The organism is Blastococcus mobilis (genome assembly GCF_900188025.1).
In the GTDB taxonomy this organism is placed as follows: domain Bacteria; phylum Actinomycetota; class Actinomycetes; order Mycobacteriales; family Geodermatophilaceae; genus Blastococcus_B; species Blastococcus_B mobilis.
In genome coordinates this window covers 56,779-171,460 of the sequence record NZ_FZNO01000008.1, presented here as the reverse complement: position 1 = coordinate 171,460, position 114,682 = coordinate 56,779, and the positions used below count along the sequence as shown (strand labels likewise).

Here is a 114,682-nt window from a genome sequence, read left to right as displayed (position 1 = left end):
GGCCAGCAGGCGCTGCACCGGCTCGGCCCAGGGGTGGAACGCCAGGTTGAACGTGGCCCAGTGGATGGGCAGGAGCACCCCTCCGCCGAGGTCCCCGTGGGCGCGGACGGCTTCCTCCGGGTCCAGGTGGACGAAGTGCCAGGCGTCGTTGTAGGCGCCGATCGGGAGCAGCGTCAGGTCGAACGGGCCGAGGCGGGCGCCGATCCCGGCGAAGGCGGGCGTGTAGCCGGTGTCCCCTCCGAAGAAGACCTGGTGCCGCGGGCCGGTGACCGCCCAGGAGGCCCACAGCGTGGTGTCCCGCGAGAAGAAGCGGCCGGAGAAGTGCCGGGCCTCCGTGCAGGTCAGCGTCAGGGCGCCGACGGTCGTGCTCTCGTCCCAGTCCAGCTCCACGATGCGGTCGTCGGGTACACCCCACATGCGCAGGTGCTCGCCGATGCCGAGGGGGACGACGAACGGCGCGGTCTGCGAGGCCGTCAGTGCCCGCACCGTCGGCAGGTCGAGGTGGTCGTAGTGGTCGTGGGAGATCAGCACGGCGTCCACCGGGGGGACCTCGGCCAGCGGCACCGGTGCTGGGTGCAGCCGCGCGGGCCCGAACACCGGGGACGGGGACACCCGATCCCCCCACACTGGGTCGACCAGGACCCGCTGCCCGTCGACCTCCAGCAGGGCGCTGGCGTGCCCGAACCAGGTCACCGCGAGTTCGGCCGCCTCGGCGGGCAGCTCGGCGTGCGCGAGGGGGATCGGACCACCGGGCAGGCCGACGTGCCGATCCTCGTGCAGCTGCCGGAGCATCCCCTTGCGGGCGTTGGCCGGCGGGAGGGCCGGGGTCTCCATCGTGTTGTGGAACTTGCCGTCGGCGAAGTGCGGGGAGCCGGCCACCACCGGGCGGAGCCGACGGCGGTGCGCGCCGAGTGCCGTGGGCAGGCCCCAGGCGGCGGCGGTCACCCAACCCAGGGGCCCGGCGAGGACGGCGGCGGTCAGGGCGGTGCGGCGGAGTACGTGGGACGGCACGCTCCCCAGCATCCCAGCCGAACCTGTGCTGCTCGTGAAAAGCGAGCAACGACCCGCGAGATCTGCACGCTCGCGGCCATCAGGTGCTGATGGGCACGAGTGTGCAGATCTCGTGGGACTCAGGCGGTGATCGCGGCCACGGGGGAGCCGCGCGTCCTGCCCCGGTCTGCGGTAGGACGGTCGCATGACCGAGACCGGCAGGCCTCGTGGCGAACCGGAGGACGACGGCGGGGACCCCGCGTGCTGGCTACGGCGGGTGTGCCAGGCCTGTGGGCGGCTGGCCGACGAGGACCCGCCGACGATCTGCCCGTCGTGCGGCGCGGAGCTCCTCCCGGAGTGAGCCCACAGCGGCTGCGTTACGCGGGCGTTCCGGGTATCGAGCGTTCTCGCGACGCCCGTCGTCGGTTTGCGACCTCCGGCCCCGGTCGGTTGCAATTACAGTGATGGCGGTCACATCCCTTGCTGGCCGCCCCGCACCGACCGGAGAGTGCCCCGTGAGCGAACCGAACGAACGACGGCTACTGACGCCCGAGGAGTACCTGGGGGCCCAGAACTCTCCTGAGTTCGTGGACCTCAAGAAGCGGTTCCGCGCGTTCGCGTTCCCGATGACGTTCGCGTTCTTCGCCTGGTACCTGCTCTACGTGCTGCTCTCCACGTACGCGCCCGATCTCATGGCCACCAGGGTCTTCGGCAACGTGAACCTCGGGCTCCTGCTCGGCCTGGCGCAGTTCGTGACCACGTTCGCGATCACGCACCTCTACGTGGCGCACGCCAACAGGCGCACCGACCCGATCTCCGACGAGATGCGCGAGCGCCTCGAGCACCACGAGTACCGCACGGCCGGTGCCGCCACCACCGACACCGAGGGGGCGACCCGTGTCTGACCTTCTCGCCGCCGAGAGCGCCACCATCGGTGAGCCGCTCATCAACATCTCGATCTTCGGCTGCTTCGTCCTGATCACGCTGGTCATCACGTTCCGCGCCAGTCGCAGCAACAAGAGTGCTGCCGACTACTACGCCGCGGGCCGCAACATCAGCGGGACGCAGAACGGCCTGGCAATCGCGGGCGACTATCTCTCCGCGGCCTCGTTCCTCGGCATCACCGGCGCCATCGCCGTCTACGGCTACGACGGCTTCCTGTACTCGATCGGCTTCCTGGTGGCGTGGCTGGTCGCGCTCCTGCTGGTTGCGGAGCTCATGCGCAACACCGCCCGGTACACGATGGCCGACGTCCTGGCCTTCCGGATGCGACAGCGGCCGGTCCGCATGGCGGCGGCGATCTCGACCCTGGTGATCTCGCTGTTCTACCTGCTGGCCCAGATGGCGGGCGCCGGCGGCCTGGTCACCCTGCTGCTGGGCGTCACCGGCGAGGCCGCGCAGGCCGTCGTCGTCACGACCGTCGGTGCGCTGATGATCTTCTACGTGCTGGTCGGCGGCATGCGCGGCACCACGTACGTGCAGATCATCAAGGCCACACTGCTGATCTTCGGCGCCTTCGTGATGACCGTCTGGGTGCTGGGCAAGTACGGCTTCAACCTGTCGGCGCTGCTCGGCGGCGCGCAGGAGAACGCCGTCGAGGGGCGCAACGTCCTCGCTCCCGGCGCGCAGTATGGCGCAACGGACACGTCGAAGCTCGACTTCGTGTCCCTCGGCCTCGCCCTCGTGCTCGGGACGGCGGGTCTTCCGCACGTGCTGATGCGCTTCTACACCGTGCCCACGGCCAAGGACGCCCGCCGGTCGGTGGTCTGGGCCATCTGGCTGATCGGCATCTTCTACCTGTTCAGCCTGGTCATCGGCTACGGCGCCGGCGCCCTCGTCGGCCCGGAGACGATCCTCGGTGCGCCGGGTGCGGTGAACGCCGCCGCCCCGCTGCTGGCCTTCGAACTCGGCGGCACGGTGCTCCTGGGCATCATCGCCGGAGTGGCGTTCGCGACGATCCTCGCGGTCGTCGCCGGGCTGACGATCACCGCATCGGCGTCGTTCGCGCACGACGTCTACGCGTCGGTGATCAAGAAGGGTCAGGTGACCGGCAGCGGGGAGGTGCACGTCGCGCGGATCACCGCGGTGGTGATCGGTGCGGTCTCCATCGGACTGGGCATCCTGGCGCTGCAGGCCGGCATCAACATCGCCTTCCTGGTGGCGCTGGCCTTCGCGGTCGCGGCCTCGGCGAACCTGCCGACGATCCTCTACACGCTGTTCTGGAACAAGTTCACCACCCAGGGCGCGCTGTGGTCGATCTACGGCGGGCTGATCGCCTGCGTCGGGCTGATCCTCTTCTCACCGGTGGTCTCCGGTGCGCCGGTGAACCCGGTGACGGGGAAGAGCCCCTCGCTGATCCAGGACGTGGACTTCGCCTGGTTCCCGCTCAACAACCCCGGGCTGGTGTCGATCCCGCTCTCGTTCTTCCTGGGCTGGCTCGGCACGAAGCTGTCGAAGGAGCGGCCCGACGAGCTCAAGAACGCCGAACTCGAGGTGCGTGCCTTCACCGGCATCGGTGCGGAGAAGGCCGTCGCGCACTGAGCAAGGACCCCGTCCTCCCCACCCGTCGCGATCTCGGGGCGGGGCCCGGGACGGGGCCACCGTCGAGGCGCGCATCCCCGTACGGGGATGCGCGCCTCGCGCGCTGTCGGGGCGAGGTGTTCGCGGCCCGGCCACGACCCCAGGCTCGTGGTCGCCGTCCCCGTGGCATGCCGGGGGGACGGCGACGACAGGGCTGGGGTGGGGATCAGGCAGGTGCGGTCGAGGGGGACGGCTCCACCTCGGCCGGGAGGACGGCGACGGTCGCCCGGGCCTCCGAACGACGGTGCCGGGCCACCCAGCGGGCGGTGAGACCGGCCAGGACGACGAGCGCGCCCAGGGTCGGGCGGCCCGAATGCGCGAGGGCGACGGCGATCGCGGTCGCGTAGACGAACGAGAGCATCACCAGCGGGACGGGCAGGTGGGGCAGGTGCAGGTGCACGGCGAGACCTCCTGAAGGGGCGTCCCGCCGGCCGGCGGCCCGGCCCGCGAGGGGAGGGGCCGCCGGCACGGCGACGGCGCAGGGAAGTGGGTGAGGCCAGGCCTCAGGTCAGCATGTCCTTGGCCTTCTGCAGCAAGTTCTGACCCGTCGTCTGCGGGGTCGGGTACAGCCGCGGGTCGCCGGGCGGCAGGATCGGGGCGTCCGCCGTGGCCTCGATCGGACGGGCCGAGAACGTGGCGCGGCCGTCGACGGAGGGCCCGGACGCCCAGCGGCCCGCGGCGGCCTCGGGCCCGTCGGAGGCGTCGATGAACACGTAGCCGAGGTCGGCGACCTCCTCCTCCAGCGGGAACGCCTCGGGCACCGGGATGCCCTCCAGGCCGTCGTCCTTGAGCTCCTCGACCGCGGCCAGCCACTGCTGCTGGTGGTAGTGGTCACGGGTGATGAGGAACCGGAGCAGGTCCTTGACGCCCGGGTCGTCGGTCATGTTGTAGAGCCGGGCGACCTGCAACCGGCCCTGCATCTCGGCCGTCGCGTTGTACATGAAGTCGGCCATCAGGTTCCCGCTGGCGGTCACGTACGCGCCGGTCCACGGGTTCCCCATGCTGTCGATGTAGCTGGCGCCCGCGCCGTTGACGATCGCGTGCTGCGGGTTGTGCTGCCCGTAGCCGGCGGCGGCCTCCTTGGTGCGGTCGGCGGAGTCGGGCTTCAGCGGGATGTGGTCGAGCAGCCGGTCGATCATCGTCACGATCATCTCGACGTGGGCCAGCTCCTCGGTGCCGATGGCGAGCAGCAGATCCTTGTACTTGCCGGGCAGCCGGCAGTTCCAGCCCTGCAGCAGGTATTGCGTGGCTACGGTCATCTCGCCCCACTGCCCGCCGAGGACCTCCTGCATCTTCCGCGCGAAGTCCGGGTCGGGGCCGTCGGGCTTGGCCTCGTACTGCAGCGCATGGGTGTGGGTGAACACGGGGTCTCCTCTGCGTCGTGTGCCCGCGGACGCGGGCACACCGCCGTTCTGCCCGCGCCGGGTGGCCCGCCCGTGCCGTCCCCTGGCCCGGGGGTGCCAACCTGTGGCCCTTCTCCGGGCACCGCACCGAGCGGGCGAGGGGCGGGGAGGACGTCCCTCTTTCAGCGGTCGGGCAGCTGGACGGCGAGGGTGAACGTGGCCCCGTCGCCGTGCCAGACCACCCGGCCGCCCAGCTCGCGGGTCTGCCGCTGCACCGACCACAGACCCAGCCCCGTCAGGTCCAGCGGGGGCTGCCTGGTCCTGAGGTGGCCGACCACCCGGTCGGCCGGGACGCCCGCCTGGGTCAGCGCCAGCTCGACCCAGCTGCATCGCCGGCTCAGGCGCAGCCCCACCGACGCGCCGCCGCCGTGCCGGTGGGCGTTCTCCAGCAGGTTGGTGAGGATCCGCTGCACCCGCGCGTCCGCGACCGGGACGTCACCTACGTCGCCGACCAGTTCGGCGGTCAGTTGCCGCCTCGGCAGGCCCGAGGCGGCGAGGGCGGCCTGGACGACGTCGCGCAGCACCCGGGGCTCCGTGCGACGTACGGCCCCGCCGGTCGCGTCGGCCGTCCGCAGCAGGGAGGACAGGTGGGCGGCCTGCGCGCGGGCGAGCTCGAGCATCTCGGTGGCGTGTTCCGACGTCCGGCCGAGCGACCCCAGGGTCGCCTCCAGGGAGGCCAGTGGGCTGCGCATGTCGTGGCACAGGGCGCGGACCAGCGCGTCGTCGGTGCTGGGGGACTCCTCGTCGTCGGCGGCCCGCCGGGGCCTGGGACGGTGCGCCCACAGCACGCGGGCGAGATCGACCAGCAGGCCGGGGTCCCGGCGGCGTGCCGGGGTGTCAGCGGTCAGCGTCACGGGCACCTCTTCGGGGCGGCCGGTCGGGCAGCGCCGGAGCCGCCGACCGACGGGAGCGATGTGGGTCAGACCGACGACGGCGCCGCTGCTGGACCGCCGGTGGACGTGGTGGTGATCGACGATCACCCGCTGTTCAGCCGTGGGCTGGGCCTGCTGCTGCCGGGGCTCAGCGGCGGCCGGGTCCGTGTCGTCGGGACGACGGAGGACGCCTCCGCGGCGGCCGCGCTGGTCCGCCGGCACCACGCGGACGTCGCCGTCGTCGACCTGCACATGCCGCCGCCGGGCGGAACGAGGGCCATCGCCGCCGTCCGCCGCGCCGACCCGCTGGTGCGCGTGGTGGCGCTGTCCGGGTTGGGCGAGGCCGACGCGGCGCTGGAAGCCCTGCGCGCAGGCGCGGCCGCCTTCCTTCCCAAGACGGCGGACCCGGAGATGCTGGTGCGGCCGCTGCTGGCCGTGCTCGACGGGTGGTCGGTGGTGCCCGAGGCGCTCCTGCGCCGGCTGCTCGCGGACGCGCGGCCGACGGGTGACCAGGGCATCGCCGAACGACTGACCGCCGACGAGCGGCGGCTGTGGCGGTTGATCGCCGACGGGGCGAGCACCGTCGAGATCGCCACGACGCTGCACGTCTCGGAGCGGACCACCAAGCGGCTGGTGGCCCATCTGCTGCGGCGGCTGGACGTCGCCACCCGGGTGGAGGCCGCAGCCCTGGCCGGGCGCGTGGGGCTGGGCCGGGATGCGGGGGGCGCGGGCCGCCCCGCCGGCTGAACCCCGCGCGACGCCACCGAGCCCCGCTACCCGCCCCGGTGATCGTCACGCGCCGCCGGGGCGGTGGATAGGGTCCGCGGGGTGACTGCGCGGATCGTCCTGTTCGGCGCCACCGGGTACACCGGGGCGCGCACCGCCGAGGCCCTGGTGGGCCGTGGCGCCCGGCCGGTCCTGGCCGGCCGCGACCCCGGGCGGCTGGCCGCGCTCGCGGAGCGGCTCGGCGGGGTGGAGACCGCGCACGCCGACGTCACCGATCCCCGGTCCGTGCGCGGGCTTCTCGACCGCGGTGACGTGCTGATCACCACCGTCGGACCGTTCCTGCAGCTGGGCCGTGCCGCCGTGGACGCCGCCGTCGAGGCGGGGGCCGTCTACCTGGACTCGACCGGCGAGCCGCCGTTCGTCCGCCGGGTGTTCGAGGACGACGGCGTGCGCGCCGCCGCGAACGGTGCGGCGCTCATCCCTGCCTTCGGCCTGGACTACGTGCCCGGCAACCTGGCCGCGGCGCACGCCTTGGCCGAGGCCGGCGACCGCGCCCACCGGCTGGACGTCGGCTACAGCATGTCCGGGGTGTCGGGGCAGGCGTTCTCCCGCGGCACCCTCACCTCGCTGATCGGCGTGGTCAGCGAGCCGGGCTTCGCGTTCACCGGGGGGCGGCTCGAGACCCAGGGCGCGGGCCGCCGGATGTGGAAGTTCCAGATCGACGGCCGCACTCGCCGCGGGCTGTCGGTGGGTGGCTCCGAGCACCTGACCATGCCGTCGCTTGCGCCGACATTGCGCGAGATCGGCGTCCACCTGGACTGGTTCGGCCCGCTGACCCGCCCCGCGCACCTGCTCTCCCCGCTGACCGGGCTGCTCGGCCGGGTGCCCGGGGCGCCGGTCGCCGTCCAGAAGCTGGCCGGCGTCATCGGCAGACGGGTGGCGGAGGCGCCCTCGCAGACGACGGTCGACGGCGCCCGGACCCACACCCTCGCCGAGGTGCGCGACGCCTCCGGCGCCCTGGTCAGCCGGGTGCAGGTGGACGGGCCCGAGGCGTACGGTTTCACCGCCGCGATCCTGGCCTGGGGCGCCACGCGCGCCGCCGAGCAGGGCGTCCTCGGCACCGGCGCGATGGGCCCGGTGCAGGCCTTCGGGCTGGAGGCGCTCACCGCCGGGGCGGCGGAGGCCGGGCTCGTCCGCGCATGACACTGGCCTGCGTCGACATCGGCTCCACGTTCACCAAGGCCGCGCTCGTCGACCCGGTCAGCGGGAAGCTCCTGGCCACCGCACAGGCACCCACGACCCTCGACGACGTCGTCGCCGGTGTCCTGGCCGCGACCGCCGGGTTCCCGGAGGCCCCGGTGATCGCCTGCTCCAGCGCCGGGGGCGGGCTCCGGCTGGCGGTCGTCGGGTACGAGGAGCTGATCAGCGCCGAGGCCGGGCACCGGGCCGCGCTCTCGGCGGGCGCTCGGGTGGTGCACGTCGCCGCCGGGGTGCAGGACGCAACCGGGCTGGCCGCCCTTCGGGCCGCCGAGCCCGACGTCGTCCTGCTGGTCGGCGGAACCGACGGCGGCGAGGCGTCGGTGCTGCGGGCGAACGCGGCGGCGCTGGCCTCTTCGGCCCGGCTGCAGGGTCCCGGCGCGAGCGCGCGAGTGCCGGGGGGCAGCGGGGTCCTTCCGTGGTCCGTCCCTGTCGTCCTCGCAGGCAACGCCGCGGTGCGGGACGAGGTGGCGGCGGTGCTGCGCGGCGGCGGGCTGCCGGTGCACGAGGCGGACAACGTGCTGCCCGACATCGGCCGGCTGGCCCCCGAGTCGGCGCGGGCGGCGATCCGTGCGGTGTTCCTGGAGCACGTGATCGGTGGGGACCGGTTGTCCACCGACCCGCGGCTGCGGTCCTGGGTCCGGGCCGTGACCCCGGACGCCGTGCTTGAGGGCGTGACCGTGCTGGCCCGGGTGCTGGCCCCGGCGGAGGTCTCCGTCGTCGCGCTGGATGTGGGCGGGGCGACCACCGACGTGTACTGCGTGCCCGACCCGGACGCCGAGCAGGCGACGCTGGGCCGCGAGGCGGTCGGGGTGCCGGCCCGGCGCCGCACGGTCGAGGGCGACCTCGGCGTCTCGTGGAGCGTGGCCGCGTTGCGGGCGGCCGCAGCGGCCGAAGGGCTGCCGGAACCGGGCGACGACCCCCTGACCCTGGGGGAGGCGGCCGCCGGCGTGGCGCTGCGCCGGCACCTGCGCGCCGAGGCGGCGTACGGGCCGGGTGGCGCCAGTGCCCGCTCGGCCCGGCTGGTGGTGCTGTCCGGCGGCGTCTTCCGGCACGCCGACCCGGCGGCCGTGGACCAGGTTCTCGCCCGGCTGGCGGGGGACGGCGGTGGCGCGGGGAGCGTGCTGAACGGCAAGGCGGTGCTCGTGGACCGGCGCTACGTGCTCGCGGCCATCGGGTTGCTGTCGGGAGACCACCCGGAGGCGGCGGTCGCGCTGGCCCGGGACCTGCTGCGCAGCCCGGAGAGCGTCACCCCGCTCGCGCGGTGAAGGTGGCCGCCCAGTCGTCGGATGCGGCGGCGGTGAACCGGGCGACCTCGGCGGCGGCCATGTCGACGGCCGCGTAGCCGCCGCGCCCCGCGCCGACGCAGGCGAGAACCGTCGCCAGGCCGGCCCTCCGCTGGAACGGCGACTGCCGCACCTGCCAACCGACGACGGCGCGGCGCTGCAGGACGGCCTCCTCGCGGACCACCCACCCGCTGCGCACTGCGAACGAGGTCCCTCCGGCGGCATGGCCGAGCGCGGCGTACCGGCCGAGCCCGATGGGCACACCGAGGACCAGCATGGTGAGGCCGGCCGCGAGCACCCACCACGAGCCCAGCAGGAGGGTCACGACTGCCCCGGCCGTGGTGACCACAGCGCCGCTGACCAGTGCGCGCACGATCTGTCGTCGGCGTGCGGCCCGGGGGTGCCGGAGGAGCGGCCCCGGGTCCGGGACGAGGCGGACGCCCAGCGCCCGGCCTTCGTCCCGCGGCCCCATCGGCAGCAGCTGCCCGCGCCGGGCGGCGTCCCCCAGCCCGGTGACCAGCGCGCTGACCCGCGCGGCGCGTACCCACCGCATGCCCAGGCCCTCGGACAGCGTCCAGCCGCGGATCCGGTCGATCTCCAGCTCGGTGTGCCGGCGGGTGACCAGCCCGCGCGTCGCGACCAGCGATCCGCGTTGCCGGGTCAGCCGGAAACCCCAGTTGACGACCGCCGCACCGATGATCGATCCCCCGAGCAGCAGCACCAGGGAGAGCCCCAGCACCGCGAGCAGCATCTGGAGACCGGAAATCTCGACCCCGTCGACGTCGGGCCGGAAGCGCTCCGGCAGCTCCTGGGCGAGCCGGAGGAGCGCGCCCACCCCGGCCAGTGGCACGGCCAGGTAGCTCCCGACGAGCGGCGCGTAGAGGAGCCAACGGTTGTCGAAGCGGGCGAACAGCTCGTCGGATTCGGGCTCGCCGTGCTCGGCCGGCGGTGGGGTGGACCGGTGGGTGAGGACGGCGACGCGGAGGCGGTCGCCCTCGGCGCGGCTCACGCCGTCGATGACGAGTTCCTCGTCCTTGTCGGCGGATCCGGCTGCGGCGTCGATGCGGACCCGCACCAGACCGAACAGGCGGTGCAGGGGCCCCGCCTCCACCTCGACGCCGCGGATGCGGTCGTTCGGAACGGTGCGCACCGATCGCGACAGCAGACCGCGGGTGACCACGACGGCAGCCGGGCCGTCGAGGTAGGTGAACCGCCACCAGGAGATCGCGGCCGTGGCCAGCGAGAGCAGGGTGACGCCGATGACCAGGGCGACCACGGTGATCGTGCCCCCGCCCAGGCCGGTGGCCGCGACGACCGGGATGATCGCCGGGACGAACTGACGGGCCTGGCGGAACGTCGCCGTGTGCACCAGCACGATGCGCGGCGAGGTTCGCCGGCCGATCGCCGGGGGCGGCGTCATGTGGCCTGGTCGCGGACCTGTTCGGCCCGGTGGGCGAGGTCGTCGGCCACCCGCTGCGCGACGTCGGCCTCCAGGTGCCAGACCTGGACCGTGCCCTGCGACGACGCCGTCAGCACTGCGACGGTGGACAGGCCGAACAGCTGCTGCAGCACGCCGCGGGTGACGTCGACGGTCTGGATGCGGGAGATCGGCACCAGCGTCCAGGTCCGGGTGAGCCAGCCGGTGAGCGTGTAGACCGCCTCGGCGGTGACCTCCCAGCGGTGCACCCGGAAGCGCACCCAGGGGCGGATGCCGATCACGACGACGGCGTAGACCAGGACCGCCACCGGGATCAGCCAGCGGAACAGGGGGAACGGGGCGGGGGCGTCCGGTGCGACGAAGGTGGCGAACAGGGTCGCGGCGATCCCGAGGGAGACGCTGCTGATGACCCCCTCGGTGACCCACAGGCCGATCGCCGAGCGGGACAGCGGCCAGGCCGGCTCGCGCACCGGAGGCGGGGCAGCGGTCATCCCGCCCATCCTGACAGTGCGCGGTTCGGCGTCCCGCGCGCCGTGCCACGATGGACGGCGTGATGCCGCAGCAGGTGCCGACCGTCTCCGTCAGCGACCTCCCCGACGACGCCGTCGTCCTCGACGTCCGGGAGGACGACGAGTGGGTGCACGGCCACATCGAGGGCGCCACCCACATCCCGATGGGCGAGGTCCCCGCGCGGCTGGACGACGTCCCGGAGGGTGATCCGCTCTACGTGACCTGCCGCAGCGGCGGGCGTTCCGCCCGGGTGGCCGCGTGGCTGAACCAGAACGGCTTCGACGCGGTCAACGTCGGCGGTGGCATGGGCGAATGGGAGGCCGCCGGCCGCCCCATGGTGAGCGAGACCGGCGAGCCCCCCTTCGTGCGCTGACAGTCGAATCGCTCTCCCCGATCAGCGGCGCCGCCCGGGCGTCCCGTGAGCCGAGCGGCAGGACGGGGAGCCGTCGCCCGGTGACGGAGGGCTGACCCGCTACTGAACGTCGGAGGCCCGGACTCGCCCAGTTCCGAGCCGTCCGCGTTCACTCCCCGCTGTCCACGGAACGCGGGCGGTGGCCTGTTCAGGTCGGCGAAGGGATCCGGCGTCCGAAGACCGTGACTCACTGCGACGACAGGCCGGGACGCAATCAGATTGCGCGCTTTTGGATCACGCCGACGTGTGACGCAGCTTACGTTCCTCGCGTTCGCAGCAGGACCGTTGGCGGTCACTCCAGGCCGTGCCACGACCGCACTCCTGCCCGCCGCTAGGTGGCCTTTCCACACCGACCGGCTGCGACGTCCGTGTCGATGGGACCCCGCGTCCGCGGGGAGGGGAGACATCCATGCGCGTTCAGCAGACCCCCACGAGCAGGAGGCGGGCCACCGCACTCCTCGCCGCGGGGAGCGTCCTCGGAGGATCGGCCGTCATCGGCTTGATACCCGGCTTTGCCGGAGCGTCGAGCCACCGCGAGGCGCCGTTGATCCTCAACGACCCACTCGTGGACAACACCGACGTGTACGCGTTCTCGAGTCCGGAGAACCCGCACAACGTCACGTTCATCGCCAACTGGATCCCCTTCGAGGAGCCGAACGGCGGACCCAACTTCTACCCGTGGGCGGACGACGCCGAGTACCTGATCAACATCGACAACGACGGCGACGCCGTCGCCGACTACATCTACCGGTGGCAGTTCACCACGGAGGACCTCCGGGGCCAGGAGACGTTCCTGTTCAACAACGGCCCGGTCACCTCCCTCGACGACGAGAACCTGCTGTTCCGGCAGTCCTTCACCCTCGACGTCAGCACCGATGGCGGGGCGACGTTCGGCGAGCCGGTCGCCCAGGGTCCAGTCGCACCGTCCTACGTCGGGCCGGCGAGCATGGGGTCCGCGCAGGACTACGTCGAGAACCTGCGCAACCCGGCGATCACCGACGTCGGGGGTGGCGGCCGCACGCTGACCACCCAGACCGAGGACCCCTTCTTCCTCGACCTGCGCGTCTTCGACCTGCTGTACGGAGGAGACCTCTCCGAGCGGGGCAACGACACCCTGGCCGGCTACAACGTGAACAGCATCGTGCTCGAGGTGCCGAAGTCAGAGGTGGCGATCCACAACGACGCCCAAGCCAACCCGGTCATCGGGGTCTGGAGCACCACGACCCGGCCCACGCTGCGCAACGCCAGTGGCACGGCGGCCGCAGGGTCCGAGGGCTTCACCCAGGTGTCCCGGCTCGGCCAGCCGCTGGTCAACGAGGTCGTCGTCCCCGCCGGCCTGAAGGACGCGTTCAACTCGATCCCGCCCGCCGCCGACGCGGAGGCAGCCGGCGGCGCCGTCGTCGCCCGGGTGCTCGAGCCGGAGGTGCCGCGGCTGATCGAGGCCATCTACGGCATCCCGGCACCACCGACGCCGCGGTTCGACCTCTTCGAGGTCTTCCTCACCGGCATCGTCAGCAGTGACGTCGTCGACGTCGACGGCGACCCGGCCACTCCCAACCCGATCGACGTCGACCTCAACTCGCAGGCGCTCAACGCCGGCGCGGCGATGTTCCAGCCGTCGGAAATGCTGCGGCTGAACATGTCGATCACCCGGCCGACCGGCCTGGACATGCAACCGCTCGAGGCAGCCAGCCGGCTCGGGGTCATCGGCGGTGACATCCAAGGCTTCCCGAACGGTCGGCGCCTGGCCGATGACGTCGTCGACATCGAGCTGCTCGCCCTCGAGGGCATCTACGACGTCAGCAACGTGCCCGCCGACCGGCAGGCCGCGTTCGAGGCGCTGAAGGAAGGGGACCAGGTGCCGCACAACGACGCCGAGTTCAGTTCCACCTTCCCCTACATCGCCGCACCGCACACGGACTCGGTCAACCAGGTGAACGGCAGCGGGGACGGCGCCGCAGTGGCCCCCGGCACGGGAGGTCCGGCCGGCGGCTTCGACGGCACGTTGATCCCGGCGGTCACCGGATCCGCGGCGCTGCTCCTGCTGGCCGCGGGCAGCGCGTCGCTGCTCCGCGGACGAGTCCCGGTGAGGGGCAGTCTCCCCGCACGGGCCTGATCCGCAGGGCTGAACCAGGCCGTGGGGTGTGGCGCCCGCCGCACCCCACGGCCGTCGGCTGTCGCCGAGAAGGGACTTGATCATGCCCGGCTCCGCCCATGGTGCGCGTCCGGCTGTCCGGGGCTGGTCGGCAGGACGGCCGGTCGTGAGGAGACGATCGTGAGCAGACGGACGGCGCTGGGCTTCCTCGTCGCCGGCGTCGTGCTGCTGGTGCTCACGGCGACGGCCCTGAACACGGCGTGGCGCGACGACCGCACCGGCACGGTGGCCGGGGGCGTGACCGCTGCGCCGGCCGCAGACCCGGTGATCGAACTGATCGAGACCTCCCAGGAGCGGCTGACCGAGGTGCCGGGCGACTGGTCGGCCTGGGCGCAGCTGGGGTCGGCCTACGTGGAGCAGGCGCGGATCACGGCGGACCCGACCTACTACGACAAGGGAGAGGGAGCGCTGCAGGAGTCGCTGGCCCTCCGCCCCGATGACAACGACCGCGCGCTGACCGGTCTCGGCGCCCTGGCCAACGCCCGGCACGACTTCCGGAGAGCCGCGGACCTGGCCGGCCGCGCCCTGGAGCTCAATCCGTTCGGCGCATCCGCGTGGGGCGTGCTCACCGACGCCCGCCATCAGCTCGGCGACTACGCCGGGGCGACGGCGGCGCTGGATCGCATGCTGGAACTGCAGCCGGGCATCGCCTCCTTCACCCGTGCGTCCTACAACGCGGAACTGCACGGGAATCGGGACGACGCCGCCGCAGCGCTGGAACAGGCCCTCGCTGCGGCTCGGGCGCCGGCCGACGAGGCGTTCTGTCGCGCCTATCTCGGCGCGCTGGCCTTCTCCGGGGGCGACCTGGATGGGGCGGAGCGCCACTTCACCGCCGGCCTCGCCGAGGACCCGGGTGAGGCAACGTTGCTGCTGGGCCAGGCGCGGGTCCTGGCCGCTCGCGGCCGTGACGACGCCGCCGTCGCCGCTTTCCGCTCCGTCGTGGCCGCGCGGCCGCTGCCCGAGCACCTGGTCGAGTTCGGCGAGTACCTCACCGCGCTGGGCCGCGAGGAGGAGGCGCAGGAGCAGTTCGCCCTGGTGGAAACGATCCGCTCGCTGTTCGAGGCGAGCGGTGTGCAGGACCACCTGGGCACCGCGCTGTTCGCCGCCGACCACGGCGACCCGGCGACGGCGGTGGCAGCCGCCGAGGCCGAATTCGCTGCGCGGCAGAACATCGACGCGCACGACGCCCTGGGTTGGGCGCTGCACAGCTCCGGCCGGGACGCGGAAGCCCTCGAGCATGCCCGGGCGGCCACCTCGCTCGGCGGCCGCAATCCGCTGTTCCTGTACCACCGCGGGGTCATCGAGGCCGCCCTCGGCAGGACCGACCAGGCGCGGGCGACGCTGACCGAGGCGCTCGACACCAACCCGTACTTTTCCCCTCTGCACGCCCCACGGGCCGCGCAGTTGCTGGCCCACCTCGGCGGCCGCCCGTGAGACGGCGCGCTGCTCTGATCGCCGTCGTCGGGGCCGCGCTGGTCGTGCTGGTGCCGGCAGGAGGGGCACAGGCGCACCCGCTGGGCAACTTCACGGTCAACCACTACGACGGGCTGGTGCTGAGGCCCGACGGCGTCGACCTGCTCGCCGTCGTCGACCGCGCCGAGATCCCCACGGCCCAGGCGCTGCCGGCGCTCGCGCCAGGCGGCGACCCGACGGCCGGGCAGCTGCGGAACGCCGCGGCGGAGGAATGCCGCACGCTGGCCGATGCCGTCCGGCTGACGGTAGACGACGTGCTGGCTTCCTGGACCGTGCGCAACAGCACCGCCGAGATCGTGCCCGGCGCGGCGGGGCTGCCCACCCTCCGGCTGACCTGCGAGCTCACCGCCGAGGCCGACCTGGCCGACCCGTCGACGGTGGCCTTCCGTGACGACTACCTGAGCGACCGGGTCGGCTGGCGCGAGATCACCGCCGACGGGTCCGGGGTGCGCCTGCTCGACTCTCCGGTCCCCGTCCGGAGCATCACCGACCAGCTGCGGAGTTATCCCGACGACCTGCTGTCCTCGCCGGTCGACGTCCGGTCCTTCGAGGTGGCCACCGAACCGGGGGAGAACACCGGCGCCGGCTCGTCGGTCCCGGTCGGATCCGGGGACACCTTCAGCACCGCCATGGCGGCACTGGACCGGCGGCTGCAGTCGATGATCGGCGACCGTGAACTCACGCCCATCGTCGGCGTGGTGGCCGTCCTCCTCGCCGTGCTCCTCGGCTGCGGGCACGCCCTGCTGCCCGGCCACGGCAAGACGGTCATGGCCGCCTACCTCGCCGGACGGCGCGGCCGCCCGCGGGACGCGCTGACCGTGGGCGCCACCGTGACCGCCACGCATACCGTCGGCGTGCTCGTACTGGGGCTGGCCATCTCGCTGTCCAGCACACTGGCTGGCGAGCAGATGCTGCGCTGGCTCGGCGTGGCCAGTGGAACGCTCGTCGCCGTGATCGGTGCGGTCATGCTGCGCGGGGCGCTGCGCGCGCGGGGCGCCGGGCTGCCCGCCGTGGAGGACCTGCCCGAGCCGGCGCTCGCCGCGGGGGTGCCTGCGCTCAGCGGGGTTGTGGGACGTGCGCACGTCCGGTCGGCATCCGTACGGGAGCACGCCCACGAGCACGGCCACGACCACGGCCATGATCAGCGGCACGGACACGACCATGCGCACGGATACGACCATGCGCACGGACACGACCATGCGCACGGACACGACCATGCGCACGGACACGACCATGCGCACGGACACGACCATGCGCACGGACACGATCCCGCGGACTGGTGGTCGGACCGCCACCGGCACGGTGCCGGAGGGCACGTGCACGGGTCCGGCCGGGGCGGCCTGATCGGGATGGGCGTCGCGGGTGGATTGGTACCCAGCCCGTCGGCCCTGGTCGTGTTGATCGCCTCGATCGGCCTGGGCCGGACGGTCTTCGGCGTCCTCCTGGTGTTCGCCTACGGACTGGGCATGGCCGGCACACTGACCGTCGTCGGGCTCACCCTCGTACGGCTCCGCGACAGGCTGGCGCGGCGGCTGACCGACCCGGCCCGGGCCCGTTGGCTCGTCCGGATCGCGCGGGGTGCGCCCGTGGTCACCGCCGCCCTGGTGCTCGTCGTCGGGCTCTCCCTCGTGCTCCGGGGCATCGCCCTCAGCGGCTGAACTCCGCCGGGGTGAGCCACCGTCCTCCGCTCCGGGCCTCAGGTCTTGAGCTGGTACTCGGCGAACTTCGCGCGCAGATCCTTCTTCGAGAACTTGCCGACGCTGGTCTTGGGCACCTCCTCGATGAACTCGACGGCGTCGGGCATCCACCACTTGGCCACCAGTGGCTTGATGTGCTCGAGGATGTCGTCGGCCGTTGCCGTCTCACCCTCCTTCAGGACGACGGCGGCCAGCGGGCGCTCGTCCCACTTCGGGTGCGGGATGCCGACGACCGCGGCCTCTTTCACCGCCGGGTGGCTCATGATCGCGTTCTCCAGGTCGACCGAGCTGATCCACTCGCCGCCGGACTTGATGAGGTCCTTGGTGCGGTCGGCGATCCGGATCGACCCGTACTCGTCCATCGCGGCGACGTCGCCGGTCCGCATCCAGCCGTCCTCGGTCGTCAGCGTCACGCCGGCGTCGGGGTGGTAGTACTCCTGCGCACACCACGGGCCGCGCACCTGCAGCTCGCCGGTGGCCGTGTCGTCCCACGGCTGCGGCTCCAGGGTGTCGGCGTCGACGATCCGTGCCTCCACGCCCAGGAACGGGATGCCGGCCCGGGCCCGCTGGGTCGCCTTGGTCTCGTCGTCGGCGTCCTCGTACCGCTTGGGCAGCACCCCGGACGACGCCACGGGGTGGGTCTCGGTCATGCCCCAGGCCTGCAGGATCGGCAGCCCGACCTGCTCGCGGTAGGCCTCCGACAGCGCCTTGGGGACGGCGGAACCGCCGCAGCCGATGTCGCGCAGCTTGTGCGGCTTGCCGGCTAGGTGGGGGAGCACGCCCTGCCAGATGGTGGGGACGCCGGCGGTGAAGGTGACGCCCTCCTCGATGATCAGCTTGGCCAGGTTCTCGGGCTGCATCATCGCGCCGGGCATGACCAGTGAGGCGCCCGCGGCGGGCGCGGCCTGCGCGATGCCCCAGGCATTGGCGTGGAACATCGGCACGACCGGCATCGCGACGTCGCGGATGCCCAGGCCGAACGCGTTCGGCGCCATCACGCCCATCGTGTGCAGGAACGTCGAGCGGTGCGAATAGACCACGCCCTTCGGGTTCCCGGTGGTGCCGCTCGTGTAGCACATCGAGGCGGCCAGGTTCTCGTCCTCGACGTGGAAGTCCACCGGCTCGGCCTCGGCCAGCAACGTCTCGTAGTCGAGGATCCGCGGGTCGTCGGGGATCTCGTTGCCGCCGCCGTCGTCCATGAGCACGACGTGCTTGACCGTCTTCATCGTGTCGATGAGCGGCCACAGCAGGGGCAGCACCGTGCGGTCGACGAAGATGACCTCGTCCTCGGCGTGGTTGGCGATGTAGGTCAGCTGCTCGGGGAACAGGCGCACGTTGAGCGTGTGCAGCACGCGCCCGGTGCAGGGGGCGGCGAAGTACAGCTCCAGGTGCCGCTGGCTGTTCCAGCCGAAGGTGCCCACCCGGCCGTCGGCGCTGATGTCGAGCGTGTCGAGGACCCCGCCCAGCTTGCGGGTGCGTTGCGCCCACTCCGCGTAGGTCGCCCGGGTGACGCCACCGGGGTTGTTGGTGACGATCGTTCCGTCGCCGTAGTGCTGTTCGACGTGCCGGAAGATCGAGTCGACGGTCAGGGGTGTGTCCTGCATCAGGCCGCGCATGACCGCATCGTGCCAGTGACCAGGCTCACCTTCCACAGATGACCAGCGCCTCAGCGGAAAGCGTCGACCATCCCGGCGATGACGGCGGTCAGCACGCCCGGCGCCGCGTGGTGACGACGATGAGGAGCGCCGCGGCCGCGACGGCGAGCAGGAGGATGCGCAGCCGGCGACGTCGAGCGGTCACCTCGGGCCGGTCGGCGTCGTCCGCCGACAGGAACTCGTCCGCCCAGTCGTCTTCCGATCGGTCCACGCGCCCTCCTCGCCGCCAGCTCACCAGGAACACGCGGCGAGGAGGCCGCGACGACCTACACCGTGGCGTCTCGATTCCGTAACGGTCAGGCGGTGAGGACGACGGGCAGCTCGGCGAGGCCGCGGATGACGAACTCCGGACGGCGGCGCGCCGGGCGGGCCAGCTCCAGGCGCGACGTCCGCGCCAGGAGCGCGCCGAACGAGGCCTGCAGCTCGACGCGCGCCAGCGGTGCGCCGATGCAGAAGTGGATGCCGGCCCCGAAGGAGATGTGCGGGTTGTCGGTGCGCCCCACGTCGAGGACCTCCGGGGCGTCGAAGACCGCCGGGTCGTGGTTCGCCGAGCCCAGCAGGGCGGCGATCTTCTGCCCCCGCTCCACCGTGATGCCGCCGATCTCGACGTCCGCGGTCGCGGTGCGCTCGAACAGCTGCAGCGGGGAGTCGAAGCGCATCAGCTCCTCGATCGCCGTCGGCAGCAGGTTCGGGTCCTCCCGCAGCCGGGTCAGCTCCGAGGGGTGCTCCAGCAGCGCGAGCAGGCCGTTGCCGCTCACGTTCACCGTCGCCTCGTGGCCGGCATTCAGCAGCAGGATGCAGGTGGTCACCAGCTCGTCCTCGGTGAGCCGGTCGCCCTCGGAGTCGCGAACGCTCACCAGGTGGGAGAGCAGGTCCTCGCCGGGGGCCCGACGGCGCTCGGCGGCGAGCGTGCGCAGGTAGGCGACGAACTCGTCGGCGGCGCGTTCGGCGGCGTCCTCCGTCTCCGTCGTCCGCCCGTACTCGTACATCTTGACGATCGCGTTCGACCACGGGCGCAGCAGCGGCCGGTCGGTATCGGGCACGCCCAGCAGCTCAGCGATGACGGCCACCGGGAGCTCCTCGGCCATCCCGGACAGGACGTCGACGGGCTCGACGCCGGCCGACCGCTCGACCAGCCCGTCGACGAGGGTGCGCGCGAGGTCCTCCACCCACGGCCGCAGCCGCTCGACGTGTCCCCGGGCGAAGGCCGCACTGATCAGCCGGCGCAGCCGGGTGTGGTCCGGCGGCTCCATCTCCAGGATCGCGTTGCGGTGGATCAGGTTGAAGCTGCCGAACCGCTCGGCCGGCTGCTTGTCCGCCCAGATGCGGCCCAGTCGCCGGTCGCGGAGAACGGCATTGGCCTCGGTGTGGGTGAACGCCAGCCACAGCCCCAGCCCCTCGTGCCACTGCACCGGCGCGACCGCGCGCGCCTCGGCGAAGGCCGGGTACGGATCGGCGACGACGGCGGGGTCGGTGAGGTCGAGCGGTGCGGCGGGAGCGGTCACGTGAGCGAGCCTAGGAAGCGCGGTAACGACGGTCCTCACGCCGTCCCCGGGCAGATCTCGCGGGCGGACCCCGCGGGCGGTCCCCCTACGCTGCACCGCATGGCTTCCCGCAAGCGCTCCTCCGCTCCCGCCGCTGCCGCGCCGGAGGGCGTCAACCCGAAGGCCCCGTGCCCGTGCGGCTCGGGACGCCGCTACAAGCACTGCCACGGCTCGGGCTACGCCCCGCCGGTGACGCGGCCCTTCGAGGGCCTCCCCGGCGAGGTCGACTGGGTCGCGCTGCGCGAGCTGGTGCCGGCGGCGACAGCCACCCTGCGGACGACGGACGGCCGTGAGGTCACCCTCGCCAGCGTGCTGCCCGGCGGCACCCCCGCCCTGGTCCGCGCCAGCGGGGAGATCCTGCTCGGCGTCCAGATGCAGACCTCCTCCGACGACGTCAGCCGCGACATCGGCACGGCGCTCGCCGCCGCACTCGAGGCCCCGGCGGGCGCGCCGGTCGACCCCGGCCCGATCGGGGCGGCGGGCTCGGCCGGGCCCCGCCTGCAGGAGCTGCTGGACCTCTCGGCACCGTTCGAGGTGACCGTGCACGACGACTTCGGGTTCTGGCTGGAGGGCACCGACCCGGCCCCTGCGGCGCTGGCCGGCCTGGAGCACGCCAACGAGGCGATCCTGCCCACCGTGCGGCTGGCGGGGCTGGAGGCGGCCTACTGGGTGCGACCGGGCGACGAGCGGGCGCACCTGCGCTGGGTGCGGCCCGAGCCTGAGGAGAAGCTCCTCGACGCGCTGGCCCGGTTGTCGGCGTCGGAGCAGATCCTGCTGGGCGAGGGGACCCGCTACGCCGGCGCCTTCCGTGCGCTCGGGCTGGTCGTGCCGGTGTGGGACCTGCCCGCCGACACCCCGGCCGAGGACTGGGCCGGCCCGGCCAAGGAGTTCCAGGCGCGGCTGGAGCGGGCCCTGACGATCACCGAGCCCCTGTCCTCCGACGAGCGCCGGGCCCGCGCGGGGCTGATCTCGCGGCAGATCACCCTGCGCTGACCCCCGGGCTTCCCGGCGCCCAGGAGTACGCCGGGCGACGGCGCGCCGGGGTTCGAGACGCTGCGCGACCCAGAGCACGCCAAGGTGTCACGAGCGTTACGCGAAAGTGACTACCAGCGGGCGAGCAGGGGTTGACGGCACTGCTTGTTAGCGCTCACATTTACTGCGCTCGCGGATCCGCGGGCCTGCGCCGGGTCGAGTGGCAGCAGATGTCTCAAAGAGGAGATCAAACGTGAGCAGGAAGCTCGGCTTGACCGCCGCGACCGCCACCCTGGCGCTCGCGCTGACGGCCTGTGGTGGCGAGGGCGCCGGGAGCGGCTCCGGGGGCGGCTCCGAGGCGGGGGACCAGTCGATCGGCGTCTCGATGCCGACCCAGACCTCCGAGCGGTGGATCGCCGACGGCAACTCGGTGAAGGAGCAGCTGGAGGACGAGGGTTACCAGGTCGAGCTCCAGTACGCCAACGACGACATCCCCACCCAGTCCCAGCAGGTCGACCAGATGATCACCCAGGGCGTCGACGCCCTGATCATCGCGGCCATCGACGGCACCGCGCTCAGCAGCCAGCTGCAGGCCGCAGCGGACGCCGACATCCCGGTCATCTCCTACGACCGGTTGATCCGTGACACCGAGAACGTCGACTTCTACGTCAGCTTCGACAACTTCAAGGTCGGCGAGGCCCAGGGCAACGCCCTGCTGACCGGCCTGGGCCTCAAGACCGCTGACGGCGGCGAAGGAGACGCCACCGGGCCGTTCAACATCGAGCTGTTCGCGGGCTCGCTGGACGACAACAACGCGTTCTTCTTCTTCGACGGCGCCATGTCGGTCCTCAAGCCGTTCATCGACGACGGCACGCTGATCGTCAAGTCCGGCCAGACCGCGATCGAGCAGGCCGCCACCCTTCGCTGGCAGCAGGAGACGGCGCAGAAGCGCATGGAGGACCTGCTGACCTCCAACTACAACGACGGCACCCGCGTCGACGGCGTCCTCTCGCCCTACGACGGCCTGTCCCGCGGGATCATCACCGCGCTGCAGAACGCCGGCTACGGCCCGACCACCGACGGTGGCGCGCAGCCCATGCCGATCGTCACCGGTCAGGACGCCGAGATCGCCTCGGTCAAGCTGATCGACGACGGTGTCCAGCACTCCACGATCTTCAAGGACACCCGACTGCTGGCCGAGCAGGCCGTCGTCGCCGCGAAGGCGTTCCTCGAGGGGAAGGAGCCGGAGGCCAACGACACCAAGACCTACGACAACGGGGTCAAGGTCGTGCCCTCCTACCTGCTGCCCGTCGAGACCGTCTACAAGGACAACATCCAGTCCGCGCTGATCGAAACGGACTACTGGACGGCGGAAGAGGTCGAGTCCGGCCAGGCCGACTGATCTCCGCACCATGACCGGCCGGGCCCGGTGGCGCCATCGCTGCCGGGTCCGGCCGCACCACCCCGGCCGTCACTCATCACGACGAACGGCTGGGCAAGCCCCACACTCTGAACATCGCACGCCGCGCGCACCCGCCTCGCCCGTACGCGCATGACGAGCCTGAGGACGACGGAGTCCATGGACGACAACATCCTGGAGATGCGCTCGATCACCAAGACCTTCCCGGGCGTGAAGGCGCTCGAGGACGTCTCCCTGGCCGTGCGCCGGGGCGAGATCCACGCGATCTGCGGTGAGAACGGCGCCGGTAAATCCACGCTCATGAAGGTGCTGTCGGGGGTCTACCCGACCGGCAGCTACGACGGCGAGATCGTGTACGACGGGCAGTCGGTCCACTTCTCCGGCATCCGGGACAGCGAGCACGTCGGGATCGTGATCATCCACCAGGAGCTCGCGCTCGTCCCGTACCTGTCGATCGCGGAGAACATCTTCCTGGGCAACGAGCGGCGCGGCCGCGGTGGCCTCATCGACTGGAACCTCGCCAACGCCGACGCGGCCAAGCTGCTGGCCTCCGTGGGCCTGGACGAGAACCCGGTGACCCCGGTCGCCCAGCTCGGCGTGGGCAAGCAGCAGCTGGTGGAGATCGCGAAGGCGCTCTCCAAGGACGTGCGGCTGCTCATCCTCGACGAGCCCACCGCCGCCCTCAACGACAGCGACTCCGCGCACCTGCTCGATCTGCTGCGCCGGCTCAAGGAGCGCGGGATCACCTCGATCATGATCTCGCACAAGCTGAACGAGATCACCGCTGTCGCGGACAACGTGACCGTCATCCGGGACGGGAAGACGGTCGAGACGCTCAACCTGCACCGGGGTGAGGTCACCCAGGAGCGCATCATCCGCGGCATGGTCGGTCGCGACCTGGAGAGCTTCTACCCCGAGCGGGAGTCGCACCCCGGCGAGGAGGTGCTGCGGGTCGAGGACTGGACGGTCTGGCACCCCACCCAGGACCGCAAGGTCGTCGACGGGGCGAGCTTCTCGGTGCGTGCCGGCGAGGTCGTCGGCATCGCCGGGCTGATGGGCGCCGGGCGCACCGAGCTGGCGATGAGCATCTTCGGCCGCTCCTACGGCCGGGACATCAGCGGCCGGATCTTCATGCACGGCAACGAGGTCAAGGCGCGGTCGGTCGCGGAGGCCATCGACCGCGGCATCGCCTACGCGACCGAGGACCGCAAGCGCTACGGGCTCAACCTGATCGAGGACATCCGGCGCAACGTCTCCGCGGCTGCCCTCGGCAAGCTGTCCCGGCGCGGCTGGGTCAACGGCAACGAGGAGACCAAGGTCGCCGAGGAGAGCCGGCGCAGCATGAACATCAAGGCGCCGAGCGTGATGGCGATCGTCGGGAAGCTCTCGGGCGGCAATCAGCAGAAGGTCGTCCTGTCGAAGTGGCTGTTCACCGACCCCGACGTCCTCATCCTCGACGAGCCCACCCGCGGCATCGACGTGGGCGCCAAGTACGAGATCTACACGATCATCAACCGGCTGGTAGCGGCCGGGAAGGCCGTCGTCGTCATCTCCTCCGAGCTGCCCGAGCTGCTCGGCATCTGCGACCGCATCTACACGTTGTCGGCCGGTCGGATCACCGGTCAGCTGCCGGTGACCGAGGCCACCCAGGAGAGCCTCATGGAACTGATGACCAAGGAAAGGGCGTCCGTCTGATGGCCACGACCACGACCCCGCAGGCCGACCCGACGCCGAAGGAGCCGGCGCCCGCCGCCGCCCTCCACACCGGGACCAGCGACCTGCGTGCGCTGATCGCCCGCAACCTGCGGACCAGCGGCATCTACGTCGCGTTCGTCGCGATCGTGGCGCTCTTCGCCGTCCTGACCGACGGGGTCTCGCTGAGCCCCGGCAACATCACCAACATCGTCCTGCAGTACTCCTACATCCTGGTGCTGGCGATCGGCATGGTCCTGGTGATCATCGCCGGACACATCGACCTCTCGGTCGGGTCCGTCGTCGCGCTCACCGGCGCGGTGTCCGCCGTCCTGGTGATCCAGCAGGGCTTCCCGTGGTGGGTCGGCGTGGTCGCCGCGCTCGCCGTCGGTATCGCCGTCGGCGCGTGGCACGGCTTCTGGGTCGCCTACGTCGGCATCCCCGCGTTCATCGTGACCCTCGCCGGCATGCTGCTGTTCCGCGGGATGACGCTGCAGGTACTGGACAACATCTCGCTGTCACCGTTCCCGCAGGAGTACGGCAGGGTTGCCAGCGGTTTCCTCAACGGCCTGCTCGGCGGCTACGGGTACGACGCGTTCACGCTGCTGATCGGTGCGGTGGCCGTCGCCGGGTACGCGGTCAGCGGCTTCCGCACCCGCGTCGCGCGCATCAAGTACGAGCAGCCGGTCGAGTCCTTCCCGCTGTTCGTCGGGCGGGTGGTCCTGGTCGGCGCCGTCGTCATGTACTTCGCCTGGCAGCTCGCCCACGCCCGCGGCCTGCCGATCGTGCTGATCATCCTGGCGGTCCTGGTCATCGCCTACGGCATCATCTCCAAGCGCACCGTCTTCGGCCGGCAGATCTACGCCATCGGCGGCAACCTGGCCGCGGCGCAGCTCTCCGGCGTCAAGGTGAAGGTCGTCAACTTCTGGATCTTCGTGAACATGGGCTTCCTCGCCGCGGTCGCCGGGATCATCTACTCCTCGCGATCCAACGGAGCCCAGCCGGCGGCCGGCAACATGTTCGAGCTCGACGCGATCGCAGCCGCCTTCATCGGTGGCGCAGCCGTCACCGGTGGCGTCGGTACGGTCGTCGGTGCCATGGTCGGCGGCCTGATCATGGCCGTGATGAGCAACGGCATGCAGCTCATGGGCGTCGAACAGCAGATCCAGTCGATCGTCAAGGGCCTCGTGCTCCTGCTGGCGGTCGCCTTCGACGTCTACAACAAGCGGCGCGCAGGGGCCTCCCGCTGAGCCGCGAGCCGGACGCCGCGGTCGCGGACCGCGGCGTCCGGCCCGGTCGCGGAGAGGGGAGAGTGGTGGAGCCCGACGGGGTGGTGGCCCGTGCGCTGGTGATGTCCGACGTCGCCGCTCTCGCGGGGGTCTCCCACCAGACCGTGTCCCGGGTGATCAACGGGCACCCGAACGTCGCGCCGCACACCCGCGAGCGGGTCGAGCGGGCCATCGCCGAGCTGGGCTACCGGCCCAACATCGCGGCGCGGGCCCTGGTCACCGGGTCCACCCGCACCATCGGGCTGGTCACGGTGAAGATCAACCAGTACGGGCCGGCGCAGACGATGCTCGGACTCGAGAATGCCGCGCGGGCTGCGGGCTACTCGCTGAGCGTCTCGATCCTGGACGACGCGACCGCCGCCGCCATGCGGGAGGCCGTGGACACCTTCGTCGCCCAGCGGGTCGACGGCATCGTGGCGCTCTCCACCTACGACGACGCCGCGGAGGCGCTGCGCGCGCTCGATCCGCCGGTGCCGCTGGTCGCCGTCCAGGTGGGCGGGGCGGAAGACCGTCCCGCCGTCGGCGTGGAGCAGGAGGCCGGTGCCCGGTTGGCCACCGGTCACCTGCTCGCTCTCGGCCACCGGACGGTGCACCACGTCTCCGGCCCGGCGGACTCGCAGGAGGCGCGCGGCCGCATGGAGGGGTGGCGCTCCGAGCTGCTCTCCGTCGGCGCCCCTGTTCCGGAGTGCCTCCCCGGTGACTGGACCCCGGCCGCCGGGCACGCCGCCGGGCGTCGGCTGGCCGCCCGCATCCGCGCCGGTGAGGACGTGACCGCGGTCTTCCTCGCCAACGACCAGATGGCCCTGGGCCTGCTGGCAGCCCTGCACGAGGAGGGCCTGGACGTCCCCGGGGATGTGAGCGTCGTCGGTTTCGACGACCTTCCGGAGGCGCCCTACTTCACCCCGCCGCTGACCACGGTGCGGCAGGACTTCGCCGAGCTGGGACGCCGGGGGGTGCAGCTCGTGCTCGCCCGGATGAAGGGGGAGAGCCTGCATCCGGACCCGGTCCCCCCGGACCTGGTGGTGCGGTCCAGCACCGGTCCGGCCCGGGCCCAGGCATGAGGCGACCGGTTGTGTCAACGCTGACAGGCGGCCGCGTGCCGCGTCCCGCGGTCGAGCGGATCGCTGGAAACAGGCCTGTCCCCGGAGGACGAGAGGGTCTCCTGACATGACGATGGATGCCGGCGCAGCGATCACCGGCGGTCGCACGGCCCTGGGGATCGAGCTCGGGTCGACCCGGATCAAGGCGGTGCTGATCGGCCCGGATCACGCTCCGCTCGCCGTCGGCAGCCACGACTGGGCGAACCAGTTCGTGGACCGGCTCTGGACGTACTCGCTGGACGCCGTGTGGACAGGGGTGCAGCAGAGCTTCGCGGCCCTGGCCGACGACGTGCGGCGACGCCACGGGCTCGAGCTGGCAGGAGTCGGCGCCCTCGGCGTGTCGGCGATGATGCACGGCTACCTCGCGTTCGACGCCGACGGTGCGCTGCTCACGCCGTTCCGCACCTGGCGCAACACGAACACGGGTCGCGCAGCCGAGCGGCTCAGCGCGGAGTTCGGTTGCAACATCCCGCACCGGTGGAGCGTCGCGCACCTCTACCAGGCGATCCTGGACCGCGAAGAACACGTCGGTCGACTGGACCACCTGACGACCCTGGCCGGCTACGTGCATTGGCAGCTCACCGGCGAGAAGGTCCTCGGCATCGGGGATGCAAGCGGCATGTTCCCGATCGACGGTGACACCGGGGAGTACTCCGCCAGGATGCTGGCCCGGTTCGACCAGCTGGCCGCCGAGGCCGGGGTCGAGCTGACCCTGGCCGAGCTGCTGCCCGCCATCGCACTCGCCGGCCAGCCGGCCGGGACGCTCACCGGAGCGGGCGCGGCGCTGCTCGACCCGACCGGGCGGCTGCGCGCCGGCATCCCGCTCTGCCCCCCCGAGGGTGACGCGGGCACGGGGATGGTCGCCACCAACTCGGTCGCTCCGCGCACCGGCAACGTCTCCGCCGGGACGAGCATCTTCGCCATGGTCGTGCTCGAGCACGAGCTCGCCGGGGTGCACCGCGAACTGGACCTGGTCACCACACCGGCCGGGGACCCGGTGGCCATGGTGCACTGCAACAACGGGGCCAGTGAGCTGGAAGCCTGGGTCGGGCTGTTCGCCGAGTTCGCCCAGGCTCTGGGGGCCGACGTGGACCCGTCGGAGGTCTTCGAGACGCTGTTCGCCGCCGCACTGGGCGGTGCCAGCGACTGCGGCGGGATGCTCGCCTACAACTACCTCTCCGGGGAGCCGATCACCGACCTCGAGGAGGGCCGGCCGCTCTTCCTGCGGTCCCCGGACAGCAGGCTCGACCTCGGCACCTTCATGCGGACCCACCTGTTCGCCTCCCTGGCCACGCTCAGGATCGGCATGGACGTCCTGCAGAAGACCGAGGGCGTACGGCTCGACCGGATGTTCGCGCACGGCGGCTTGTTCAAGACCGAGGGCGTCGCGCAACGCTTCCTGGCCGCTGCGATCGACACCCCTGTCTCCGTCGGCGACGTCGCCGGCGAGGGGGGTGCCTGGGGCGTCGCCGTCCTGGCCGCCTTCGCCACCAGTGGCTCGCCGGAACGGAGCCTGGCGGGCTACCTGGACACCACGGTCTTCACCGGCACGAGCCTGCAGACCGCCGAGCCCGACCCGGACGACGTCGAGGGCTTCGACGCGTTCATGCAGCGGTACGTCGCCGCACTCCCGGTCGAGCGGGCCGCCGTGGACCACGTGGGGGTCGGCCAGCGGCCGGCCGCGCCGCAGACCGCCGACACGGAGACGACCTCCGCCGTCCTGATCGAGGAGCAGCCGGCATGAGCTCACCCCACGAGAACGCTCCGCTGGCGCTCCACGTCCACGCGGGGGCCCCGAATGAGCCCACCCCGACCGAGCGGGGGACCCACCGCGGGCTCCGCGAGCACGTCGCCGCACTGCACGCGGAGCTGACCCGCTACCGGCTGGTCACCTGGACCGCCGGCAACGTCTCCGCCCGCGTCCCGGGTGAGGAGCTCTTCGTCATCAAGGGGAGCGGGGTCTCCTACGACGAGCTGACCTGGGAGGGCATCACCGTCTGCGACCTCGACGGGAACGTCGTCGACGGGGGCAAGGCGCCGTCGTCCGACACCGCCGCGCACGCCTACGTCTACCGCAGCATGGCCGACGTCCACGGGCAGGTGCACACGCACAGCCCGTACGCCACGGCCTGGGCGGCGCGCGGTGAGGAGATCCCGTGCGTGCTGACGGCGATGGCCGACGAGTTCGGCGGTCCGATCCCGGTCGGGCCGTTCGCGCTGATCGGGGACGACTCCATCGGCCAGGGCATCGTCGCGACGCTGCGGGGCTCCCGCTCGCGGGCGGTGCTCATGCAGAACCACGGCGTCTTCACCATCGGGCCGTCGGCCGAGGCGGCGGTCAAGGCCGCCGTCATGACGGAGGACGTCGCCCGCACCGTGCACCTCTCCCGCCAGCTGGGGGAGCCCATCCCGATCGCGCAGCCGGACATCGACTCGCTGCACGCGCGCTACCAGAACGTGTACGGACAACGTTGAGGAAGGACACCCCCGTGGCAGCAGAGCCGTTCGCCGGTTCCGAGGTCTGGTTCCTGACCGGCAGCCAGGGGCTGTACGGCGAGGAGACCCTCCAGCAGGTCGCGTCGCAGTCGCAGCGGGTGGCCGCCGCCCTGGACGAGGCCGGCGAGGTGCCGGTCCGCGTGGTCTGGAAGCCGGTGCTCACCGATGCCGGAGCGATCCGGCGGGCCATGGGGGAAGCCAACGAGGACGCCGCCTGCCTCGGCGTCATCACCTGGATGCACACCTTCTCCCCGGCGAAGATGTGGATCTCCGGTCTCGACGCGCTGCGCAAGCCGCTGCTGCACCTGCACACCCAGGCCGACGCCGCCCTGCCGTGGGCGACGATCGACATGGACTTCATGAACCTGAACCAGGCCGCCCACGGCGACCGGGAGTACGGCTTCCTACTCACCCGGCTGCGCGTGCCGCGGACGACGGTGTCGGGGCACGTGTCCGACCCGCGGGTGCGGGCGCGCGTCGGTTCGTGGGCGCGGGCGGCTGCCGGTGCGGCCGCGGCCCGCGGCCTGAAGCTGGCCCGCTTCGGCGACAACATGCGCAACGTCGCGGTCACCGAGGGGGACAAGGTCGAGGCGGAGATCCGCTTCGGCATGTCGGTGAACACGTGGGGCGTCAACGACCTGGTCGCCGTGGTCGACGCCGTGCCCGACAAGGACGTCGACGCGCTGGTCGAGGAGTACGCCGAGCTCTACGAGATGTCGGCCGACGTCCGGCCGGGCGGTGCGCAGCACGAGGCGGTGCGGTACCAGGCCCGGATCGAGGCGGCTCTGCGCTCGTTCCTGGTCGACGGCGGCTTCGGGGCGTTCACCACGAACTTCGAGGACCTCGGCGGCCTGCGCCAGCTCCCCGGCCTCGCCGTCCAGCGGCTGATGGCCGACGGCTACGGCTTCGGCGGTGAGGGTGACTGGAAGACCTCCGCGCTGTTGCGGGTGCTCAAGGTCGCCGGCGCGGGCCTTCCGGGCGGGACGTCGTTCATGGAGGACTACACCTACGACCTGGAGCCGGGCAGCGAGAAGATCCTCGGGGCCCACATGCTCGAGGTCTGCCCGACGATCTCCGGCGAGAAGCCGCGGCTCGAGGTGCACCCGCTGGGGATCGGCGGCCGCGAGGACCCGGCCCGCCTGGTCTTCACCGCGGCTCCGGCCGAGGGCGTCGTCATCGGCTGGTCGGACCTCGGTGAGCGCTTCCGCTGGGTGGCCAACGAGATCGACGTCGTCGAGCCGGACGAGCCGTTGCCGAACCTGCCGGTGGCCCGCGCCGTCTGGCAGCCGCGGCCGGACTTCCCGACGGCGACCGAGGGGTGGCTGACCGCCGGCGGGCCGCACCACACGGTCCTGACGACGCAGCTCGGCGCCGACGAGCTGACCGACCTGGCCGAGGTGTTCTCCACCGAGCTGGTGCTCATCGATGCCGACACCACCCGGCGGTCGCTCGCCAGGGAGCTGCGCTGGAGCGCGGCCTACCACCGGCTGGCCCAGCGGCTCTGACCCCCGGTCCCCGGCCGACGTGGCCACATCGGCCAGGTGGGCCGCTCAGCGGGGGGATCGCTCCAGGGCGTCCCGGACGGCGGCCAGGGCGCGGGTGCGGGCCGAGCCGTCCCCCTCGACCAGTGCCGAGATCGCGGTGCCGTCGAGGACCGCGACCAGGTGCTCGATGTCGGCGTCGCCGTGACCGCAGCGGTCCAGCGCCTCGGTGAGCAGCGCGTCGACCCGTGCCCGTGCCCGCTGCAGCACCGGCCGGAGAGCAGGGTGCCGGCCGCTGGCGAGGAACCGCTCGTAGTGGGCCTGGAGGTCCGCATCGCTGCGCCGCCGCGGTCCCAGCACGATGCCGACGACGAGCTCGGCCGCCCACCGGGTCGAGCGACTGCGCCGGGGGAGTGCCTCGACCAGCTCCGCGACCGCACCCAGCTCGTCGTCGGCGGCCCGCTCCACCGCCGCCACCAGCAGGTCGTCCAGCGAGCCGAAGTAGTACGTCGTCGCCGCCAGGGGCACGCGCGCGGCGGCTGCGACCGAACGGTGGGACACGGCGTCCGGGCCGTCGGTGGCCAGCATCGCCACCGCAGCGGCGACGATCGCCTCGCGGCGCGCGGCGCCCTTCGCCGTGGCCGGACGCGCCCCGCCCGCTGCGGCCGCCATGGTCAGTGCGCCGACGACGGCGACAGGTTCAGCCCGACCACGCCCGCGACGATCAGGAGGATCGACAGCAGCCGCAGCGTCGTCACCGGGTCGCGGAGGAAGACCATGCCGACGATGGCCGTTCCCGCCGCGCCGATCCCGGTCCACACGGCGTAGGCGCTCCCGACCGGCAGGCTGCGCAGGCCGATCGAGAGCAGCGTGAAGCTGATCCCCGAGAAGACGAGGAAGGCCAGGGTCCACCAGAGCCGGCTGAAGCCGTCCGACAGCTTCAGCGAGACCGCGAAGGCGGTCTCGAACAGCCCCGCCACGATCACCAGTGCCCATGCCATGCCGGCGACGTCCTTCCAGGTGGTACGCCCGAACCAATCAGACAGGTACGACCGTACCACTTTTTGTGTACGCATGTACCAGACCCGACGACGTGGGTCCTCTGCCGGGGCAGGGGGCAACGTTCGCTCGCGGTCGAAAGCGTCAGAGGTGGCGCAGCAGGTAGCGGAAGAAGCCGGCACCGCGATGCAGCGCGGCGACCGAGATGCGCTCGTCGGCGGCGTGCAGCGCGGCGAGCTCGTCGGCGCTGAGGTCGAACGGCATGAACCGGTAGACGCTGTCGCACACCTGGCTGAAGTGCCGGGCGTCGCTGGCCTGCACCATGACGTAGGGCGCCACCGCCGCGTCCGGGTACACCGACCGCACCGCCGCGCTCACCAGCGCGAACGCCTCGTTGTCGGCCCGGGACACCGGCGAGGGATCGTTGCCCGAGACCACCCGCAGCTCGACGCCCGGGTCGTCGATGACCCGCCGCAGCCGGTCGACGGTCGACTGGACGGTCTCGCCGAGGGCGATCCGGATGTTGGCGTGCGCCAGGGCCCGGGTCGCCAGCACGTTGGCGGCGCCGCTGCCCTCGAGCCGGGTGATCGCCACCGTGGTCCGGACCAGTGCGTTGGCCTCCCGGCTCGCCCGGGACAGCACCGCCGCCAGCGCCGGCCGTAGGTACTCCGCGTGGGCGAACAGCGCCCGGTAGCCGACCGGGGAGTGCCGGCCCAGCGCGTCGACCATGCCGAGGACGACGTCGTGCAGCCGGGCGGGGAAGGGGTTGTCCTCGATCTTCAGGATGGCCCGTGCCAGCCGGGCCGGGGCGCCGCCGCGCAGCGGGGCGGAGGCGTGGCCGCCCGGATCGGTGGTGACCAGCTCGACGTCCAGGAGCCCCTTCTCGGCCAGTCCGACGACGGCGGTCGGCCGTGGGACACCGGGGAAGACACCGCTCACGACGGCGCCGCCCTCGTCGAGGACCGCCCACGGGCGGACGCCGCGCGCGGTCAGGGTCTCGACGGCGAGCTGGGCGCCGACGCCGGCGACCTCCTCGTCGTTGCCGAACGAGAGGTAGACGTCGCGGGCCGGGGTGAACCCGGCGGTGACCAGGGACTCCACCGCCTCCAGGATCGCCACGAGGGCGCCCTTGTCGTCGATGGCGCCGCGCCCGTGGACCAGGCCGTCCTCGATCAGCCCGGAGAAGGGAGCGCGGGACCACGGCTGGCCGGCCACCGGCACGACGTCGTAGTGGGCCATGAGCACCAGGGGCGGCGAGTCGATGCCGCTGGCCCACCGGTAGAGCAGTGCGCCGTCGCCGAGCACCTCCCGCTCCAGTGCCCGGTGCGTCCGGGGGTAGAGCTCGACCAGCCGCTGACGGAAGGTCTCGAAGGCAGCGGTGTCGACCTCCGCGGGCTGCCGCGAGGAGATCGTGGGGATGCGGACGAGCTCGGCCAACCGGCGCGCTGCGGCGTCGGCGTCCAGCCCGTCGAGGTCGGCCGGGTCGGGGGTGACGTCGGGCGGGCGGAACCGGGCGACGCGCCGCGCCGCCAGTGACACCGCGGCACCGCACGCCGCCGCCACCAGAGCGGTTCTCACGCGTCCTCCTCCCGAGCTGGTCCGGTCGCGGGGGCGACCGACCGCAGATCCGCGGCCTCCGGGTCATCGGAGAAGGCGAGCCGCGGGACGAACACCAGCGCGACCGCCGCCGCGAGGGCGGTGACCCCGCAGACGACCCACACGGTGACGTAGCCGCTGAGGGATCCCGCCGTCCCCTCCGAGCCGTCGACGAGCACGGGAGCGCCCGAGGCCAGGGCCACGGCGAAGGTCGCCGAGGCGAAACTCCCGCCGAGGACCTTGGTGGTGTTGGTCAGGCCGGTGGCCACGCCGGTGCGGCCGGCCGGGGCCGCAGCGGCGGCGGCCGCCGGCAGAGCGGCCACCAGCGCCCCCGAGCCCAGCCCGGCCACCACCATGGAAGCCAGCACCTGGGGCAGGGACCCGTGGAAGGGGACCAGCAGCAGGTAGCCCGTGCCGGTCAGGACCGCCGCCCCGATGAGCGTCGTCCGCGGGCTGGTGCGCGCCGAGATCCACGAGAACTGGCCGGCGCCGAGCAGCATCGAGATGACGTAGCCGCCGATGACGATCGACACCATGCTGGTCGTGAGGCCCAGCCCGTAGCCGTAGACCTCGGGGTCGGTGCGTGCGAACGTCGAGAGCGGACCCTGGGCGCCGAGGACGCTGACGCCGAACAGGCCCGCCGTGAGCTGCACCGGCCACATCGAGGGGCTGCGCAGCACACGGAAGTCGACGAGCGGGTCCGGGCGGCTCAGCTCGTACCGGACGAACGGGACGACCAGGAGAAGGCCCAGGGCGGTGACCAGCCACGGCCAGAGCTCGCCCGTCCCGTTGACCCGGACGAAGGTCAGCCCGCCGGTGATGACCAGCAGGACGACGCTGAGCAGCGCCGCCCCGGTGGCGTCGACGGCGCCCGCCTCGCGGTCCTCGCTCTCCGGCACCCGCAGTTGGACGACGACGCACACGCCGACGACGAGGATCCCGGGCGCGAGCAGCACGAGCCAGAACTGCCCGGCGAACGCGCTGCCGATCTGCCCACCGCCGAGCGCGCCGACGATCGCACCCAGCTGCAGGGCGGCCACGATCAGGCCGGTGGCCCGCCGGGTCTGCGCCGCGGGATCGACCAGGCGACGGGATCGGTGGTGGGTCAGGGCCACCTGCAGCGGCAGCCAGGCGGCGTAGACGCCCTGCAGCGCCCACGCGACCAGGAACACGGCGAAGTTGGGGGCTACGGCGAGGACGACGGTGGCCGCCGCCGTGACGGCCGCCGAGACCAGCAGCATCCGGCGGTGGCCGTGCAGGTCGCCCAGCTTGGCGAGGACGGGCACCGCGATCGCCGACAGCATCAGCTGCGCCGCTTCCAGCCAGTTCACGTCGGCGTCGTGGAAGCCCAGGTGCCGGGCGACGTCGGACAGGAGCGGGATGTAGTAGCCCTGCAGGACGCCGCTGGTGAACTCGACGAAGACGAGATAGCCGACCAGCCCCCCGCCGATGCCCGCGATCCGCCCGGTCGCCCGCGCCGTCCCCGTCACCCTGGTCCCCTCCCGCTGCGCCACCAGCGGTGGGCGCTGCCGGGGGAGCGTAGTGATCACCGCCACGCCGCGGGACTTTCGGTACAGAAGTCCCTTGGTGGGGCCGGACTTCCGGTGCAGAAAGTCCCTCGGTGGGGCCGGACTTCCGGTGCAGAAACTCCTAGAGGGGGTCGCGGGCGACGGGGCAGGACATGCACCGTGGACCGCCGCGGCCGCTGCCGAGCTCGGACCCGGCGATCCGCACGACCTCGATGCCGGCCGCCTCCAGCGCCGCGTTGGTCACCGTGTTGCGCTCGTAGGCCACGGCCAGCCGCGGCGCCAGGGCCAGGGTGTTGTTGCCGTCGTCCCACTGCTCGCGCTCGGCGGTCACCGGGTCGAGCCCGGTGTCGATCACCCGGAGCCGGTCGATGCCCATCGCCGAGGCCGCCGCGGTGAGGAACGGCTGCGGACCGGCCACCGCCAGTTCGGTGACGTCGGCGTCGTCGGCCGGGAGGTCGGGGGAGCCGTCGGGAGCGGTGACCGTCCAGGCCACCAGCGAGTCGGCGACGGCGGGGTACATCACCATGGCGTCGACGTCGACCATCGTGGCGATGGTGTCCAGGTGCATGGTCGCCCGCTGCTGCGCGATCGGGACGACGAGCACCGTGTGCGCCAGGCGCCGGGCGAACAGGCGCCGGGCCAGCCGTTCCGCGCCCCCGGGCGTCGTCCGCTCACCCACCCCCACGGCCACGACACCCTCGGCGAGCAGCAGGACGTCACCGCCCTCGAGATGTTCCAGGTGCGCGCCGTAGAGCTGGTTCACCCCGGCGAACCGCGGGTGGTGGGCGTAGACGGCGGCGGTGATCGTGCTCTCCCGGTGCCGCGCCGGCATGGCCAGCGACGTCACCGCCACCTGGTCGCCGACCCAGACCGAGGAATCGCGGGTGAACAGCAGGTTGGGCAGTGGGGGCACGACGAAGTCACCGCGCTCCATGACCTCGTAGGCCAGTCCCCTGCCCCCGCGGAGCTCGTCGTGGGCCAGCCCGGCGATCAGGGTGCCGGCGAGCTGCTCGGGGTCCATGCCCGACAGGTGCGTGGTGGTCGACCGCTGCAGCGTCGCGCCCAGCCGCGGGTCGTCCACCGCGGCGGCGATCAGCTCGGCGCGGGCGGAGGGGAACGACAGCACCTCGGCCAGGAGCCGGTCCAGGTGCAGCACCTCGACCCCCCGGTCGGCCAGCGCCTGGGCGAACGCGTCGTGCTCCTCCTGTGCGCGGTCCACCCACGGGACCCCGTCGAAGAGGAGCTGGTCGTTGTTGCGGGGGGTGAGCCGCCGCAGCTCCGGCCCGGGGCGGTGCAGCAGAACCGTGCACAGCCGGCCCACCTCGCTGGAGGCGCCCATGAGCGGGGCGTCGGGCGATGAGGCGATCATGAACAGAGGCTGACACAGGGAGGGATCTCGCCGCCCGTTCATGCCCCCGAACCGCTGGATAGTGTGCGGAACGGCGGCCGGCAGCGAGGCAGGCCATCCCGACCGGAGGTACCCCGTGGATCTGTTCGACCTGACCGGCAAGGTGGCCGTCGTCACCGGGGGCACCCGCGGCATCGGGCTGATGATGGCCCGGGGCCTGCTCCAGGCCGGAGCCCGCGTCTACATCAGCTCGCGCAAGGCGGAGGCCGGCGACGCCGCCGTCGCCGAGCTCTCCTCGCACGGCAAGGTCGTGTCGATCCCGGCCGACCTCTCCCGCGAGGAGGAATGCGTCCGGCTGGCCGAGGAGGTCGGCCAGCGGGAGGACGAGCTGCACATCCTGGTCAACAACGCGGGTGCCACGTGGGGGGCGCCGTCGCTGGAGGAGTTCCCCTCGTCGGCCTGGGACAAGGTCGTCGACCTCAACCTCAAGTCGCCGTTCTTCCTGAGCAGGGCGTTCCTGCCGCTGCTGGAGGAGGCCGGCACCGACGACGACCCTGCCCGCATCGTCAACGTGGGCAGCATCGACGGTCTGCACGTCCCCCCGATGCACACGTACTCGTACTCCTCGAGCAAGGCGGCGCTGCACCACCTGACGCGGGTGCTGGCCAAGGAGCTGGGACCGCGCCGGATCACCGTGAACGCCGTCGCCCCCGGGCCGTTCGAGTCGAAGATGATGGCCGCCACCCTCGACGCGTTCGGCAAGGAGATCGCGGCCCGCTCCCCGCTGGGCCGGATCGGACGCCCCGACGACATGGCCGGCGTCGTCGTCTACCTGTCCAGCCGGGCCGGTTCGTACGTGACGGGCTCGGTCATCCCCGTCGACGGCGGGATCGCCACCACCCGCTGAGCAAGGACCCCTGGAAGGACCCCTGGAAGGACCCCTGGAAGGACCCCGTCCTCCTCCCCGCTCGCAGGCTCGCGGCGAGCCTCTGGACGGGGCCACGAGCCGCTCGCAGGCTCAGGACGGGGCCTCACTCGGGGAGCAGGACGCCGGGGTTGCAGATGCCCTGGGGGTCCAGCCGCTCCTTGACCGCGCGCAGCACCTCCACACCGAGCGGCCCGACCTCACGCTCCATCCAGGGGCGGTGGTCGGCGCCGACGGCGTGGTGGTGCGTGAGCGTGCCCCCGGCCGCCAGCAGGGCATCGGTCGCCGCCCGCTTGGCCGTGAGCCACTGCTGGATGGGCAGCGCGTCGTCGCGGTCGGCCAGCACGGTCACGTACAGCGAGGCGCCCGTCGCGTAGCCGTGGGACACGTGGCTCATGATCAGCGGACGTCGTCCGGCGCGGGTCAGGGACTCCCGCAGCGCGTGACGGACGGCGTCGTAGACGGTGGGCAGCGCCGTCCAGGTGGCGGCCGTCTCCAGCGTCTCGACCAGCAGGCCGCCGTCCATCAGCTTGTCGCGCAGGTACGGCGCCTGGAACCGGTGGCTCTTCCAGGACTCGCCGACCTTCCGGCCGAGGCGGATCGCCCCGCCGTCCCGCAGCACGGAGGCCGCGCACTGCATCCGGGCACGGACCAGTGCCGGCAGACCCTCCCAGCCGAGCACGAGCAGGCAGCCGTCGGCGTGCCCGCGCAGCTTGAGGCTGCCGCGCAGGGCCCGGGCCCCGGTGCCCGCGGCCATGAGCAGGTTCGCGCGGGTCTCGTCGGTGTCGGAGAGCCGCACGATGTCGGGGAGCAGGTCCAGCCGCGCGAGCTGCTGCAGGGCGGCCAGCCCGGTCGCCCACGACCGGAAGGACCAGCCCTCGTACGAGCACGCCGCCGGCTTGGGGCGGACCCGCAGGGTCAGCTCGGTGATGATCCCGAGCGTGCCCTCCGACCCCAGGGCGACGCCGAGCAGGTCGGGGCCGGCCGCGGTCGCCGGCGGGTGGCCCAGCTCGAGGACGCCGGACGGCGTGGCCAGCGTCAGCCCCGTGACGAGCTCGTCGAAGCGGCCCACGCCCGTGGAGTTCTGGCCGGCCGAGCGAGTGGCCGCGTAGCCGCCGAGGGTGGCGTACTCCCAGCTCTGCGGCAGGTGCCCGAAGGTCAGCCCCTCGCGGGCCAGGGCCTGTTCCAGGGCGGGGCCGCGCATGCCCGGGCCGACGGTCACGAGGGACGACGGCACGTCGAGGGCCTGCACCGAGGACATGCGGGACAGGTCGACGGCGATGGACGGGCGGTCGTCGGGGTCGACGCCGGCCAGCCCGCCCACGACGCTCGTGCCCCCACCGAAGGGGACGACGACGATGCCCAGCTCGCTGCACGCGGCGAGCAGCGCGGCCGTCTGCTCGGTGGTGCCGGGGAGGACGACGGCGTCCGGGGCGTCGGAGGCGTCCCCCTCGCGGCGGCGGAGGAGATCCAGGTAGCTCTTCCCGCCGGCCCGGCGCAGTCGCGACTCCCGGTCGGTGCGGACGTTCTCCTCGCCCAGCAGGCCGATCAGGCGGGTGCGGGCTTCCTCGGGCAGCCGGGACGGCGCGAGCCGGATGTCCTCGACCGGGACCGGTGGGGTCGGGCGTGGGGACCAGCCCAGCTCGCTCCCCAGGTAGCGACGGGCGGCCTTGGGCAGCGTGCTGCTCAGGTCGCCGTCGGCCTGCTGCGGTGCCGCGGTGGAGGCGGGGGACGTCGGTCCCCAGCCCTGGATCGTGAGTTCCGGCTGCTCTGCCACCGCTACAGTCTGCCGGTGCTGCTCTCGGAGCGATCATGGTGACCGCCCTGCTGCCCGGAACGCTCTCTCCGGACCGCCGGGCGAGGGATCTGTCGGAGGTCGCGGGGACCACCGCCGACGTCGTCGTCGTGGGTGGCGGCGTGACCGGCGCCGGCGTGGCGCTGGACGCCGCGAGCCGGGGGCTGTCGGTGGTGCTGCTGGAGCGCACCGACCTCGCCGCCGGCACCAGCCGGTGGTCGTCCAAGCTCGTGCACGGAGGCCTGCGCTATCTGGCGCACGGCGAGATCGGGCTGGCGCGGGAGAGCGCCCGCGAGCGCGCAGTCCTGATGGGCTCGACCGCGCCGCACCTGGTGCGTCGGCTGCCCTTCCTGGTCCCCGACGTCGCCCGCCGGGACGTGACCGCGTTGGCAGCCGCCGGCGGCTGGCTGGGCGACGCCGTGCGGTTGTCGGTCCCCGGCGGGCCGCGCTCCCTGCCCTTCACCCGCCGGGTCTCGGCCGACGAGGTGTCGCGGCTCGTCCCGGGTGTCCGGCCCGGGCGCGGTGGCGTCGTCTTCTGGGACGGCCAGCTCGTGGACGACGCGCGGCTGGTGGTCGCCCTCGCCCGCACGGCCGCCGCGTACGGGGCGCGGGTGCTGACCGGCGCGGCGGTGACGGCGGTGGACGGCGCCGACGTGCACGTGCAGGTGGACGACGAGGCGTTCACGGTGCGGGCCGGCGTGGTCGTCAACGCCGCGGGGGTGTGGGCGCAGCAGCTGGCGCCGTCCATCCGGCTGGTTCCCTCCCGCGGTTCGCACCTGGTGGTGCCCGGCTCGGTGCTCGGTTCGCCGTCCGCCGCGCTGACCGTGCCCCTGCCGGGGTCGCGGTCGCGCTACGTCTTCGCGCTGCCGCAGGCCGACGGGCTGGTCTATCTGGGGCTCACCGACGAGCCGGTCGACGGCCCGGTGCCCGACGACGACCCGGTGCCCAGCGACGGCGAGGTCGCGCAGCTCCTGGAGACGGTGAACCAGGTCCTGGCTGAGCCGCTCGCCCGGGACGACGTCGTCGGCGCCTATGCCGGCCTGCGGCCGCTGGTGCTGCCCGCCTCGGCGGGGGCGGGCCCCGGGGATGCGACGGCGGACCTCTCCCGCAAGCACCTGCTGCAGTGGGACGGACCGGTCCTCACGGTGGTCGGCGGAAAGCTAACCACCTACCGGGCGATGGCGGAGGAGACGGTGGATGCCGTCGTCGCGCGGCTCGGGCGCGGAGCTGCCGAGTCGATCACCGCCCGCGTTCCGCTGGTGGGAGCGGCGCCGCGGCCGGCGCTGGAGCGGGTGGCGGCGCCGGGCCGCCTGGTGGCGCGGTACGGCACCGAGGCGCCGGTCGTCGAGGCGCTGGGCCCTGCGGTCGTGGTGGCCGGGCGGCCGGAGACGGTGGGGGAGCTGCGGTTCGCCGTCCGGTACGAGGGTGCGCGGACCGTCGCCGACCTGCTGGACCGCCGCACGCGCTTCGGCCTGGTGCCGGCCGACCGCGAGCGGGCGGTGCCCGCCGCCGAGCAGGTGCTGGCCGAGGAGCTCTAGCCGTCAGGCCGTCGCGTGCTGCCGCTGCTCCGCATGGAGCGCGGCCAGGCTGCGGCGGACCCCGACCGCGACCGCGCCGAGGGCGAAGAAGCCCTCGTCGGCGGACACCGTGGTGTTCCGGAGCAGGCCGACCAGCCGGTGCAGCGCGTCGAAGGCCCGGTCGATCTGGGCGTCGCGCTCGTCGGGCATCGCCCCGTCGGTCGTGTGGTGCGGCGTGCAGACGACGCCGGCCAGGGCGTCCAGGGCCTCGGCGAGCACCCAGCCGGTCCCGGCGTCCACCTGGTCGACGCCCCGCCGGTGCGGCTGGAACTCGACGACCAGCGAGACGAGGTCGTCGACGAGGACGGCGACGCGGTCGACGGCGCGCGAGTCCTCGCGGATGCTCTCGGCCCGCCCGTGCCAGCGGCGGGCCCGGGGGTTGGCCCGGCGGGCGCGTTCGACCTGCGCCTCGGCCGCGCGCATCCGGTCCAGCTCGTGCTCCAGCCGGTGGTTCCGGCCGGTCCACTCGGCGGGATCGGGCACCTGGCCGTGCCGGAGTGTCTCGGCGATGTCCTGCAGGTGGGCAGCGAGGACGGAGCGGGTGCGGGCGATCTGCTCGACGGCGCGGGTCAGCTGCAGCGGGGGGAACAGCAGGGTGGTGACCAGGACGCCGATCGCTGCGCCCAGGAGGGTCAGCCCGGCATATCGCAGGACGTAGGCCTCGGGATCGTCGCGCCCCACGGTCAGCATCAGGACGGCGGCGAAGCTGACCCAGCTCGCCTGCTCCCGCCAGAGCTGCCACTGCTCGATCAGCACCGCCAGAGCGACGATCAGCGCGATGGTCAGCGCGGTCGGCACCGAGCGGGTCAGCTCGTAGACCCCGACGGCGAGCGCGAAGCCGGTCAGGATCGCCAGGACGCTGCGCCAGGCGGCGCTCGCCGAGTCCGCGACCGTCGGGTGGACGGCGATGACCGCGCCCAGTGGTGCGTAGTAGGCGTAGTCCGAGAGCAGCGGCGGCAGCAGGACCGCCACCTGCCAGGCGAGCCCGGCGGCGACCGCCGCCCGCACCCCGCGCTGGACGCCGGGACGGCGCAGCAGCGCCCACATGTCGTTCATCTGTGGACAGGATGACGGGTGGCCTCGGCCGGCTCCATCCGGGGTCCGGCGCGCCCTGCTGGGCGTGGCATCGGACGGCGCACCAGGATCCGACGGTGCGCGCTGATGCGCACTTCCGGGCTCGGAACTGCGCATCAGCGCGCAGTGATCGGACGCCTCAGCTCTGGCGGGCGGCGTTGGCCTGGACGGCCGTGCTCACGTACTGCGCCAGACCCGGAGCGCGCTGCTCGTAGTGGGCGGTGAACCGCTCGTCCTCGACGTACATCCGGCCGAGGCCGCCGTGCATCTCGGGCGGGCAGTCGTAGAAGTTCCGGGTGATCTGCTGCCGGTGCTCCTCCGCGAGGTCCATCGCCTGCTCCGAGTCGGGGGCGACGCCGGCCTGCAGCGCGGCGGCGAAGCGGGCCTCGACGTCGTCGCCCTCGGCCTTGATGCGCACCCAGTCGTCCTTGGTGTACGCCGCCGTCCTCCGCTTCGACTGCGCGTAGGCGTCGGTCTCGCCCCAGCGCTCCTCGACCTCGGCGTCGTACTCCGCCGGGTCGTGCTCGCCGAACACCTCGAAGCGCTCCTCCGGGGTCAGTGAGATCCCCATCTGCCGTGCCTCCATCTCCTTCTCGACGGCCGCGACCATCGCCTGCGTCCGCTCCAACCGGTCCCGCAGCTGCCGGCGCAGCGAAAGGACCCGCATGCCCCCCACGCCTCGCAGGCTCGGCGCGGGTCCCTGCATGCGGGCCGGGCAGCACCTGGTGCAACCGGTCCAGATCGGCCGGCGAGTACCGCCGGTAGCCGGCCGCCGTCCGCCCGGACGGCGACAGCAGTCCGATTCGGTCGTAGTGGTGCAGCGTGCGCACCGCGACGCCGGCCAGTGCGGCGACCTCGCCCACGTTCACCGGGTCCTCCCTTCCTCGACGAGGACGAGCGTGCGGCCTGACGTTGCGTCAGGGTCAAGTACCCTTTCGGGGAACGGCGCGTACGTGAAGTCGCGCGCCTCCGGCGACTGTGCCACCGTTGATCTTGAGAACGGCGCGTGTGGCGTCGTCGGAGCTGTTCGCGCTTCCCCGGTCGTCCCCTGCAGAGGCCCGCGGGGGCGCGGTCATGGATCCTCGGCAGCGGGGCTGCCGGCGCAGACCCATGCCAGAACAGTGCCCGGTCCCACGTGGCCGGGCGCGGAGAGGAACTGCCCGCGATGTGGGAGTTCGTCCTCGACCGACGTGGGCAGATCGCCTACCAGGCATTCCAACACGTGAGTCTGGTCCTGCAGTGCGTGCTGCTGGGCACCCTCATCGCGCTGCTGCTGGCCGCGTTGGTCTACCGGAGCGCGGCCGCCACCTCCCTGGCCAACGGGGTGTCCGCGGTGGGGCTGACCATCCCAGCCTTCGCGCTGCTGGGCATCCTGCTGGCGCCGTTCGGCTTCGGGATCACCCCGGCCGTCATCGCGGTGACCTTCTACGCCGCCCTCCCGGTGCTGCGCAACGCCGTCGTCGGCCTGGCCGGCGTGGACCGTTCGGTGGTCGAGTCCGCTCGCGGCATCGGGATGAGCCGGCTGGCCACCCTGGTGCGCGTCGAGCTGCCCCTGGCCTGGCCGGTCATCCTCGCCGGCATCCGGGTCTCCACCCAGATGGTCATGGGGATCGCGGCCATCGCCGCCTACGTGCTCGGCCCCGGGCTCGGGGGATTCATCTTCACCGGGCTGTCCCGGCTGGGCGGCGCGAACGCCCTGAACTCCGCACTCGCCGGGACGATCGCGATCGTCGTCCTGGCCCTCGTCCTCGACCTGCTGCTCCTCCTCGTGGGGCGCCTGACCACCCCGAGGGGAATCCGTGTCTGAGACCCTGCCCGTGCCGTCGGCACCCCCAGCCCCGGCCCGCCGTGTCAGTGGCGTGCCCATCCGTCTGGAGCACGTCACCAAGCGCTATCCCGGCCAGGACCGGCCGGCCGTCGACGACGTCACCCTGGACATCGCTGCCGGTGAGACCGTCATGTTCGTCGGCCCGTCCGGCTGCGGGAAGACGACCCTGCTCAAGATGATCAACCGGCTCATCGAGCCGACGAGCGGGCGCATCCACCTCGGCGACGAGGACGTGACCAACCAGGACCCGGACCGGCTGCGGCGCCGGATCGGCTACGTCATCCAGGCCGGCGGTCTCTTCCCGCACATGATGGTGGCCACCAACATCGGGATGGTCCCGCGGATGCTCGGCTGGGAGAAGCAGCGGGTCACCGAGCGCATCGACGAGCTGCTGGACCTCGTGGGCCTCGACCCGGAGCAGTACCGCGACCGCTACCCGAAGGAGCTCTCCGGCGGTCAGCAGCAGCGGGTCGGCGTCGCCCGGGCCCTGGCCGCCGACCCGCCCGTGCTGCTCATGGACGAGCCGTTCGGAGCGGTCGACCCGATCACCCGCCAGCGGCTGCAGGACGAGCTGCTCCGGATCCAGGACGAGCTCGGCAAGACCATCGTCTGCGTCACCCACGACTTCGACGAGGCGGTGAAGCTCGGGGACAGGATCGTGGTCTTCGACGTCGGTGCGCGCATCGTCCAGTACGACACCCCGGAGGCGATCCTGGCCGCGCCGGCCGAGGAGTACGTCGCCGACTTCGTGGGTGCTGGAGCCACCCTCAAGCAGCTCACCCTCACCCGGGTGAACAGCCTCCACCTGCGGCCGGTGACCACGGCGTCCGTCGGGGACGACGCGGCGGACGCCGTGGCGCGGGCGCGGGCGGCAGGGGACGACTTCGTCGTCGTGCTGGACCGGCGCGGCCGGCCGATCAGCTGGCCGACGCTCGCCGAGGTGAGCCGGATGGCGGCCATCCCGGCGACCGTCGACGAGAAGCTGCCGGTGGTCGGCCTCGGCTCCACCCTCAACGACGCCCTCGACACCATGCTCGCCGCCAGCCAGGGCGGTGCCGTGGTGCTCGGCCGGCGGGACAGCCTGGCCGGCGTCGTGACGATCGAGATGATCATGGACGCCATCCAGCGAACCCGGCAGGAGACGGCCGGATGACGACGGCGACACCCTCAGCCCGCGGCGTCGCGGCCGGGGACGCCCGGGACGAGGCCGCCCCGGCGCAGCCCGGCACGGAGGCAGCCGGGACGGCCCCCGGCGGCTGGCGAGCCCTCGTCGTCCAGCCGCTCCTCGTCGCCGTCGGCCTCCTCGCCTTCCTGCTGTGGCGGGCCAACGCCACCCTCACCGACACCGAGGCACGTCAGCTCGGTACCGCCACGCTGTGGGACAGCGCGCTGCGGCACCTGTCGCTGACCGTCGTCTCGGCGGCGATCGTCCTGCTGATCTCGATCCCGCTGGGCATCGCCCTGACCCGGCCCGCGTTGCGCCGGCTCACGCCGGCCGTCATCGGTGTGGCCAACGTCGGGCAGGCCGCGCCGGCGATCGGGCTGTTCGTGCTGCTGGCGACCTGGCTCGGGTTCGGCTTCTGGACGACGATCGTCGCGCTGGTCGTCTACTCGGCGCTGCCGGTGCTGCGCAACACGATGGTCGGGATCCAGGGCGTCGACCCCCGCCTGGTCGAGGCCGGTCGCGGCATGGGCATGAGCGGGACCGCCGTCCTGTTCCGCGTCGAGCTGCCGCTGGCCGGGCCGGTGATGCTGGCCGGCGCCCGGACCGCCCTGGTCCTGCTCGTCGGTACGGCCACCCTCGCCACCTTCATCAACGGCGGGGGCCTCGGGGTGCTGATCAACACCGGCATCACCCTGTCGCTGAACTCGCTGCTGATCAGCGGTGCGGTGCTCGTGGCGCTGCTGGCCCTCGCCGTGGACTGGCTGGGCCGGGTCGTCGAGCACGTCGCCCGACCGAAGGGACTGTGATGCGTTCCCCTCTCGCCGCCGCCGCGCTGCTGGCGGCCGCCACGCTCCTCACCGGATGCGGGCTGCAGAGCGCGAACACCTTCGTCCCGCAGGCCGAGCCGGGGACGATCCGACCGATCGGCGCAGACGGGGCGGAGATCGTGGTCGGCACCAAGAACTTCACCGAGGCGCTCATCCTCGGCAAGGTCGCCGTGATCGCGCTGCAGGTCGCCGGGTTCGACGTCACCGACCGCAGCGGCATCCCCGGCGCGGCCCCGGCCCGGGCGGCGATGCTCGGCGGTGAGGTCGAGGTGCAGTGGGAGTACACCGGAACCGGCTGGCTGAACTACCTGCAGATGCCCGAGGGCATCCCCGATCGACAGGAGCAGTACGAGGCGGTGCGGGACGCCGACGCGGCCAACGGGCTGACCTGGCTACCGCCGGCGCCGATGAACAACACGTACGCCTTCGCGGTCCGCAGTGAGGCCGTCGAGGAGCTCGGTGGCGTGGCCAGCCTCTCGGACATCGCCGCGCTGCCGGTGGAGCAGCGGACCTTCTGCGTGGAGTCGGAGTTCGCCACGCGCGGTGACGGGTTCGAGCCGATGCTCGAGGCCTACGGCATCCCGCTGGGCGACCCGCAGGGGGTGCCGCGGGAGAACGTGAGCGTCCTGGACACCGGCGCCGTCTACACCGCCACCGACGGCGGCGTCTGCAACTTCGGCGAGGTGTTCACGACCGACGGCCGGATCGATTCCCTGGACCTGACGGTCCTCGAGGACGACCGCGGCTACTTCCCGGCCTACAACGTCGCGCCGGTGGTGCTGAACGGGACGCTCGAGGAGCACCCGGAGATCGCCGGCGTGTTCGCCGAGATCACCCCGTTGCTGACCAACGAGGTGATGATCGAGCTCAACCGGCGGGTCGACGTCGAGGGCGAGGACCCCGCCGACGTGGCGCTGGACTGGCTGGTGTCCGAAGGCCTGGTCACGCGGGGCTGAGGCATCCAGCGCGACCAGCTCGGTGCCTCAGCGGAACCGACCACGTGATCCGCGGCGCGCGGCGCGGATAGGGTCGAGGGGGTGAGCGGCGAGGGACCGCGCGGCTGGGGGGCACCCCTGTACGCGGCCGTGCTCGACGCGACGGCGGTCGGACCCGGCACGAGCGTGCTCGACCTCGGGTGCGGTGCGGGGCTGCTCGCCCGCGCGGCGGCCGACCGCGGGGCCCGGGTGACCGGGATCGACACCGACCCGGCGGCCGTCGGCCGCGCCGCCGCCGAGGTGCCCGAGGGCGTCTTCGCCGTGCGGCACGCGCTGGACCCTCCGCCGGGCCCGTTCGACGTGGTCGCCGCGGTGCAACTGCTCATGCACGTGGTCGACCCGCTCGCGGTGTTGCGGGCCGCAGCCCGTGTGGGCGGGATCGTGGCCGTGACGGTGTGGGGCCGCGAGCGGGAGTGCGACGTCCGCATCTTCGGTGAGGCGCTCGCGCCGTGGCTGGGCCCGCGCCGCCCGTCCCCCGACCCGCGGGTCAGCGAGCCTGCGCTGCTGCGCGAGATGGCCGAGCGCGCCGGCCTGGTGGTCGACCACCTCGACGACGTGGTCGTCCCCTTCGAGTACGCCGACGAGGACGAATTGCTCCGGCCCCTGTTCGCCTCCGCCCTGGGCCGCACGGTGGCGCGCCGGACGGACCCGGCCACGCTGCGCACGGCCGTGCTCGACCGGCTGGAGCCCTACCGCACGGCCGGCGGGGGGTACCGGCTGGAGAACCTGTTCCGGGTGCTCGTCGCGCGCACCGGAGACCCCACCTGAGAGCTCAGCCGGTACCGAGCGTGCCCCGGTACCGCGTCCTGAGGATGCTCGTGCACAGCTCTCCGTTCGCCTCCATGCCCAGCCGGGTGAGCCGGGCCCGGCGCAGGTGCAGCGGCACCTGCTCCGCGGCGACCGGGTTGCCGTCGGGGTGGAGGAGGAGCGGCGCCCCGTCGTCGGACGGCAGCCCGAGGGCGGTCCGCCGCCGGCGCAGCCGGTCGAGCGCCGGCGAGCCGGGGACCGACCCGAGGGTCAGCGACGCCAGCTCGTCGGGGCCGGCACCCGCATCCACCAGCGGCCGGGCGACCCGGTCCTGCCCGGCGACGACGGCCTTCTCCAGGAAGTACCGCCGCAGCTCGTCCAGCTCGGCAGCGGCCTCGCCGGCGAACGTCTCGACGAACCCGGCGTGGGCGGCGATCCCGCGGTTGATCTCGGCGGCCGCGTGGTGGTCCTCCAGCAGGACCTCCGCGCGGGTCACCCCCTCGACCGCCGACACCGCGTCGTAGGCGTCGGCGACCATGAGGAACGAGAAGTTCGGCGCGCAGAAGAACGTCGGCAACCGCAGGCGCACGGTCACCACGCCGTCACCGGAGACGGTGCACGAGGCCACGAAACCGAGATCCGTGATCGGCTCGTCGATCTCGGGATCGAGCACCGTCCCCAGCGCCTGCCGGACGGCGTCCCGCAGGTTCACGCCGGTGAGCCCGCCGCGGCCGCCTCGGTCAGCAGCTGCTCCCCGGGCTGCTCCTGCTCGCCGGCCGAGGTCGGCAGCCGGCATTCCGCCGGCACGTCGATGCCGTAGAGCTTGGCCGCGTTGAGGCCGAGGATCTTCTTCTTGGTCGCGGTCGTCAGCCGCGGGTAGTCGGAGAACGCCTCGTCGTCGGGCATCTGCCAGTCGACGAAGCCCTCGATCTGCCACTTCGGCGTCCAGATGTTGTAATCGCTCCCGAACGTCATGCGGTCCTCGCCGACCCAGAACAGCAGCTCACCCATGAAGCGGGCGAAGGTCTTCGGCCGGGCATGCATGTGCGCGCCGATCACGACCGAGAGGCCCGCGTAGACGTTGGGCTCCTGCACCGCCATGTAGGCGAAGTCGTCGATCCGCGGGATGCCGGCGTGCTCGATGACGAAGTTCAGGTCGGGGAAGTCGGTCGCGGTCCGGTCGACGTCCTCCATCGAGAAGGCGTCCTTGTCCAGCGGCCAGATCGTCGGGCCCTTGTGGGCGTGGATGTTCTTGATGCCCAGCTCCCGGCACTTCTCCAGAAATCGGTAGGACTCCGGATCGGTGAGCTTCCACCCTCGCGAGCCGTTCTCGTGCCACTCCGCGGTGTAGACCTTGACGCCCTTGAGGTTCCAGCGGCGCGCGTCTTCCTCGAGCTGCCTCAGCCCGGCCTCGCCGTCCCGCGGGTCGAAGCGACCGTTGACGATGAACCTGTCGGGGTGCCTCTCCAGCAGCGAGCCGTTCTGCTCGACGGTGTTGAAGCCGTCCCGGTACCAGTACTTCAGGTAGGTCGACTGGAAGATGGCCCTGTCGACGTGGCCGTCCTCGAAGACGTCCTTCATCAGGTCCTCTTCGGAGACCCTGAGGTAGTGCTCGTAGTCCCAGTGGGTCTCGGGCGGGGCCAGCTGGTGGTAGCCGTAGAAGCAGTCGATCCAGCCCTTGGCGTACTGCTCCCGGCCCTGGACCCAGTTCTCGCGGCTGGCATCCCAGAAATGCATGTGTGAGTCAACGACGAAGTACTTGTCGCCATCCTTCTCGTACATGGACTCCGCACCTCTCGCATCGATTGCCGAAAATTCCGGTCGAGCCGGGTCAGGGGACGAGAATGGCGCGGCCGCGCACCCGGCCGGCGTCGAGGTCGTGCAGGGCGTCGACCGCCTGGTCCAGCGGGTACTTCTGCGTGTGCAGGGTGACCTTGCCGGCCTGGGCGAGCACCATGAGCTCCGCGAGGTCCGTGTAGGTGCCGACGATGTTCCCGACGATGTTCCGCTCGGTGGAGATGATGTCGAGCGTCGGGATGCGCAGTTCGCCGCCGTAGCCGATCACGAAGTACGAGCCGTCGGGGGCGGTCATGTTCCAGCCGTCCATCTCGGCGCCCTGCTCGGCGACGTAGTCGAAGACGACGTGCGCGCCGGTTCCGCCGGTGAGGTCCTTGACCGCCTCGACCTGGTTGCCGTCGGCGAGCACGGTGTGCGTCGCGCCGATCTTCCCGGCCAGCCCCAGCGCGTCGGGGTTCCGGTCGACGACGACGATCCGCGCCGCGGACAGCGCGGCCAGGCACTGGATGCCGATGTGCCCCAGCCCGCCCGCGCCCTGCACGACCGCGGTCGTGCCGGGGGGCAGCAGCGGCAGCGCCTTGCGGACGGCGTGGTAGGCGGTGATCCCGGCGTCGGCGAGCGCGGCGACGTCGGCGGGATCGGTTCCCGGGTCGAGCTTCACGCAGGCGCGGGCGGTGGTGCGCAGGTACTCCGCCATCCCCCCGTCGTGGTTCGACAGGCCGGGGAAGAAGGCGTTCTCGCAGTGCATGTCCTTGCCGGCCCGGCAGGCCAGGCACAGGCCGCAGCTGGGCTGCGGATGGAGGATCACCGTGTCGCCGACCGCCAGGTTGGTGACGCCCTCACCGACCGCGTGCACCCAGCCGGCGTTCTCGTGGCCGAGCACGTAGGGGAGGTCGGGGTTCTGCACCTCCGCCCACTGGCCCTCGATGATGTGCAGGTCGGTGCGGCATACCCCGGCGCCGCCGATCCTGACGATGACGTCCAGCGGTCCGATCGGCTCCGGCTCCGGGATCTCGTCGATCGAGGGGTCCTGGTGGTAGCTGTGCAGGCGAACGGCTCTCATCCGACGTCTCCCGGCTCGACGCGACCGCTGGTCGTCGCTCCCGGCCCGACGAGCGGCGACGACGGCGTCACCCTGACCCCGCACCCGCACCCGGCACAAGGTGCGCGCGTCCGGCATCTTCACGCGTCACTGCGACGGGGAGCGTCGAGGTGCCGGCGGCGCCGGTCTCCGTCCTGGCGGCGTGCGCCCACGCCGGCCGGACGAGCCCTCAGCGGGTCTTCTTACCGGCGCGCAGCGACTCCACCGTCTTCGTGATCCGGGCGGCGCGGGTCTCGAGCTTCTTCGCCTCCCCCACCCACGGCACCCACTCCTTGCGGTGCGAGTAGGCCAGCGCGTCGAATGCGGTCCGCGCCGCGTCGTCCATGGCCGTGGCGAGGTCGTCGGGCAGCGGCACCTCGCGCGGTGCGGTGTCGAGCTCGATGGAGACGTCGACCTGCTGATCGGCCTGCACGCCGGCCGCCTCCCGGTGCTCCGCGGCCAGGGGGACCCAGTAGGAACCGCCCATCGGCGCCACCGTCGTCCGGTAGGTGTGGCCGCCGACGGTGACGACGACCGAGGGGCGCTTGCTCGAACCGAGCGCCGTCACGACGTCGTCGGGCACCTGGATGCCCGTCGCCGTTTTGCCACCCAGCACCACCGTCGCCCGGAAGTCCATGGCGGAACCGTAGAGGTCAGGTGAGCGCGCGGACGGTCTCGACGATCGCGAACACGGCGAAGAGGAGGAAGAGCCCTGCGGCCACCCGGCGGATGAGCGTGATCGGCAGCCGGTCGGCCAGCTTCTTGCCCAGGAACACCGCCAGCCCGGAGACGACCAGCAGCGCCGCCCACGCGCCGACGAACACCGACAGCGGCTCGTCGTAGCGGGCGGCCAGGCCGGCGGTGGCCAGCTGGGACAGGTCGCCCCACTCGGCGGCGAAGAGGACGCCGAAGGAGATGGCGGCTGCCTTGAGGAACGACGGGTGTTCCGGCGTCTCGGCCAGCTCCTCGTCCTCCGGGCCGCTCGATGCGCTGCGCCAGAGGATGACCGCGCCGACGAGGAACAGCAGCGCCACGACGCTGCTGACCAGTGCCTCGGGCAGCAGCGACAGCAGGGAACCGGCGGTGACGGCGATCGCGACCTGCAGGCCGAACGCCGCCCCGACGCCGAGGAACACCGGCCAGTGCGGGAAGCGGGTCGCCAGGACCAGGCTGGCGAACAGCGTCTTGTCGGGGAGCTCCACGGGGAGCACCAGGATGAACGCGGTCGCGATGACCGACAGGTCCACGAGAACTCTCCTCCGCTCGGCACTGCCGGGCGGTGCTCGGACAGCTTGGTTCGTCGCCGTCACCGTAATCGAGCGGTTCGCCGAAACCGGCTGCGGACCCGGACCCGGCGGCGTTAGCCTCCGCACATGCCGTTCCGTTGACGCCCGTCCCCGAACCCGCTTCCCCCCGCCGCACGGCCGCTCGCTCGTCTCGCGGTGGGCTGGGCCGCGCTCTCCGAGCTGGTGCCCTACTACCCGCTCTACGCGCTGCTCTTCCTGGACACCGGGCTGTCGACGGTGGCGATCTCGATCCTGTTCGCCGTCTGGTCGATCACCGGCTTCATCACCGAGATCCCCGCCGGAGCGCTGGCCGATCGCTGGTCCCGCCGGGGAGTCGTCGTCCTGGCCGGCGTCCTGCAGGCGGCCGGCTTCGTGGTGTGGACGGCGGCTCCCGCGTTCGGTGCCTTCGCGATCGGCTTCGTGCTCTGGGGCGTCGGTGGTGCGCTGGTGTCGGGCGCGAGCGAGGCGCTCGTGCACGACGCGCTGGCCGACGTCGAGGCCGCGGACTCCTTCGGTCGCGTCCACGGCTGGATGACCGCGGCGGAGCTGCTCGTCCAGGTCCCCACGGCCTTCGCGGCGAGCGCGCTCTTCGCTCTGGGCGGCTACCGGCTGGTCGGCTGGGTGAGCGTCGGCGTGTGCCTGCTCGCGGCGCTGCTCGCGCTGCGCTTCCCGGAGCCCGCGCGGGTCCCGGACGGCGAGACGTCCCTGGCCGGCACGCTGCGCCAGGGGGTCCGCGAGGCGGTCCGCACGCCGGCGCTGCGGCTGACGGTGCTCGCGGTTGCCCTGATCGGCGCGCTGGACGCGGTCGAGGAGTACTTCCCGGTGCTCGCGGCGGCCCAGGGGGTGCCGGTGACCGGCGTTCCCTTCGCGGTCCTGGCCGTGGCGCTGGCCGGTGCGCTGGGGGCCGCCCTGGGCGGTCGGGCGGCCCGGCTGCCCGACCGCGCGCTGCCGGTGCTGCTCGGGACCGCGGGGCTGTGCCTGGCCGCCGTCGTGCTGCCGGTCCTGGCCGGGCTGGTCGCGCTCTGCGTGTTCTACGCGCTCTACCTCGCGGTCCTGGTGGCCGCCGAGGCCCGGCTGCAGGACCGCATCGACAGCCCCCACCGCGCCACGATCACCTCGGTCGCCGGCCTGGGCATCGAGCTCGGGTCGCTGCTGGTGTTCGCCGCCTGGGCGGTGGGCGGAGCGACCGCGGTCGCCGTCCTGGTCCTCGCCGTCGTGCCCGTCGTCCGGTCCGGGCTGCGGGTCAGCGTGCCTGCCGAGCTCGCTGCAGATAGGCCGACGGAGTGACACCGACGACGGCGTGGAAGTTCCGGCTGAAGTGGGCCTGGTCGAACCACCCCAGGGAGGCCGCGAGGCCGGCCAGGTCGTGGACCTCGCCCGCGTCGATCGCGGCAGCGGCGTCCTGCAACCGGTAGCGGGCCAGCACCGCCTTCGGGCTGACTCCCACGTATCCGGCGAACAGCCGTTGGAGCGATCGCACGCTCACCCCGCCCAGCGCCGCGACCTGGTCGACGCGGACCAGTTCCCGGTCCTCGATCATCGCGCCGATCAGACCCAGCAGGTCGAGATAGGCGTCCGGGGGCTCGGTGGCCAGCGGCGCGAGGGACGCGTCGAGCACGGCGGCGCGGTCGTCGTCGTCCTCCGGCTCCAGGACGTCGATCAGCAGCCGCTCGGCCGGGATCCCCAGTTCGCGGCCGAGCGGCGCGACGCTGTTGCGCGCGGGCAGGGCGCCGGTGAGCGCCGTGAAGCCGCCGGGGCGGAACTTGACGGCGTTCACCCGGCCGGAGCCGGTCAGGTCGATGCTGAAGCGGCGGGTCACGACGCCGTGCAGGAGCACGGCCGGCATGGCCACGCCGAAGCGCGGATCGGTGCCGGACTCGACCGACAGGTTCACGCTGGGATGGCTGAGCACCTCCGAGCGGAACGGCGGCTGCCCGGTGAGGTCCCAGCGCACCGACCAGTACCGCTCGACGAAGGGCCGCAGCGGCTCGCTGACCGGGGCGTCGCGGCGCAGGTCCGTGCGTGCGGCGGTCTCGACGGGGCGCAGGATGCCGCGCAGGGTGGCGGTCCGGTCGATCGTCGCGTTCTTCCAAGACGCCACCCCCGCAGCCTAGGCAGCATCGGGGACATGACGATCACGAATGGAAAGCCCGAGGGCTACACCACCCTGACGCCGTTCCTCGTCTGCTCCCCGGCGACGGAGGCCATCGGCTTCTACGTGGAGGTCTTCGGGGCGACGCTCGTGAGCCGGATGGACGGGCCCGGCGACACGGTCATGCACGCCGAGCTCGACTTCGGCGACGGGCGACTGCAGCTGAGCGACCCGAACGAGCAGTTCGGCCTCGTCAGCCCCACTCGGGACGGCGAGGCGGTCAGCGGCTCCGCCTGCATCTACGTGTCCGACGTGGACGCCGTCTTCGCGAAGGCGGTGGAGCGGGGCGCGACGGTCCGGGAGAAGCCCGACACGTTCGTCACCGGCGACCGGTTCGCCTCCGTCCACGACCCGTTCGGGCACCGCTGGGCGGTCATGACCAGGGTCGAGGGCGTCAGCCCGGAGGAGGCGGAGCGGCGACTGGCGGAGTGGGGCGCCCAGCAGGGGTGACGGGGTAGGTCCGGCTCACGGACAGCCAGGGGAGCAGAACCTGCACCAGCGGACCGATGGCCACCGCGTACAGGAGGGTGCCCAGGCCGAGCGTGCCCCCGAGCAACCAGCCTCCGGCCACGACCACCACCTCGATCGACGTGCGCACCAGCCGCACCGAGCGGCCCGTGCGACGGACCAGGCCGGTCATCAGCCCGTCGCGCGGTCCCGGGCCGAGGTGGACGCCGATGTAGGCCGCCGTGGCGACGGCGTTCAGCAGGAGGCCTGCCAGCAGCAGCCCGATCCGCAGCGGGAGGGACGACGGGGCCGGGACGACGGCGAGCGTGGCGTCGAGGGCCAGCCCCAGCACGACGACGTTGCTCACCGTGCCCAGCCCGGGCCGCTGGCGCAGGGGGATCCACCCCAGCAGCACGAGGGCGCCGACCACGATGGCGACGGTGCCGATCGACCAGCCCAGCCGGTCGGCGAGCCCCTGGTGCAGGACGTCCCACGGCATGTTGCCCAGCGCCGAACGCACGATCAGCGCCATGGAGACGCCGTAGAGCATCAGGCCGGCGTAGAGCTGGACGAGGCGGCGGGGCAGTTGGCGGCCACGGAGCGAGCGGCCGCCGCGAGAGGGCTGGAGCACGGTTCGAGGATGGCCCATGATTGGCCTGCTGACCACAGGCCAATCGGAAGGTAGTGGCGTGGAGACGACCTCGGCCCGGCAGCTGGCGGACCTCGTCGGCGACCTCGACGGCGAGCGCCCGCCCCGCTACGCCGCCCTGGCCCAGCGGGTGCGGACGCTCGTGGCCGACGGGCGGGTGCCCTTGGGCACCCGTCTGCCGGCGGAACGCGACCTGGCCGCCGCACTGACCCTCAGCCGGGCCACGGTGACCGCCGCCTACGCCCGGCTGCGGGAGGACGGCTGGGCCACGGCCCGCCAGGGGTCGGGCACGTTCGCGGCGTTGCCGGCCGGCCCGCACCGCGGCGCCTGGGTGCCTGCACCGGTCGACGACGGGACGATCGACATGGCCCACGCCGCGCCGTCGGCTCCGTCGTCGGTTCCCGCGGCCTTCGCCGCCGCCCTCGCGGAGCTCCCGCGACACCTGCCGCAGCACGGCTACCACCCGGCCGGGCTCCCGGACCTGCGGGCGCGGATCGCCGAGGGATACGGCCGGCGCGGGCTGCCGACGACGCCGGAGCAGGTCCTGGTGACGGCGGGCGCCCTGCACGGTGTCGGGACGGCGTTCAACACCCTGCTGCGCCGGGGCCAGCGGCTGCTCGTGGAGCAGCCGACCTATCCCAATGCGCTGGACGTGGCACGAGCCCTCGGCCTGCGTGTGCTGCCCACGGCGCTCGACCCGGACGAGCCGGAGGAATGGCTGTCCGCCGCCGAGCGGGCGCTGGGCACCGTCCGCCCGGCGGGCGCCTACCTGATGCCGGACTTCCACAACCCGACCGGGCGCCTGCTGGACACGGCGGGCCGTGAGCGGCTCGCCCGGGCGCTGCGCCGCGCCGGCACCACGGCCGTCGTCGACGAGACGTTCGCGGAGCTGTGGCTGGACACCCCACCGCCGCCGCCCCTGGCCGCGTTCGGCGAGGGACACGTCTCCGTGGGCAGCCTGAGCAAGACGTTTTGGGGTGGCCTCCGGATCGGCTGGGTGCGTGCGGACGCCGAGACGGTGCGGCGCCTGACCGCGGTCGCCGTCCGTTCGACGATGGCCGGCCCGGTCGTGGAGCAACTGGCCGCGGGCGCCCTTCTGGACGGCGCCGACGCGGCGCTGGGCGACCACCGGCGGGCCCTGCGCGAGCGCCGGGAGGCGCTGGTGGGGGAACTGCGGTCGCGGCTGCCCGCCTGGCGGGTCCATGAGCCCGCCGGCGGCATGGTGCTGTGGTGCGGGCTGCCGTCGGCGCGCTCCCGCGCGCTGGTCACCGCAGCCGAGGCCTACGGGCTGAGGCTCGCCGCCGGGCCGCTCTTCGGCACGGGCCACGCCCTGGACGACCGCCTCCGGCTGCCGTTCACCCATCCGCCGGAGGTCCTCCGGGACGCAGTGGCCTTGCTCGCGCGGGCCGACGCCGATGTCGAGCGCGGTTCCCGGCCGGCAACCGACCACGGCCGCTGCCCGTCCGATCCCGTCGTCTGAGGCAAGCGGTGCGCCGCCGAGCTGTCCGTGGTGCCGGGCAGGATGCGTCCATGGGTTACGCGATGCGGTCCAGTCGCGTTCGGTGACGTGGTCCGGGGTCAGGTCCGCATGACCGGGTAGGCGGCCTCGGCGGCGGCGGTGGCCGCCCGCAGGGCCTCCTTCACCGGAACGCCGGCGTCGCGGGCCAGCGCGGCGACGTCCTCGTACTCGACGCTGACGTTGACCACGCGCCCGCCCGCGACCGCCACCTTCACGCCCACCCGGGCGCCGAGCACCTCCACCGAGGCCGGGACCCGCTCGAGGGCCACCTTGCCCACGGGGACGACCCGCATGCCGATGGTCGACGTCGTGGCGAAGACCACCGCCTCCACCTCGTCGACCAGCTCCGGACGGCACAACACCGACAGCGCGTACGCCGGGCGGCCCTTCTTCATCAGGATCGGGGTCAGCCAGGCATCGGAGGCCCCGGCGGCCAACAGGGCGTCCAGGACGCCGGGCCACAGCCGCGGGTCGAGGTCGTCGATGTTCGCCTCCAGGACGACCGGGCTCGCCGGCTGCGGGTGCGCCGGCTCGCCGAGGACCAGCCGGACGACGTTCGGCAGCTCCACCGGGTCCCGCCCACCGGCGCCCACCCCCACCCGCTCGACCCGCATCGGCGGCAGCGTCGTCCACTCGCCGACGCGGGCGGCCACCAGCGCCGCCCCGGTGGGGGTGCACATCTCGGCGGCGACCGCGCCCGCCACCACCGGGACGCCGGTCAGCAGCTCCAGCACCGCGGGGCCCGGGATGGGGACGACGCCGTGCGCGCCACGGGCCGTGCCGCTGCCCAGCGTGATCGGCGACGCGGCGAGGCGGGACAGCCCGAGGTGCTCGAAGGCGGCCACCACCCCGACGACGTCGGCCAGCGCGTCCAGGGCTCCGACCTCGTGGAAGTGGACGTCGTCGGGGGAGACCCGGTGGACCCGGCCCTCGGCGATCGCCAGCCGTTCGAAGACCGCGAGGGCGCCGTCGCGGACCGGCCCGGGCAGGGCCGCCTGCCCGAGCAGCGCACGGACGTCCGCCCACGTGCGGTGTGCCGAGGACGTCGGCGCCTGCACGTGCACCCGGGTCGCGCCCAGCCCGTGCCGGGTGACCGACTCGGTGACCAGCCGGATCCGCTCCACCGGCAGCGCGGCGACGGCGCCGGCCGGGACCTCGAGGGGCACCCCGGCATCCACCAGCGCGCCGAGCAGCATGTCCCCGGACGCACCGGCGGAGAGGTCCAGCCACCCGATCATGCGCCGATCATGCCGTCTACCAGGTGGGGAACGGCAGGCGACTGGGGTGGACCCGTCGTGGGGCCGGAGGCTCCCGATGGGGACACGGGCAACCGCTCAGCGCAAGCGGGGGACGGCACCTGGCCGCGGTGTCGTCCGGAGGACGACGGTGTCATGGCGGTGTGATCCGGAGGATCACGGAGTCATTGCCGGTAGGCCGCATCCGGGACGTCGGTGACGAACATGTGCCCCGGTGCGTGCGTGATCGCGAACGGTGGGCGGGAGGCCATCAGCGCCGCCTGCGGGGTGACGCCGCAGGCCCAGAACACCGGGACGTCCCCGTCGGCGAAGTCGACCGGGTCCCCGAAGTCCGGCTGCCCCAGGTCGGCGATGCCCAACGACGAGGGGGCGCCCACGTGCACCGGTGCCCCGTGCACCTGCGGCATCCGCCCGGTCACCTGCACCGCGGTGACGACGTGTTCCCCCGGCACCGGGCGCATCGACACGACCAGTGGTCCGGAGAGCCGACCGGCCGGTCGACACGCGCGGTTGGTGCGGTACATCGACACGTTGCGGCCCTGCTCGATGTTGCGGACCGGTACGCCGGCGTCCAGCAGGGCGGTCTCGAAGCTGAAGCTGCAGCCGATCAGGAAGGCGACCAGGTCGTCGCTCCACAGGTCGGTGACGTCGGTCGGCTCGTCGGTGAGTTCACCGTCGCGCCAGACGCGGTACCGGGGCAGGTCGGACCGGAGATCGGCATCGGGAGCGAGCACGGTGCGGAACGAGCCCGGGTCGGTCACGTCCAGCATCGGCACCGGCTGCGGATTGCGCTGCCCGAACAGCAGCATGTCGAAGGCCCAGTCCTGGGGCACCACCACGAGGTTGGCCTGGGTGAAGCCGGGTGCCTCTCCGGAGCTCGGCACCGCCAGGCCCGCGCGGTAACGGGCCCGGGCATCGGCCGGTGTTCGGCCGGCGAGCGTGGCGGGGGTGGCGGGGGTGGCTGCGGCGGTGGTAGCGGCGGTGGCGGTCACGGGAGGCTCCTCCGGACGGCTCGAATTGCCGGGTGGGCGACTCGAACCTACGGTCGGCGACCACCAGGCGAAAGCGCACAGCCGTCCCGCCGTCGGGATCGATCCGCGTGACGTCCGGTCCACCGGCCGAGCCGACCACAGGCTCCAGGAGCGCCCATGTCGCACTCATCGGACCAGCCCACCGCCACTGCGCCGTCGGGGAGGCTCGCCTCGAGCACCCGGTCCACCCTGCTGGGCGCGATGTTCCTGATGGCCACCTCGGCCATCGGACCGGGCTTCATCACCCAGACGACGGCGTTCACCGTCCAACTCGGGGTCGCGTTCGCCTTCGCGATCGCCGTCTCGATCGTCATCGACATCGCCCTGCAGATGAACGCGTGGCGGGTCATCGGCGTCTCCGGCCGCCGCGCCCAGGAGTTGGGCAACCTCGTCCTCCCAGGTCTTGGCTGGGTGATGGCCGGGTTCCTGCTGATCGGCGGCCTGGTGTTCAACGTCGGGAACGTCAGCGGCGCGGGGCTGGGCACCGACGCGATGTTCGGGCTGGACCCGAGGATCGGCGGGGCGCTGTCGGCCCTCATCGCGATCGGCATCTTCCTCAGCAAGCGTGCCGGGGTGGCCGTCGACCGGATCGTGGTCGTCCTCGGCCTGCTGATGATCGTGCTGACCGCCTACATCGCGATCACCTCCGGCCCGCCCGTGGGCCAGGCGCTGAAGAACGTGGTCCTTCCCGAGGAGGTCTCCTTCCTGGCGATCACGACGCTGGTCGGCGGCACCATCGGTGGCTACATCGTCTACGCGGGCGCCCACCGGCTGCTCGACTCCGGCGTCACCGGGCCGGCGCACGTCCGGGACATCACCCGCGGCTCGATCACCGGCATCATCATCACCGGGATCATGCGCGTCGTCCTCTTCCTGGCGATCCTGGGCGTGGTCACCGGTGGCGCCGACCTCGGGGTGGAGAACCAGGCGGCCAACGCGTTCCAGCAGGCGGCGGGCGAGGTCGGCCTGCGCGTCTTCGGCATCGTCCTGTGGGCCGCCTCGATCACCAGCGTGATCGGCGCCTCGTACACCTCGGTGTCGTTCGTGACCTCCCGCACGCACACCAGCGACCGCACCCGCACGATCCTGGTCTGCGCGTTCATCGCCGTCACGACGCTGGCGTTCGTGCTGGCCGGCGCGGCCCCCACCACCCTGCTGGTGTTCGCCGGCGCCTTCAACGGGCTCCTGCTGCCGATCGGCATCGCCGTGCTGCTGTGGGTGGCGACCCGCCGGGCCGACCTGCTGAACGGCTACCGGTACCCGCGGTGGCTGCTGGTCATCGGCTGGGCCGCCTGGCTGCTGACCATCTACCTGGCGGTCAATTCGATCCGCCCCGTCATCGACCTGTTCTCGTGAGTGGAAGATGCCCAGCGTGGACTTGAACTCCGACCTCGGCGAGGGGTTCGGGCAGTGGACGCTCGGTGACGACGACGCCCTGCTCGACATCGTCACCAGCGCCAACGTCGCCTGCGGATTCCACGCCAGCGACCCCTCGATCATGAGCCGGGTGTGCGCGCGGGCCGTCGACTCCGGTGTCGCGATCGGCGCCCAGGTCGGCTACCGGGACCTGGCCGGGTTCGGCCGCCGCTTCATCGACATGGAGCCCGACGCGCTGACCGCGGACGTGATCTACCAGATCGGTGCGCTCGAGGCCTTCGCCCGCGTCGCAGGCTCGCGGGTGTGCTACGTCAAGCCGCACGGTGCGCTCTACAACGCGATCGTCCACCACGAGGAGCAGGCGGCCGCCGTCGTCCGCGCCGTCCTCGCCTACGACCGCACGCTGCCGGTGCTGGGCCTGCCCGGCTCGGCGTGGTTGCGGCAGGCGGCCGACGCCGGGCTGACCGTGGTGCACGAAGCCTTCGCCGACCGTGCCTACACGCCGGAAGGCACGTTGGTGTCCCGGCGGCTGCCCGGTGCGGTGCTGCACGACCCGGACGAGATCGCCCGGCGCTGTGTCGCGATGGCCGCCGGAGAGCCGATCCAGGACGTCGACGGCGGTTCGCTGACCCTGCGACCGGACTCGATCTGTGTGCACGGCGACACCTCCGGTGCGGTCGAGATCGCCCGCCAGGTGCGGCAGGCGCTGACGGCGGCCGGCGCGGCCCTGACCCCGTTCGCACCGTGATGCGGGTCCTCCCGAGCGGCAGCACGGCGCTGCTGGTGGAGCTGGACGATCTGGACGCCGTCCTCGCGCTCTACGCCGCGCTCGCCGAGCAGCCGCCGGACGGCGTGGTCGACATCGTCCCCGCCGCCCGCACCGTGCTGCTGGTGACCGGTCCGGGCCGGACCTCGCTGTCCGCGGTGGCCGACGCCGTCCGGGCCGCGACGCCGCGGCCCGATGCCCGGGCCGGCGGGGAGGTCGTCGAGCTGCCGGTGCACTACGACGGGGAGGACCTCGAGGACCTCGCGGGGCTGCTGGACCTGAGCCCGGAGGAGCTGGTGCACCGGCACACGGGCAAGGAGTGGATCGTCGCCTTCGGCGGCTTCGCCCCCGGCTTCGGCTACCTCACCCAGCCCGGCGGTCAGTGGGACGTGCCGCGCCGGTCGACGCCGCGCACCAAGGTGCCACCGGGGTCGGTCGCGCTCGCCGGTGAGTTCAGCGGCGTCTACCCGCGCGAGTCCCCGGGTGGCTGGCAGCTCATCGGGCGGACCGATGTCGCCGTCTTCGACCTGGACCGCGATCCCCCGGCACTGCTGCGCCCCGGGGTCGGGGTGCGCTTCGTCGACGCGGGCTCACGATGACGCGCGCCCTCACCGTGCTGAGAGCGGGTCCCTTCACCACGGTGCAGGACGCCGGCCGGCCCGGGCAGGCCGCGCTCGGCATCGTGCGCTCAGGTGCCTGTGACCGGTCGGTGTACCGGCAGGCCAACCGGCTCGTCGGCAACCCGGAGGACTTCGCGGTCCTGGAGGCGACCTACGGCGGGCTGGCGGTGCGGGCGGAGGCCGACCTGATGGTGGTCACGACCGGCGCGCGCTGCGCGGGACCGTTCCCGCATGCCGCGCCCACCCCGCTCCGGCGCGGCACCGAGCTGCGGCTGGGGCCCCCCGAGACCGGGCTGCGCACCTACCTCGCCGTCCGCGGGGGTATCGACGTCCCCCCGGTGCTCGGGTCGCGCGCCACCGACGTGCTGTCCGGGCTGGGACCGGCGGCGGTGGCCGACGGCGACGTGCTGCCGATCGGCGCCCCCATCGAGCCGGTGCCCGGGGTCGACGTGGCGCCGGTCCCCGACATCCCTGGCGGCGAGGTCACCGTGGCGGTGCTGCCCGGGCCACGCGCCGACTGGTTCGGCGACGCGGGCTGGACGGCGCTGACCGGGCAGGTCTGGACGGTGACCGACGAGAGCAACCGGGTCGGTCTGCGGCTGGACGGCACGCCCCTGGAACGGTTGCGCGGTGGTGAGCTGCCCAGCGAGGGAATGGTCCGCGGTGCGCTGCAGGTGCCGCCGTCCGGCCTGCCCGTGCTGTTCCTGGCCGACCACCCCGTGACCGGCGGCTATCCGGTGATCGGCTACGTGGCCGACGAGCCGATCCGCAGTGACGTCGACCGGTGCGGGCAGTTGCGACCCGGGCAGACACTGCGCTTCAAGGCGATGACATCGTGATCCTCCGGATCACACTGCCAGGTGCCGTACCCCGGTCGACCTGAACCGCGGCCCGTGTCCCCGCCGGGGAGCCTCCGGCCCCCGCGCCGGGTCCACACCCCTCAGCGGGCTCGGCGAGCCACTCTCGCGGCGAACACGCCCGCGGAGTAGCCGTTGTCGATGTTGCTGATGGCGACGCCCGGCGCGGCCGAGTTCAGCATCGTCATGAGCGCGCCGAGCCCGGCGAAGGCGTTCGGGGCGCCGGTCGACGTCGGCACCGCCACGACGGGGACGTCGGCCATGGCGCCGACCATCGCGGCGAGCGCGGCGTCCATACCGGCGACGACGACCAGGCAGTCCGCGTCGCCGAACAGCGAGCCGTCGGCCAGCACACCGCGGATGCGACTACCGGCGACGTCGTCCATCCGGAGAACCTCGGTGCCGGTGACCCGGGCGACGAAGGCGGCCTCGGCGGCCACGGGGGTGTCGGCGCCACCGGCGCACAGCACGTGCACGCGGCCCACCGGCTCGGGCACGGGGCCGACCGCAGCGGCCATCGCAGCGGCGTCCATCGTCGTGTACGCGTGGTGCTCGCCGGCCAGCGCCACCAGGGTCTCGGCTGCGGCGCGCAGCACCAGCGCCGGGCGGTCGGGGTGCTCGCGGCGGGCCTCGCGGACCAGCACCAGGACCTGTTCGGTGCTGCGGCCGGTGGCCCAGATGACCTCGGGCTCGGCCGATGCCAGGGGGCGCGGGGCCGCCGCCGGCTCGACTATCGGCGTCACGGGAACCGGCCCGGCGGTGGGGACGGGCCCGAGCAGTGGCTCGGTCGCGCTGCCGGTGCCCAGCGGCGGGTCGACCGGGCGCGCCTCGACCAGGAGCGGAGCGAAGCCGGCGGCCTCGTCGGGGGCGGGGCCGGGCTGGAGCGGGGACGGCTGCACGGCGGCGACAGTAACGGCCGCTGCGTCGTCCTCCGCGGTACCGCCGACGGTCGTGTCGGCGTCCACCGCCGTGTCGGCGGCGACCGGCGGCGGCCCGAACAGCGCGTCGAGCGGGCTGGCCGCGGGGGCCCGGGTCTGGGTCACCCCCGACAGGCGGACGACGCGGTCGCGCCCGCTGCGCTTGGCGTCGTAGAGGACGCCGTCGGCGGCGGCGAAGAGGGTCCGCCGGTCGTCGCCGCGGGCCGCCGACGCGATCCCGACGCTGATGGTCACCGGGACGTCGAGGCCGAACTGCGCCCAGTCGTAGGCGGCGACCTTGCGGCGGGTGCGCTCCAGGGCCCGCTCGGCCTGCTCGGCGGTCGTGTCCGGCAGCAGGACCACGTACTCGTCGCCGGCCCAGCGGCACACCTCGTCGGTGTCGCGGACGCCCTCGATGAGCAGCTCGGCGACCGTGCGCAGCACCGAGTCGCCGCCGGGGTGGCCGATGGCGTCGTTGATGGACTTGAACCGGTCCACGTCGACGACGGCCAGCGCGGGCGCCGCCCCGCTGGAGAGCAGCCCGTCCAGCCGGGCCTCGGCGTAGCGCCGGTTGGGCAGGTGGGTGAGCGGGTCCTCGTAGGCCTGACGGCGGAGCTGACCTGCGGCGCGCTCGGTCTCCAGCAGGCTCTTGCGCCGGCCGAACAGCTCGACCCAGCGGGTGCGCCGCTCGTCGACCCGGTCCAGCTCGTCGGCGAGGTAGGCCTGCAGGTAGGGCAGGGCCCGGCCGGCGTCGTCCAGCTCGGCGTGCAGCGTGCACAGCTCGCGCAGGGCGGCGCGACGAAGCCGGGGGAGGCCGTGCTCGGTGGCCAGGTTCAACGTCGAGACCAGGTGCTCGTCGGCCTCGCCGACGTCGCCCTCCCGGCGCAGGGCCCGGCCCAGCGCCAGCTGCGCCGAGGCCAGCTGTGCGCGGTCCGCGGTGGCCGACGTCGTGCGGACGGCGGCGCGCAGCGGGCCCACCGCGGCGGCGTGCTCGCCGAGCCCGACCAGCGCCCAGCCGTGCACGACCTGCGCGGGAACGATCCCGGCGCTGTCCGGGGGGAGGAACTCGAGGGCCTTCTCGGCCAGCGCGCGGGCCTCGGCGAAGTGCGCCCCGGCGGACTCGGGCATGCCGTCGTCGAGCAGCCCCTCGCCCAGCTCCGCGCACAGCTCGCCCAGGCACGTCGCCGTGGTGGCGACCAGCACGTCGGGGTCCTCGGCAGGACCCCCGTCCTCCGCCCACCCCAGCGCGTCCGGGTCGGTGGCGGCGGTGATGGCGGCCTCGTGCGCGCGCCGCTGGTAGTCCAGCGCCAGGGGCATCAGCTCGAGGTCGGCGAGCACCCCGGCGAGGGTGCCGAGCGTCTCCACCAGGAGCGCGCTGGGCGGCAGGATCGGGTCGAGCAGGCTCGCGGCCTCCACGGCCTCGTCCATGGCGGCGTCGATGCGCCGGGAGAGCAGCTCGATCCGCGCGTGCCGGGCCAGGCCGGCGGCGCGCTGCAGGTGGTCGTCGGAGGCGTCGAACGCTGCCTTCGCCGACCGGACGAGCGCGATCGCGAGCGCGGCCCGGGTGGCGGACTCCGACCGGGGGTCGCCCTCCTCGCCGGTGCCCTCGATGAGGTCGGCCACCCCGGCATGCAGGTCCAGGGCCTCGTCGGCGGAGGACTCGGCGGTCACCGGATCGCCGACGAGGGTGAAACCGGCGACGCGCAGCCGGCGCACCAGCAGCTCGGCCCGGAGGGTGTCGGCCCAGGCCTTGCCCAGCGAACCGGGGGCGTCCCCTGACGCGTCGTCGGCCGGATCGGCGACGACGTAGGGCGATGGTTCCCGCTCGACCCCGGAGAGCATCTCCTCGGCGTCGTCGAGCTGCCAGTTCGCCAGGGCGGCGGTCACCCGATGATGCAGAGCTCCGGGCGGCACGAGCGCACTGTGCACGGAGCAGGTGCCGGTGTCGAGCACATGTTCGGAAACGCGCCGTCCCCCGTCCGATGCGTCCCACGCGTCCCAGGCGGAGAGGGTCACGCGGGGTCCCGCGCGGGGTCGTCGGACTCGTCCTCGCCCGGCGCGCCGCCCGGGGCCCGCACGCGGTTGCGGCCGCTGCGCTTGGCGGAGAACAGGTTGAGGTCGGCGGTGTCGAACAGTGCCCTCCAGCCCACGACCGTCGCCGGCTGCCCCTCGTCGACCGCCGGCGCCGTCGCCACCCCGATGCTCACCGTCACCGGGCCCGGGATCAGGTCCGACCAGTCGGCGGCCGCGACGGCCGACCGCAGCCGCTCCATCACGACGACGGCCTGTGCCTCGGTCGCCGTCGGCAGGACGACGAGGAACTCGTCCCCCGCCCACCGGTACACCTCGTCACCGGTCCGGCTGTGCTCCCGCAGCAGGTCGGCCACCCGGCGCAGGACGGCGTCCCCGTGGGTGTGCGAGGTGTCGTCGTTGACCTCCTTGAACCGGTCCACGTCCACGACGGCCAGCGACAGCGGTTCCTCGCCCAGCCGCATGGCGCCCAGCCGGCGTTCGGCGCTGCGCCGGTTGCCGAGGCCGGTGAGCGGGTCCTCGAGGGCGTGCCGGCGGAGCAGCGCCGCCTGGCGTTCGGCCTCCCGGAGCCGGCTCCGGCGGACGAACATCTCCGCCCACATCTCGCGGCCGCGGGAATGTGCCCGGCCGGTGTCGGCCCGGTATGCCTCCAGCCAGTGCAGGGCCTCGGCGGGCCGGCCCAGGTCGGCGGAGTTCTGGCCGAGCTCCAGCAGGCACTGCCGGTAGCGGCGGCGGTCGCCCGACGCGACGAAGCCGCCGGCCGCGTCCACCAGGAGGCCGACCGCCTCCTCGCCGTACTCGTCGTCGTTGTCGCGGCGGGCGATCCGCACCAGCAGGCGGGCGAGGGCCAGGTCAGTGTACCCGCGCAGCCACATCCCGCCGTGCTGCTGGACCCGGCGGCGCACCCGGCGCAGGGGGCCCAGGGCCCGGTCGAGTTCGTCGGTGCACGTCATGGCCCACGCCTGGACGACGTCGAGCAGGTCGGCGTCCGCCGGGTCGGGCTCCCAGGCCATCTCGCGCGCCTCGGTCGCCTGGGCGATGGCGACGGCGGCCAGCGCGCGGGCCCGCTCGGAGTCGCCGCGTCGGCGGAGGGTCTGGGCCAGCTCGGCGTGCTGCTGGGCCGCCAGCTGCAGCAGCTGCCACTGGTCGGCGAGATCGGGCAGCACGGCGGCGATCCGGTGGCCCCGGCCGGCGTGGGAGACGGCCAGCTCCTCGAGATCCAGCCCCGACAGGGCCAGCGACAGCCACCGGTGGGCCTGGTGGAGGGCGCGGGAAGGCTCACCGGCCGTGGGGCCCTCGGTCAGGAGGCTGGCGTCGACGGCCAGCAGCATCGCGGCGTCGAAGTGGTCGGCGGTGACCTCGACGTGGGCCAGGTAGGCCAGGGTCAGGGCGGTCTCCGCCGACGGCGGGCACGTGTCGAGGGCGTCGCGGGCGGCCGAGACCGCCTCGGCCGCGGCCTCCGGGTCGCTCTCGAGCAGTCCCCGCCGCGCGGCGAGCGCGTGGCGCCACGCCGTCCACCGCGGCTCGGTGGTCCCCCCGAGGGTCGTCTCGGTCTCGTCGAGGAGGGCGAGGAAGGTGGTGGAGTCCTCGCGCGAGCTCGCGTCCAGCAGGCGCCACAGCGCGGCCGTCAGGTCGCCGGAAGCGACACGGGCCGGGCTGGGGACCACACATCCTCCACTGACGGGTCGGCCAGCCGCCGGACGGCCGGGTCTGCCGGTGACGAGGCAGTTCCCCCGGGTGGGGAACCTGCCCCACCCGCCCGCACTACCCTCGTCGGATGCCCGGGATGTCACCCAGTACGCCGCCGACGCGGTTCGCCTATCTCGGGCCCGAGGGTACCTTCGCCGAAGCAGCGCTCAGCATCGCCGTTGCCTCCTCGGAGGGAGCCAGGTACCCCCAGCCGAGTGTCCCGGCCGCGCTGGCCGCCGTCCGTTCGGGGGACACCGACGCGGCGCTGGTCCCGCTGGAGAACTCCGTCGAGGGTTCGGTGCCGGCCACCATGGACGGGCTGGCCGACGGCGAGCCGCTGGTGATCACCCGCGAGGTCTTCCTCGACGTCGTCTTCGTCCTGGCCGCCCGCCCGGGGACCGAGCTCTCCGCCGTGCGTTCGGTGGCCAGCCATCCGCATGCGCTCGCCCAGACCGCCGGCCGGCTGGCCGAGCTGCTCCCGGACGTCGTCCCGCTGCCGACGTCGTCCACCGCCGCCGCCGCCGAGGCCGTGGCGGCGGGGGAGTACGACGCCGCCGTCTGCGCCCCGATCGCCGCCGAGCGCTACGGCCTGGTCCCCGTGGTGGAGGATCTGGCCGACCACCCCGGGGCGGCGACCCGGTTCGTCCTCGTCGAGCCGGCCGGAGTCCTGCCGGCTCCCACAGGCAACGACAAGACCTCGCTCGTCGTCGTCGTCGAGGACCGGACCGGCGCGCTGCTCGACGTGCTCCGCGAGTTCTCCGTCCGTGACATCTCACTGACCCGGATCGAGTCCCGGCCCACCCGGGAGCGGAAGTGGGTGTACTCGTTCTCCCTCGACTGCGAGGGGCACGTGGCCGACCGCCGGGTGGGCGAGGCACTCGCCGCGCTGCACCGCGTGTGCGAGGACGTCCGCTTCCTCGGCTCCTACCCGCGGGCGGACGGCCGCCAGAACCGGCCGGTGCCAGCGATGGCGGACGACCCCGCCTTCGCCGAGGCCGACGCCTGGCTCGCCGCGATCCGCGCCCGGGCCTGACCCCGCCTCACGCCAGGCGGGCGCGCAGGTGCTCGACCACGCGGGTGGTGACCGGGACGTCGACGCCGTGCCGATCGGCGGCGCGCAGCACCGCGCCGCCGATCGCCTCCAGCTCGGTCTCGTGGCCGGCGGCGGTGTCGCGCTGGAGCGAGGAGGTCATCACGGCGGGCACGGTCGCCATGAACGCGAGGGTCGCGGCGGCGTCGGCGTCCGCCCCCTCGGCCCGGGCGACCGCCGCCACCTCCTCCACGAGCGCGCGCAGGTCGTCCCCGAGTTGCTTGCGGACGGCGCCCAGCGGCGCGTCGAGCGTCGTGGTGAGCAGCGCGACCGGGGCCAGGAAGGCCAGCTTGTCCCAGAGCAGCCCGGTCTCGTCGGGGCGGACGGCGACGTCGAGCCCGGCGTCGGCCAGCGCGGCGGCGAGGGCTTCCGCGCCCGGGGCCAGCTGGACGGCGGCCAGGCTCCCTTCGTGCCGCACCGCTCCCGGTCCGGTCCGGCTGGCCACCAGGCGGATGGCGCCCGCGACGACGCGGGCATCCGGGTAGCGCTGGCGGAGCAGCGGCTGGCGGAGCAGCGCCATGTGCTCGAGGCCGTTGAGCAGCGGCACCAGGACGGCGTCGCGGACCGCCGGGGCCGGGACCCGGTCGAGCGCCTCCTCCAGCCGGGTCGCCTTCGGCGTCACCAGGCACACGTCGACCGGCTCGGTCAGCAGCTCGGCGCCGGAGGCCGGTGCGGTCACCTCCCCGTACCGGTCGCTGACCAGCCGCAGCCCCCGTGGCGCTCGATGTGCGCCGCGGTGCCGGGGCCGGCGAGGCAGGTGACGGCGTGCCCCTGCCGGGCGAGGAGGGTCCCGACCAGGCCGCCGACGCCGCCGGGTCCGAGGACGGCCACGCGCAGCGCTCCCATCCGTCCACCTTGCCGGTGACCAGCGGGCCCGGCAACCGTCAGACCGGCTGAGCCCGGGCTCTCCGTCGGCCGCCACGTCGCGGCACTGGGAGAGCCTGCTAGCCGGTCAGGACGTCAGCCGATCGACGAGCCAGTCGGCCATCCGGGGGCGCACGAGGTGGTGCAAGTTGTGGCAGCAGTGATTGCCCTCCGGCGGGATGTCCCAGACGACGTCCGCATCCGACGGCAGGGCGTCCCGGAGGCGGTCAACCTGCGCCACCGGAATGAGGTCGTCGGCACCGCCGTGGAGGACGTAGGTCGGGCACCGGAGCTGCGCCGCCACGTCGGACAGGTCGATCGAGCGCTGGAGGAAGTCCCGCGCGGCGGCGGGGTCGGGGTAGCCCGCGACGTAGGCGAAGCCGGCTGCCGCGCTGGGCGACAGGTCGTCGAAGAACGACAGGTCGAAGAACGCGCCCCACACCCCGCACGCGCGCAGCCGCTCGTCGGAGGCGGCGGAGCGGGCCGCGTAGTAGCCGCCGAGGCTCCGGCCCAGCACGCCGATCCGGTCCCCGGCGATGGCGGGCTCGTCCAGGAGGAAGTCGACGACCGCGGAGGTGAACCGCTCGAAGTCCGGCCGGAGCGGGCTCTGCACCATGAACTCGCCCTGCCCGGGGCCGTCGAAGGCACAGGTGGCCAGGCCGCGCTCGAGGCACAGTTCCTCGAACAGCAGGCTCTCCTCCTTGGTGCTCTCCAGTCCCCCGAGAAGGATCACGCAGGGGTGCGGGCCCGGGCCCTCGGGGAGACGGAGGAACCCCGGCACCTCCATGCCGTTGACGGGGACCGCGAACCGCCGCGCGGGCGGACGCAGCAGTGGGGCAGCCCGGTCGTAGAGGTGGACCTTCTCCCGCTGGCCCGACGTCTTCCGTTCCGGGTCCTGCCACCACAGGAACTGCGCGTAGTGGTAGGCCATCGAGCCGAACCAGAACAGCCGGCCGGCGGTCAGCCTGTGCCCCGCCGCCAGGGCATCGTCGCCGAGCGCCTCGTACGCCGCTCCCCGTGCGGCCCAGAAGTCGAACCACTCCTCCCAAGACTGCAGCCGGCTCTCCGCGGCCTGCACGTCGGGCAATGGCAGCCCGTCGCCGACCAGCCGGCCGGCGTGGATGCGGAGAACCTGCATCAGCTTCGCGTCGGGCACCGATTTCCTCCGATGGTCGAGGGTGCTGGTTGGTGGGTCAGCGCAATCCCGGGCCGTAGCGCAGGACGAAGACGCCGTGGTTCTTGTCGGTGCAGTAGATGGAGCCGCGGGCGTCGACGATCACGTCCTCGAACTGCGTGACGAGCTCCGTGGGCGGCACGCCGCGGCGCTCCGCGGGGTCTTCCGGGACGAACCAGCCGGCCTCGACTGGCTCCCGCGGGTCGCTGATGTCGAACAGCCGCAGACCCGCGTTGAAGTACGTCAGGAGCACGTGGTCACGCAGCTGGAAGTGTGCGGGATTGCCCTGGTGATGGTGCTGGTTGCGCGGGCCGAAGCGGCCGCCCTTGTCGTAGTAACTGGCGTAGGGCAGGCCGAGCTGGGGCTGTGGGACCGGGAACGAGCTGAGGACGCGGGGTGCCGCGGGATCGGCGACGTCGACGACGAACACGTAGTTGAGCGGCTCGCGGCCGCCCTCCTCGATGGCCTCGCTGTTGGCAACCAGCACGCGGCGGTCGGGACGGGGACGGCCGAATGCAACCCGAGGAAGCTGCCGAGGTCGCCGAACCGGAGGAGCCCCACAAGGCGGGGGTCGGTCGCCTCGGAGACGTCGAGGACGACCAGACCTACGCGCCCGTAGGGCAGGTAGGCGAGGTCACCGTCGACGTAGGCGGGGCCGTGCAGGTAGGCGAGCGCGGGCTGATCGGGGCCAATCTGGTTTGGCCAGGCCCAGCGCGAGACCTCCCGAGGCTCGGCAGGATCGGAGACGTCGAGGATTACCAGGCACTGGCCGACCTGATCCGGGCCCGCCGCCGTTAGGTAGGCGTACCGGCCACCGGCGTAGAAATTGCGGTGCGTCCCGTACGAGCCGGTGCGCCACCGGCCGACCGGGCGCGGCTTCGCCGGGTCATCGGACAGGTCCCAGAGCACGACGCCTTCCTCGAACGGTGCCCCCTCAGGGACCCCCCAGCCCGGCACCGGCCGCTCCAGGGCCGTGACGAGCAGGTCATCGGCCGCCTGGACCTGGATGGTCCACGTGGTGTCGGGTCCGCTCATCCGATGCACCACTGTGGGGTTCGCAGGGTCCGTCACGTCGACCACCGACCAGCCGCTCTCCCAGAGGTGACCGGTGTAGAGCAGCCATCGGCCGTCCCGCTCGTGCAGCGCGAGCTTGAACCCGGGCCGGCCGTCCAGGTCGCAGTAGCCGACGAGCTCGAAGCCCTCGCACTCGAGCACTCCCGGAGCGGCGGGCGGCGGGGTGGTCATCCCGGTCTCCTCGCGGTCGGCGGCGTCCCGCGGTCGAGCGCGGGACGCCGATGACGCTAGAAGTGCGGCTCGGGTAGCGGAACGTCGAGGACTCACCGGCGCGGGCCGGCCGGATGTCGAGAACCGACACCGCGCGTCGCGGCTCGGCTCTAGCCGCTCTCCGCCGCGAACTCACGCAGCCGCAGCGCCAGCGAGATGTTCACCCACAGGTCGGCATCCGTCGAGAACGGTCCGAGCAGCTCCTCCAGCCGGTGCACGCGGTGCCGAACGGTGTTGTAGTGGCAGTGCAGCGCACGTGCCGCGTCGACGAAGTTCATGTTCTCGGCCACGAGCGCGCGCAAGGTGGCGAGCAACCCGTCCGCTTCCCGGGCGGGCAGCCGGTCCAGAGGCGCGAGCACCTGGGCGACGAGATCCGCGGTGTCGTCGTCTCCGGCCGCGGCCAGCACGAGGCCGAGGGCGCCGAGCTCCGTGAACGAGCACGGCCGGGACGGCCGGGATCGCCGTCCGCCCGCCCGCACCGCGACCAGCGCCTGGCGGAGGGCCCGCGGAGCGTCCTGCAGCTCCGAGCAGTCGGCGCTCAGGCCGGCGCTGATGCCGTGGCTGAGCTCTTCTGCCGTCCGGCGGTGAAACTTGTCGATCACCGACTGGAGCGCGTCCTCCAGCCGGGGGCGGTCGGGCGCCGGGAGGACTGCGGTGAGATGGTGGCCGACCATGCCGCTGGCTCCGGTGCCGGACGGGCTTTGTAGGGCCTGGCGGAGCAGGGCCAGACCAGTGGAGCGCAACCACAGCACCGCTCGGGGGTCACGCAGCCGGCGGCCGTCGAGGGGCCAGACGCCGATCGCCGCGACAACCAGCGGACAGCTCAGCCGCCAGCCGAGCTCGTGGAGGCGGCTCGCGGCGGCGTCGACCTCGTCGAACTCCCCCCGCAGCAAACGAGTGAGTATCTCGCTCTGGAACTGCGCCTCGACGTCCCGCACAGCAGCCTGCTGGGACAGGGCGAGGGCGGCCACTGCGGCCGAACGTTCCAATGCCCGGACCTCCACCGCGCTGAACGGACGGTCGGTTCGCCGGGCGGTGAGGTAGCCGAGCAGATTGGCGGGACCCCCGAGGCGCAGCACGACGTATTCGAACGGCTCGGTGCCCGTGCGGGGGTCGCGGGCCGAGGACTCCAGGGCCCGCCAGTCGCCCGTGGACGGCGTGCCCTGAGCCTCTGACGGCGGGATCGCCCCGCCGATCGGATCGAGGAGATTCACCTCCGCGCCGAGCAGTCGTGCCGCCTCGCTGGCCACCCGGCCGGCGGTCCCTCCACTCATCACGATGTCGGACAGCGCCGCGTGTACGCGTTCGGCCAGGTCCAGGTCGGCGAGCAGGGCGGAGTTGATGCGGCGGAGGACGTCGATGATGATGTCGTCGAAGGCGAAGGAGTCGGTCAGCCGGATGACGGGCAGGCCCACCTCCTCCGCGGTCTCCAGCAGCCCCGGTGGGAAGTCGTCGAGGTAGCTTCCCAGGCGGATCGCCAGGCACGCCACGGAGCGCGCATCCAGCTCCCGGATCACATCGCACATCGAGTCTGCACTGTCACGCAGAGGATGCCCGGTGGAGAGCAGGGCGGCCCCGGGCTTCACCCACTGAGTTATCTCGGTGCCCGCGACGACGCTGACGTTGTAGACGCGCCGCTCCAGACCGGAACTGCCCGCGACGACCGTGGTGCCGGCCAGCGTCGGGAGATCGAGCAGGTCGCCTACCTGCACCTCGTTGCTCATCGAGTCTCCCGCCCGTGACCGCGCCGCTCGGCGGTCATCTTCCCCGCGTTACCGCCGCTCCCGGCGCAGGGGCTCGATCTCGCCCGCTGCGAATAGCTGACGCAGGCGGAACAGCCCGTCCGGACTCAACGGCATCGCCTCGATGCGGAAGCCCTCGGCGTCCTCTATCGCGCTGGCGATAGCGGCCGCCGCCGGGATCACGCCGGCCTCACCGGCGCCCTTGACGCCGAGCGGGTTGAGCGGCGAGGGGCTCTCCAGGTGGTCGATCTCGATGTGCGGCGGCACCTCGGTCGCGTAGGGCATGAGGAAGTCCATGAACGAGGCGTTGAGCAGCTGCCCGTCCTGGTCGTAGGCCATGCGCTCGTAGAGGGAGCCGCCCACGCCCTGCGCGACGCCTCCGTGGATCTGTCCCTCGACGATGAGCGGGTTGATGACTCGACCGCAGTCGTGGACCACGCAGTACCGGAGGATCCGGATCTCCGCCGTCCGCGGATCGGTCTCCACCACCACGGCGTGGATTCCGTTGGCGAAGGTCGAGCGGACCGGCGAGTGGAAGGCGAGGCTCTCCAGGCCCGGCGCGGCCTCGTCGGCCAGCGGTGGCTGGTCCTCGGCGAGAGCTCGCGCGAACCGGGACGCGTTCCGGGCCTCCTCGTCGAAGGAGTACCGCAGGGGATTAGACAGCGCGGCGACCGTCCGGAGCGGCAGCGCCACAGAGGGGGTGCCCTTCACCCGGACCACGCCGTCGACGAGCTCGAGGTCGTCCGGGTCGGCCTCCAGGGCATCGGCGGCGAGCTGGAGTGCTCGTTCCTTGATCTTCCGGGCCGCCCGGGCGACCGCGCTCCCCGCCACCACCGCGCCCCGCGAGGCGTAGGTGCCGACGCCGTACCGAATGCCCCGGGTGTCCCCGGTGGTGACATCGACGTCCCCCAGGGCTACGCCGAGCTCGGACGCCACCACCTGGGCCAGCACGGTCTCGTGCCCCTGGCCCTGGCTGGTGATGCCGGTAGCCACCGAGACGCGACCGTTGGGGGCGAGGTGCACCCGCGCCCCCTCGTACGGCCCCAGCCCTGTGTTCTCCACGTACGCGGCCAGGCCGATGCCGACGGTGCGCCCCTCGCGGCGGGCCGCGGCGCGAAGGCCCTCGAAGTCATCCCAGTCGACCAGATCCTTGAGTGCCTTCAGCGCCCCGGCGTAGTCACCGGAGTCGTAGACGACCTCGCGGCCGTCCTGGCCGCGGAACCCGTGGCCGTAGGGCAGCTGGTCGGTGGGGATGAGATTGACCTCGCGCACTGCGGCCCGGTCCATGCCCAGGTGGTCGGCGACCCGGTCCATCATCCGCTCCACCGCGAAGACTGCCTCGGGCCGTCCGGCTCCCCGGTAGGGCGCCACCATGACGAGGTTGGTGTAGAGCGCGGTGACGGTGGCCCGCTTGGCGGGCACGGCGTAGGGCCCCAGCAGGTGCGAGGAGGTGTTCTGCGAGACGACGAGCCCGTACTGGGAGTACGCGCCGATGTCGTGGCAGATGTCGATGTCATAGCCGAGCACCCGCCCGGTGTCGTCGAAACCGACGCGCACGTGCTGCCGCTGCGCGCGTTCCTGCGCGCTGGCGATGAAGTTCTCGCGGCGGTCCTCCACCCACTTGACCGGCTGCCGCAGCAGGCGCGCGGCCAGCGGGACGAGAATCTCCTCCGGCCACGGCCGTACGCCCTTGAGCCCGAAGGCGCCGCCGATGTCGGGGGTGACGACGTCGACGTCGGCGTCGGCCAGGCCCAGTAGGTGCGCCACCACGGCGCGGACGGCGTGCGGCACCTGGGTCGATGTGTGGATGACCAGCCGGCCGTCCTCACCGACCCGGGCGAGGACCCCCCGTCCCTCCAGCGGCGCTGCCATGCTCCGCTCGATGTCCAGGTTGAGGTCCAGGACGTGGGGGGCCGCGGCGAGCGCCGCGTCGACGTCCCCGCACTCCTGGCGGATCACGCCCGCGACGTTGTCGGGGACGTCGTCGTGCACCCGCGTCTCCGCGTGCCGGGCCGCTTCGATCCCCACCACCGGGGCCAGCGGCTCGTAGGTCACGCGGATCCGCTCGGCGGCGTCCTCGGCGATGTACCGGTCGCGGGCCACCACCATGACGACCGGCTCGCCCAGGTGGTTCACCTCGCCGTTCGCCAGCGCGTAGCCGGTTCGGGGAGCGATCAGTCCGGGATGAGGCAGGCTCACCGGGATCGGCTGAGCGGCCCGCCCCGGGAGGTCCTCCCACGTGTAGACGGCGACCAGGCCCTCGACGTCGACGGAGTCGGAGGCGTCGACGTCGAGGACCAGGGCATGTGCGTGCGGGCTCCGCACGAAGGCGGCGGCCAGTGCGTCGGCGCCCAGGTCGTCGAGGAACCGGCCCTGCCCCGTGACCAGGCGCCGGTCCTCGACGCGGGTGACTGCGGAACCCAGCACCGCGATCACCTCTGCTCGCCAGCGGCCGCCTCCCCAGCCCCCGCGCGGGACCCGCCGCCGCCCGTGTCCGGCCCGTCGGTGGCCGGGTGGGATCGGTCGGCGGCCGTGTCAGGTACGTCGGCGGCTGGCGACGGCGCCGTCGGCTGCGGCTCCACGTCCCCTGGCTCGCGCTGGCGGCCCGGCAGGACGAACTGCGAGACGAGGACCATCAGCAAGCCGGCCACCATCGGGTCCGACAGCAGCGGCCGGATGACCTCGGGGAGCTGCTGCAGCAGCTCCGGCGCGATCGCGTGCAGGCCCACTGCGGGGGCGAGACCGAGGGTGAGGACGGCGGCGTTGCGGGGGGTGGCCATGCTGCCGGCCAGCCGCCGGACGCCCTCGCTGGCGATCATCCCGAATGTCATGATCAGCCCGGCGCCCAGCACTGGCGCCGGCATCGCGGCGACCAGCGCAGCGAACTTCGGGACGAGGCCGAAGAGGACCATGACGGCCCCGCCGGTCGCGACGGCGTATCGGCTGCCGATGCCGGTGAGCCGGATCAGGCCCACGTTCTGGCCGTAGGTCGTCATCGGCAGGCCGCTGGTGACACCGGCGAGCGGACCGCCCAGCCCGTCGACGATGAGGGCGCCGCGCAGCTGCCGGGACGTGGGGCGCCGGTTGAGGATCGTGGCTACAGCGGTTGAGTCGCCCAGGGTCTCGATGAAGGTGGCGAGGTAGACGACGGTCATCGCGACCACCACGGCCACACCGGGCCACGACGGGGTGCCCAGCTCGAAGGGCGTGACGAAGCCGAACCAGGGAGCGTCCCGGACGCCGTCGAAGTTGATCAGCCCGACGATCGCCGCGAGCACGTACCCGACGGCGAAGCCGAGCAGGACCGACACCGGTCTAAACAGCTTGGAGGCCAGGCAGCCGAGCACGGCGATCACCACCAGGGTGACCACGCCGACCAGCAGTGCCGTGCCGGAACCCTCGTACGGCTTGCCGACGGACAGGAAGTTCCGGAGTCCGATCGGCATCAGGCTGATCCCGATGACGACGAGGAAGCAGCCGATCAGGAAGGGGGTGAACAGCCGCCGGAGTGCACCGGCGAAGAATCCGAGGATCGAGGTGATGAGGCCGCTGATGAGGGCCGCGCCGTACAGCGCGGGGAACCCGCCGGCCTTGTAGGCGACCAGCATTGGGCCGATGAATTTGAAAGTGGCGGCGTTGACGATCGGCAGCCGCGCGCCGAGCGGCCCGATGCCCAGCGATTGCACGATGGTCGCGATGCCCGCGGCGATGAGCACGCCGGATACGAGGACGCGCTCCTCGCCGGGCTCCAGCCCCACGGCCGCCGCGAATGTGAGCGGGACACCGATCATCGCGGCGAACGCCACGATCACGTGCTGGAAGCCGAACAGGATCATCTTCGGCGGGGAGGGCCGGTCGTCGAGGTCGTACAGGATGGCGACGTTCTCGTCGCCGGTGTTCGGTGTCGGCCCGTGGCCGTTGCCGGTAGACCCGGCGCTCGCCGCGGCCGCCACCGGCCGCTTCGGCGGCGTCTTGTCTCGCCCCTGCTTCCTGCTCATGCCCGGTCTCCTCTGGTGATGGCGACTGCGGAGGTGCGTTCCAGATCCGTCGGCTGTTCGAGTGGCAACCCGAACAGCTCGATGGCGTTGCGGCAGGCGATCCGCTCGTAGTCCTCGCCCTGTACGGCGTCGGCGAGGTCGATGGCGGCACCACGGGCGTCCGCGATCGGGAAGGGGTGGTCGGTGCCGAAGAGGACCCGATCGGTCCCGAGGACGTCGGCGCACAACCGCAGCGCCGAAGGTGAGAACAAGATGGAGTCGACGTACAAGCCGGGTGCGCGCTCGGGCATGCTCCGCACCGATGCCTGATCGGCGGATGGCTCCACCTCGAGGGCTCGCTTCAGCCGACCGGCCAGGGCCGGCAGCACCCCCCCGCCGTGGGCGGCGACGACCCGCAGGTCGGGATGGCGCTCGAAGGTGCCCGCCAGAACCAATCGGGCGACAGCCACCGTGGTCTCGAACGGGAAGGCCAGTGCCAGGGTCAGCGCCTGCCCGAACCCACGGGTCGCTTCCGGCGCCAGGCCAGCTGCCGGATGCACGAAGATCGGCAGGCCTGCCGATGCGGCGGCCGCCCACAGGCCCTCCAGTTCGGGGGCGTCGAGCGGTGACCGGCAGACTCGGGTGCCCACCATCACGCCGACCATCGACGGTTGCTCCGCGAGCTCCTCCAGCGTCTCGATCGCGCTGCTCACCGTGTCGTTGGGCAGCAGGCCCATCGCCCAGATCCGGTCGGGCGCCTGATCCGCCATCTCGGCGAGTTCGGCATTGACGGCGCCGGCTAGCGAGATGCTCTCGGCGCCGGGGAGTAGGTCGAGCCAGGGGTTCCCCGGTGAGACGACCGAGTGCGTGATACCGGCGTCGGACATGAACGCGAGCTTCGCGTCGAGGTGAGTGAATTCAGCGGTGACCGGAACGCCGCGGTCACCGGGGAACAGGCAGAACCGGGGCCCGCCCTCCAGATCTCGGATGAAGGGTGCTTCGGCGCGTCCTCGCAAGTAGTCGACGAGCGAGGGCGGATACACATGGCTGTGTACGTCGATCAGCGCACCGGTCACTGGCTGCCCCGTGTCCCTGTCGGATGCATGGCAGGACTGTGGCAGTCATCACGGAAGCGGTCATTGGCTGCGCCGCATCGTCCGTGGCGTCGTTGTTGTCGGTCTTCGACAACAGCGGCGGTGGCGCGAGCTTCAGGTCAGGCCCGTGCCGCCTGGCGCTCGAGGGTGGGCTCCGGCTCGGGCGCTGGGCGGCGGGCCATCCTGCTGGGCCACCAGACCCGGTCGCCGATGATCGCGACGGCGGCCGGCACGACCAACGACCGGACGACGAAGGTGTCGAGCAGGACGCCGAAGCCCACCAGGAACGACAGCTGGACCAGGAACAGCAGCGGCAGGACGGACAGGGCGCCGAAGGTGGCGGCCAGCACCATCCCCGCCGACGTGATCACCCCGCCGGTCACGGCGAGCGCGCGGAGGACGCCGGCCTTCGCGCCGTGCTGCTGGGACTCCTCGCGGGCCCGCGTCATCAGGAAGATGTTGTAGTCGATCCCGAGGGCGACGAGGAACACGAACCCGATCAGCAGGATGCCGGGGTCGCTGCCCGGGAAGTCGAAGACCCCGTCGAACAGCAGGGCGGCCACCCCCACCGTGGCGCCGACGCTGAGCACGACCGTGGCGACCAGCAGCAGCGGAGCGACCAGGGACCGCAGCAGGACGGCGAGCACGATCGTGATCACCAGGAGCACCGCCGGGACGATGACCCGCAGGTCGCGCGCCGCGCTCTCGCGGGCGTCGAGGTTGTTCGCCGTCTCGCCGCCGACCAGCGCCGACGGGTCCGCCCGGTCGAGCGTCGTCCGGAGGGTCTTCACCGTCTCGATGGCCGCGACGCTGTCCGGTGCGACGTCGAGGGTGGCGTCCAGGCGGACCTGTCCGTCCACGACGACCGGGCCGGCACCCGGCACCGGCGGGCCCTCGCCGGTGAACGGGGTCACCGACGCGACGCCGTCGGTCGCCTCCGCCGCCTCTGCGACGGCCGGCCAGGTCGCCTCCGGCGTCACGATGACCGCCGGGCTGGCGACGCCGGCCTCGAAGTGGCGGCCCAGGGCCGCCTGTCCCGCGACGCCGTCGGACTCGCCCTGGATCGCCTCGGAGAACGCGATGCCGTCGGCGTCGTAGGTGGGGGCGAAGACGGCGGCGGCGATCAAGGCGAGGACGCTGATCGCGAGCACGCGGCGGGGCCGGCGGCCGACCAGGCGGGCAACCCGCTGCCAGCCGCGTCCCTCCGCCGGCTCGACGCCGTACTTCGGGCGGAAGGGCCAGAAGGCGGCGCGGCCGAGCAGGGTCAGCGCCGCCGGCAGGAACGTGAGCGCGGCGACGACGGCGAGGGTGACGCTGACCGCGGAGATCGGGCCCAGGCCGCGGTTGGAGCCCAGGTCGGACAACAGCAGGCAGAGGACGCCGAGCACGACGGTGGCGCCCGAGGCGACGATCGGCTCCCACGACTGGCGGAGCGCGATCCGCATGGCGGTGTACTTCGACGCCTCGCGGCGCAGCTCCTCGCGGAACCGGGCCACGAGGAGCAGGCCGTAGTCGGTGGCCGCGCCCACGACGAGGATGGCCGCGATGCCCTGGCTCTGGCCGTTGACGGTGATGGCGCCGGCGTCGGCGAGCAGATAGGCGACCGCGTTGGCCGCGGTGAGCGCCAGCCCCGCCGTCCCGATGACCAGCAGGGGCAGGATCGGGCTGCGGTAGACGATCAGCAGGATGAGCAGCACGACGCCGAAGGCGGCGAGCAGCAGGAGCCCATCGATCCCGGAGAATCCGTTGGCGAAGTCGGCGAAGATGCCCGCGGGGCCGGTGACGAAGGCGTCCGTGCCCTCGACCTCGATCGCCGCCCGGAGGTCCTCCACCACGGTGACGATCTCGTCGCCCAGGTCCGGGCTCAGCGGGAGGAGCGCCTGGACGGCCTGCCCGTCGTCGGAGGGGATGGGTGGGGACGCCCGGCCCACGAGGGCGTCCGCCTCCTCGGCGACCCGCTCGGCCGCGGCGACGCGGTCGCCGATCTCGGCGAGGGTGGCCTCGTCCACGCCGTCCGTGTTCTCCCACAGGAGCACCGCCGGGATCGACTCCTCGGGTCGGAAGCTGCCCTGGAGTTGCTGCACGCGGGTGGACTCCGCGCTGTCCGGGAGGAACGCCGCGACGTCGTTTTCCTGCAGACCGGTCAGCTTGGCGCCGAGGACGGTGAGTGGTCCCGCGCCGACCAGCCACACCAGGAGGACGACGAGAGGGAGGAGCCAGCGGAGGGAGCGACGGCGAGGCATGCTGTCCCTTGATGGTCGATAATCTCGATCGTCGAGATATTAACGGGTGGCCGGGCCCGGCGCGAGGGACGGAGGTGCGGGTTGGATCGGGATGCCGCCGCCGCGCGTCAGGAGATCGCACTCCTCCTTCGCCGGCTCAACGTCGAACTGGATGCAGTCGGCCAGCGATTCGCCGAACTGCACGGCCTCAACCGCACCGACGTGCGGGCGCTCGTGGCGATCATGGACGCCGCTCGCCGCGGGGAGGCGCTCACGGCCGGCCGGCTGGGGGAGGCCGTCGACCTGCGCTCGGCCTCGGTCACCGCACTGGTCGACCGGCTGGAGAAGGTCGGCCACGTGCGGCGGGTGCGCGACCCCGAGGACCGGCGCCGCGTCGGCCTGGAGCTGTCCGATTCGGCGATGGCGGCCGGCGCCGAGCACTTCGGCGGTCTGGCGCGGGACCTCTCGGCCGCGATGGAGGACTACACGGAGGAGGAGCTGGCCCTCGTCCGGCGGTGGCTCGAGGACATGACCGGGGTGATCATGCGCCACTCCCGCGGCGCCCCGTGACCGTGCGGCCCCCTCGCAGGGGCCCGCCCTGAGCGTGCGAAGAGTGGGGGGCGAGGGGGTCCTTCGTCAGAGGTAGAGGCCGGTCGATTCCTCGATGCGCTCGGCGGCGACGGCGTGCACGTCGCGCTCGCGCAGGATGACCAGGTCCTCGCCGTGCACCTCGACCTCGTGCTGGTCCTCGGGGGAGAAGAGCACCTGGTCGCCGACCTTCACCTGCCGCACCGACGCGCCCACGCCGCGGGCCTCGCCCCAGACGAGCCGCTTGGCCACCTGGGCGGTCGCGGGGATCAGGATGCCGCCGCTGGAGCGACGGTCGCCGTCCTCCTTGCGCAGCGCCACCAGGATGCGGTCGTGCAGCATCTTGATCGGCAGCTTGCCGACGGAGGCGATGTTCTCGGGCACGTCGTCCCACGCTACTCGAAGGACCTCCTCCTCCCCCCTCGCAAGCTCGAGGCGGTGCCCTGGAGGAGGCCTCAGCCCCAGCCGAGCTCGTGGAGGCGCTCCTCCTCGATGCCGAAGTGGTGCGCGATCTCGTGGACGACGGTGATCGTGACCTCGTCGACGACGTCGTCCTCGGTCTCGCAGATGTCGCAGATCGCCTCGCGGTAGATCATGATCCGGTCCGGCAGCTCGCCGCCGTAGTGCCAGCCCCGCTCGGTGAGGGCGAATCCCTCGTAGAGCCCGAGCAGGTCCGGCTCGTCGGGGTTCCGGTCCTCCACGAGGACGACGACGTTGTCCAGCAGCTTCATCAGCTCCGCCGGCACCTCGTCGAGGGCGTCGGCGACCAGCTCCTCGAAGACCTCCTGCGGAAGGGGCTTCACCAGGACGTCGGCAACGGCCGGCCCTCCTCGTAGCCGGCCGCGCTCTGCACCCCCAGCACCGCGCGTTCGTGCAGCTGGTCGATGGTCCGGGCGCCGGCGTAGGTGCACGACGAGCGGACGCCGGCGACGATCTGGTCGATCAGGTCCTCGACGCCGGGACGGGCCGGATCCAGGTACATCCGGGACGACGAGATGCCCTCCTCGAACAGCCCGGCGCGTGCCCGCTCGAAGCCCGACTGCGACGACGTGCGGGCCTTCACCGCACGCGCCGACGCCATGCCGAAGCTCTCCTTGTAGAGCCGGCCCGAGCCGTCGTCGTGGATGTCCCCGGCGCTCTCGTAGGTGCCGGCGAACCAGGAACCGACCATCACGTTCGCGGCACCGGCGGCGAGCGCGAGCGCGATGTCGCGGGGATGCCGGACCCCGCCGTCGGCCCAGACGTGCTTGCCCAGCTCGCGCGCCGCCTCCGCGCACTCCTCGACCGCGGAGAACTGCGGGCGCCCGACGCCGGTCATCATCCGGGTGGTGCACATGGCGCCCGGTCCGACGCCGACCTTCACGACGTCGGCGCCGGCCTCGATGAGGTCGCGGGTGCCGTCCGCCGTCACCACGTTGCCGGCGACGACCGGCGTCGACCCCGCCACCGCGCGCACCGCGCGCAGCGCCTCGATCGCCTTCTCCTGGTGGCCGTGCGCGGTGTCCACGACGAGCACGTCCACACCTGCGGCCAGCAGGGCGCCGGCCTTGCCCGCGACGTCCCCGTTGATCCCGACCGCCGCGGAGGTGAGCAGGACGCCGTCCTCGTTCACGGCGGGGGTGTACAGCGCTGATCGCAGTGCGCCCTTGCGGGTGATCACGCCGACCAGCCGGTCACCCTCGACGACCGGAGCCGCGCTCACCCGCTCATCGGAGAGGACGTCGAAGATCTTCGGCAGGTCGGTGCCGGCCGGGATGGTCAGCGGGTCCCGGGTCATGACCTCCGACAACTGGGTGAACCGGTCCACGCCCTGGCACTGGCCGTCGGTGACGACGCCGATCGGGGAGCCGTCCTCGACCACGACCACGATCCCGTGCGCGCGCTTGGTCAGCAGCGACAGCGCCTCCGCGACGGTGGAGGAGGGAGCGAGCGTGATGGGGGTGTCGTAGACCGGGTGCCGCGACTTGATCCAGGAGACGACCTCGCTGACGACGTCGACCGGGATGTCCTGCGGCAGGACGGCGAGCCCTCCGCGGCGGGCGACCGTCTCGGCCATCCGCCGTCCGGAGATGGCGGTCATGTTGGCGACGACGACCGGGATCGTCGTCCCCACCCGGTCCGGCGTGGTCAGGTCCACCTCGAGCCGGGACCCGACGGAGGAACGCGCCGGGACCATGAAGACGTCGGCGTAGGTCAGGTCGTGGGCGGGGCGTGAGCCGTCCAGAAAGCGCATAGGGACATTGTCCCCGAGGTGAGCCGCATGCGAGGGCTTCCGCGTGGTGGGGGCCGGAGGCCTCCCGGCGCGGGAGCCGGAGGCACTCGTCGCAGCAGGGGTACGGCTGCTGGCCGCGGTCTCATCCGGAGGATGAGAAAGTTGTGGAGTGATCGACCTGCGGCTCGTGCGTGAGAACCCCGACCTCGTCCGTGCCAGCCAGCGGGCCCGCGGTGCCGACGAGACCCTCGTCGACGAACTGCTCAAGGCCGACACCGCCCGCCGAGAGGCCGTGACCCGGGCCGACCACCTGCGCGCGGAGCAGAAGACCGCCTCCCAGGCGGTGAAGAAGGCGACGCCGGAGGAACGGCCCGCCGTCCTCGACCGGGCCAAGGCCCTGGCCGCCGAGGTCAAGGAGGCCGAGGAGGCCCAGCGCGCCGCCGACGCCGCACTGCGCGAGGCGCACCTGAAGATCGCCAACGTCGTCGCCCCCGACGTCCCGCCCGGGGGTGAGGACGACGCGGTGACCCTGCGCACCGTCGGCGAGGTGCCTGCCTACGACTTCACGGTGCGCGACCACATCGAGATCGGCGAGGCGCTGGGCGCCATCGACATGGAGCGCGGCGCGAAGGTCTCCGGCGCCCGCTTCTACTTCCTCACCGGCCCGGGCGCGCTGCTGGAGTTCGCGCTGGCCCAGCTGGCGATCAGCCGGGCGGTGGCCGCGGGATTCACCCCGGTCATCGCCCCGGCGCTGGTCAAGCCGGAGGCGATGGAGGGCACGGGCTTCCTCGGCGAGCACGACGAGGAGGTCTACCGGGTGGAGCGCGACGACCTGTACCTCGTCGGCACCTCCGAGGTGGCCCTCGCCGGCATGCACGCCAAGGAGGTGCTCGACCTCTCCGCCGGGCCGCGGCGGTACGCGGGCTGGTCGTCCTGCTTCCGCCGCGAGGCGGGCTCCTACGGCAAGGACACCCGCGGCATCATCCGCGTCCACTGGTTCGACAAGGTCGAGATGTTCAGCTTCTGCCGGCCGGAGGAGACCGAGGTCGAGCACCTGCGGCTGCTCGCCTGGGAGGAGGAGTTCCTCCAGGCGCTGGAGCTGCCCTACCGGGTGGTCGACATCGCCGCGGGTGACCTGGGCACGAGCGCCACCCGCAAGTACGACATCGAGGCGTGGTTCCCCACCCAGGGCACCTACCGGGAGCTCACCTCGACGTCGGACTGCACCACCTTCCAGGCCCGCCGCCTCAACATCCGGTACCGCGACGCCGACGGCAAGCCGCAGACCGCCGCCACTCTCAACGGCACGCTCTGTGCCATCGCCCGCACCATCGCCTGCCTGCTGGAGGTGCACCAGCGGGCCGACGGCTCGGTGCACGTCCCGGTGGCGCTGCGGCCCTGGCTCGGCGGTGTCGAGGCGCTCACCCCGGGGATGACGCTGGCGGCGCCGGTCCCGCCCCCGGCCGCATGAGCGGTGACCGGCCGAGAGCGCTCACGGCCTACGGCGTCCTGCCCGATGGGGACCGGGTGGTCGAGCTCCGCGACCGCGACCTGGGCTCCTGGCGGCCCAAGCTGGTCGCCACCGACCTCGACGGCACCCTGCTCGACTCCGCCGGGGAGGTCACCCCGCGCACCCGCGCCGCCCTGGAGGCCTGCTGGGACGCCGGTATCCCGGTCGTCGGCGTGACCGGCCGCGGACCGCGCCTCCTGGACAGCGTCCGCGTCGCGCTCGACGGCCGCGGCATCGCCGTCCTCGCCCAGGGCGGGTTCGTCGTGGACCTGGAGCGCGACGAGGTGCTGCGCACCGTCGGCCTTCCCCGCGACCAGGCGCAGGCCGTGATCGAGGCGATCGAGGACGTCGCCGGCGAGCTCGTCGTGGCCGTCGAGGACGCCGCCGAGCAGAGCGAGATCTCCGGCCCGCTGCGGGTGCAGCACGGGTTCGACTGGCCCTATCCCGAGCCGGCGCACCTGCTGCCCCGGAACGAGGTGCTGCCGGCCGGTGCCGTCCTCAAGGTCTTCCTGCGCTCGTCCACGCTCGGGCAGGACGAACTGCTCGCGCGGGCCAGGAGCGTCGTCCACCCGGCCGACGCCGAGGTCACGCATGCGGGGCTGGGTTTCATCGAGGTGCTCCCGCCCGGGATCACCAAGGCCACCGGGCTGGCGATCGCGCTGGAGCGCTACGGCGTCGGGTTCGGCGACGTCCTCGTCTTCGGGGACATGCCCAACGACCTCCCGATGATCACGGCGGTGGCCGAGGCCGGAGGGCGGGCCATCGCGGTCGCCAACGCCCACCCCACTGTCCGCGCGGCGACGACGGGCGTCACCGGCGGACACGACGCCGACGGCGTCGCCCGCTACCTCGAGGCGGTCCTCGGCGATGTCTGACTGGAAGCCGCGGCTGATCGCCAGCGACATGGACGGCACCCTGCTGCGCTGGGACGACACGGTGAGTGAGGCCACGGTCGCCGAGCTCGAGCGCTGGCGGGCGGACGGTGTCCCGGTCGTCCTGGCCACCGGCCGGCCGCCGCGCTGGATGCGGCGGATCCGCGACGTGCTCGGCTACGGCACGGCGGTCTGCTGCAACGGCGCGGTGCTCCTCGACCTGGAGCGGTTCGAGATCGTGCACGAGGAACCGCTGCCCCCCCACGTCCTCGAGTCGCTCACCACCGAGCTCCGCCGCCGACAACCCGACACCTGGTTCGCGGTCGAGTACGGGCTGGAGTTCCGTCACGAACCCATCTACAAGCCGCGGTGGGACGTCGACGCCCCCGGCGTCGCCGAGGCGACGCTGGACGAGCTGGTCGCCCAGCCGGTGGCCAAGCTGCTGGCCCGGCACGAGCACCTGCCGCGGGACGAGTTCGTCGCACTGGTGGAGGATGTCGTGGGCGATCAGGCGACGGTCACGAACTCCTCGACGGACGCTCTCGCCGAGATCTCCGCCGCGGGGGTGACGAAGGCATCGGGCCTCGCGACCGTCGCCGCCCATCACGGCGTCGGCCCCGAGGACGTCGTCGTCTTCGGGGACATGCCGAACGACATCGCCGCGTTCGAGTGGGTGCGGGCGGCCGGCGGCCGTGCCGTGGCGATGGCGCACGCGCACCCCGACCTGATGGCCGTGGCCACCGACGTGACCGGCACGAACGAGGACGACGGGGTCGCCGCCTTCCTCGCTGCTCTCTGACGCACTCTCCCCCTGCAGGGGGGCCACGACGGCGGCGCCGAACCCTTCGCGGGTCCGGCGCCGTCGTGAGTCAGGGGTGGACCGGTCGCGGGGGCCGGAGGCTCCCCGATCGGGACACGGGCAGCGGCTCAGCTCTGTCCGGGAGGGGACCTGGCCGCGGTGTCGGCCGGTAGGCCGACCGTTCTACAGGTACTGGCCGCCACCGGGCCGGAAGTCCGGCTGCTGACCATGGGGAGCCTGGCCACCGGGGAGTGCCTTCCGGCGGATCTCCTCCAGCTGTGCACGCGCGGCCATCTGCTGGGCGAACAGTGCCGTCTGGATGCCGTGGAACACCCCCTCCAGCCAGCCGACCAGCTGTGCCTGGGCGATCCGGAGCTCGGCATCGGAGGGTGTTTCGCCCTCGCTGAACGGCAGGGTGATGCGCTCCAGTTCCTCGCGCAGGTCGGGGGAGAGACCCTCCTCCAGCTCGCGGATCGAGGCCGCGTGGATGTCCCGCAGCCGGTTGCGGCTCGCCTCGTCGAGGGGCGCGGCCCGCACCTCCTCGAGGAGCTGCTTGATCATCGTGCCGATCCGCATGACCTTGGCGGGCTCTTCGACCATGCCGCTGATGCCGGCCCCGTCGTCCTCGGGGCTGCCGCCGTCGGGCATCGGCAGGGTGCCGACCGGCTGCCCGTCGGGTCCCACGACGACGACCTGCTGAGGGCGCGGGCTGCTGTTCCCGGGTGCAGTCATGGCGTCCATCCTGCCCTCTCCCCGGAGGCGTTGGACGCCAGGGCGGGAGGGCGGCGCGCGTGAGGCCGAGGGACGGCCGCGCAACCGGCAGACCCCCGGGTGAACCGTCAGGGGCTGCGATCCGTGTCTTCCGATGTCGGTGCCCGTGCTGGACGGACCCGGCGATCGAGGGGGTCCCTATGCGCACGACGTCGATCCTGGGCACCGTTCTGGCAGTGGGGGTGGTGGTGCTCAGCGGGTGCGGCTCCGACGACGAGGGCGCCGGTCAGGCCGGTGGGGCAACACCGGACGCGAGCACGTCGGCGCCTGTCGGGGACCGCGTGCTGGGGGTCGCGGACACCGGTCTCGGCGAGATCGTCGTCGACGGGGAGGGCATGACGGTCTACGTCTTCGACAAGGACACGCCGGGCTCGGGGACGAGCGCCTGCACGGGCGGCTGCCTCCAGGCGTGGCCGCCGGTCGTCGCGGAATCCGAGAACCCCACCGCCGACGGCGTGTCGGGGGAGGTCGGCACGATCACCCGGGACGACGGGACGCTGCAGGTCACCCTCGAGGGATATCCGCTGTACCTGTGGCAGAGCGACGTGGCACCCGGCGACACGACCGGTCAGGGCGTGCAGGGCGTCTGGTGGGTCGTGGCCCCCGACGGGAGCAAGGTCACCGCGACCGCCGCGCCGGCCGATCCGCCCGCATACTGAGTCCCGATCCCGAGGAGTGCCGATGGGGTTCCTCGGCGAGACCGGCGAGCGGGAGCTGCGCGCTCTCTACGACGCGCATGCGCTCGCCCTGCTGGCCTACGCGCTCCGCCTCTGCGACGGCGACCGCGCCCTGGCCGAGGACCTGGTGCAGGAGACGCTGGTCCGCGCCTGGCGGCACCTGGACCGGCTCGACCCGACCGCCGCGCCGGTCCGACCGTGGTTGTTCACCGTCGCCCAGCACCTGGCCATCGACGCCCACCGGGCCCGCCGGGCTCGGCCGCCGGAGGTGGGGGACGCTGCCCTCGACGCCGTACCGGGTCTCGACCGGATCGAGAGCACGCTCGACCGGATCGTCGTCACCGATGCCCTCCAGTCGCTGTCGAAGGAGCACCGCGCGGTGATCGTCGAGACGTACTACCGCGGACGGACGGTGGCGGAGGCCGCCGGCGTGCTGGGTGTCCCATCCGGGACCGTGAAGTCCCGCTGCTACTACGCGTTGCGGGCACTCAAGCTGGCCCTGGCCGAACGGGGGGTGACGACGTGACCTGTCCCGGTCCGGCCGCCACCGGCCTGGGCGCCTACGTCCTCGGTGGGCTGGAGCCCGAGGAGCGGCGCCGCGTCGAGGAGCACGTCGCCGCGTGTCCGGACTGTGCGGCCGAACTGGCAGAACTCCGGTCGCTGCCCGCTCTGCTGGACCGGGTCCGCGTGGAGGACCTGGACCCGGTGCCGGTGGCGCCGTCCCCGGACCTGTTCGCCCGCGTGTCGGCCGCCGCTGCCGACGCGCGGCGGCCCGGCCGCCTGCGGAGGCGCACCCTGGCTCTGGTGGCGGCCGCGGTCCTCGCCGTTCTGGGCGTCGGGGCCGGCGTCACCGTCTGGGCCACCGGGTCGGGGGAGCAGAGCGTCACCGCCTCGGCGGGGCCGGTCCGAGCCACGGTGATCGCGAGCACCCTCGACGAGGGCATCGCTCTGGATGTCGCCGTGGCCGGCCTGCGCCCCGGTGAGATCTGCCGCATGGTCGCCGTCGACCGGGACGGCGGCCGGCACCCGGCCGGGGAGTGGCCCACCTCGGAGGCCGGGGACGGCCGGTGGCGGGGCTGGACCGACATCTCCCGCTCCGCGTTGACCGAGGTGGTCCTGCTGGGCGACGGCGGGCGGGAGCTGGTGCGGGTGCCGTTCTGAGCCGCGCTCAGTCCCCGGACAGCAGCAGCACCTTGCCGATGTGCTCGCTGGCCTCCACCACGGCGTGCGCCTCGGCGGCCCGGGCCATCGGCAGCCGGCGGTCGACGATCGGGCGGATGGCGCCGCGCTCGACGTCGGGCCATACGTCGTGCCGCACCACCGCGACGATCTCCGCCTTGCCACCCGGGCCCGTCGCCGGCCGGGACCGCAGCGTGGTCGCGTGCACCGACGCTCGCTTGCGCATCAGTTTCCCGAGGTCCAGCTCGCCCTTCGTCCCGCCCTGCATCCCGATCGACACCAGGCGACCGCCGGTGGCCAGTGCCTCGACGTTGCGGCCGAGATACTTCGCGCCCATGTTGTCGAGCACGACGTCCACACCCGCGCCACCGGTCTCCTCGGCCACCCGCTCCACGAAGTCCTCGTCGCGGTAGTTGATGGCGACGTCGGCTCCCAGCTCCCGGCAGACGGCGAGCTTGGCCGCCGTCCCGGCTGTCGTGAAGACGCGGGCACCGGCACGGGCCGCGAGCTGGATGGCCATGGTCCCGATGCCGCTGGAGCCGCCGTGCACCAGGAAGTTCTCGCCGCGGCGCAGGCCCGCCAGCAGGAAGACGTTCGACCAGACCGTGCAGGTCACCTCCGGAAGGGCGGCGGCGGTGGCCAGCTCGACGCCCGAGGGGCGCGGGAGGAGCTGCCCGGCGGGAACGGCGACCCGCTCGGCGTAGCCCCCTCCGGCGAGCAGCGCACACACCTCGTCACCGACCGACCAGCCGGTCACGCCCTCGCCGACCTCGCTGATCATGCCGCTGCACTCCAGCCCGAGGATGTCGCTGGCGCCGGGCGGAGGCGGGTAGAAGCCCTGCCGCTGGAGGAGGTCGGCCCGGTTCACCGCGGTGGCCGCGACGTCGACGATCACCTCGTCCGGTCCGCAGACCGGGTCGGGTACCTCGGCCCACGCCAGGACATCGGGTCCACCGGGTTCGGTCACGGTCACAGCGCGCATGTCCCGACCCTAGGCAGCGGGACGACGCGCCGCCCTGCCCGGCCACCCGGGGAGCGCCGGAGACCGACGGCCGGTGGCCGACTGCCCCGGCGCTCGACGGCCTCGCCTGGGGCCTGGTCGGGCGTGGCCTGTTCCTGCTCGTGGTGGGCGTGCTCGGGGTGGCGCTGACCGTCCGTCGATCCCGCCCACGGCGGACCGGCCGGCTGACCTGCCGGCGCCCGGGACGATCACGGCGCCGGGGCCACCGGACGACGCTGTCCGGTGACCCCGACGCCGGATGGCCCCTGCAAGGTCCCGCCGCGGGCCTGTGAGCGGCGGGGGCAGGGGATCTCCTCTGTCAGGCGCGGGCCTTGAGGTCCTTGCGCAGGATCTTCCCAGCCGCCGACTTCGGCACCGCGTCGATGAACTCGACGAACCGGATCTTCTTGTGCGGGGCCACCTTCTCCGCCATGAACGCCATGACCGCATCCTCGGAGAGCTCCGAGCCCGGAGCGCGGACGACGAACGCCTTCGGCAGTTCCTCGCCGCTCTCCTTGTCGGGCACGCCGATGACGGCGGCATCGGCGACGTCCGGGTGCCCGAGCAGCACGGCCTCGAGCTCGGCGGGGGCCACCTGGTAGCCCTTGTACTTGATCAGTTCCTTGACCCGGTCGACGACGGTGTAGCAGCCGTGCTCGTCGACGACCGCGACGTCGCCGGTGTGCAGCCAGCCGTCGGCGTCGACGGTCTCGGCGGTGGCCTTCTCGTTGTTGAGGTAGCCCTTCATGACCTGCGGGCCGCGGATCCACAGCTCGCCCCGCTCGCCCTCCGCGGCGTCCTTCCCGGTGGAGGGGTCCACCAGCCGGCACTCGGTGTTGGGGATGGCGAAGCCGACCGAGCCCTTGGGCACCTGGTAGCCCTCGGCGCCGGGGGGCTCGTGCCCCTCGTCGGGCGTGGTGTGCGAGACCGGCGAGAGCTCGGTCATGCCGTAGCCCTGGGCGACGGTGACGCCCGTGTCGGCGCCCTTGCGCAGGCGCTGTTCCACCGCCAGGGCGAGCTGCTCGTCCAGCGGCGCGGCACCGGAGAGGATGGACCGCAGCGACGACAGGTCGTACTGGTCGATCAGCGGGTGCTTGGCGAAGGCCACCAGGATCGGAGGCGCCACGAAGGCGCGGGTGATCTTGTACTCCTGGATCGTGCGGAGGAAGTCCTCCAGGTCGAACCGCGGCAGGGTGACGACGGTCGCGCCCCACTGGAGGCCCTGGTTCATCAGCACGGTCAGGCCGTAGATGTGGAAGAACGGCAGGACGGCGATGATCCGCTCTTCCTCCTGCAGATCGATGAGCGCGCGGGTCTGCGCCACGTTGGCCACCAGGTTGCGGTGGGTGAGCATGACCCCCTTGGGCAGGCCGGTCGTGCCGCTGGAGTAGGGGAGGGTGACCAGGTCGTCGGCCGGGTCGATGTCGACCTGCACCGCGGGGGCGTCGGCGCCCAGGAGGTCGAACAGGTTCGCGTGGCCCTCCATCCCGTCCAGGACGACGATCTCGTCCACCGGCGACTTCTCGACGGCGGCCGCGGCGCGGTCCATGAACAGCGAGATGGTGATCAGGGTCTTCGCGCCGGAGTCCTTGAGCTGGAACGCGATCTCCTCGGGCGTGTACAGCGAGTTGATCGGCGACATCACGCAGCCGGCCGCGGCGATCCCGTGGAACACCACCGGGTACCAGGGCGTGTTCGGGCAGAAGACGGCGACCACGTCGCCCTTGCGCAGGCCGCGGGCGTGCAGGTTGGCGGCGACGCGCTCGACGTAGGCCGAGAGCTGGCCGTGCGTGATCACGTCGCCCTTGAGGCCGTCGATGAGCGCGGGGGCGTCGGGGCGCTCCTTGCCCGCGGCGAGGACGAACTCGGGCACTGACAGGTTCGGGATCTCGACATCGGGATACGGGCTGGTCAGGGCCACGGGCGCTCCTCCTGGGGTGCTGGTGTGGCGCCAGTCTCACATCCGGGGTGTTCCACGCCATAAGCGGGTCACCTGCGAGTCCGCCCTTTTCGGCCGGATCGGCGTTACCGGGGCCACAGGACCGATTGCGTGCAGCGGAACAACGCGATCGTCCTTCCCGAGCCCGCATTCGTGACGACGGCGTCCCACACCTGCGTCGTCCGCCCCGCGTGGACGTTGGTCGCGACGGTGGTGATCCGCCCGTCGCGGGCGGTGCCGAGGAAGTTGGATTTGAGCTCGACCGTGGTGAAACCGGACGCCCCCTCGGGCAGCAGCGCACGGGTGGCCAGCCCGCAGGCGGTGTCGGCCAGGCCCACGACGGTCGCCGCGTGCAGGTACCCGTTCGGGGCCAGCAGCTCGGGGCGGACATCGAGGGCGGCGTCGAGCCGGCCGGGCTCGTGCGCGGTGATGACCAGCCCCAGCAGGCCCGGCAGCGTGCCGGGGAGGAGGGCGTTGAGCTCGTCGGCGGTGTGGAACCCGGTGGCGGCCATGCCCGGCAACCTAGCGAGCGGCCGTGCGCCCGGCGCCCCACCCGCCGCTCAGGTCGGGCGAGCGGTCCCCCACAGGCCGACGACGTTGCCCTCGGGATCGGTGAAGTAGGCGGCGAAGCCCAGCGCCCAGTCGAAGACCTCCTTGTAGAAGATGCGGGCGCGGTCCCCGTCGAACGGGATCTCGAAGTGCACGACGCGGCCACTCATGACGCCACCTCCCGGCTCGGCCTGGCCCTGACGCGGCGGAGGCTAGACCCGCGGACCCTTCCCGGGTACCGCTGCGAGCGTGCGAGGCGTGGGGAGGACGGCCCCGGTGCAGGGACCCGCGCCGAGCCTGCGGGGCGTGGGGGCAGAGGGGGCCTTGCTCAGGCGAGGCCGCGGACGGTGCGGGCGGGGGGACGGTCACCGCGGATCGAGGCCACCATGTCCAGCGTCTGCCGGGTGGCGGCGACGTCGTGGGCTCGGAAGACGCGCGCTCCGAGCCAGGCGCTGACGGCGGTCGCGGCCAGGGTCCCCGTGAGCCGTTCCTCCAGCGGGACGTCGAGGGTCTCGCCGACGAAGTCCTTGTTGGACAGCGCGACGAGCACCGGCCAGCCGGTGGCGACCAGCTCGTCCAGGCGCCGGGTGGCCTCCAGCGAGTGCCGGGTGTTCTTCCCGAAGTCGTGCCCGGGGTCGACGAGCACCCGCTCGCGGTCCACACCCGCCGCGACGGCCGCCGACGCGAGCGCCGTCGTCCGGGCGACGATGTCGGCGACGACGTCGTCGTAGGCAACCCGGTGCGGGCGGGTCCGTGGCGGGAGCCCGCCGGCGTGCGTGCAGACGATCCCGGCACCGGCCTCGGCGGCCACCCCGGCCAGCTCCGGGTCCACGCCGCCCCAGGCGTCGTTGACGACGTCCGCTCCGGCGGCCAGGGCCTCGCGAGCGACCTCCGCCCGCCAGGTGTCGATCGAGATCGGCAGCGTGGGGTGCGCGGCCCGGATCGCGGCGACCAGGTCGACCGTCCGGCGGATCTCCTCCGCGGCGTCGACATCGTCGCCCGGCGCGGCCTTCACGCCGCCGACGTCGACCATGTCCGCGCCCTCGGCGACCACCCGGTCCACCCGGTCGACCGCCGCGGCCAGCTCGTAGGTGGCGCCGCGGTCGTAGAAGGAGTCGGGTGTGCGGTTGACGATCGCCATCACGACGAGCCGGCCGTCCGGCACGTCCAGTCCGCCCAGCCGCAGCACCCGTTCTCCCCGTCGTCCTCCGCCGTGTGGTGGAGTCAGCCAACCAGATCGAACGGGAGGGGACTTCCATGGCGCAGACGACGGTCGAGGGCATCGAGGGCGTGCAGGGCCTGGTCGGGCAGCACCTCGGCTACAGCGACTGGGTGACGATCACCCAGGAACAGGTGAACCAGTTCGCCGAGGCGACCGGTGACCACCAGTGGATCCACGTCGACCCGGAGCGCGCGAAGAAGGAGAGCCCGTTCGGCGGCCCCATCGCGCACGGCTACCTGACGCTGTCGCTGATCCCGTCGCTGATGCCGCAGATCGTCGAGATCACCGGCTTCCGGATGGGCGTCAACTACGGCACCGAGAAGGTGCGCTTCCCCTCGCCGGTGCCCGTGGGCGCTCGTGTCCGGGCCGGGGCGACCCTCGAGGCGGCCACCCCGTTCGAGGGCGGGATCACGATGAACCTCGGCGTCACGATGGAGGTCGAGGGCGGCACCAAGCCGGCGATGGCCGCCACCGTCGTCTACCGCCGCTACCTCTGAGAAAGGACCCCGTCCTCCCCACCCTTCGCAAGCTCAGGGCGGGCCCCTGGACGGGGCCTAGTCGACGAGGGCCTGGTTGACCAGACCGCGCAGGTAGCTGCGGATCGGCAGCGTGCTCGAGGGCAGCAGCTGGGTGTAGAAGGTCACGGTGAGGTCCTCGACCGGGTCGACGTAGAACGCCGTCGACGCCGCGCCGCCCCAGCTGTAGTCGCCCAGGCTGGCGACGCTGCCGTAGCGGACCGGGTCGATGACCATCGAGAAGCCCAGCCCGAAGCCCACCCCACGCAGGGGGGTCTCGGCGAACAGCGGCCGGCCGAAGGTCTCCAGGTCCTGGTTCCCGGGGAGGTGATTGCGCACCATGTGGGCGATCGTCCGCGAGCCGAGCAGGCGCCCGCCGTCGTAGGAGCCGCCCCGGCGGAGCAGCTCGACGAACCGCAGGTAGTCGCCGGCGGTCGAGACCAGTCCGCCGCCACCGGCCAGGAAGGCGGGCTTGGTGTGCGCCGCGGCGTCGAACGCCTCGAGGAACGCGTATCCGGTCGGCGCGCCGCCGGGCTGTCCGGGGAGGGCGCCGTACAGCCGGGCCAGCGAGTCGGCGTCGTCCTCGGGGCGCAGGCCGAACGACGTGTCGTGCATGCCCAGGGGAGCGAAGATCCGCTGCTCGAAGAACTCGTCGAGCGGCTGTCCGGAGAGCACCTCGACCAGCCGACCGAGGACGTCGGTGGAGACGCCGTAGTTCCACTCGGTGCCCGGTTGGAAGGCCAGCGGGACCGAAGCCCACTGGCGGCAGACCTCGGCGGAGTCCGCGCCGGGCGGGGTGCCCCACTCGTGGCCCATCGCCCGGTACATCGCGTCGACCGGGTGGGCGTGGTGGAAGCCGTAGGTCAGGCCCGAGGTGTGGGTGAGCAGGTGCCGTACCCGGATGGGCTCCATCTGGGGGGCCGTGACCGGCTTCTGTGCGGAACCCGCGACGTAGACGCGGGTCTCGGCGAACTCGGGCAGCCACTTCGAGATCGGGTCGTTCAGCTCGAAGGCGCCCTCCTCGTACAGCATCATGGCCGCGACCGAGGTGACCGGCTTGGTCATCGAGAAGATCCGCCAGCGGGTGTCGTCCTCGACCGGCAGGCCGTTCTCGACGTCCCGGAATCCCTGGCGGCCGACGTGCACGAGCTTGCCGTGCCGGGCGACGGTGACGAGGAAGCCGGGCAGCTGCCCGTCATCCACCCAGCGGGCGAGCCGCCGGTCGACCCGGCCCAGCCGGGAGGGGTCGAGACCGACCTCGGCGGGATCGGTGCTGACGGTCAGATCACTGCGCACATGAACCTCCGGTACCCGGAACGCCGTCCGCCGTCGGGCGGCGCCTGCACCGGCATCCTGGCCCACGGTGCTGTGAGCCGGACCACACGGGTCAGTTGGCCGCCCGACGGCGGAGGTGGCGCCGGTGCGGCGAGATCACGCGATCTCGCCGCACCGGGCCGCCGATCGGGGCGAGATCACGCGATCTCGCCCCGGAGGCCGGATCAGACCGGGACGTTGCTCGCGGCCTTCTTCAGGTTCGACCCGGCGGTCACCTTGACGGTGTTGGCGGCCGGGATGTCGATCGACTCACCGGTCTGCGGGTTGCGGCCGGTGCGCGCCGAGCGCTGCGTGCGCTCGACGGTCAGCAGGCCCGAGACGGCGACCTTCTCGCCGCGGGTGATCGCGTCGACGAGCTCGTCCTGCAGCCCGGCGAGGACCGAGTCCACGGTGGAGGCCGGGACATCGGCGCGCTTGGCGATGGCGGAGACCAGTTCGGCCTTGTTCATGAGGTTCCTCTCGTGTGTGCGGTGGCAGGTGCCAGGGCTCGGCACGCGGCCGGCTCCGTCCCCCGATGGGGGGCCTCCCGGTATCCGCGCACGGGGCGCGGACGGCTCGGGCACATCCGGCCTTGATAGAGGCCGGACCCCGGGCACCGTGCCATGTCGCCCGGGGGTCTCGCCAGCCAGGGGTCCCTGGAAGGCCTGCGAACGACTCGTGCACCCCACCCGTACCACCTGCGGGAACGTCGGCGGCGGGGTCGGCGCGCCCCGTCAGGCCGAGACGATGTGGTTCCGGACGGACTGGATCAGCTCCGGGGTGATGTCGGTGACGCCGTGCTCGGCGGCCGCGCGGGCGGCGGCCTGGCTGAAGATGCCGTCCTCGTCGGCGGCCGAGAAGCGGGCGCCGCAGCCGGGGATGACGTCTCCGCAGGCGAAGGTCTTCATGGGGGGACTCCTCGTCTGGTGAGCGGTCGTACGTCCGGCCGGGGTGTGGGGTCGGTCAGCGGCTCTTCCGGGCGGCGGACGCGAGGTCCTCGATCCGCAGCAGCCCCAGCACGTGACCGGTCCGGTCGGTGCACACGACGGGATCGAAGCGGAGGACGGCAGTGCGGGTGAGTGCCCGCTCCAGCGCCTCGGTGACGTCGGTCGTCGGGTGGACGCGCAGGGACACCGGGGCGGTGCAGACCTCCGCCGTCCGCGGATCGCTCAGCAGCAGCGCCGTGGGTTCGCCGTGCGACCCGACCAGCACGACGGGCGGGACCCCGGGGGTCTCCTCGCCGAGAGTGCACTGACGCACGGGGCGCACGAGGGCGGCCACGCTGTCACCCCACTGGGGGAGGCCGCCGGCGGTTCCGCTCGGCGGCATCACGGGGATCAGCGGGCCGCCGTGTCAGCATTAGCCTCGATGAGCGCCCGGCCGGTCGCGCTCGCAGGGGGTGCGGAGGGGGGTGCAGGTGTCCGCGCAGAGTTCCTCCGGGCCTGATCCCCTGCACGACCCCGAACGGATCGCCGTCGCCCGCCGGCTGCTGCTCGAGGTTCCGGGACCGGCCGCCTTCGACCGGCTCTCCGGCCTCGCGTCGCGGCTGCTCGGCGTCGACCACGCGAAGGTCACGTTGTTCACCGACCACGACGTCGTCGTCGGCGGGCACGGGCTACCGGAGGGTGTGATCGGCGGGCCGGCCCTGCTCACGGGAGCGCTGTCGGCCATCGTCGTCGCTTCGGGGGCCCCGCTCGACATCCCCGAGGCCGAAGCCGACCCTCGGGTCGTCGACCTCCCCGCCGTCACGTCGGGTCAGGTGAGGGCGTACCTCGGCGCTCCGCTCATCGCCGCCTCCGGGCACGTCGTGGGTGCCCTCGCTGTCTACGACCCGGTGCCCCGGAAGTGGTCCCCCGACGCCGGTGAACTGCTGCTGCAGCTCGCTGCGTCCGTGGTCGCCGAGCTCGAGCTGTCTGCCGCGCAGTCAGCGGTCGGCACCTCCCGGGTCAGGCTGGAGATCGCCCTCGAGGCCAGCTCGATCGGGATCTGGGAGCTGGACCTGCGGACCGACACCGGGTTCTGGGACACGCGGTGCGCTCAGCTGTTCGGGCTGGACGACGCCACGAAGGTCGAGTCGTTCGACCGGATGCTGCGGGAGCGCATGCATCCCGAGGACCAGGCCGCCCTCGCCGAAGCCATGCGGACCGCCATCGAGGAACACGGCCAGTTCACGACCGAGACGCGGATCGTCCGGAACGACGGCGGCGTGCGGTGGATCGTCTCCCGCGGCCGGGTGCTGGGGAACTCGCGCGGCGAACCGGTCCGTGTCCTCGGCACCGTCATCGACGTCACCGAGGCCCGCCACCAGGCCGAGCAGCGGCTCGCGGCGTTCCATCGCGCCACGGCGATCGCCGAGGTCGCGGTCGAACTGGCCAACGCCACCCGCATGGAGGACCTCCCGGAGATCGTGCAGCGCGGCGCGCAGGTGCTCGGCGCGCAGTCCAGCGCGCTCGCCATCTTCGATGCCGCCGGCGGGCCGTTGCGGCTGCACATGACGCGGCAGCTGGCCGACGAGGTGCAGGAGCACGTGGACTACCCCGTCAAGGGCATCGAGATGGAGCTCGACGACAAGCAGCCCACCCAGTACGCCGCGATGCACGGTCGTCGGGTGCTGCTCGCCTCGGCCGAGGAGATGCTCGACCGGTTCCCGGCCACGCGCGAGGGCATCGAGGTCCTCGGGGTCCAGGCCGTGGCGGCACTGCCGCTGCGGATCGAGGGGCGCGTGCTCGGGGCGTTCGTCCCGCTCTGGCAGACCGAGCATGCCTTCGCCGCCGACGACGTAGAGGTCCTGGAGGCGCTCGCCGCTCAGATCGCGCTGAGCGTCTCCCGGCTGCAGGCCGACGCCGAGCGAGCGCACGCGGTCGCCGCGATGGCGGCGGCCAACCAGCGGCTGCAGCTGCTGGCCGAAGCCGGCCGCGTGCTGTCCGGGACGCTGGAGATCGACCAGCAGGTGGAGCAGCTGGCCGAGCTCGTCGTCCCCGAGCTCGGCGACTGGTGCTGGCTGGTGGTCACCGACGAGCAGGGCCGCCTGCACGAGCTGGCCTGCGCCCACCGGGACCCCTCGCGGCGGGCCGAGCTGGAGACCTACGTCCGCTCGATGGTCGCGGTGATGACCGACCAGTCCGGCGCGCGGGTGGTGACCGCCACGGGTCGTCCGCTGGTCATGCCCGTCATCGACTGGGAGCACGTCGAGCGGGCGCTCCCGGACCCGGGTGTCCGTGCGGCCCTGGCCCAGCTGGGCGCCGCTTCCGGCACCGTCGTCCCCCTGGTGGCGCGGGGACAGATCATGGGCGCCCTGGGCCTGTTCAGCGGCGAGGAGCGGGGGTCGCTGAGCCAGGCGCAGGTGGACACCGCCATGGAGATCGGCCGCCGGGCCGGCCTGGCGCTGCATCACGCCCGCCTGTACGGCCAGCAGCGGGCGCTGGCCGACGCACTGCAGCGCAGCATGCTGACCGAGCCGCCGCGGATCGAGGGCTGCGAGATCGTCGTCCGGTACGTGCCGGCCGCCGCGGGAGCGGAGATCGGCGGTGACTGGTACGACGCCTTCTTCGACCGCGGTGGCCAGCCGGTGCTCGCCATCGGCGACGTCGTCGGCCACGACACCCGCGCCGCGGCGGCGATGGGACAGGTCCGCGGGCTGCTCCGCGGCATCAGCTACTCCAGCGGCGGGACGCCGGCCGAGGTGCTCAGCCGCGTGGACCGCGCCGTCGAGGGGCTGGCGCTGGACACCATGGCCACCGCGCTGGTCGCCCGCCTGGAGACCGACGGCGGGGACTCGGGCCGCACGGAGCTGCGCTGGGCCAACGCCGGTCACCCGCCGGCGGTCCTGCTGGGCGCTGACGGGGAGGTGAGCCTCCTCGACGAGAAGCCGGCCGACCTGCTGCTCGGGGTCTCGCCGGAGGCGGTCCGCGAGGACCATGTCGTCGAGCTGGCCCCCGGAGCGACGGTCCTCCTCTACACGGACGGACTGGTCGAGCGGCGCGACCGGGACATCGACGCCGGCACCGACGAGCTCGTGGCCGTGCTACGCGAGATCGGCGGGCTGCCGCTCGAGGAGCTCTGCGACCGGGTCCTCGAAAGGTTGTTCCTGCCCGACGCGCACGACGACGTCGCCGTTCTCGCCATCCGCCTGCAGCCCCGCGTCTGAGCGCTCACCGCCGCGGCAGCGGGTCGATCATCGGCGAGTGGCTGTCCGCCACGGCGGCAGCAACCACCCGCCGATGATCGGCTCATCACTGCGCCGGCGCGACCTCCAGGTCGGTGGCGGTGCCCTCGGGGGTGCCCTCGCCGACGCCGGCCTTCAGCTCGGCGTCGCGCGCGGCCATCGCCTCCTGGCGGTCGGCCTCCTCCTCGAGGATCCTCGCGGCCTTCCACTCCGCCGGGATCCCGAACGCGTCGACCAGCGTGATGATGTGCGGCCGCAGCTGCTTGATCAGCTGGTTGACCGTGCCCGTGAGCAGCTTGGCGCGGGCTGCCGTGAGCTGACCGTGCTCCATGAACCATGCCTTGTCGGCCTCGATGGTCGACAGTGCGTACAGGTCGCAGACGGTGTCGAGCAGCTGCTTGGCGGCCGGGTCGGTGGTGCGGTCGACGCCGGCGACGAACGCCTCGAGCACGATGCGGTCGATGTGCGACTGCGCCGTCTTCAGCACGTGGTCCTGGACGTCGTTGAACATGTCGAACGGCGCCATGCCTTCGGTCGTCGAGTTCTTGCGCAGCCGCCGGATGGCGCCCTCGAGCGCGTGCTTCTCGCGGAACTCGAACATCTTCAGCTGCCAGCCGCGCTCGAGCATGGGGATGTCGTCCTCGTCCCGGCCGGGCAGGGCATCGACGAGGCGGGCGATCAGCGCGCGGGCCGCCGTCCGCTCCAGCACGGTCTCGCGGACCATGTCGGCGATGAAGCCGACCTTGCCCCAGCCCTCGAGCGAGCCGAAGGCGTCGCGGTAGCCGGTCAGCAGGCCCTTCGCGACCAGCTGCAGGAGGACGGTGTTGTCGCCCTCGAACGTGGTGAAGACGTCGGTGTCGGCCCTGAGGTGCGGCAGCCGGTTCTCCTGGAGGTAGCCCGCGCCACCGCACGCCTCGCGGCACAGCTGGATGGTCCTCGTGGCGTGCCAGGTCTGGGCGACCTTGAGCCCGGCGGCGCGGGACTCCAGCTCGCGCTGGGCGTGCTCGTCGATCTCCTGGCCGTGCACGTGGACGGCGGTCTGCACGTCGTGCATCGTGCTGACCAGCTCCTCCTGCGCGAAGTGCAGGGCGTACGTGGTGGCCAGCGCCGGAAGCAGCTTGCGCTGGTGGACCAGGTAGTCGTTGATGACGATCTCGCGCTCCTCACCCGGAGCGGCGAACTGACGGCGGACGTCGCCGTAGCGCACGGCGATGTCGAGGGCGAGCTTGGTGGCAGACGACGCGGAACCGCCGACGCTGACCCGGCCGCGCACGAGAGTGCCCAGCATGGTGAAGAAGCGGCGGGTCTCGTTCTCGATGGTGGACGTGTAGGTGCCGTCCTCGGCGACCTGCCCGTAGCGGTCGAGCAGCATGTCGCGGGGGACCGTGACGTGGTCGAACGTCAGCCGGCCGTTGTCCACGCCGTTGAGGCCGGCCTTCGGGCCGGCGTCCCCGATCGTCACCCCCGGCATCGGGTTGCCGTTCTCGTCACGGATGGGCACCAGCCAGGCGTGCACGCCGTGGTTCTTGCCCCGGCTGATCAGCTGGGCGAAGACGACCGCCATCCGGCCGTCCTTGGCCGCGTTGCCGATGTAGTCCTTGCGGGCGGCCTGGTGCGGGGTGTGCAGGTCGAAGCACTGCGTCTCGGGGTCGTAGGTGCAGGTGGTACGCAGCTGCTGGACGTCGGAGCCGTGCCCGGTCTCGGTCATGGCGAAGCAGCCGGGCAGGTCGAAGCTCATGACGTCGCGCAGGTAGGCGTCGTGCTGGCGCTTGCTGCCGAGCAGCTGGAGCGCGCCGCCGAACAGCCCCCACTGGACGCCGGCCTTGACCATCAGCGAGAGGTCGACGAAGGCCAGCATCTCGACGGAGGTGACCGAGCCGCCGGCGTCGTCCTCGCCGCCGTACTCCTTGGGAAAACCGAAGCCGACCCGTCCTGACCGGGCCAGCGTCGCGGCGGCTCGCGTCACGCGATCGCGGGCCTCCTGCATCGCCTCGCCGTAGACGGGCAGGAAGTCGGGGTCGCGGAGGTTCTCGCGGGCGTCGCGGCGCACGTGCGCCCATCGGCCGTCCAGGATCTCCTGGAGGGCCGTCGGGTCCACGGAGGCGGGCAGGCTGGTCGTCACGTGTCCTCCTTGCTCGGGGGTGCGGGTGCTACGACGCCGGACAGGCCGGTCCAGGCGAGATCGGTCAGGTGGGCGGCGAGCTCGCCGCGGGGCATGGGTTGCTGGGCGCGCAGCCACCAGTCCGCGGCCGACCGCACCAGCCCGACGAGGCCGTGGCCCCACGCGCCGGCGGCTGCGGGGTCCTGGCCCGCCTGGTCCAGCGCGACCGCCATGAGCGCCGCGGCCTGCTCACCGACGAGATCGGAGAGCCTGTCGATCGGACCGGCCGCCCCATGGGGGCCGAAGTGGCCACTGTGGCCGCCGACGACGAAGCGGTAGACCTCGGGATCGGCCTCGAGGAAGGCCAGGTAGGTGTCGATGGCCGCGGTCGTCATCTGCCGGGGGCGGGCGCTGGTCTCCATGGCCACGCGCAGCTTGGTGAGCAGCTGCTCGGCCACCCGGTTGCAGACGGCGACGTGGAGGTCGGCGCGGTCGGCGAAGTGGCGGTAGACGACGGTCTTGCTCGTCCCGGCCTCGGCCGCGATCTCCTCCATGCCGACGCCGGCACCGTGCTTGCTCACCGCCGACAAGGCGGCATCGACGAGCTGCTCCCGACGCGCGCGCCGGTGCTCGTCCCACCGCGAGTCACGGCGATCGCGGCGCGCCGACGACGTCAGCTCGCCGGATTCGTCGCCGTGCTCGGGCGGCTCCGACTCGCGGCGCTCGCCGCCGTTCCCGAGCGGCTCCGACTCGCGGCGCTCGCCGCCGTGCTCGGGCGGCTCCGACTCGCGGCGCTCGCCGCCGTGCTCGAGCGGCTCAGACTCGCGCGGCTTGCCACCGTGGGCGATCTTGTCCTGCGACGGAGGTCTCACCGCCTCGGCTTTCATGTCACCGAGAGTACCGCGTACCCTGAGTACCGGCCACCCCACCCCGACCCCCGGAGGTCCCCATGGCTGACACCTCGAAGCCGGCGACTCGCAAGGCGGCGATCGTCGGCGGGAACCGGATCCCGTTCGCCCGCTCCAACACGGCGTACGCGCAGGCGTCCAACCAGGACATGCTCACCGCGACGCTCGACGGGCTGGTCGCCCGCTTCGGCCTGCAGGGTGCGCAACTGGGCGAGGTCGTCGCCGGCGCCGTCCTCAAGCACTCGCGCGACTTCAACCTGACCCGGGAGTCGGTGCTCGGCTCCAGGCTCTCGGCGACGACGCCGGCCTACGACGTCCAGCAGGCGTGCGGGACCGGCCTGGAGGCCGCGATCCTGGTCGCCAACAAGATCGCCCTCGAGCAGATCGAGTCCGGCATCGCCGGTGGCGTGGACACGACGTCCGACGCCCCGCTCGCCGTCGGCGACGACCTGCGTCGCGTGCTGATCAGCCTGAGCAACGCCAAGACGCTGCAGGACCGGCTCAAGGCGGTCGCGAAGATCCGGCCGGGGCAGCTGGTGCCGGAGATCCCGCGTAACGCGGAGCCGCGGACCGGCCTGGCGATGGGTGACCACGCCGCGATCACCGCCGAGGAGTGGGAGATCGGCCGGGAGGAGCAGGACGAGCTCGCCGTCCGGTCCCACCAGAACATGGCTGCCGCCTACGAGCGCGGCTACTTCGACGACCTGGTCACCCCCTTCCTCGGACTGGCCCGCGACAACAACCTGCGGCCGGACTCCTCGCTCGAGAAGCTGGCGAAGCTCAAGCCGGTCTTCGGCACGGGTGAGGGCGCCACGATGACGGCGGGCAACTCCACGCCGCTGACCGACGGCGCCTCCGCCGTCCTGCTGGCGTCCGACGAGTGGGCCGCCGAGCGGGGTCTGCCGGTGCTCGCCCACCTGGTCGACGCGCAGACCGCCGCGGTGGACTACGTGCACGGCGGCGAGGGTCTGCTGATGGCGCCGGTCTACGCCATGCCGGTGATGCTGGCCCGCAACGGACTGTCCCTGCAGGACTTCGACTTCTACGAGATCCACGAGGCGTTCGCCTCCACCGTGCTCGCGACGATGAAGGCCTGGGAGGACGCGGCGTTCTGCAAGGACAAGCTGGGCCTCGACGCTCCGCTGGGCTCGATCGACCGCTCGAAGCTCAACGTCCACGGCTCGTCGCTGGCGGCCGGTCACCCGTTCGCCGCGACCGGCGGCCGGATCGTGGCGCAGCTGGCCAAGACGCTGCACGAGGCGGGTCCCGGCAAGCGCGGACTGATCTCCATCTGCGCCGCCGGCGGCCAGGGCGTCGTCGCCATCCTCGAGTCCTGACCCCCGCACTTTCTGTACCGAAAGTCCCTGGCGGAGCCGGGACTTCGGTACAGAAAGTCCCTCTCGGAAGGAGAGCCCCGTGAGTGACTGGTATCGCGACTTCGCGAACTCCGGCTTCGGCACCACCATCACCAAACAGCTCGGCCTGCCCCGGCCGGCGGTGCTGCGCCGCTACGAGCCCGGTCAGCCGCTGCTGCCCGGCCCGGCGGTCATCGGCTCGGCGGGGGAGGGGCGGCTGCGGAAGGCGCTGACCGAGCTGCTCCAGGCCGAGGGCGTCCACGTCCAGTCGCCGGTCACTGCCGACGGCGCCACCGACGGCGAGAAGCCGGCCGCGGTCATCCTCGACGCGACCGGTCTGCGCACGCCGGCGGACCTGGCCAGCGCCCACGACTTCCTCGCCCCGGCGATCAAGCGGCTGCGGGCCACCGGGCGCGTGCTGATCCTGGCCGACCCGCCGTCCCAGGCGGACTCCCCGGCCCAGGCTGCCGCCCGCCAGGCGCTGGACGGACTGGTCCGGTCCGTGGCGAAGGAGCTCCGCGCCGGATCGACGGCGAACCTGATCCACGTCCCGGAGGGCGCCGAGGGGTCGCTGGCGAGCCCGGTCCGCTTCTTCCTGTCCGGCCGGTCGGCCTACGTCGACGGCCAGGTCATGTCCGTGACCGCCGCCGAGCTGCCGGCGGAGGAGGACGCCGATAAGCCGCTGGCCGGCAAGGTCGCCGTCGTCACCGGCGCGGCCCGGGGGATCGGCGCCGCGATCGCGACGGTCATGGCGCGGGACGGCGCGCACGTCGTCGCGGTCGACATCCCGGCGGCCGGCGACAAGCTGGCCGAGGTCGCCAACGAGATCGGCGGGACGGCGCTGCAGCTCGACATCACCGCGGAGGACGCGCCGCAGCGGCTGATCGAGCATCTGCGCGAGCGGCACGGCGGCGTGGACGTCGTCGTCCACAACGCCGGGATCACGCGCGACAAGCTGCTGGTCAACATGGACGCCGCTCGCTGGAACTCGGTGATGGCGGTGAACCTGCAGGCGCAGCTGGACATCACCCAGGCCTTGCTGGACGCCGACGGTGTGCTGAGGCCGGGCGCTCGCGTGGTCTGCGTGAGCTCGCAGTCGGGCATCGCGGGCAACCGCGGGCAGACCAACTACGCGGCGTCCAAGGCCGGCGTCATCGGCATGGTCCGCGCCTGGGCGCCCCAGTTCGCCGAGCGGGGTGCCACGATCAACGCCGTCGCGCCGGGCTTCATCGTCACCGACATGACCGCGAAGATGCCGTTCGGCACCCGCGAGGTCGGTTCGCGGCTGAACTCGCTGCAGCAGGGCGGGCTGCCGGTCGACGTCGCCGAGACCATCGCCTGGCTCTCGCAGCCGGGCAGCGGCGGGGTCAACGGCCAGACCGTGCGGGTGTGCGGCCAGTCGCTGCTGGGGGCCTGATGGCCGTCACGGTGCTGGACGAGGCGCCCAACCTCCGGGCGCTGTACGCGAAGGCCGCCGTCACCGCGTGGGGGCGGGGCGGGGACCTGCCCACCGACCGCCTCGCCCGGAAGGGCGTCGCGGTCGACCCCGCGCACCTCGCCGCCTACACGCGGGTGTGCCGGCTGCCGCTGGACGACGTCCTGCCGGCGACGTACCCGCACATGCTCGCGTTCCCCCTCCAGATGGCGTTGATGAGCGACCGCTCGTTCCCGCTGGCGCTGCCCGGGCTCGTGCACGTGCGCAACCGGATCGACGTCGTCCGCCCCATCGGGGCCGGCGAGCCGCTCGACCTGGAGGTCTGGGCCGAGCGGTTCGCCGCGCACCGCAGCGGGGCGACGGTTGACCTGTGCGCGACCGTCTCCGCCGGCGGACAGGAGGTCTGGCGCTCGCGGTCGACGTACCTGGCGCGCGGGGCGACGGCGCCCGAGGGCGCGCCGGCCGCCGACGTCGAGGTGTCGGTGGGCGCTCTGGACCGGGTGGCGGCAACCTGGCGGGTCCCGGCCGACGCCGGACGCCGCTACGCCAAGGTCTCCGGCGACGTGAACCCGATCCACCTGTCGGGGCTGACCGCGAAGGCGTTCGGGTTCAAGCGGGCGATCGCGCACGGCATGTGGGTGAAGGCCCGGGTGCTCGGCGCGCTGGCGGGCCGGCTGCCGGACGCGCTGAGCGTCGATGTCGCCTTCCGCAAGCCGCTGTTCCTGCCCTCGACGGTCACCCTGTCGACGGCGCAGGCCGACGGCGGCTGGGACGCCGCCGTCCGCAACGCGAGCAGCGGCTCTGAGCACGTCGTCGGCACGATCCGCCCGCTCTGACGGGGGAAGCCGCGGACACCTGCTCGGCGCCTGCGGGCGCTGACGCGAGCCGCGCACCCGGCCGTCGACCTGTCGATGCCGCTGTCGAGGGATGGTGATGCCGGGTAACGGTTTCGACACGTTCCGCATCCGGTCGTTTCGCCACGGGTTCTCGTGATCTCCGTGGTGATCGACTTCGGGGGTCCGGACGCCGGACGACGCGCCCGGCGCCCCGGGTCCTCGGACGGGAGTCCATCGTGCTTCCCCCGCATCGCGCCCGTCGGGCTGCCGGCCTGCTGGCCGCCGGCACCCTCGGGCTCTCCACCGTGTTCCTGGGTGCCATCGGCACCGCCCAGGCCGGCCCAACCGGCTGGACCTTCTCGGAGAGCAACTCACCCATCACCGTGCCGTCGGACGTCTGCTCGATCGAGTGGACGATCACCGGCGGAGCGGGCGGGTTCGGCGACACCAACCTGCGCGGCCAGAACGCGAACCCACGAATCGTGACGACGGTCGTGGCTCCCGGCGACCAGTACACGCTCGTGCCCGGCGGCGCCGGTGCCGACCACGCGGCGGGGGGCCAGGGCGGGACGAACACCGTCGGTCAGGGCGGCGGCGCGAACGGCGACATCGCGACGGGCGGCGGTGGCGGAGGTGCAGCCTCCCTCGTCCTCAAGAACGGCCAGGTCTTCCTGTCTTCCCTCGCCGGTTTCGGCGGCGGGGCCGGCGGTGGCGCCGGCGGTCACGTGCCTGACTCCCCGAGCGCTGCGGTGATCACCGACTTCGCCACCACGCCGGCGCCCGGAGTCGCCGGACCCGGGTCCATCACGGGTCAGGGCTACGCCTGCGAGGCGCTGAACACGCCTCCCCCCGCTCCGGAGATCTCCGTCGTCCCCGGCCCCGGACAGCTGAGCGTCTGGGGAAGATCCGGCGGCCCGCTGGGCCCGGGGCCGGGCGTCGCGCCCGTGACGGGGTACGAGTACAGCCTCGACGGCGGGCCGTGGACGACGGTCCCGGGCGGTGCGACACACGGCATGGCGACGCCCCTGCTGTGGCTGACCGGCCTGGTCAACGGCCGGGAGTACGGGGTGAGCGTCCGGGTGACGAGTTCGGCCGGTCCGAGCGCGGCCTCTGCGGTGAAGAAGACGACGCCGTTCGAGCGGCCGGGGAAGCCCACCGGTGTCTCCGCGAAGGTCGGGCCGTCGGAGCTCACCATCTCTTGGTCGCCGACGGCCGCGCCGGGCACCTACCCGCTGACGGGGTACCAGGTGTGGGCGTTTCACGGCGACGAGGTGGACGGCTTCCAGGTGTACCTGTGCGAGGTCAGCGCGTCCGTGCATACGTGCACCGCCGAGGTGCCCGCCGGTGTCGACTACGCGGTCTACGTCGAGGGAGTAGACGACAAGGGCAACGTCGGGGACTACGGTTGGGTCAACTCCGCAGTCGTCCCGCTCGGGGACATGCCGGCGACCGTCCCGGCCAAGGACGCAGACCTCGTCGGTGCGTCGGGCCCGATCACCACCGTGACGGCGGGGAAGACCGTCGTCCTGAAGGGCTCTGGCTACATGCCGAACTCGACGATCCGGGCCATCGCCTACTCCACCCCGACGGAGCTCGGCGTTTTCGTCACGGACGAGAACGGTGAGTTCGAGGTGACCGTGACGATCCCCGGCGACCTGCCGGCGGGCGCGCACAGTCTGGTGGTCACCGGTGTCGACCCGCAGGGCGACGTCCGGCACCTCCGGGTCGACGTCACCGTCAGCGCGTCCGGCACCGCGACGGTCACCGAGGCAGCGCTCGCCACGACGGCGACAGCGACGGCGACAGCGACGGAGCGACTGCCGAACACCGGCTTCTCCGCCGCGGGTCCGCTCGTCGCCGGCACGGCGGCACTGGGGCTCGGGGCGGGACTGATCGTGGCCTCGCGCCGCCGCCCGTCCGCCTGATCGCATGCCCGGTGGCCCGGGCCCGCTCCGCTCGGAGCAGGTCCCGGGCCTGCCGGCGTCACCCGCTGGATCGACCTGACACTCGCCGACCGAGGACGTACATGCCGAGCACCGAACCCGGGGGAGCCAATCTGGCGAGGCCCGGCCCTGCCGCCCACCCCGTGCGCTGGCGCACGGTCGCGCGGACGCTCGGCGAGGTCCTCGTGACCGGCGGCCTCGTCGTCCTCCTGTTCGTCGTCTACGAGCTCTTCGTGACCGATCTGCTCACCGAACGCACGCAGGACCAGCTGTCCCAGCAGCTGCGCGACGACTGGAACCGGCCGCCCGCGGCGGTGGTGCCCGTGCACGAGAGCAAGGTGGGGGACGCCTTCGCCGTCCTGCACATCCCGCGCTTGGGCCCGGACTACGAGCGGGTCGTGCTTGAGGGCACCGAGGACAAGCAGCTGTCGCAGGGGCCGGGACACTACCCCGGGACGGCGATGCCGGGCGAGCAGGGGAACGTGGCCTTCGCGGGTCACCGGGTCGGCAAGGGATCGCCGTTCCTGGAACTGGACCTGCTGGTTCCCGGCGACCCGATCATCGTGGAGACGGCGGACAGCTGGTTCGTCTACCGCATGCTCGGGGACGTCGCGACGGGCGACGTGACCGCCGACGCCAGCGGCATCCCGGGCCGCCGGATCGTCCGTCCGGAGGACGTCGAGGTGCTCTCCCCGACCCCGTACGCCGCCCAGAACGCGGCGCCGACGGGGGCGTACCTGACCCTGACCACGTGTCATCCCAGGTACTCGGCGCGGCAGCGCCTGATCATCCACGCGTCTCTCGACGGCGGAGCCATCAGCAAGGCGGAGCTGCCGAACGGGCCCGCCGCACTGTCCGGGCGATGAGGAAGGACTCACGCATGTACGGCTGGATCTGGCGCCACCTCCCGGGCGGGACGGCGGTCAGGGCCCTCACCGCGGTCGTCCTCGTGCTCGCGGTCGTTGCACTGCTGCTGTTCGTCGTCTTCCCGTGGGTCGAGCCCCGCCTGCCCTTCAACGATGTGACCGTCGACCAGTGACTCGGCGGCCGGTGCGCTAACGGTTGCGGCCCAAGGAGTCGTGGCTGGTCACCCAGTCGCCGGCGAGGATGGCCGAGGTCAGTGAGATGTCGCCGGCCAGGACGACGCCGGCGCAGATCTCGGCGAACTTCTGCACCTTGCCCTTGCCGTAGCAGCCCAGCATCTCCAGGCACTCCCGCTGCGTGGGCAGCCCCGTCCCACCGCCGTAGGTCGCCACGATGAGCGAGGTCAGCGTCGTCGACCAGTAGTAGTCGCCGTTGTCGCGCAACTGCGTGTAGGTGACGCCGGAATGCGACTCGGCGACGTTGGCGACATCCTGGCCGGTGGCGATGAACATCGCGGTCAGGCCGTTGGCGGCGTGCGCGCCGTTGTAGGCCGCGCCGGACATGAACGCCCCGGCCATCCCGATCTGCCGGTACTCGAACAGTTGCCGGGTGTCCACGCCGGCGATCCGCCGGAGGACCTCGTTCGGGATCGTCACCTCGGCCACGACCCGCTTCCCGCGGGTCATGAGCATGTTGATCTGCGAGTGCTTCTTGTCGGTGTCGATGGCGCCGGAGAGCACGTACCGGGGGTGGTCGGGGTGGTTCTCCCGGATCCACTCGCAGGCGGCGAGGGTCGCTTTGCCGGTCATGTTCTGCCCGGCCGCGTCGCCGGTCGTGTAGTTGACCCGCAGGTAGCGCAGCGGGCCGATCTGGTGCTGCCCGATGTAGGTGAGCCGGCCGGACCGCGTCGTCGCCTCGGCGGCCGCACGGATGCCGTCGAGATGCTCGTCCACCCAGCGGCCGAACTCCCGGGCCTGCAGGGCGTCGTCGAACATGAAGGCCGGCGCCCGCTGCATGTGGTCGTCGACCACGGTCGTCCGCACGCCGCCGCACTCGCCGATCAGGCGCATGCCGCGGTTGTAGCTGGCGACGAGGGTGCCCTCGGTCGTGGCGAGCGGGATCAGGAAGTCACCCCGGGCGTGCTCGCCTCGCACGCTCAGCGGTCCGGCGAGGCCGATCGGCACCTGGGCGACGCCGGTGAAGTTCTCGACGTTGCCCGGCAGGACGGCGGGGTCGAAGGAGTACTTCCCGACGTGGTCGAGGCCGGCGCCGGTGTGCTCGGCCACGAACGCCTGCCTCTTGTGCGCCATCTCGTCGGTGTAGTCGTGCTCCCGGTCGCGCGGGACGCGGACGCGGTTCGTGGGTTGGGCGTCGGTCATGCGGCACCTCTTCCGTATGACGATCCGAAGCCCCCAGTGTGAGCCTGACCACAGGCTTCGGCTCGCCGTCGGAAGGCGGCAGGGATGCAGGCCGGCACATCTCGAAGTGGCAACGATCCTGTTCGGGGCCGTATTCGGGTAGCCGATCGGCGTGGGTGGGGCCATGGTCGGACGGCAGGACGACGTCTCCCGGCCCCCGGAGGTCACTGTGCGCGCCAGCCGACCACTCGCCCTCGCCGCAGCCGGCGCCCTCGCGCTCACCGCGTGCGGAGGTGGCGGGGAGAGCGTGGACACCGGCGGTGGCGGCGGTGGTGGCGGCGGAGGCAACACCCTCGTGGCGGCGGTCAGCGCCCAGCCGGACCAGCTGGACCCGCACAAGACCAGTGCCTATCCGAGCTTTCAGGTGCTGGAGAACGTCTACGACACCCTCGTCGTCCCGAACGCCGAGGACCTGACCATGGAGCCCAGCCTCGCCGAGGACTGGGAGACCAGCGAGGACGGACTGACCTGGACGTTCACCCTCCGCGACGGCGTGACGTTCCACGACGGCAGCGAGTTCGACTCCGCCGACGTCGTCTACTCCTACAACCGGATCATCGACGAGGAGCTCCAGAACGCCTACCGGTTCGCCAACGTCGCGTCGGTCGAGGCGCCGGACCCGCGGACCGTCGTCATCACCCTCAGCCAGCCGACCCCCAACCTGCTGGAGCGGATCGGCGCCTTCAAGGGGATGGCGATCCTGCCCGAGGGGGCGGCGGACCAGGTCGACCTGACCACCGAAGCGGTCGGCACCGGGCCGTTCACGCTGGAGAGCTCCGACGCGACGAGCACCGTGCTGGCTCCTTACGAGGACCACTGGGGCGGTGCGCCGAACGTCGAGGGGGTCGAGTTCCGCTACATCACCGAGCCGGCCGCAGCGCTCACCGCCCTGCAGAACGGTGAGGTGCAGTGGACCGACAACATCCCGCCGCAGCAGATCGAGTCGCTGGAGGGGGACGACGCCGTCGAACTGGCCACCACTCCCAGCGTCGACTACTGGTACATGTCCATGAACTACGCCCGCCCGCCCTTCGACAACCGCGACGTCCGGCGTGCGATCTCCTTCGCGGTCGACCGTGCCGCGGTCGCCGAGGCGGCGTGGTTCGGTGCGGCGCAGCCCAACCAGACGGCGATCCCCGAGGACAGCTTCTTCTACAACGACTACGCGCCGTTCGAGCACGATCCCGACCAGGCCACGCAGCTGCTGGAGCAGGCCGGCGTCTCCACGCCGCTCACGATGGGCCTCATGGTCACCGACGAGTTCCCGGAGACGGTCACCGCGGCGCAGGTGATCGCGGGCCAGCTCGAGGAGGTCGGCATCACCGTCAACATCGAGACGCTGGACTTCGCCACCTGGCTCGACCGGCAGGGCCAAGGCGACTACGACGCCTTCCTGCTCGGCTGGCTGGGCAACCTCGACCCGGCCGCCTACTACCAGGAACAGCACGTGACCGGGGGGGCGAACAACTACCAGAAGTACAGCAACCCCGAGGTCGACCGGCTGCTGCAGCAGGGGGCCGCCGAGACCGACGAGGACGCCCGCAAGGAGATCTACGACCAGGCGGCGCAACTGATCGTGGACGACGTCAGCTACCTGTACCTCTACAACCCCGACGTCGTGCAGGCGTGGGTGCCCGGCTTGTCCGGCTACCAGATCCGGGCGGACAAGGCGATCAACTTCGAGGACGTGGAGTTGCCCTGAACGGCTACGTGCTCCGCCGCACCGGCCAGTCGGTGGTGGTGCTGGCGGGGGTGAGCGTGATCGTGTTCGCCCTGGTGCATCTCGTGCCGGGCGACCCGATCCGGCTGGCGCTGGGCACGCGTTTCTCCCAGGAGACCTACGACGCCCTGCGTGAGCGCTCGGGACTCGACCAGCCGCTCGTGGAGCAGTTCTTCAGCTGGGCGGGAGCGGCGCTCACCGGTGACCTCGGCGTGAGCTTCCGCAGCGGGGAGACGGTCACCTCGCTGATCGCCGAGCGGCTGCCGGCGACGCTGACGCTGGCCTTCGCCTCGATCCTGGTGGCGTTGCTGATCGCCGTCCCGCTGGGCACCCTGTCGGCGCTGCGGCCCCGTTCGCTCGTGGACCGGGGGGCCACGGTGCTCAGCCAGATCGGCATCTCGGTGCCGGAGTTCTGGATGGCGATCGTGCTGATCCTGGTCTTCGCCGGGACGCTGGGCTGGCTGCCCTCCGGCGGCTACGTCCCGCTGACCGAGGACCCGCTCGGCTGGGCGCAGCGGCTGCTCATGCCGGCCCTGGTCACCGGCGTGGTGTCCGGCTCGGTGATCACCCGGTTCGTCCGGTCCAGCGTCCTGGAGGCCCTCGGTGCCGACCACGTGCGGACAGCGCAGGCCAAGGGGCTGCCCACGCGCCAGGTCTTCACCTGGCACGTGCTGCGCAACGCCCTGCTGCCCCTCGTCACCGTCACGGGCGTGCAGCTGGCCTACCTGCTGTCGGGCGTGGTCGTGGTCGAGATCGTGTTCGCCTGGCCCGGGCTCGGCCAGCTGGCGCTGCAGGCGGTCCAGGCCCGCGACTACCCGGTCCTCCAGGGGGCGATCCTGCTGTTCGCCGTGGTGTTCCTGGTGATCAACCTGGTCGTGGACCTGCTCTACACCGCCATCGACCCGCGGATCCGCCGATGACCGGCCAGCCCCTCCCGGAGCCGGCGCCGTCGCCGACCGCCACCGACGCGGGGATCCCCTCCACGCAGCGCGCCGCCCGGCCGCGGTGGCGGGAGACGCTCGGGCTGCTCGCCCGGAATCCTGCCGCCGCCGTCTCCGGCGCACTCCTCCTGCTGATCGTCCTCGTGGCCGTCTTCGACGAGGCCCTGGCGCCGACCGGCCCCAACGAGATCTCGGTCGAGGACCGGCTGCAGCCGCCGAGTCTCGAGCACCCCTTCGGCACCGACGACCTCGGCCGGGACATCTTCAGCCGGGTCATCCTGGGTGCCGCCGTCTCCCTGCGGGTCGGGTTCCTCGCGGTCGCCGTCGCGTTGGTGATCGGCAGCCTGATCGGGCTGCTGGCCGGTTTCTACGGTCGCTGGGTGGACGACGTCCTGATGCGGATCATGGACATGCTGTTCGCCTTCCCGGCGGTGCTCCTGGCCATCGCGGTGCTCGCCGTCCGCGGCCCCGGATCCGGCAACACCGCCCTGGCCATCGGGATCGTCTACATCCCGGTCTTCGCCCGGGTCACCCGGGCCAGCGTGCTCGGGGTCCGGGAGGAGGTCTACGTGCGGGCCTCGCGATCCGTCGGCGCCTCGGACCTCCGGTTGCTGACGCGGCACGTGCTGCCGAACGCGGCGCCGCCGATCATCGTGCAGACCTCGATCAGCCTGGCCTTCGCAGTCCTGGCCGAGGCGGCGCTGTCCTTCCTCGGGCTGGGCACCCAGCCGCCGAACCCCTCGTGGGGGCTCATGCTGGCCGAGGGGCGCGGGTTCATCGACATCGCCTGGTGGCTCGCCTTCTTCCCCGGTATGGCGATCTTCCTGACCGTGCTCTGCTTCAACCTGCTGGGCGACGGCCTGCGCGACGTCCTCGACCCGCGGCAGCGCACGCTCATGGCCGGCGGTGCCAGATGACGGCGCCGGTGCTGGAGGTCGACGACCTCCGGGTGCAGCTGCGCACACCGCGCGGCACGGCGCACGTGGTCAACGGGCTGAGCTACAGCGTCGGGCCGGGGGAGACCGTCGCCGTCGTGGGGGAGTCCGGCAGCGGCAAGAGCGTCTCGGTGCTGGCCCTGCTCGGTCTGCTCCCGCAGCGGGTGGCCACGGTCAGCGGGCGGGCGCTGCTGCAGGGGGAGGACCTGCTCAGCATGCCGCCCGAGCGGCTCCGGCAGGTCCGCGGGCCGGGCGCCGGGATGGTCTTCCAGGACCCGATGACGTCGCTCAACCCGGTGCTGACGGTCGGGAGGCAGATCGTGGAGGGGCTCCGGGCGCACGCCGACGTGAACGCCGCAGCCGCCCGCCGCCGGGCCGCCGAGCTGCTCGGCGAGGTCGGCCTGCCCGATCCGGAGCGCGCGCTGGACCGCTATCCGCACGAGCTGTCCGGCGGCATGCGCCAGCGGGTCGTGATCGCCATCGCGCTGAGCAACTCCCCAGCCCTGCTCATCGCCGACGAGGCCACGACGGCGCTGGACGTGACGGTGCAGGCGCAGATCATCGACCTGGTGGAGCGGCTGCAGACCGACCACGGCACCGGCGTCATCTGGATCACCCACGACCTCGGCGTCGTCGCCGGCATCGCCGACCGGGTGCTGGTCATGTACGGCGGCCGCTGCGTCGAGGACGGCACGGTGGACGACGTCCTCGAGCGCCCGGCGCACCCCTACACGCGCGGCCTGCTCGGCTCACTGCCGGACCTGGCCGCACCGGTGGGTCCTGGCGGCGAGGTGCCCGACCTGACCACGGTCCCGGGCCTGCCGCCGCCGCCCACCGACCTGCCGGCCGGCTGCGTGTTCTGGCCGCGTTGCCCGGTGCGAGGCGATGCGCGCTGCGAGACCGAGCAGCCCCCGCTCGTCCAGGTCGGTTCCGGCCGAAGTGGCCACTTCGGCCGGGAGCTGCCGCACCGGGCCGCGACGTGGTGCTCGGAGGAGGTCCGGTGAGCGACGCGAGAGCGACGGGCGAGCGAGCATCGCCGCAGGCTGGGGGCACCTCCCGCTTGCGGGGGACAGCGACCGAGGAGCGGAACGAGTCCGGAGGCGAGCCATGAGCGACGTCCTGGTCTCGGCGCGGGGCCT

The 114,682-nt window shown here is 72.8% G+C and carries 104 protein-coding genes and 2 pseudogenes (2 of these 106 running past the window's edge); 53 read left to right on the top strand and 53 right to left on the bottom strand.

Features of this window, described 5'->3' with window-relative positions; all coding sequences use genetic code 11:
* Positions 1-1,011: the 5' portion of an MBL fold metallo-hydrolase gene (locus tag CHB94_RS09460; RefSeq protein WP_254920530.1), read on the bottom strand. It extends 195 nt beyond the left edge of the window; the window shows 1,011 of its 1,206 coding nt (coding positions 1-1,011); it begins with the start codon at positions 1,009-1,011; its stop codon lies beyond the left edge, outside the window.
* Between the two features lie 184 nt (positions 1,012-1,195).
* On the opposite strand from CHB94_RS09460, the gene CHB94_RS25110 reads away from it, so the two are divergent.
* The 3 genes from CHB94_RS25110 to CHB94_RS09450 all read left to right on the top strand — a co-directional run bounded on the left by CHB94_RS25110 (position 1,196) and on the right by CHB94_RS09450 (position 3,531).
* Positions 1,196-1,351: a hypothetical protein gene (locus CHB94_RS25110; RefSeq protein ID WP_176445482.1), complete on the top strand. Its 156-nt coding sequence runs from the start codon at positions 1,196-1,198 to the stop codon at positions 1,349-1,351.
* Between the two features lie 154 nt (positions 1,352-1,505).
* Positions 1,506-1,895: a DUF485 domain-containing protein gene (locus CHB94_RS09455; RefSeq protein ID WP_217899238.1), complete on the top strand. Its 390-nt coding sequence runs from the start codon at positions 1,506-1,508 to the stop codon at positions 1,893-1,895.
* Positions 1,888-3,531, top strand: coding sequence for a monocarboxylic acid transporter (locus tag CHB94_RS09450; protein WP_089336315.1), 1,644 nt, complete (start codon positions 1,888-1,890; stop codon positions 3,529-3,531). The genes CHB94_RS09455 and CHB94_RS09450 overlap by 8 nt, the downstream gene beginning before the upstream one ends.
* A gap of 205 nt (positions 3,532-3,736) precedes the next feature.
* Here the strand turns inward: CHB94_RS09450 and CHB94_RS09445 are convergent, their stop codons facing one another.
* The 3 genes from CHB94_RS09445 to CHB94_RS09435 form a co-directional block, all read right to left on the bottom strand.
* Positions 3,737-3,970, bottom strand: coding sequence for a hypothetical protein (locus tag CHB94_RS09445; protein ID WP_254920529.1), 234 nt, complete (start codon positions 3,968-3,970; stop codon positions 3,737-3,739).
* A gap of 103 nt (positions 3,971-4,073) precedes the next feature.
* A complete protein-coding gene (locus CHB94_RS09440) occupies positions 4,074-4,934 on the bottom strand; it encodes a manganese catalase (RefSeq protein ID WP_089336314.1) in 861 nt (286 codons plus the stop codon).
* 161 nt (positions 4,935-5,095) lie between these two features.
* Positions 5,096-5,827 (bottom strand): sensor histidine kinase, encoded by a 732-nt coding sequence (locus CHB94_RS09435; RefSeq protein ID WP_089336343.1) that lies wholly within the window; start codon positions 5,825-5,827, stop codon positions 5,096-5,098.
* A 60-nt stretch (positions 5,828-5,887) separates the two neighbouring features.
* Here CHB94_RS09435 and CHB94_RS09430 point away from each other — a divergent pair, with 60 nt between their 5' ends.
* From CHB94_RS09430 to CHB94_RS09420, 3 genes are all read left to right on the top strand, one after another.
* Entirely contained in the window at positions 5,888-6,592 is a 705-nt protein-coding gene (locus CHB94_RS09430; protein WP_254920528.1) for a response regulator, read from the top strand.
* An 81-nt stretch (positions 6,593-6,673) separates the two neighbouring features.
* Positions 6,674-7,774 carry a saccharopine dehydrogenase family protein gene (locus CHB94_RS09425; protein WP_089336312.1) on the top strand — a complete coding sequence of 367 codons (1,101 nt, stop codon included), beginning with the start codon at positions 6,674-6,676 and terminating at the stop codon, positions 7,772-7,774.
* On the top strand, positions 7,771-9,096 hold the full coding sequence (locus tag CHB94_RS09420) for a glutamate mutase L (protein ID WP_089336311.1): 1,326 nt from the start codon (positions 7,771-7,773) through the stop codon (positions 9,094-9,096). Before CHB94_RS09425 ends, CHB94_RS09420 begins: the two co-directional genes overlap by 4 nt.
* Here the strand turns inward: CHB94_RS09420 and CHB94_RS09415 are convergent.
* Both CHB94_RS09415 and CHB94_RS09410 read right to left on the bottom strand, forming a co-directional pair.
* On the bottom strand, positions 9,077-10,534 hold the full coding sequence (locus tag CHB94_RS09415; protein ID WP_089336310.1) for a PH domain-containing protein: 1,458 nt from the start codon (positions 10,532-10,534) through the stop codon (positions 9,077-9,079). The genes CHB94_RS09420 and CHB94_RS09415 overlap by 20 nt on opposite strands.
* Positions 10,531-11,043 carry a PH domain-containing protein gene (locus tag CHB94_RS09410; protein ID WP_089336309.1) on the bottom strand — a complete coding sequence of 171 codons (513 nt, stop codon included), beginning with the start codon at positions 11,041-11,043 and terminating at the stop codon, positions 10,531-10,533. The genes CHB94_RS09415 and CHB94_RS09410 overlap by 4 nt, the downstream gene beginning before the upstream one ends.
* Positions 11,044-11,105: 62 nt before the next feature.
* Here CHB94_RS09410 and CHB94_RS09405 point away from each other — a divergent pair, with 62 nt between their 5' ends.
* The 4 genes from CHB94_RS09405 (at position 11,106) to CHB94_RS09390 (ending at position 16,760) form a co-directional block, all read left to right on the top strand.
* A complete protein-coding gene (locus tag CHB94_RS09405; protein WP_254920534.1) occupies positions 11,106-11,435 on the top strand; it encodes a rhodanese-like domain-containing protein in 330 nt (109 codons plus the stop codon).
* A 448-nt stretch (positions 11,436-11,883) separates the two neighbouring features.
* Positions 11,884-13,590, top strand: a complete 1,707-nt coding sequence (locus CHB94_RS09400; RefSeq protein WP_089336307.1) for a DUF4331 domain-containing protein — start codon at positions 11,884-11,886, stop codon at positions 13,588-13,590.
* Positions 13,591-13,749: 159 nt separating this feature from the next.
* Positions 13,750-15,063, top strand: coding sequence for a tetratricopeptide repeat protein (locus CHB94_RS09395; protein ID WP_141137452.1), 1,314 nt, complete (start codon positions 13,750-13,752; stop codon positions 15,061-15,063).
* The gene (locus CHB94_RS09390; protein ID WP_176445481.1) at positions 15,060-16,760 is read left to right on the top strand and encodes a High-affinity nickel-transporter; all 1,701 of its coding nucleotides are present in this window, start codon (positions 15,060-15,062) and stop codon (positions 16,758-16,760) included. The genes CHB94_RS09395 and CHB94_RS09390 overlap by 4 nt, the downstream gene beginning before the upstream one ends.
* 38 nt (positions 16,761-16,798) lie before the next feature.
* Here the strand turns inward: CHB94_RS09390 and CHB94_RS09385 are convergent, their stop codons facing one another.
* The 3 genes from CHB94_RS09385 to CHB94_RS09380 all read right to left on the bottom strand — a co-directional run bounded on the left by CHB94_RS09385 (position 16,799) and on the right by CHB94_RS09380 (position 19,959).
* The gene (locus CHB94_RS09385) at positions 16,799-18,415 is read right to left on the bottom strand and encodes a long-chain fatty acid--CoA ligase (protein WP_089336305.1); all 1,617 of its coding nucleotides are present in this window, start codon (positions 18,413-18,415) and stop codon (positions 16,799-16,801) included.
* An 88-nt stretch (positions 18,416-18,503) separates the two neighbouring features.
* Complete coding sequence (locus CHB94_RS25105) at positions 18,504-18,665, bottom strand: hypothetical protein (RefSeq protein ID WP_176445480.1); 162 nt, start codon at positions 18,663-18,665, stop codon at positions 18,504-18,506.
* An 85-nt stretch (positions 18,666-18,750) separates the two neighbouring features.
* A complete protein-coding gene (locus tag CHB94_RS09380) occupies positions 18,751-19,959 on the bottom strand; it encodes a cytochrome P450 (RefSeq protein WP_089336304.1) in 1,209 nt (402 codons plus the stop codon).
* 99 nt (positions 19,960-20,058) lie between these two features.
* Here CHB94_RS09380 and CHB94_RS09375 point away from each other — a divergent pair, with 99 nt between their 5' ends.
* The 8 genes from CHB94_RS09375 (at position 20,059) to araA (ending at position 30,472) form a co-directional block, all read left to right on the top strand.
* Positions 20,059-20,991 carry a DUF5926 family protein gene (locus CHB94_RS09375; RefSeq protein ID WP_089336342.1) on the top strand — a complete coding sequence of 311 codons (933 nt, stop codon included), beginning with the start codon at positions 20,059-20,061 and terminating at the stop codon, positions 20,989-20,991.
* Between the two features lie 232 nt (positions 20,992-21,223).
* Positions 21,224-22,372 carry a multiple monosaccharide ABC transporter substrate-binding protein gene (chvE, locus tag CHB94_RS09370; RefSeq protein WP_089336303.1) on the top strand — a complete coding sequence of 383 codons (1,149 nt, stop codon included), beginning with the start codon at positions 21,224-21,226 and terminating at the stop codon, positions 22,370-22,372.
* 150 nt (positions 22,373-22,522) lie between these two features.
* Positions 22,523-24,085 carry a multiple monosaccharide ABC transporter ATP-binding protein gene (gene mmsA / locus CHB94_RS09365; RefSeq protein ID WP_303395983.1) on the top strand — a complete coding sequence of 521 codons (1,563 nt, stop codon included), beginning with the start codon at positions 22,523-22,525 and terminating at the stop codon, positions 24,083-24,085.
* Entirely contained in the window at positions 24,085-25,332 is a 1,248-nt protein-coding gene (gene mmsB, locus CHB94_RS09360) for a multiple monosaccharide ABC transporter permease (RefSeq protein ID WP_089336301.1), read from the top strand. Before mmsA ends, mmsB begins: the two co-directional genes overlap by 1 nt.
* A 65-nt stretch (positions 25,333-25,397) precedes the next feature.
* A complete protein-coding gene (locus tag CHB94_RS09355) occupies positions 25,398-26,432 on the top strand; it encodes a LacI family DNA-binding transcriptional regulator (RefSeq protein WP_217899237.1) in 1,035 nt (344 codons plus the stop codon).
* A gap of 106 nt (positions 26,433-26,538) precedes the next feature.
* Complete coding sequence (locus CHB94_RS09350) at positions 26,539-28,215, top strand: xylulokinase (protein WP_089336300.1); 1,677 nt, start codon at positions 26,539-26,541, stop codon at positions 28,213-28,215.
* A complete protein-coding gene (locus CHB94_RS09345; RefSeq protein WP_089336299.1) occupies positions 28,212-28,946 on the top strand; it encodes an L-ribulose-5-phosphate 4-epimerase in 735 nt (244 codons plus the stop codon). Before CHB94_RS09350 ends, CHB94_RS09345 begins: the two co-directional genes overlap by 4 nt.
* A gap of 14 nt (positions 28,947-28,960) precedes the next feature.
* Complete coding sequence (gene araA / locus CHB94_RS09340) at positions 28,961-30,472, top strand: L-arabinose isomerase (RefSeq protein WP_089336298.1); 1,512 nt, start codon at positions 28,961-28,963, stop codon at positions 30,470-30,472.
* A gap of 45 nt (positions 30,473-30,517) precedes the next feature.
* On the opposite strand, the gene CHB94_RS09335 is transcribed toward araA, so the two are convergent.
* The 5 genes from CHB94_RS09335 to CHB94_RS09315 form a co-directional block, all read right to left on the bottom strand.
* Positions 30,518-31,120: a TetR/AcrR family transcriptional regulator gene (locus CHB94_RS09335; protein ID WP_089336297.1), complete on the bottom strand. Its 603-nt coding sequence runs from the start codon at positions 31,118-31,120 to the stop codon at positions 30,518-30,520.
* 2 nt (positions 31,121-31,122) lie between these two features.
* The gene (locus CHB94_RS09330; protein ID WP_089336296.1) at positions 31,123-31,449 is read right to left on the bottom strand and encodes a DMT family transporter; all 327 of its coding nucleotides are present in this window, start codon (positions 31,447-31,449) and stop codon (positions 31,123-31,125) included.
* 142 nt (positions 31,450-31,591) lie between these two features.
* On the bottom strand, positions 31,592-33,025 hold the full coding sequence (locus CHB94_RS09325; protein ID WP_217899236.1) for a M20/M25/M40 family metallo-hydrolase: 1,434 nt from the start codon (positions 33,023-33,025) through the stop codon (positions 31,592-31,594).
* Complete coding sequence (locus tag CHB94_RS09320; protein ID WP_254920527.1) at positions 33,022-34,599, bottom strand: MFS transporter; 1,578 nt, start codon at positions 34,597-34,599, stop codon at positions 33,022-33,024. Before CHB94_RS09320 ends, CHB94_RS09325 begins: the two co-directional genes overlap by 4 nt.
* Positions 34,600-34,693: 94 nt before the next feature.
* Positions 34,694-35,941, bottom strand: a complete 1,248-nt coding sequence (locus CHB94_RS09315; protein ID WP_089336294.1) for an arginine deiminase — start codon at positions 35,939-35,941, stop codon at positions 34,694-34,696.
* A gap of 115 nt (positions 35,942-36,056) precedes the next feature.
* Between CHB94_RS09315 and CHB94_RS09310 the strand changes: the two genes are divergently transcribed.
* Positions 36,057-36,827 carry a glucose 1-dehydrogenase gene (locus tag CHB94_RS09310; protein WP_089336293.1) on the top strand — a complete coding sequence of 257 codons (771 nt, stop codon included), beginning with the start codon at positions 36,057-36,059 and terminating at the stop codon, positions 36,825-36,827.
* Between the two features lie 124 nt (positions 36,828-36,951).
* Here CHB94_RS09310 and CHB94_RS09305 read toward each other — a convergent pair whose 3' ends face one another.
* Entirely contained in the window at positions 36,952-38,622 is a 1,671-nt protein-coding gene (locus CHB94_RS09305; RefSeq protein ID WP_089336292.1) for an FAD-binding oxidoreductase, read from the bottom strand.
* Between the two features lie 35 nt (positions 38,623-38,657).
* Here CHB94_RS09305 and CHB94_RS09300 point away from each other — a divergent pair, with 35 nt between their 5' ends.
* The gene (locus CHB94_RS09300; protein ID WP_089336291.1) at positions 38,658-40,178 is read left to right on the top strand and encodes a glycerol-3-phosphate dehydrogenase/oxidase; all 1,521 of its coding nucleotides are present in this window, start codon (positions 38,658-38,660) and stop codon (positions 40,176-40,178) included.
* A gap of 3 nt (positions 40,179-40,181) precedes the next feature.
* Here the strand turns inward: CHB94_RS09300 and CHB94_RS09295 are convergent, their stop codons facing one another.
* The 3 genes and pseudogenes from CHB94_RS09295 to CHB94_RS26110 all read right to left on the bottom strand — a co-directional run.
* Positions 40,182-41,273, bottom strand: coding sequence for an FUSC family protein (locus CHB94_RS09295; protein ID WP_176445478.1), 1,092 nt, complete (start codon positions 41,271-41,273; stop codon positions 40,182-40,184).
* A gap of 157 nt (positions 41,274-41,430) precedes the next feature.
* The gene (locus tag CHB94_RS09290) at positions 41,431-41,958 is read right to left on the bottom strand and encodes a TipAS antibiotic-recognition domain-containing protein (protein ID WP_254920526.1); all 528 of its coding nucleotides are present in this window, start codon (positions 41,956-41,958) and stop codon (positions 41,431-41,433) included.
* Positions 41,959-42,073: 115 nt separating this feature from the next.
* Positions 42,074-42,121 (bottom strand): annotated as a pseudogene (locus CHB94_RS26110) (hypothetical protein); the annotation flags it as partial.
* Positions 42,122-42,426: 305 nt separating this feature from the next.
* Between CHB94_RS26110 and CHB94_RS09285 the strand changes: the two are divergent.
* The 5 genes from CHB94_RS09285 (at position 42,427) to CHB94_RS09265 (ending at position 46,874) form a co-directional block, all read left to right on the top strand.
* Complete coding sequence (locus CHB94_RS09285) at positions 42,427-43,098, top strand: ABC transporter permease (protein WP_254920525.1); 672 nt, start codon at positions 42,427-42,429, stop codon at positions 43,096-43,098.
* Positions 43,099-43,150: 52 nt separating this feature from the next.
* Positions 43,151-44,272 carry an ABC transporter ATP-binding protein gene (locus CHB94_RS09280; RefSeq protein ID WP_254920524.1) on the top strand — a complete coding sequence of 374 codons (1,122 nt, stop codon included), beginning with the start codon at positions 43,151-43,153 and terminating at the stop codon, positions 44,270-44,272.
* On the top strand, positions 44,269-45,090 hold the full coding sequence (locus tag CHB94_RS09275; RefSeq protein ID WP_089336287.1) for an ABC transporter permease: 822 nt from the start codon (positions 44,269-44,271) through the stop codon (positions 45,088-45,090). The genes CHB94_RS09280 and CHB94_RS09275 overlap by 4 nt, the downstream gene beginning before the upstream one ends.
* On the top strand, positions 45,090-46,067 hold the full coding sequence (locus CHB94_RS09270) for a glycine betaine ABC transporter substrate-binding protein (RefSeq protein WP_089336339.1): 978 nt from the start codon (positions 45,090-45,092) through the stop codon (positions 46,065-46,067). The genes CHB94_RS09275 and CHB94_RS09270 overlap by 1 nt, the downstream gene beginning before the upstream one ends.
* An 81-nt stretch (positions 46,068-46,148) precedes the next feature.
* Positions 46,149-46,874: a class I SAM-dependent methyltransferase gene (locus CHB94_RS09265; protein WP_089336286.1), complete on the top strand. Its 726-nt coding sequence runs from the start codon at positions 46,149-46,151 to the stop codon at positions 46,872-46,874.
* A 4-nt stretch (positions 46,875-46,878) separates the two neighbouring features.
* Here CHB94_RS09265 and CHB94_RS09260 read toward each other — a convergent pair whose 3' ends face one another.
* From CHB94_RS09260 to CHB94_RS09240, 5 genes are all read right to left on the bottom strand, one after another.
* Positions 46,879-47,565 carry a metal-sulfur cluster assembly factor gene (locus tag CHB94_RS09260; RefSeq protein ID WP_217899235.1) on the bottom strand — a complete coding sequence of 229 codons (687 nt, stop codon included), beginning with the start codon at positions 47,563-47,565 and terminating at the stop codon, positions 46,879-46,881.
* The gene (locus tag CHB94_RS09255; protein ID WP_089336284.1) at positions 47,562-48,635 is read right to left on the bottom strand and encodes an amidohydrolase family protein; all 1,074 of its coding nucleotides are present in this window, start codon (positions 48,633-48,635) and stop codon (positions 47,562-47,564) included. Before CHB94_RS09255 ends, CHB94_RS09260 begins: the two co-directional genes overlap by 4 nt.
* A 49-nt stretch (positions 48,636-48,684) precedes the next feature.
* The gene (locus tag CHB94_RS09250; protein WP_089336283.1) at positions 48,685-49,713 is read right to left on the bottom strand and encodes an NAD(P)-dependent alcohol dehydrogenase; all 1,029 of its coding nucleotides are present in this window, start codon (positions 49,711-49,713) and stop codon (positions 48,685-48,687) included.
* A gap of 208 nt (positions 49,714-49,921) precedes the next feature.
* A complete protein-coding gene (locus CHB94_RS09245) occupies positions 49,922-50,368 on the bottom strand; it encodes a YdeI/OmpD-associated family protein (RefSeq protein WP_089336282.1) in 447 nt (148 codons plus the stop codon).
* Positions 50,369-50,384: 16 nt separating this feature from the next.
* Positions 50,385-50,978: a TMEM165/GDT1 family protein gene (locus tag CHB94_RS09240; protein WP_089336281.1), complete on the bottom strand. Its 594-nt coding sequence runs from the start codon at positions 50,976-50,978 to the stop codon at positions 50,385-50,387.
* A gap of 195 nt (positions 50,979-51,173) precedes the next feature.
* Here CHB94_RS09240 and CHB94_RS09235 point away from each other — a divergent pair, with 195 nt between their 5' ends.
* Positions 51,174-52,304, top strand: coding sequence for an MFS transporter (locus tag CHB94_RS09235; RefSeq protein ID WP_089336280.1), 1,131 nt, complete (start codon positions 51,174-51,176; stop codon positions 52,302-52,304).
* On the opposite strand, the gene CHB94_RS09230 is transcribed toward CHB94_RS09235, so the two are convergent.
* Positions 52,261-53,118, bottom strand: a complete 858-nt coding sequence (locus CHB94_RS09230; protein ID WP_089336279.1) for a helix-turn-helix domain-containing protein — start codon at positions 53,116-53,118, stop codon at positions 52,261-52,263. The two genes, CHB94_RS09235 and CHB94_RS09230, sit on opposite strands and share 44 nt — an antisense overlap.
* 27 nt (positions 53,119-53,145) lie before the next feature.
* On the opposite strand from CHB94_RS09230, the gene CHB94_RS09225 reads away from it, so the two are divergent.
* Positions 53,146-53,619 carry a VOC family protein gene (locus CHB94_RS09225; RefSeq protein WP_089336278.1) on the top strand — a complete coding sequence of 158 codons (474 nt, stop codon included), beginning with the start codon at positions 53,146-53,148 and terminating at the stop codon, positions 53,617-53,619.
* Here CHB94_RS09225 and yczE read toward each other — a convergent pair.
* Positions 53,564-54,247 (bottom strand): membrane protein YczE, encoded by a 684-nt coding sequence (yczE, locus tag CHB94_RS09220; RefSeq protein ID WP_254920523.1) that lies wholly within the window; start codon positions 54,245-54,247, stop codon positions 53,564-53,566. The genes CHB94_RS09225 and yczE overlap by 56 nt on opposite strands.
* A 58-nt stretch (positions 54,248-54,305) precedes the next feature.
* Here yczE and yczR point away from each other — a divergent pair, with 58 nt between their 5' ends.
* Entirely contained in the window at positions 54,306-55,745 is a 1,440-nt protein-coding gene (yczR, locus tag CHB94_RS09215; RefSeq protein WP_217899234.1) for a MocR-like transcription factor YczR, read from the top strand.
* Positions 55,746-55,843: 98 nt separating this feature from the next.
* Here yczR and larC read toward each other — a convergent pair whose 3' ends face one another.
* Both larC and CHB94_RS09205 read right to left on the bottom strand, forming a co-directional pair.
* Entirely contained in the window at positions 55,844-57,022 is a 1,179-nt protein-coding gene (gene larC / locus CHB94_RS09210; RefSeq protein ID WP_089336276.1) for a nickel pincer cofactor biosynthesis protein LarC, read from the bottom strand.
* Positions 57,023-57,204: 182 nt separating this feature from the next.
* Positions 57,205-58,032 (bottom strand): putative hydro-lyase, encoded by an 828-nt coding sequence (locus CHB94_RS09205; RefSeq protein ID WP_089336275.1) that lies wholly within the window; start codon positions 58,030-58,032, stop codon positions 57,205-57,207.
* A gap of 156 nt (positions 58,033-58,188) precedes the next feature.
* Between CHB94_RS09205 and CHB94_RS09200 the strand changes: the two genes are divergently transcribed.
* The 4 genes from CHB94_RS09200 to CHB94_RS09185 are packed head-to-tail and all read left to right on the top strand — an operon-like array spanning position 58,189 to position 61,673.
* The gene (locus tag CHB94_RS09200) at positions 58,189-59,427 is read left to right on the top strand and encodes an NRAMP family divalent metal transporter (RefSeq protein WP_089336274.1); all 1,239 of its coding nucleotides are present in this window, start codon (positions 58,189-58,191) and stop codon (positions 59,425-59,427) included.
* Between the two features lie 7 nt (positions 59,428-59,434).
* A complete protein-coding gene (locus tag CHB94_RS09195) occupies positions 59,435-60,196 on the top strand; it encodes a LamB/YcsF family protein (RefSeq protein WP_089336273.1) in 762 nt (253 codons plus the stop codon).
* The gene (locus tag CHB94_RS09190; protein WP_089336337.1) at positions 60,196-60,813 is read left to right on the top strand and encodes a 5-oxoprolinase subunit B family protein; all 618 of its coding nucleotides are present in this window, start codon (positions 60,196-60,198) and stop codon (positions 60,811-60,813) included. Before CHB94_RS09195 ends, CHB94_RS09190 begins: the two co-directional genes overlap by 1 nt.
* Complete coding sequence (locus tag CHB94_RS09185) at positions 60,810-61,673, top strand: 5-oxoprolinase subunit C family protein (protein WP_089336272.1); 864 nt, start codon at positions 60,810-60,812, stop codon at positions 61,671-61,673. Before CHB94_RS09190 ends, CHB94_RS09185 begins: the two co-directional genes overlap by 4 nt.
* Before the next feature lie 101 nt (positions 61,674-61,774).
* Here the strand turns inward: CHB94_RS09185 and CHB94_RS09180 are convergent, their stop codons facing one another.
* Positions 61,775-64,495 carry a diguanylate cyclase domain-containing protein gene (locus tag CHB94_RS09180; RefSeq protein ID WP_254920521.1) on the bottom strand — a complete coding sequence of 907 codons (2,721 nt, stop codon included), beginning with the start codon at positions 64,493-64,495 and terminating at the stop codon, positions 61,775-61,777.
* A gap of 125 nt (positions 64,496-64,620) precedes the next feature.
* Entirely contained in the window at positions 64,621-66,306 is a 1,686-nt protein-coding gene (locus CHB94_RS09175; protein WP_089336270.1) for a GGDEF domain-containing protein, read from the bottom strand.
* A gap of 110 nt (positions 66,307-66,416) precedes the next feature.
* Here CHB94_RS09175 and pheA point away from each other — a divergent pair, with 110 nt between their 5' ends.
* Positions 66,417-67,361, top strand: coding sequence for a prephenate dehydratase (gene pheA, locus CHB94_RS09170; protein ID WP_254920520.1), 945 nt, complete (start codon positions 66,417-66,419; stop codon positions 67,359-67,361).
* 7 nt (positions 67,362-67,368) lie between these two features.
* Here pheA and CHB94_RS09165 read toward each other — a convergent pair.
* From CHB94_RS09165 to CHB94_RS09130, 8 genes and pseudogenes are all read right to left on the bottom strand, one after another.
* Positions 67,369-68,264: pseudogene (locus CHB94_RS09165) on the bottom strand (ketopantoate reductase family protein).
* Positions 68,265-68,370: 106 nt separating this feature from the next.
* Complete coding sequence (locus CHB94_RS09160) at positions 68,371-69,438, bottom strand: alpha/beta hydrolase family protein (protein ID WP_089336268.1); 1,068 nt, start codon at positions 69,436-69,438, stop codon at positions 68,371-68,373.
* Between the two features lie 37 nt (positions 69,439-69,475).
* Positions 69,476-69,943, bottom strand: a complete 468-nt coding sequence (locus CHB94_RS25660; protein WP_217899233.1) for an LVIVD repeat-containing protein — start codon at positions 69,941-69,943, stop codon at positions 69,476-69,478.
* 907 nt (positions 69,944-70,850) lie between these two features.
* On the bottom strand, positions 70,851-72,464 hold the full coding sequence (locus tag CHB94_RS09150; protein WP_089336267.1) for a PucR family transcriptional regulator: 1,614 nt from the start codon (positions 72,462-72,464) through the stop codon (positions 70,851-70,853).
* Between the two features lie 48 nt (positions 72,465-72,512).
* Positions 72,513-74,909 (bottom strand): aerobic carbon-monoxide dehydrogenase large subunit, encoded by a 2,397-nt coding sequence (gene cutA, locus CHB94_RS09145; protein WP_254920519.1) that lies wholly within the window; start codon positions 74,907-74,909, stop codon positions 72,513-72,515.
* 5 nt (positions 74,910-74,914) lie between these two features.
* Complete coding sequence (locus tag CHB94_RS09140) at positions 74,915-76,480, bottom strand: uracil-xanthine permease family protein (RefSeq protein WP_089336265.1); 1,566 nt, start codon at positions 76,478-76,480, stop codon at positions 74,915-74,917.
* A complete protein-coding gene (locus CHB94_RS09135; RefSeq protein WP_176445477.1) occupies positions 76,477-77,535 on the bottom strand; it encodes an amidohydrolase family protein in 1,059 nt (352 codons plus the stop codon). The genes CHB94_RS09140 and CHB94_RS09135 overlap by 4 nt, the downstream gene beginning before the upstream one ends.
* A 137-nt stretch (positions 77,536-77,672) precedes the next feature.
* On the bottom strand, positions 77,673-79,796 hold the full coding sequence (locus tag CHB94_RS09130; protein ID WP_089336263.1) for an MMPL family transporter: 2,124 nt from the start codon (positions 79,794-79,796) through the stop codon (positions 77,673-77,675).
* Positions 79,797-79,877: 81 nt separating this feature from the next.
* Here CHB94_RS09130 and CHB94_RS09125 point away from each other — a divergent pair, with 81 nt between their 5' ends.
* A complete protein-coding gene (locus tag CHB94_RS09125; RefSeq protein WP_089336262.1) occupies positions 79,878-80,345 on the top strand; it encodes a MarR family winged helix-turn-helix transcriptional regulator in 468 nt (155 codons plus the stop codon).
* A gap of 66 nt (positions 80,346-80,411) precedes the next feature.
* On the opposite strand, the gene CHB94_RS09120 is transcribed toward CHB94_RS09125, so the two are convergent.
* The 3 genes from CHB94_RS09120 to CHB94_RS09110 all read right to left on the bottom strand — a co-directional run bounded on the left by CHB94_RS09120 (position 80,412) and on the right by CHB94_RS09110 (position 82,596).
* Positions 80,412-80,747 carry a GroES family chaperonin gene (locus CHB94_RS09120; protein ID WP_254920518.1) on the bottom strand — a complete coding sequence of 112 codons (336 nt, stop codon included), beginning with the start codon at positions 80,745-80,747 and terminating at the stop codon, positions 80,412-80,414.
* Positions 80,748-80,818: 71 nt separating this feature from the next.
* Positions 80,819-81,166, bottom strand: a complete 348-nt coding sequence (locus tag CHB94_RS09115; protein WP_089336261.1) for a metallopeptidase family protein — start codon at positions 81,164-81,166, stop codon at positions 80,819-80,821.
* Positions 81,163-82,596, bottom strand: coding sequence for a GuaB1 family IMP dehydrogenase-related protein (locus CHB94_RS09110; RefSeq protein WP_089336260.1), 1,434 nt, complete (start codon positions 82,594-82,596; stop codon positions 81,163-81,165). Before CHB94_RS09110 ends, CHB94_RS09115 begins: the two co-directional genes overlap by 4 nt.
* Positions 82,597-82,744: 148 nt before the next feature.
* Between CHB94_RS09110 and serS the strand changes: the two genes are divergently transcribed.
* From serS to CHB94_RS09095, 3 genes are read left to right on the top strand one after another with little or no spacing between them, the layout of a single operon-like run.
* A complete protein-coding gene (gene serS / locus CHB94_RS09105; protein WP_089336259.1) occupies positions 82,745-84,046 on the top strand; it encodes a serine--tRNA ligase in 1,302 nt (433 codons plus the stop codon).
* Positions 84,043-84,960, top strand: coding sequence for an HAD family hydrolase (locus CHB94_RS09100; RefSeq protein ID WP_089336258.1), 918 nt, complete (start codon positions 84,043-84,045; stop codon positions 84,958-84,960). The genes serS and CHB94_RS09100 overlap by 4 nt, the downstream gene beginning before the upstream one ends.
* Positions 84,953-85,756 (top strand): Cof-type HAD-IIB family hydrolase, encoded by an 804-nt coding sequence (locus CHB94_RS09095; protein ID WP_089336257.1) that lies wholly within the window; start codon positions 84,953-84,955, stop codon positions 85,754-85,756. The genes CHB94_RS09100 and CHB94_RS09095 overlap by 8 nt, the downstream gene beginning before the upstream one ends.
* 183 nt (positions 85,757-85,939) lie before the next feature.
* Here CHB94_RS09095 and CHB94_RS09090 read toward each other — a convergent pair whose 3' ends face one another.
* Entirely contained in the window at positions 85,940-86,488 is a 549-nt protein-coding gene (locus CHB94_RS09090; RefSeq protein ID WP_089336256.1) for a bacterial proteasome activator family protein, read from the bottom strand.
* Between the two features lie 179 nt (positions 86,489-86,667).
* Here CHB94_RS09090 and CHB94_RS09085 point away from each other — a divergent pair, with 179 nt between their 5' ends.
* Genes CHB94_RS09085 through CHB94_RS25100 form a run of 3 tightly spaced genes read left to right on the top strand, consistent with a single transcriptional unit; the run spans position 86,668 to position 88,365 of the window.
* Positions 86,668-87,186 (top strand): COG4315 family predicted lipoprotein, encoded by a 519-nt coding sequence (locus CHB94_RS09085; protein WP_089336255.1) that lies wholly within the window; start codon positions 86,668-86,670, stop codon positions 87,184-87,186.
* Between the two features lie 22 nt (positions 87,187-87,208).
* A complete protein-coding gene (locus tag CHB94_RS09080) occupies positions 87,209-87,730 on the top strand; it encodes a sigma-70 family RNA polymerase sigma factor (RefSeq protein ID WP_089336254.1) in 522 nt (173 codons plus the stop codon).
* The gene (locus tag CHB94_RS25100) at positions 87,727-88,365 is read left to right on the top strand and encodes a zf-HC2 domain-containing protein (protein ID WP_176445476.1); all 639 of its coding nucleotides are present in this window, start codon (positions 87,727-87,729) and stop codon (positions 88,363-88,365) included. The genes CHB94_RS09080 and CHB94_RS25100 overlap by 4 nt, the downstream gene beginning before the upstream one ends.
* 7 nt (positions 88,366-88,372) lie before the next feature.
* Here the strand turns inward: CHB94_RS25100 and CHB94_RS09070 are convergent, their stop codons facing one another.
* The 5 genes from CHB94_RS09070 to folP all read right to left on the bottom strand — a co-directional run bounded on the left by CHB94_RS09070 (position 88,373) and on the right by folP (position 93,060).
* Positions 88,373-89,365, bottom strand: coding sequence for an NAD(P)H-quinone oxidoreductase (locus CHB94_RS09070; RefSeq protein WP_089336253.1), 993 nt, complete (start codon positions 89,363-89,365; stop codon positions 88,373-88,375).
* A 337-nt stretch (positions 89,366-89,702) separates the two neighbouring features.
* Positions 89,703-91,304: a 4-coumarate--CoA ligase family protein gene (locus CHB94_RS09065; protein WP_089336252.1), complete on the bottom strand. Its 1,602-nt coding sequence runs from the start codon at positions 91,302-91,304 to the stop codon at positions 89,703-89,705.
* Positions 91,305-91,408: 104 nt separating this feature from the next.
* Positions 91,409-91,834 carry a PaaI family thioesterase gene (locus tag CHB94_RS09060; protein WP_089336251.1) on the bottom strand — a complete coding sequence of 142 codons (426 nt, stop codon included), beginning with the start codon at positions 91,832-91,834 and terminating at the stop codon, positions 91,409-91,411.
* Positions 91,835-91,882: 48 nt separating this feature from the next.
* Positions 91,883-92,041, bottom strand: a complete 159-nt coding sequence (locus CHB94_RS25095) for a VOC family protein (protein WP_176445475.1) — start codon at positions 92,039-92,041, stop codon at positions 91,883-91,885.
* A gap of 158 nt (positions 92,042-92,199) precedes the next feature.
* A complete protein-coding gene (gene folP, locus CHB94_RS09055; protein ID WP_089336250.1) occupies positions 92,200-93,060 on the bottom strand; it encodes a dihydropteroate synthase in 861 nt (286 codons plus the stop codon).
* Between the two features lie 68 nt (positions 93,061-93,128).
* Between folP and CHB94_RS09050 the strand changes: the two genes are divergently transcribed.
* Positions 93,129-93,590, top strand: coding sequence for a MaoC family dehydratase (locus tag CHB94_RS09050; protein WP_089336249.1), 462 nt, complete (start codon positions 93,129-93,131; stop codon positions 93,588-93,590).
* Between the two features lie 57 nt (positions 93,591-93,647).
* Here CHB94_RS09050 and CHB94_RS09045 read toward each other — a convergent pair whose 3' ends face one another.
* The 4 genes from CHB94_RS09045 to CHB94_RS09030 all read right to left on the bottom strand — a co-directional run bounded on the left by CHB94_RS09045 (position 93,648) and on the right by CHB94_RS09030 (position 96,203).
* Positions 93,648-94,904 (bottom strand): serine hydrolase domain-containing protein, encoded by a 1,257-nt coding sequence (locus tag CHB94_RS09045; protein WP_089336248.1) that lies wholly within the window; start codon positions 94,902-94,904, stop codon positions 93,648-93,650.
* Between the two features lie 203 nt (positions 94,905-95,107).
* Positions 95,108-95,392, bottom strand: coding sequence for an HU family DNA-binding protein (locus CHB94_RS09040; RefSeq protein ID WP_089336247.1), 285 nt, complete (start codon positions 95,390-95,392; stop codon positions 95,108-95,110).
* Positions 95,393-95,656: 264 nt separating this feature from the next.
* Positions 95,657-95,830, bottom strand: coding sequence for a DUF1059 domain-containing protein (locus CHB94_RS09035; RefSeq protein WP_089336246.1), 174 nt, complete (start codon positions 95,828-95,830; stop codon positions 95,657-95,659).
* 55 nt (positions 95,831-95,885) lie between these two features.
* On the bottom strand, positions 95,886-96,203 hold the full coding sequence (locus tag CHB94_RS09030) for a CBS domain-containing protein (protein WP_254920517.1): 318 nt from the start codon (positions 96,201-96,203) through the stop codon (positions 95,886-95,888).
* A 136-nt stretch (positions 96,204-96,339) separates the two neighbouring features.
* Here CHB94_RS09030 and CHB94_RS09025 point away from each other — a divergent pair, with 136 nt between their 5' ends.
* Positions 96,340-99,069, top strand: a complete 2,730-nt coding sequence (locus CHB94_RS09025; protein ID WP_254920516.1) for a SpoIIE family protein phosphatase — start codon at positions 96,340-96,342, stop codon at positions 99,067-99,069.
* 85 nt (positions 99,070-99,154) lie between these two features.
* Here CHB94_RS09025 and CHB94_RS09020 read toward each other — a convergent pair whose 3' ends face one another.
* Both CHB94_RS09020 and CHB94_RS09015 read right to left on the bottom strand, forming a co-directional pair.
* Entirely contained in the window at positions 99,155-101,209 is a 2,055-nt protein-coding gene (locus CHB94_RS09020; RefSeq protein ID WP_254920515.1) for an acyl-CoA dehydrogenase family protein, read from the bottom strand.
* On the bottom strand, positions 101,206-102,075 hold the full coding sequence (locus CHB94_RS09015; RefSeq protein ID WP_089336244.1) for a TetR family transcriptional regulator: 870 nt from the start codon (positions 102,073-102,075) through the stop codon (positions 101,206-101,208). Before CHB94_RS09015 ends, CHB94_RS09020 begins: the two co-directional genes overlap by 4 nt.
* A 62-nt stretch (positions 102,076-102,137) precedes the next feature.
* Here CHB94_RS09015 and CHB94_RS09010 point away from each other — a divergent pair, with 62 nt between their 5' ends.
* The 6 genes from CHB94_RS09010 (at position 102,138) to CHB94_RS25090 (ending at position 108,704) form a co-directional block, all read left to right on the top strand.
* Positions 102,138-103,433, top strand: coding sequence for an acetyl-CoA C-acetyltransferase (locus tag CHB94_RS09010; RefSeq protein ID WP_089336243.1), 1,296 nt, complete (start codon positions 102,138-102,140; stop codon positions 103,431-103,433).
* A 79-nt stretch (positions 103,434-103,512) separates the two neighbouring features.
* A complete protein-coding gene (locus CHB94_RS09005; RefSeq protein WP_089336242.1) occupies positions 103,513-104,868 on the top strand; it encodes a 3-oxoacyl-ACP reductase in 1,356 nt (451 codons plus the stop codon).
* Positions 104,868-105,722 (top strand): MaoC family dehydratase, encoded by an 855-nt coding sequence (locus CHB94_RS09000; RefSeq protein WP_089336241.1) that lies wholly within the window; start codon positions 104,868-104,870, stop codon positions 105,720-105,722. The genes CHB94_RS09005 and CHB94_RS09000 overlap by 1 nt, the downstream gene beginning before the upstream one ends.
* A gap of 236 nt (positions 105,723-105,958) precedes the next feature.
* On the top strand, positions 105,959-107,647 hold the full coding sequence (locus CHB94_RS08995) for an LPXTG cell wall anchor domain-containing protein (protein WP_089336240.1): 1,689 nt from the start codon (positions 105,959-105,961) through the stop codon (positions 107,645-107,647).
* 101 nt (positions 107,648-107,748) lie between these two features.
* Positions 107,749-108,531: a class E sortase gene (locus CHB94_RS08990; protein WP_089336239.1), complete on the top strand. Its 783-nt coding sequence runs from the start codon at positions 107,749-107,751 to the stop codon at positions 108,529-108,531.
* Positions 108,528-108,704 (top strand): hypothetical protein, encoded by a 177-nt coding sequence (locus CHB94_RS25090; protein WP_176445471.1) that lies wholly within the window; start codon positions 108,528-108,530, stop codon positions 108,702-108,704. The genes CHB94_RS08990 and CHB94_RS25090 overlap by 4 nt, the downstream gene beginning before the upstream one ends.
* Positions 108,705-108,720: 16 nt before the next feature.
* Here CHB94_RS25090 and CHB94_RS08980 read toward each other — a convergent pair whose 3' ends face one another.
* Positions 108,721-109,908, bottom strand: coding sequence for a hydroxymethylglutaryl-CoA reductase (locus CHB94_RS08980; RefSeq protein WP_089336237.1), 1,188 nt, complete (start codon positions 109,906-109,908; stop codon positions 108,721-108,723).
* Positions 109,909-110,071: 163 nt separating this feature from the next.
* Here CHB94_RS08980 and CHB94_RS08975 point away from each other — a divergent pair, with 163 nt between their 5' ends.
* The 5 genes from CHB94_RS08975 to CHB94_RS08955 form a co-directional block, all read left to right on the top strand.
* Positions 110,072-111,649, top strand: coding sequence for an ABC transporter substrate-binding protein (locus tag CHB94_RS08975; RefSeq protein ID WP_089336236.1), 1,578 nt, complete (start codon positions 110,072-110,074; stop codon positions 111,647-111,649).
* Positions 111,650-111,657: 8 nt separating this feature from the next.
* On the top strand, positions 111,658-112,587 hold the full coding sequence (locus CHB94_RS08970) for an ABC transporter permease (RefSeq protein WP_254920514.1): 930 nt from the start codon (positions 111,658-111,660) through the stop codon (positions 112,585-112,587).
* Positions 112,584-113,525: an ABC transporter permease gene (locus tag CHB94_RS08965; RefSeq protein ID WP_217899232.1), complete on the top strand. Its 942-nt coding sequence runs from the start codon at positions 112,584-112,586 to the stop codon at positions 113,523-113,525. Before CHB94_RS08970 ends, CHB94_RS08965 begins: the two co-directional genes overlap by 4 nt.
* Complete coding sequence (locus CHB94_RS08960) at positions 113,522-114,547, top strand: ABC transporter ATP-binding protein (RefSeq protein WP_089336235.1); 1,026 nt, start codon at positions 113,522-113,524, stop codon at positions 114,545-114,547. Before CHB94_RS08965 ends, CHB94_RS08960 begins: the two co-directional genes overlap by 4 nt.
* A 103-nt stretch (positions 114,548-114,650) precedes the next feature.
* Positions 114,651-114,682 carry the 5' end (the start) of an ABC transporter ATP-binding protein gene (locus tag CHB94_RS08955; RefSeq protein WP_089336234.1) on the top strand. The gene runs 1,012 nt beyond the window's last position, so the window shows 32 of its 1,044 coding nt (coding positions 1-32); the start codon lies at positions 114,651-114,653; its stop codon lies beyond the right edge, outside the window.

Bases quoted from the DNA above. Each gene is read 5' to 3' on its own strand.
- CHB94_RS25110 (WP_176445482.1), top strand. From the start codon at position 1,196: ATGACCGAGACCGGCAGGCCTCGTGGCGAACCGGAGGACGACGGCGGG.
- CHB94_RS09420 (WP_089336311.1), top strand. From the start codon at position 7,771: ATGACACTGGCCTGCGTCGACATCGGCTCCACGTTCACCAAGGCCGCG.
- CHB94_RS09415 (WP_089336310.1), bottom strand. From the start codon at position 10,534: ATGACGCCGCCCCCGGCGATCGGCCGGCGAACCTCGCCGCGCATCGTG.
- CHB94_RS09410 (WP_089336309.1), bottom strand. From the start codon at position 11,043: ATGACCGCTGCCCCGCCTCCGGTGCGCGAGCCGGCCTGGCCGCTGTCC.
- CHB94_RS09405 (WP_254920534.1), top strand. From the start codon at position 11,106: ATGCCGCAGCAGGTGCCGACCGTCTCCGTCAGCGACCTCCCCGACGAC.
- CHB94_RS09400 (WP_089336307.1), top strand. From the start codon at position 11,884: ATGCGCGTTCAGCAGACCCCCACGAGCAGGAGGCGGGCCACCGCACTC.
- CHB94_RS09385 (WP_089336305.1), bottom strand. From the start codon at position 18,415: ATGCGCGGCCTGATGCAGGACACACCCCTGACCGTCGACTCGATCTTC.
- CHB94_RS09375 (WP_089336342.1), top strand. From the start codon at position 20,059: ATGGCTTCCCGCAAGCGCTCCTCCGCTCCCGCCGCTGCCGCGCCGGAG.
- mmsA (WP_303395983.1), top strand. From the start codon at position 22,523: ATGACGAGCCTGAGGACGACGGAGTCCATGGACGACAACATCCTGGAG.
- mmsB (WP_089336301.1), top strand. From the start codon at position 24,085: ATGGCCACGACCACGACCCCGCAGGCCGACCCGACGCCGAAGGAGCCG.
- CHB94_RS09350 (WP_089336300.1), top strand. From the start codon at position 26,539: ATGACGATGGATGCCGGCGCAGCGATCACCGGCGGTCGCACGGCCCTG.
- CHB94_RS09345 (WP_089336299.1), top strand. From the start codon at position 28,212: ATGAGCTCACCCCACGAGAACGCTCCGCTGGCGCTCCACGTCCACGCG.
- CHB94_RS09335 (WP_089336297.1), bottom strand. From the start codon at position 31,120: ATGGCGGCCGCAGCGGGCGGGGCGCGTCCGGCCACGGCGAAGGGCGCC.
- CHB94_RS09330 (WP_089336296.1), bottom strand. From the start codon at position 31,449: ATGGCATGGGCACTGGTGATCGTGGCGGGGCTGTTCGAGACCGCCTTC.
- CHB94_RS09315 (WP_089336294.1), bottom strand. From the start codon at position 35,941: ATGATCGCCTCATCGCCCGACGCCCCGCTCATGGGCGCCTCCAGCGAG.
- CHB94_RS09300 (WP_089336291.1), top strand. From the start codon at position 38,658: ATGGTGACCGCCCTGCTGCCCGGAACGCTCTCTCCGGACCGCCGGGCG.
- CHB94_RS09295 (WP_176445478.1), bottom strand. From the start codon at position 41,273: ATGAACGACATGTGGGCGCTGCTGCGCCGTCCCGGCGTCCAGCGCGGG.
- CHB94_RS09290 (WP_254920526.1), bottom strand. From the start codon at position 41,958: ATGCGGGTCCTTTCGCTGCGCCGGCAGCTGCGGGACCGGTTGGAGCGG.
- CHB94_RS09275 (WP_089336287.1), top strand. From the start codon at position 44,269: ATGACGACGGCGACACCCTCAGCCCGCGGCGTCGCGGCCGGGGACGCC.
- CHB94_RS09270 (WP_089336339.1), top strand. From the start codon at position 45,090: ATGCGTTCCCCTCTCGCCGCCGCCGCGCTGCTGGCGGCCGCCACGCTC.
- CHB94_RS09255 (WP_089336284.1), bottom strand. From the start codon at position 48,635: ATGTACGAGAAGGATGGCGACAAGTACTTCGTCGTTGACTCACACATG.
- CHB94_RS09250 (WP_089336283.1), bottom strand. From the start codon at position 49,713: ATGAGAGCCGTTCGCCTGCACAGCTACCACCAGGACCCCTCGATCGAC.
- CHB94_RS09245 (WP_089336282.1), bottom strand. From the start codon at position 50,368: ATGGACTTCCGGGCGACGGTGGTGCTGGGTGGCAAAACGGCGACGGGC.
- CHB94_RS09225 (WP_089336278.1), top strand. From the start codon at position 53,146: ATGACGATCACGAATGGAAAGCCCGAGGGCTACACCACCCTGACGCCG.
- larC (WP_089336276.1), bottom strand. From the start codon at position 57,022: ATGATCGGGTGGCTGGACCTCTCCGCCGGTGCGTCCGGGGACATGCTG.
- CHB94_RS09200 (WP_089336274.1), top strand. From the start codon at position 58,189: ATGTCGCACTCATCGGACCAGCCCACCGCCACTGCGCCGTCGGGGAGG.
- CHB94_RS09195 (WP_089336273.1), top strand. From the start codon at position 59,435: ATGCCCAGCGTGGACTTGAACTCCGACCTCGGCGAGGGGTTCGGGCAG.
- CHB94_RS09190 (WP_089336337.1), top strand. From the start codon at position 60,196: ATGCGGGTCCTCCCGAGCGGCAGCACGGCGCTGCTGGTGGAGCTGGAC.
- CHB94_RS09185 (WP_089336272.1), top strand. From the start codon at position 60,810: ATGACGCGCGCCCTCACCGTGCTGAGAGCGGGTCCCTTCACCACGGTG.
- pheA (WP_254920520.1), top strand. From the start codon at position 66,417: ATGCCCGGGATGTCACCCAGTACGCCGCCGACGCGGTTCGCCTATCTC.
- CHB94_RS09150 (WP_089336267.1), bottom strand. From the start codon at position 72,464: ATGAGCAACGAGGTGCAGGTAGGCGACCTGCTCGATCTCCCGACGCTG.
- CHB94_RS09140 (WP_089336265.1), bottom strand. From the start codon at position 76,480: ATGAGCAGGAAGCAGGGGCGAGACAAGACGCCGCCGAAGCGGCCGGTG.
- CHB94_RS09130 (WP_089336263.1), bottom strand. From the start codon at position 79,796: ATGCCTCGCCGTCGCTCCCTCCGCTGGCTCCTCCCTCTCGTCGTCCTC.
- CHB94_RS09110 (WP_089336260.1), bottom strand. From the start codon at position 82,596: ATGCGCTTTCTGGACGGCTCACGCCCCGCCCACGACCTGACCTACGCC.
- CHB94_RS09100 (WP_089336258.1), top strand. From the start codon at position 84,043: ATGAGCGGTGACCGGCCGAGAGCGCTCACGGCCTACGGCGTCCTGCCC.
- CHB94_RS09095 (WP_089336257.1), top strand. From the start codon at position 84,953: ATGTCTGACTGGAAGCCGCGGCTGATCGCCAGCGACATGGACGGCACC.
- CHB94_RS09090 (WP_089336256.1), bottom strand. From the start codon at position 86,488: ATGACTGCACCCGGGAACAGCAGCCCGCGCCCTCAGCAGGTCGTCGTC.
- CHB94_RS09085 (WP_089336255.1), top strand. From the start codon at position 86,668: ATGCGCACGACGTCGATCCTGGGCACCGTTCTGGCAGTGGGGGTGGTG.
- CHB94_RS09080 (WP_089336254.1), top strand. From the start codon at position 87,209: ATGGGGTTCCTCGGCGAGACCGGCGAGCGGGAGCTGCGCGCTCTCTAC.
- CHB94_RS09070 (WP_089336253.1), bottom strand. From the start codon at position 89,365: ATGCGCGCTGTGACCGTGACCGAACCCGGTGGACCCGATGTCCTGGCG.
- CHB94_RS09060 (WP_089336251.1), bottom strand. From the start codon at position 91,834: ATGGCCGCCACCGGGTTCCACACCGCCGACGAGCTCAACGCCCTCCTC.
- CHB94_RS25095 (WP_176445475.1), bottom strand. From the start codon at position 92,041: ATGAGTGGCCGCGTCGTGCACTTCGAGATCCCGTTCGACGGGGACCGC.
- CHB94_RS09050 (WP_089336249.1), top strand. From the start codon at position 93,129: ATGGCGCAGACGACGGTCGAGGGCATCGAGGGCGTGCAGGGCCTGGTC.
- CHB94_RS09040 (WP_089336247.1), bottom strand. From the start codon at position 95,392: ATGAACAAGGCCGAACTGGTCTCCGCCATCGCCAAGCGCGCCGATGTC.
- CHB94_RS09035 (WP_089336246.1), bottom strand. From the start codon at position 95,830: ATGAAGACCTTCGCCTGCGGAGACGTCATCCCCGGCTGCGGCGCCCGC.
- CHB94_RS09015 (WP_089336244.1), bottom strand. From the start codon at position 102,075: ATGAAAGCCGAGGCGGTGAGACCTCCGTCGCAGGACAAGATCGCCCAC.
- CHB94_RS09010 (WP_089336243.1), top strand. From the start codon at position 102,138: ATGGCTGACACCTCGAAGCCGGCGACTCGCAAGGCGGCGATCGTCGGC.
- CHB94_RS09000 (WP_089336241.1), top strand. From the start codon at position 104,868: ATGGCCGTCACGGTGCTGGACGAGGCGCCCAACCTCCGGGCGCTGTAC.
- CHB94_RS08990 (WP_089336239.1), top strand. From the start codon at position 107,749: ATGCCGAGCACCGAACCCGGGGGAGCCAATCTGGCGAGGCCCGGCCCT.
- CHB94_RS25090 (WP_176445471.1), top strand. From the start codon at position 108,528: ATGAGGAAGGACTCACGCATGTACGGCTGGATCTGGCGCCACCTCCCG.
- CHB94_RS08980 (WP_089336237.1), bottom strand. From the start codon at position 109,908: ATGACCGACGCCCAACCCACGAACCGCGTCCGCGTCCCGCGCGACCGG.
- CHB94_RS08975 (WP_089336236.1), top strand. From the start codon at position 110,072: ATGGTCGGACGGCAGGACGACGTCTCCCGGCCCCCGGAGGTCACTGTG.
- CHB94_RS08965 (WP_217899232.1), top strand. From the start codon at position 112,584: ATGACCGGCCAGCCCCTCCCGGAGCCGGCGCCGTCGCCGACCGCCACC.
- CHB94_RS08960 (WP_089336235.1), top strand. From the start codon at position 113,522: ATGACGGCGCCGGTGCTGGAGGTCGACGACCTCCGGGTGCAGCTGCGC.